Source organism: Chromobacterium sp. Rain0013 (assembly GCF_015291765.1).
Classification (GTDB): Bacteria; Pseudomonadota; Gammaproteobacteria; order Burkholderiales; family Chromobacteriaceae; genus Chromobacterium; species Chromobacterium haemolyticum.
The window spans coordinates 1,578,794-1,690,606 of the sequence record NZ_CP031514.1; the positions used below are offsets into that span (position 1 = coordinate 1,578,794).

Annotated in this window: 109 protein-coding genes, 1 tRNA gene and 1 riboswitch (1 of these 111 running past the window's edge); of the genes, 77 read left to right on the forward strand and 33 right to left on the reverse strand. The window is 60.7% G+C overall.

What is annotated here, in order from left to right:
• Positions 1-137: 137 nt before the first annotated feature.
• The 5 genes from DXT74_RS07420 to DXT74_RS07440 form a co-directional block, all read right to left on the reverse strand.
• Complete coding sequence (locus tag DXT74_RS07420) at positions 138-911, reverse strand: ABC transporter ATP-binding protein (protein ID WP_043642067.1); 774 nt, start codon at positions 909-911, stop codon at positions 138-140.
• Positions 908-1,972: an iron ABC transporter permease gene (locus DXT74_RS07425; RefSeq protein WP_043642069.1), complete on the reverse strand. Its 1,065-nt coding sequence runs from the start codon at positions 1,970-1,972 to the stop codon at positions 908-910. Before DXT74_RS07425 ends, DXT74_RS07420 begins: the two co-directional genes overlap by 4 nt.
• Positions 1,969-3,078: an ABC transporter substrate-binding protein gene (locus DXT74_RS07430; RefSeq protein ID WP_194427654.1), complete on the reverse strand. Its 1,110-nt coding sequence runs from the start codon at positions 3,076-3,078 to the stop codon at positions 1,969-1,971. Before DXT74_RS07430 ends, DXT74_RS07425 begins: the two co-directional genes overlap by 4 nt.
• Positions 3,079-3,233: 155 nt before the next feature.
• Complete coding sequence (locus tag DXT74_RS07435) at positions 3,234-3,524, reverse strand: DUF2218 domain-containing protein (RefSeq protein WP_227104831.1); 291 nt, start codon at positions 3,522-3,524, stop codon at positions 3,234-3,236.
• A 109-nt stretch (positions 3,525-3,633) separates the two neighbouring features.
• Positions 3,634-5,739: a TonB-dependent receptor domain-containing protein gene (locus DXT74_RS07440; RefSeq protein ID WP_194427655.1), complete on the reverse strand. Its 2,106-nt coding sequence runs from the start codon at positions 5,737-5,739 to the stop codon at positions 3,634-3,636.
• A gap of 325 nt (positions 5,740-6,064) precedes the next feature.
• Here DXT74_RS07440 and DXT74_RS07445 point away from each other — a divergent pair, with 325 nt between their 5' ends.
• Positions 6,065-6,379, forward strand: a complete 315-nt coding sequence (locus tag DXT74_RS07445; RefSeq protein WP_194427656.1) for a hypothetical protein — start codon at positions 6,065-6,067, stop codon at positions 6,377-6,379.
• Between the two features lie 74 nt (positions 6,380-6,453).
• The gene (locus tag DXT74_RS07450; protein WP_194427657.1) at positions 6,454-6,888 is read left to right on the forward strand and encodes a DUF411 domain-containing protein; all 435 of its coding nucleotides are present in this window, start codon (positions 6,454-6,456) and stop codon (positions 6,886-6,888) included.
• 83 nt (positions 6,889-6,971) lie between these two features.
• Here DXT74_RS07450 and DXT74_RS07455 read toward each other — a convergent pair whose 3' ends face one another.
• Complete coding sequence (locus DXT74_RS07455) at positions 6,972-8,252, reverse strand: ferric reductase-like transmembrane domain-containing protein (RefSeq protein WP_194427658.1); 1,281 nt, start codon at positions 8,250-8,252, stop codon at positions 6,972-6,974.
• Positions 8,253-8,339: 87 nt separating this feature from the next.
• A complete protein-coding gene (locus DXT74_RS07460) occupies positions 8,340-8,507 on the reverse strand; it encodes a hypothetical protein (protein WP_194427659.1) in 168 nt (55 codons plus the stop codon).
• Between the two features lie 295 nt (positions 8,508-8,802).
• Here DXT74_RS07460 and DXT74_RS07465 point away from each other — a divergent pair, with 295 nt between their 5' ends.
• From DXT74_RS07465 to DXT74_RS07580, 24 genes are all read left to right on the forward strand, one after another.
• Positions 8,803-9,537: an S-methyl-5'-thioinosine phosphorylase gene (locus DXT74_RS07465; protein WP_043642083.1), complete on the forward strand. Its 735-nt coding sequence runs from the start codon at positions 8,803-8,805 to the stop codon at positions 9,535-9,537.
• Positions 9,538-9,697: 160 nt separating this feature from the next.
• Positions 9,698-10,696, forward strand: coding sequence for a UDP-N-acetylglucosamine 4,6-dehydratase (inverting) (gene pseB, locus DXT74_RS07470; RefSeq protein ID WP_043642085.1), 999 nt, complete (start codon positions 9,698-9,700; stop codon positions 10,694-10,696).
• Positions 10,689-11,855, forward strand: a complete 1,167-nt coding sequence (pseC, locus tag DXT74_RS07475) for a UDP-4-amino-4,6-dideoxy-N-acetyl-beta-L-altrosamine transaminase (protein WP_043642087.1) — start codon at positions 10,689-10,691, stop codon at positions 11,853-11,855. Before pseB ends, pseC begins: the two co-directional genes overlap by 8 nt.
• Positions 11,852-12,922 carry an N-acetylneuraminate synthase family protein gene (locus tag DXT74_RS07480; RefSeq protein ID WP_043642089.1) on the forward strand — a complete coding sequence of 357 codons (1,071 nt, stop codon included), beginning with the start codon at positions 11,852-11,854 and terminating at the stop codon, positions 12,920-12,922. The genes pseC and DXT74_RS07480 overlap by 4 nt, the downstream gene beginning before the upstream one ends.
• Complete coding sequence (locus tag DXT74_RS07485) at positions 12,915-13,604, forward strand: cytidylyltransferase domain-containing protein (RefSeq protein ID WP_043642092.1); 690 nt, start codon at positions 12,915-12,917, stop codon at positions 13,602-13,604. Before DXT74_RS07480 ends, DXT74_RS07485 begins: the two co-directional genes overlap by 8 nt.
• Entirely contained in the window at positions 13,601-14,638 is a 1,038-nt protein-coding gene (pseG, locus tag DXT74_RS07490) for a UDP-2,4-diacetamido-2,4,6-trideoxy-beta-L-altropyranose hydrolase (protein WP_194427660.1), read from the forward strand. The genes DXT74_RS07485 and pseG overlap by 4 nt, the downstream gene beginning before the upstream one ends.
• Entirely contained in the window at positions 14,608-15,702 is a 1,095-nt protein-coding gene (locus DXT74_RS07495) for an N-acetylneuraminate synthase family protein (RefSeq protein ID WP_194427661.1), read from the forward strand. The genes pseG and DXT74_RS07495 overlap by 31 nt, the downstream gene beginning before the upstream one ends.
• Positions 15,699-16,190 carry a DapH/DapD/GlmU-related protein gene (locus DXT74_RS07500; protein ID WP_194427662.1) on the forward strand — a complete coding sequence of 164 codons (492 nt, stop codon included), beginning with the start codon at positions 15,699-15,701 and terminating at the stop codon, positions 16,188-16,190. Before DXT74_RS07495 ends, DXT74_RS07500 begins: the two co-directional genes overlap by 4 nt.
• On the forward strand, positions 16,187-16,897 hold the full coding sequence (locus DXT74_RS07505) for a WbqC family protein (RefSeq protein WP_194427663.1): 711 nt from the start codon (positions 16,187-16,189) through the stop codon (positions 16,895-16,897). Before DXT74_RS07500 ends, DXT74_RS07505 begins: the two co-directional genes overlap by 4 nt.
• Positions 16,881-17,543 (forward strand): class I SAM-dependent methyltransferase, encoded by a 663-nt coding sequence (locus tag DXT74_RS07510; RefSeq protein ID WP_162179247.1) that lies wholly within the window; start codon positions 16,881-16,883, stop codon positions 17,541-17,543. Before DXT74_RS07505 ends, DXT74_RS07510 begins: the two co-directional genes overlap by 17 nt.
• Entirely contained in the window at positions 17,540-18,208 is a 669-nt protein-coding gene (locus DXT74_RS07515; protein WP_043642096.1) for a PIG-L deacetylase family protein, read from the forward strand. Before DXT74_RS07510 ends, DXT74_RS07515 begins: the two co-directional genes overlap by 4 nt.
• Before the next feature lie 19 nt (positions 18,209-18,227).
• Entirely contained in the window at positions 18,228-19,484 is a 1,257-nt protein-coding gene (locus tag DXT74_RS07520; protein ID WP_081554794.1) for a class I SAM-dependent methyltransferase, read from the forward strand.
• A complete protein-coding gene (locus DXT74_RS07525; RefSeq protein ID WP_194427664.1) occupies positions 19,481-21,484 on the forward strand; it encodes a methyltransferase domain-containing protein in 2,004 nt (667 codons plus the stop codon). Before DXT74_RS07520 ends, DXT74_RS07525 begins: the two co-directional genes overlap by 4 nt.
• Before the next feature lie 84 nt (positions 21,485-21,568).
• The gene (locus DXT74_RS07530; protein ID WP_231138295.1) at positions 21,569-25,417 is read left to right on the forward strand and encodes a glycosyltransferase; all 3,849 of its coding nucleotides are present in this window, start codon (positions 21,569-21,571) and stop codon (positions 25,415-25,417) included.
• A 246-nt stretch (positions 25,418-25,663) separates the two neighbouring features.
• Positions 25,664-26,512, forward strand: a complete 849-nt coding sequence (locus DXT74_RS07535) for a flagellin (RefSeq protein WP_043642098.1) — start codon at positions 25,664-25,666, stop codon at positions 26,510-26,512.
• A gap of 185 nt (positions 26,513-26,697) precedes the next feature.
• A complete protein-coding gene (locus DXT74_RS07540) occupies positions 26,698-27,546 on the forward strand; it encodes a flagellin (protein WP_043591108.1) in 849 nt (282 codons plus the stop codon).
• Positions 27,547-27,623: 77 nt separating this feature from the next.
• A complete protein-coding gene (locus tag DXT74_RS07545) occupies positions 27,624-28,052 on the forward strand; it encodes a flagellar protein FlaG (protein WP_043642102.1) in 429 nt (142 codons plus the stop codon).
• 43 nt (positions 28,053-28,095) lie between these two features.
• Positions 28,096-29,469: a flagellar filament capping protein FliD gene (gene fliD, locus DXT74_RS07550; protein WP_043642294.1), complete on the forward strand. Its 1,374-nt coding sequence runs from the start codon at positions 28,096-28,098 to the stop codon at positions 29,467-29,469.
• A 96-nt stretch (positions 29,470-29,565) separates the two neighbouring features.
• On the forward strand, positions 29,566-29,976 hold the full coding sequence (gene fliS / locus DXT74_RS07555) for a flagellar export chaperone FliS (protein WP_019103817.1): 411 nt from the start codon (positions 29,566-29,568) through the stop codon (positions 29,974-29,976).
• Complete coding sequence (locus tag DXT74_RS07560; RefSeq protein WP_194427665.1) at positions 29,973-30,302, forward strand: hypothetical protein; 330 nt, start codon at positions 29,973-29,975, stop codon at positions 30,300-30,302. The genes fliS and DXT74_RS07560 overlap by 4 nt, the downstream gene beginning before the upstream one ends.
• Positions 30,303-30,427: 125 nt before the next feature.
• Positions 30,428-30,781 carry a DUF2802 domain-containing protein gene (locus DXT74_RS07565; protein ID WP_039756323.1) on the forward strand — a complete coding sequence of 118 codons (354 nt, stop codon included), beginning with the start codon at positions 30,428-30,430 and terminating at the stop codon, positions 30,779-30,781.
• Positions 30,778-31,791: a flagellar hook-length control protein FliK gene (locus tag DXT74_RS07570; protein WP_194427666.1), complete on the forward strand. Its 1,014-nt coding sequence runs from the start codon at positions 30,778-30,780 to the stop codon at positions 31,789-31,791. The genes DXT74_RS07565 and DXT74_RS07570 overlap by 4 nt, the downstream gene beginning before the upstream one ends.
• Positions 31,772-32,113, forward strand: coding sequence for an EscU/YscU/HrcU family type III secretion system export apparatus switch protein (locus DXT74_RS07575; RefSeq protein WP_019103813.1), 342 nt, complete (start codon positions 31,772-31,774; stop codon positions 32,111-32,113). The genes DXT74_RS07570 and DXT74_RS07575 overlap by 20 nt, the downstream gene beginning before the upstream one ends.
• Before the next feature lie 82 nt (positions 32,114-32,195).
• Positions 32,196-33,062: an NAD(P)-dependent oxidoreductase gene (locus tag DXT74_RS07580; RefSeq protein WP_043642111.1), complete on the forward strand. Its 867-nt coding sequence runs from the start codon at positions 32,196-32,198 to the stop codon at positions 33,060-33,062.
• A 210-nt stretch (positions 33,063-33,272) separates the two neighbouring features.
• Here DXT74_RS07580 and DXT74_RS07585 read toward each other — a convergent pair whose 3' ends face one another.
• Positions 33,273-33,542, reverse strand: coding sequence for an HU family DNA-binding protein (locus DXT74_RS07585; protein WP_019103810.1), 270 nt, complete (start codon positions 33,540-33,542; stop codon positions 33,273-33,275).
• A gap of 64 nt (positions 33,543-33,606) precedes the next feature.
• Entirely contained in the window at positions 33,607-34,473 is an 867-nt protein-coding gene (locus tag DXT74_RS07590) for a YicC/YloC family endoribonuclease (RefSeq protein ID WP_039756321.1), read from the reverse strand.
• Positions 34,474-34,580: 107 nt separating this feature from the next.
• Here DXT74_RS07590 and DXT74_RS07595 point away from each other — a divergent pair, with 107 nt between their 5' ends.
• From DXT74_RS07595 to rph, 3 genes are all read left to right on the forward strand, one after another.
• Positions 34,581-35,531: a serine/threonine-protein kinase gene (locus tag DXT74_RS07595; protein WP_194427667.1), complete on the forward strand. Its 951-nt coding sequence runs from the start codon at positions 34,581-34,583 to the stop codon at positions 35,529-35,531.
• Positions 35,532-35,544: 13 nt separating this feature from the next.
• Entirely contained in the window at positions 35,545-36,426 is an 882-nt protein-coding gene (locus DXT74_RS07600; RefSeq protein WP_043642115.1) for a PP2C family serine/threonine-protein phosphatase, read from the forward strand.
• A gap of 64 nt (positions 36,427-36,490) precedes the next feature.
• On the forward strand, positions 36,491-37,207 hold the full coding sequence (rph, locus tag DXT74_RS07605; RefSeq protein ID WP_043642296.1) for a ribonuclease PH: 717 nt from the start codon (positions 36,491-36,493) through the stop codon (positions 37,205-37,207).
• A 44-nt stretch (positions 37,208-37,251) separates the two neighbouring features.
• Here the strand turns inward: rph and DXT74_RS07610 are convergent, their stop codons facing one another.
• The 5 genes from DXT74_RS07610 to DXT74_RS07630 all read right to left on the reverse strand — a co-directional run bounded on the left by DXT74_RS07610 (position 37,252) and on the right by DXT74_RS07630 (position 41,395).
• A complete protein-coding gene (locus DXT74_RS07610; RefSeq protein ID WP_194427668.1) occupies positions 37,252-38,058 on the reverse strand; it encodes a serine protease in 807 nt (268 codons plus the stop codon).
• 89 nt (positions 38,059-38,147) lie between these two features.
• Entirely contained in the window at positions 38,148-39,041 is an 894-nt protein-coding gene (locus tag DXT74_RS07615) for a hypothetical protein (RefSeq protein WP_156183758.1), read from the reverse strand.
• A gap of 147 nt (positions 39,042-39,188) precedes the next feature.
• Complete coding sequence (gene rstB, locus DXT74_RS07620; RefSeq protein ID WP_048408842.1) at positions 39,189-40,460, reverse strand: two-component system sensor histidine kinase RstB; 1,272 nt, start codon at positions 40,458-40,460, stop codon at positions 39,189-39,191.
• A gap of 6 nt (positions 40,461-40,466) precedes the next feature.
• Positions 40,467-41,186 (reverse strand): two-component system response regulator RstA, encoded by a 720-nt coding sequence (gene rstA / locus DXT74_RS07625; RefSeq protein ID WP_039755039.1) that lies wholly within the window; start codon positions 41,184-41,186, stop codon positions 40,467-40,469.
• A 17-nt stretch (positions 41,187-41,203) separates the two neighbouring features.
• Positions 41,204-41,395 carry a hypothetical protein gene (locus DXT74_RS07630; RefSeq protein WP_156183757.1) on the reverse strand — a complete coding sequence of 64 codons (192 nt, stop codon included), beginning with the start codon at positions 41,393-41,395 and terminating at the stop codon, positions 41,204-41,206.
• Between DXT74_RS07630 and DXT74_RS07635 the strand changes: the two genes are divergently transcribed.
• From DXT74_RS07635 to cyoE, 14 genes are all read left to right on the forward strand, one after another.
• Positions 41,394-41,726, forward strand: coding sequence for a hypothetical protein (locus DXT74_RS07635; RefSeq protein WP_048408841.1), 333 nt, complete (start codon positions 41,394-41,396; stop codon positions 41,724-41,726). The two genes, DXT74_RS07630 and DXT74_RS07635, sit on opposite strands and share 2 nt — an antisense overlap.
• A gap of 39 nt (positions 41,727-41,765) precedes the next feature.
• Positions 41,766-42,128, forward strand: a complete 363-nt coding sequence (locus DXT74_RS07640; protein ID WP_043642128.1) for an SFCGS family glycine-rich protein — start codon at positions 41,766-41,768, stop codon at positions 42,126-42,128.
• Positions 42,129-42,131: 3 nt separating this feature from the next.
• Positions 42,132-42,434, forward strand: a complete 303-nt coding sequence (locus tag DXT74_RS07645; RefSeq protein WP_043642131.1) for a DUF4312 family protein — start codon at positions 42,132-42,134, stop codon at positions 42,432-42,434.
• A gap of 35 nt (positions 42,435-42,469) precedes the next feature.
• The gene (locus tag DXT74_RS07650) at positions 42,470-43,246 is read left to right on the forward strand and encodes a DUF4311 domain-containing protein (RefSeq protein WP_019101592.1); all 777 of its coding nucleotides are present in this window, start codon (positions 42,470-42,472) and stop codon (positions 43,244-43,246) included.
• A 161-nt stretch (positions 43,247-43,407) separates the two neighbouring features.
• Entirely contained in the window at positions 43,408-44,061 is a 654-nt protein-coding gene (locus DXT74_RS07655) for a DUF4310 family protein (protein ID WP_114152332.1), read from the forward strand.
• 10 nt (positions 44,062-44,071) lie between these two features.
• Complete coding sequence (locus tag DXT74_RS07660) at positions 44,072-45,205, forward strand: amidohydrolase/deacetylase family metallohydrolase (protein ID WP_081554801.1); 1,134 nt, start codon at positions 44,072-44,074, stop codon at positions 45,203-45,205.
• Positions 45,189-46,307: a DgaE family pyridoxal phosphate-dependent ammonia lyase gene (locus DXT74_RS07665; protein WP_194427669.1), complete on the forward strand. Its 1,119-nt coding sequence runs from the start codon at positions 45,189-45,191 to the stop codon at positions 46,305-46,307. Before DXT74_RS07660 ends, DXT74_RS07665 begins: the two co-directional genes overlap by 17 nt.
• Complete coding sequence (locus DXT74_RS07670; RefSeq protein ID WP_043642140.1) at positions 46,304-47,038, forward strand: KDGP aldolase family protein; 735 nt, start codon at positions 46,304-46,306, stop codon at positions 47,036-47,038. The genes DXT74_RS07665 and DXT74_RS07670 overlap by 4 nt, the downstream gene beginning before the upstream one ends.
• Positions 47,039-47,084: 46 nt before the next feature.
• Positions 47,085-49,001: a transcription antiterminator gene (locus tag DXT74_RS07675; RefSeq protein WP_019101587.1), complete on the forward strand. Its 1,917-nt coding sequence runs from the start codon at positions 47,085-47,087 to the stop codon at positions 48,999-49,001.
• A 726-nt stretch (positions 49,002-49,727) separates the two neighbouring features.
• Positions 49,728-50,660 carry a ubiquinol oxidase subunit II gene (cyoA, locus tag DXT74_RS07680; RefSeq protein WP_081554804.1) on the forward strand — a complete coding sequence of 311 codons (933 nt, stop codon included), beginning with the start codon at positions 49,728-49,730 and terminating at the stop codon, positions 50,658-50,660.
• A 7-nt stretch (positions 50,661-50,667) separates the two neighbouring features.
• Positions 50,668-52,710 (forward strand): cytochrome o ubiquinol oxidase subunit I, encoded by a 2,043-nt coding sequence (gene cyoB, locus DXT74_RS07685; protein ID WP_019100422.1) that lies wholly within the window; start codon positions 50,668-50,670, stop codon positions 52,708-52,710.
• 15 nt (positions 52,711-52,725) lie between these two features.
• Entirely contained in the window at positions 52,726-53,340 is a 615-nt protein-coding gene (cyoC, locus tag DXT74_RS07690) for a cytochrome o ubiquinol oxidase subunit III (protein WP_019100421.1), read from the forward strand.
• The gene (gene cyoD, locus DXT74_RS07695; protein WP_194427670.1) at positions 53,337-53,657 is read left to right on the forward strand and encodes a cytochrome o ubiquinol oxidase subunit IV; all 321 of its coding nucleotides are present in this window, start codon (positions 53,337-53,339) and stop codon (positions 53,655-53,657) included. The genes cyoC and cyoD overlap by 4 nt, the downstream gene beginning before the upstream one ends.
• Before the next feature lie 22 nt (positions 53,658-53,679).
• Positions 53,680-54,585, forward strand: a complete 906-nt coding sequence (cyoE, locus tag DXT74_RS07700; RefSeq protein ID WP_039754342.1) for a heme o synthase — start codon at positions 53,680-53,682, stop codon at positions 54,583-54,585.
• Positions 54,586-54,656: 71 nt separating this feature from the next.
• Here cyoE and DXT74_RS07705 read toward each other — a convergent pair whose 3' ends face one another.
• From DXT74_RS07705 to DXT74_RS07750, 10 genes are all read right to left on the reverse strand, one after another.
• Positions 54,657-56,621 carry a biotin carboxylase N-terminal domain-containing protein gene (locus DXT74_RS07705; RefSeq protein ID WP_194427671.1) on the reverse strand — a complete coding sequence of 655 codons (1,965 nt, stop codon included), beginning with the start codon at positions 56,619-56,621 and terminating at the stop codon, positions 54,657-54,659.
• Between the two features lie 5 nt (positions 56,622-56,626).
• Positions 56,627-58,231, reverse strand: coding sequence for a carboxyl transferase domain-containing protein (locus DXT74_RS07710; RefSeq protein ID WP_194427672.1), 1,605 nt, complete (start codon positions 58,229-58,231; stop codon positions 56,627-56,629).
• Positions 58,232-58,248: 17 nt separating this feature from the next.
• The gene (locus DXT74_RS07715) at positions 58,249-59,460 is read right to left on the reverse strand and encodes an MFS transporter (RefSeq protein ID WP_196783839.1); all 1,212 of its coding nucleotides are present in this window, start codon (positions 59,458-59,460) and stop codon (positions 58,249-58,251) included.
• Positions 59,453-60,664 carry an aminotransferase class I/II-fold pyridoxal phosphate-dependent enzyme gene (locus tag DXT74_RS07720; RefSeq protein ID WP_194427673.1) on the reverse strand — a complete coding sequence of 404 codons (1,212 nt, stop codon included), beginning with the start codon at positions 60,662-60,664 and terminating at the stop codon, positions 59,453-59,455. Before DXT74_RS07720 ends, DXT74_RS07715 begins: the two co-directional genes overlap by 8 nt.
• A 52-nt stretch (positions 60,665-60,716) precedes the next feature.
• Positions 60,717-61,919 carry a 3-oxoadipyl-CoA thiolase gene (pcaF, locus tag DXT74_RS07725; protein WP_194427674.1) on the reverse strand — a complete coding sequence of 401 codons (1,203 nt, stop codon included), beginning with the start codon at positions 61,917-61,919 and terminating at the stop codon, positions 60,717-60,719.
• Between the two features lie 12 nt (positions 61,920-61,931).
• Positions 61,932-62,600 carry an alpha/beta hydrolase gene (locus tag DXT74_RS07730; RefSeq protein WP_107731523.1) on the reverse strand — a complete coding sequence of 223 codons (669 nt, stop codon included), beginning with the start codon at positions 62,598-62,600 and terminating at the stop codon, positions 61,932-61,934.
• 159 nt (positions 62,601-62,759) lie between these two features.
• Positions 62,760-63,581, reverse strand: coding sequence for a 3-keto-5-aminohexanoate cleavage protein (locus DXT74_RS07735; RefSeq protein ID WP_043642161.1), 822 nt, complete (start codon positions 63,579-63,581; stop codon positions 62,760-62,762).
• 43 nt (positions 63,582-63,624) lie between these two features.
• Positions 63,625-64,554, reverse strand: a complete 930-nt coding sequence (locus DXT74_RS07740; protein ID WP_194427675.1) for a DMT family transporter — start codon at positions 64,552-64,554, stop codon at positions 63,625-63,627.
• 208 nt (positions 64,555-64,762) lie between these two features.
• Entirely contained in the window at positions 64,763-65,524 is a 762-nt protein-coding gene (locus DXT74_RS07745; RefSeq protein WP_196783840.1) for a helix-turn-helix domain-containing protein, read from the reverse strand.
• A 247-nt stretch (positions 65,525-65,771) separates the two neighbouring features.
• On the reverse strand, positions 65,772-67,805 hold the full coding sequence (locus DXT74_RS07750; protein WP_194427676.1) for a glycoside hydrolase family 3 protein: 2,034 nt from the start codon (positions 67,803-67,805) through the stop codon (positions 65,772-65,774).
• A gap of 431 nt (positions 67,806-68,236) precedes the next feature.
• Here DXT74_RS07750 and dusA point away from each other — a divergent pair, with 431 nt between their 5' ends.
• The 9 genes from dusA (at position 68,237) to recG (ending at position 77,394) form a co-directional block, all read left to right on the forward strand.
• The gene (gene dusA / locus DXT74_RS07755; protein ID WP_052371008.1) at positions 68,237-69,265 is read left to right on the forward strand and encodes a tRNA dihydrouridine(20/20a) synthase DusA; all 1,029 of its coding nucleotides are present in this window, start codon (positions 68,237-68,239) and stop codon (positions 69,263-69,265) included.
• A 334-nt stretch (positions 69,266-69,599) separates the two neighbouring features.
• Positions 69,600-70,670 (forward strand): PotD/PotF family extracellular solute-binding protein, encoded by a 1,071-nt coding sequence (locus DXT74_RS07760; protein ID WP_231138296.1) that lies wholly within the window; start codon positions 69,600-69,602, stop codon positions 70,668-70,670.
• Between the two features lie 204 nt (positions 70,671-70,874).
• The gene (gene rdgB / locus DXT74_RS07765; RefSeq protein ID WP_019104483.1) at positions 70,875-71,468 is read left to right on the forward strand and encodes an RdgB/HAM1 family non-canonical purine NTP pyrophosphatase; all 594 of its coding nucleotides are present in this window, start codon (positions 70,875-70,877) and stop codon (positions 71,466-71,468) included.
• 49 nt (positions 71,469-71,517) lie between these two features.
• On the forward strand, positions 71,518-72,729 hold the full coding sequence (hemW, locus tag DXT74_RS07770; protein WP_194427678.1) for a radical SAM family heme chaperone HemW: 1,212 nt from the start codon (positions 71,518-71,520) through the stop codon (positions 72,727-72,729).
• Complete coding sequence (locus DXT74_RS07775) at positions 72,729-73,109, forward strand: RidA family protein (RefSeq protein ID WP_043642167.1); 381 nt, start codon at positions 72,729-72,731, stop codon at positions 73,107-73,109. Before hemW ends, DXT74_RS07775 begins: the two co-directional genes overlap by 1 nt.
• A gap of 240 nt (positions 73,110-73,349) precedes the next feature.
• Complete coding sequence (locus DXT74_RS07780) at positions 73,350-73,808, forward strand: DUF4124 domain-containing protein (RefSeq protein WP_043642171.1); 459 nt, start codon at positions 73,350-73,352, stop codon at positions 73,806-73,808.
• On the forward strand, positions 73,805-74,641 hold the full coding sequence (locus DXT74_RS07785; RefSeq protein ID WP_194427679.1) for a PhzF family phenazine biosynthesis protein: 837 nt from the start codon (positions 73,805-73,807) through the stop codon (positions 74,639-74,641). The genes DXT74_RS07780 and DXT74_RS07785 overlap by 4 nt, the downstream gene beginning before the upstream one ends.
• 187 nt (positions 74,642-74,828) lie before the next feature.
• The gene (locus tag DXT74_RS07790) at positions 74,829-75,257 is read left to right on the forward strand and encodes a DUF2147 domain-containing protein (RefSeq protein WP_043590748.1); all 429 of its coding nucleotides are present in this window, start codon (positions 74,829-74,831) and stop codon (positions 75,255-75,257) included.
• Between the two features lie 88 nt (positions 75,258-75,345).
• Entirely contained in the window at positions 75,346-77,394 is a 2,049-nt protein-coding gene (gene recG, locus DXT74_RS07795) for an ATP-dependent DNA helicase RecG (protein WP_194427680.1), read from the forward strand.
• A gap of 407 nt (positions 77,395-77,801) precedes the next feature.
• On the opposite strand, the gene DXT74_RS07800 is transcribed toward recG, so the two are convergent.
• The 5 genes from DXT74_RS07800 to pstS form a co-directional block, all read right to left on the reverse strand.
• Positions 77,802-79,256: an inorganic phosphate transporter gene (locus DXT74_RS07800; RefSeq protein WP_043642176.1), complete on the reverse strand. Its 1,455-nt coding sequence runs from the start codon at positions 79,254-79,256 to the stop codon at positions 77,802-77,804.
• Between the two features lie 255 nt (positions 79,257-79,511).
• Complete coding sequence (gene pstB / locus DXT74_RS07805) at positions 79,512-80,276, reverse strand: phosphate ABC transporter ATP-binding protein PstB (protein ID WP_043590752.1); 765 nt, start codon at positions 80,274-80,276, stop codon at positions 79,512-79,514.
• Positions 80,277-80,288: 12 nt separating this feature from the next.
• Positions 80,289-81,182, reverse strand: a complete 894-nt coding sequence (gene pstA, locus DXT74_RS07810) for a phosphate ABC transporter permease PstA (RefSeq protein WP_143330180.1) — start codon at positions 81,180-81,182, stop codon at positions 80,289-80,291.
• Between the two features lie 35 nt (positions 81,183-81,217).
• Positions 81,218-82,180 (reverse strand): phosphate ABC transporter permease subunit PstC, encoded by a 963-nt coding sequence (pstC, locus tag DXT74_RS07815; protein ID WP_019103115.1) that lies wholly within the window; start codon positions 82,178-82,180, stop codon positions 81,218-81,220.
• Positions 82,181-82,247: 67 nt separating this feature from the next.
• A complete protein-coding gene (pstS, locus tag DXT74_RS07820; protein WP_043642181.1) occupies positions 82,248-83,291 on the reverse strand; it encodes a phosphate ABC transporter substrate-binding protein PstS in 1,044 nt (347 codons plus the stop codon).
• 188 nt (positions 83,292-83,479) lie between these two features.
• Between pstS and tpiA the strand changes: the two genes are divergently transcribed.
• The 19 genes from tpiA (at position 83,480) to DXT74_RS23185 (ending at position 99,795) form a co-directional block, all read left to right on the forward strand.
• Positions 83,480-84,226, forward strand: a complete 747-nt coding sequence (gene tpiA / locus DXT74_RS07825; protein ID WP_043590756.1) for a triose-phosphate isomerase — start codon at positions 83,480-83,482, stop codon at positions 84,224-84,226.
• 1 nt (position 84,227) lies between these two features.
• Entirely contained in the window at positions 84,228-84,578 is a 351-nt protein-coding gene (gene secG / locus DXT74_RS07830; protein ID WP_194427681.1) for a preprotein translocase subunit SecG, read from the forward strand.
• Between the two features lie 17 nt (positions 84,579-84,595).
• Positions 84,596-84,680, forward strand: a tRNA-Leu gene (locus DXT74_RS07835).
• Positions 84,681-84,774: 94 nt separating this feature from the next.
• Positions 84,775-85,131: an NADH-quinone oxidoreductase subunit A gene (locus tag DXT74_RS07840; RefSeq protein ID WP_019103472.1), complete on the forward strand. Its 357-nt coding sequence runs from the start codon at positions 84,775-84,777 to the stop codon at positions 85,129-85,131.
• The gene (locus DXT74_RS07845) at positions 85,122-85,598 is read left to right on the forward strand and encodes an NADH-quinone oxidoreductase subunit B family protein (RefSeq protein WP_019103471.1); all 477 of its coding nucleotides are present in this window, start codon (positions 85,122-85,124) and stop codon (positions 85,596-85,598) included. The genes DXT74_RS07840 and DXT74_RS07845 overlap by 10 nt, the downstream gene beginning before the upstream one ends.
• Positions 85,599-85,609: 11 nt before the next feature.
• Positions 85,610-86,206 (forward strand): NADH-quinone oxidoreductase subunit C, encoded by a 597-nt coding sequence (locus DXT74_RS07850; protein ID WP_019103470.1) that lies wholly within the window; start codon positions 85,610-85,612, stop codon positions 86,204-86,206.
• Entirely contained in the window at positions 86,199-87,452 is a 1,254-nt protein-coding gene (locus DXT74_RS07855; RefSeq protein WP_043590760.1) for an NADH-quinone oxidoreductase subunit D, read from the forward strand. Before DXT74_RS07850 ends, DXT74_RS07855 begins: the two co-directional genes overlap by 8 nt.
• Positions 87,452-87,952: an NADH-quinone oxidoreductase subunit NuoE gene (nuoE, locus tag DXT74_RS07860; protein ID WP_019103468.1), complete on the forward strand. Its 501-nt coding sequence runs from the start codon at positions 87,452-87,454 to the stop codon at positions 87,950-87,952. Before DXT74_RS07855 ends, nuoE begins: the two co-directional genes overlap by 1 nt.
• Positions 87,952-89,247: an NADH-quinone oxidoreductase subunit NuoF gene (gene nuoF, locus DXT74_RS07865; protein WP_019103467.1), complete on the forward strand. Its 1,296-nt coding sequence runs from the start codon at positions 87,952-87,954 to the stop codon at positions 89,245-89,247. Before nuoE ends, nuoF begins: the two co-directional genes overlap by 1 nt.
• Before the next feature lie 3 nt (positions 89,248-89,250).
• Positions 89,251-91,581: an NADH-quinone oxidoreductase subunit NuoG gene (nuoG, locus tag DXT74_RS07870; protein ID WP_081554817.1), complete on the forward strand. Its 2,331-nt coding sequence runs from the start codon at positions 89,251-89,253 to the stop codon at positions 91,579-91,581.
• 3 nt (positions 91,582-91,584) lie between these two features.
• The gene (gene nuoH, locus DXT74_RS07875; protein ID WP_194427682.1) at positions 91,585-92,631 is read left to right on the forward strand and encodes an NADH-quinone oxidoreductase subunit NuoH; all 1,047 of its coding nucleotides are present in this window, start codon (positions 91,585-91,587) and stop codon (positions 92,629-92,631) included.
• A gap of 19 nt (positions 92,632-92,650) precedes the next feature.
• A complete protein-coding gene (gene nuoI / locus DXT74_RS07880) occupies positions 92,651-93,139 on the forward strand; it encodes an NADH-quinone oxidoreductase subunit NuoI (RefSeq protein ID WP_019102197.1) in 489 nt (162 codons plus the stop codon).
• A gap of 9 nt (positions 93,140-93,148) precedes the next feature.
• A complete protein-coding gene (locus tag DXT74_RS07885) occupies positions 93,149-93,808 on the forward strand; it encodes an NADH-quinone oxidoreductase subunit J (protein ID WP_039755352.1) in 660 nt (219 codons plus the stop codon).
• A gap of 26 nt (positions 93,809-93,834) precedes the next feature.
• Positions 93,835-94,140, forward strand: a complete 306-nt coding sequence (gene nuoK / locus DXT74_RS07890) for an NADH-quinone oxidoreductase subunit NuoK (protein WP_019102195.1) — start codon at positions 93,835-93,837, stop codon at positions 94,138-94,140.
• 32 nt (positions 94,141-94,172) lie between these two features.
• Entirely contained in the window at positions 94,173-96,206 is a 2,034-nt protein-coding gene (nuoL, locus tag DXT74_RS07895; protein WP_118268273.1) for an NADH-quinone oxidoreductase subunit L, read from the forward strand.
• Positions 96,207-96,246: 40 nt separating this feature from the next.
• Complete coding sequence (locus DXT74_RS07900; protein WP_019103712.1) at positions 96,247-97,743, forward strand: NADH-quinone oxidoreductase subunit M; 1,497 nt, start codon at positions 96,247-96,249, stop codon at positions 97,741-97,743.
• A gap of 20 nt (positions 97,744-97,763) precedes the next feature.
• Positions 97,764-99,218: an NADH-quinone oxidoreductase subunit NuoN gene (nuoN, locus tag DXT74_RS07905; protein WP_043590766.1), complete on the forward strand. Its 1,455-nt coding sequence runs from the start codon at positions 97,764-97,766 to the stop codon at positions 99,216-99,218.
• 12 nt (positions 99,219-99,230) lie between these two features.
• A complete protein-coding gene (locus tag DXT74_RS07910; RefSeq protein ID WP_194427683.1) occupies positions 99,231-99,524 on the forward strand; it encodes a DUF2818 family protein in 294 nt (97 codons plus the stop codon).
• A gap of 184 nt (positions 99,525-99,708) precedes the next feature.
• The gene (locus DXT74_RS23185) at positions 99,709-99,795 is read left to right on the forward strand and encodes a putative quinol monooxygenase (RefSeq protein WP_370551758.1); all 87 of its coding nucleotides are present in this window, start codon (positions 99,709-99,711) and stop codon (positions 99,793-99,795) included.
• A 214-nt stretch (positions 99,796-100,009) separates the two neighbouring features.
• Here the strand turns inward: DXT74_RS23185 and DXT74_RS07915 are convergent, their stop codons facing one another.
• Together DXT74_RS07915 and DXT74_RS07920 are read right to left on the reverse strand one after the other, a co-directional pair.
• Positions 100,010-100,876, reverse strand: coding sequence for a lipid A biosynthesis lauroyl acyltransferase (locus DXT74_RS07915; protein WP_194427684.1), 867 nt, complete (start codon positions 100,874-100,876; stop codon positions 100,010-100,012).
• A gap of 69 nt (positions 100,877-100,945) precedes the next feature.
• Positions 100,946-101,827, reverse strand: coding sequence for a lysophospholipid acyltransferase family protein (locus tag DXT74_RS07920; protein WP_194427685.1), 882 nt, complete (start codon positions 101,825-101,827; stop codon positions 100,946-100,948).
• Positions 101,828-101,903: 76 nt separating this feature from the next.
• Here DXT74_RS07920 and metK point away from each other — a divergent pair, with 76 nt between their 5' ends.
• Positions 101,904-103,073: a methionine adenosyltransferase gene (gene metK, locus DXT74_RS07925; protein WP_019101982.1), complete on the forward strand. Its 1,170-nt coding sequence runs from the start codon at positions 101,904-101,906 to the stop codon at positions 103,071-103,073.
• Between the two features lie 206 nt (positions 103,074-103,279).
• Here the strand turns inward: metK and DXT74_RS07930 are convergent, their stop codons facing one another.
• Entirely contained in the window at positions 103,280-104,917 is a 1,638-nt protein-coding gene (locus DXT74_RS07930) for a histidine kinase N-terminal 7TM domain-containing protein (RefSeq protein WP_194427686.1), read from the reverse strand.
• 79 nt (positions 104,918-104,996) lie between these two features.
• Positions 104,997-105,070, forward strand: a riboswitch (S-adenosyl-L-homocysteine riboswitch).
• 62 nt (positions 105,071-105,132) lie between these two features.
• Here DXT74_RS07930 and ahcY point away from each other — a divergent pair.
• Together ahcY and metF are read left to right on the forward strand one after the other, a co-directional pair.
• Positions 105,133-106,542 (forward strand): adenosylhomocysteinase, encoded by a 1,410-nt coding sequence (gene ahcY / locus DXT74_RS07935; RefSeq protein WP_043642204.1) that lies wholly within the window; start codon positions 105,133-105,135, stop codon positions 106,540-106,542.
• 131 nt (positions 106,543-106,673) lie between these two features.
• Positions 106,674-107,510, forward strand: coding sequence for a methylenetetrahydrofolate reductase [NAD(P)H] (gene metF, locus DXT74_RS07940; protein ID WP_043642207.1), 837 nt, complete (start codon positions 106,674-106,676; stop codon positions 107,508-107,510).
• 238 nt (positions 107,511-107,748) lie between these two features.
• Here metF and DXT74_RS07945 read toward each other — a convergent pair whose 3' ends face one another.
• A complete protein-coding gene (locus tag DXT74_RS07945; RefSeq protein WP_039756263.1) occupies positions 107,749-108,234 on the reverse strand; it encodes an Lrp/AsnC family transcriptional regulator in 486 nt (161 codons plus the stop codon).
• Between the two features lie 482 nt (positions 108,235-108,716).
• Between DXT74_RS07945 and hppD the strand changes: the two genes are divergently transcribed.
• The 3 genes from hppD to DXT74_RS07960 all read left to right on the forward strand — a co-directional run.
• On the forward strand, positions 108,717-109,790 hold the full coding sequence (gene hppD / locus DXT74_RS07950; protein ID WP_019103728.1) for a 4-hydroxyphenylpyruvate dioxygenase: 1,074 nt from the start codon (positions 108,717-108,719) through the stop codon (positions 109,788-109,790).
• A 199-nt stretch (positions 109,791-109,989) separates the two neighbouring features.
• Positions 109,990-111,120, forward strand: a complete 1,131-nt coding sequence (locus DXT74_RS07955; RefSeq protein ID WP_194427687.1) for a homogentisate 1,2-dioxygenase — start codon at positions 109,990-109,992, stop codon at positions 111,118-111,120.
• A gap of 185 nt (positions 111,121-111,305) precedes the next feature.
• On the forward strand, positions 111,306-111,813 hold the 5' portion of the coding sequence (locus DXT74_RS07960; protein ID WP_043642212.1) for a fumarylacetoacetate hydrolase family protein. It continues 476 nt past the right edge of the window; 508 of the gene's 984 nt are visible here — the first part of the coding sequence; its start codon is at positions 111,306-111,308; its stop codon lies beyond the right edge, outside the window.

Genomic DNA, 111,813 nt, shown 5'->3' on the forward strand with positions numbered 1-111,813 from the left:
CCTGTTCAAAATCTCGCGAGCAAGAGCGAGACGAGGCGGAAACAGCTGAGAAAGCGGAATGTACAGGTGGTACATGAGCATTTCGAAGCTGTTTTCAACGCCGTATCGCCGCAGTGCAGCAGATTATGAACAGGTTCTCAGCGCAAACCGCTGTGCAGCCCGTCCACCAGCACATGCGCCACGCCCTGGGAGCAGCGCTCCACCCGGCCGCTGACGCCGTAGACGCGGCGCAGGCTTTGGCTGTCTATCACTTCGTCCGGCGCGCCGTTGGCTTGCAGCGCGCCGTCCTTCAGCATCAGCACCCGGTCGCAGTGGCGCAGCGCCACGTTGAGGTCGTGCAGCACGATGATGGTGACCATGCCGCGGCGGCGGGTTTCGCGGCGCAGCAGGTCCATCACGTGGAACTGGTAGTTGAGGTCCAGCGCCGACAGCGGTTCGTCCAGCAGCAGCACCGCCGGTTCGCGGATCAGCGCCTGGGCGATGCCCACCAGCTGGCGCTGTCCGCCGGACAACTGGTCCAGGTAGCGCAGCGCTAGTTGCTCGATGCCCAGCGATTGCAGCAGCGCGAACACTTGCTGGTCGTCATGACGGCGAGACAAGCCGGCGGCGGTGGCCTGGCCGGCCACCATCAGCGATTCGAACACCGATAGATGCACGCTGGGCGGCAGGGTTTGCGGCAGGTAGGCCACTTCGCCGCGCTGGCGGCTAAGCGCGCGCTGGTCCAGGCGGACGTCGCCGCGGCTGTGCTGCAGGCCGGCCAAAGCGCGCAGCAAGGTGGATTTGCCGCTGCCGTTGGGGCCCAGCAAGGCCGTGATGTCGCCCGCCCGCAGACAGGGCACGTCCAGCGCGCGTATCACCTGGCGCTTGCCGTAGCTGACCGAGAGTTGATGGATGGACAGGGCGGAGCTCATTGGCGGCCTCCGTTGCGCAGCACGATGGCGATGAAGAAGGGGATGCCCACCAGCGAGGTGACGATGCCCACCGGCACGATGACGCCGGGCACCAGGTTCTTGGTCACCACCGAGGCCATGGACAGGATGGCGGCGCCGGTCAGCGCGCTCACCGGCAGGTAGAAGCGGTGGTCCTCGCCCACCAGCCGGCGCGAGATATGCGGCGCGATCAGGCCGATGAAGCCTATGGTGCCGACGAAGGCCACCGCCAGCGCGGTGAGCAGGCTGGCGCGCAGCAGCGAGCTGAGGCGCAGCCGGCGCACATTGATGCCGAAGCTGGCGGCGCGGTCTTCGCCCAGCCGCAGCGCGGTCAGCCGCCAGGACTGGCTCAGCGACCAGGGCAGGATCAGCGCGAAAGCGCCGAACAGCAGGGCGATCTTGGGCCAGTCCGCGCGCGACAGGCTGCCCATCAGCCAGAACACCAGGTCTTGCAGCGAGTCCGCGGTGGAGACGAATTGCAGCAGGGACACCAGGGCGTTGAAGCTGAAGAACAGCGCGATGCCGAACAGCACCACGCCGCTGGTGGGCATATTGCTCCAGCGCGCCACCACGTCCAGCAAGAGCGCGGAACCGAGCGCGAACACGAAGGCGTTGACCGGAAGCATCCACGGGCCGGGGACGCCGGGGATGCTGACATCCAGCAGGATGGCCAGCGCCGCGCCAAAGGCGGCCGCGGGCTGCAGGCCCAGGGTGAACGGGTCCGCCAGCGGGTTGTGCAGCACGGTCTGCATCTCCGCGCCGGCGAGGCCCAGCGCCAGGCCGGCGGCGATGGCGATCAGCGCGTAGGGCAGGCGGATCTGCCAGACGATGACTTCCGTGGCGGGATCGGCGGCGGCGGGGTGCCACAGCGTCTGCCAGAATTCGGCCAGCGGCATGCCGCTGGCGCCGGTGGTGACGTCCAGCGTCAGCGAGACGGCGAGCAGGCTCAGCAGCACGGCCACCAGCAGTAGCCGGCGCAGCAGGGTGCGGCGGTAATCCGCCGCCACCGAGGCGGCGGAAAGCGTCATGGTTTCGCTGCTCATTTAACGCCCTTGACCCAGTAAGTGCCTTGCGGCTCGATGGCCAGGAAGTCGCGGTGCAGCTGCTTCCAACTGGCGTCCGGGTCCAGTTTGGCGAAGCGCGCCGGTTGCAATTCCTTGGCGAAGGCTTCCAGCAGCACGATGTGGTAAGGCGTGTTGTAGAAGTGGTGCCAGGCGCCGAAGGTGCGGCCTTCGCGCACCGCGCGCAAGGCGCCCACCGGGCTGCGCGCAGCGGTGCGCTTGAGCGAGGCCTGCGCCTGCGCCGCGCTGATGTTGGCGCCGAACTGGATGCCGGTTTTCTCGGCGGCGTCCGCGGTGCCGGTACCGATGTACAGGTCCGGATTGCTGGCCAGCACATGCTCCATATTCACTTCGCCCACCGCGCCGGGGATCAGCTTGTCGGCGATATTGACGCCGCCGGCGGCATCCACCAGCTCACCCAGGCTGCCGCGTCCGGCGCTGGTGACATTGCTGAAGGCGCCGGCGCGGAGGTCCAGGAAGGCCTTGGGCTTTTGCTGCGCCGGGATGGCGGCCACCACCTTGCGGATGACGTCCATCTTGCCCTGATAGAAGCGGATGAAGCGCTCGGCTTCGGCCTCGCGCTGCAGCGCCTTGCCCATGATGCGCAGGCTGGGCACGGTGTGTTCCAGCGGGGCGTTGCGGAAATCGACGAAGACCACCGGCACCTTCGCCGCTTGCAGCTGCTGCACGATGGGGTTGTTCAGGCCCGGGCCGTGGCCGGAGATGCTGAACACGGCGATGTCCGGGCGCAAGGTCAGCACTTTCTCTGCACTGACGGAGTTCTCGCTGGTTTTGCCGATCAGCGGAATCCGGTCGATGGCGGGGAAGCGCTGTTTGTACTGGGCGTAGGTTTGCGGGTCCAGCTGGCGGAAGTCGCCCTGCCAGCCGGCGATGCGGGCGATGGGCTGCTTGCCTTCCAGCAAGGCCAGCGCGTAGAACAGCCGGCCTTCGCCCAAGAGGATGCGGTTGACCTTGGCCGGCACTTCCACTTTACGGCCGGCGATATCGGTGACGGTGGCGGCTTGGGCCGCCAGCGTGGCCGCGGCCAGCGCGCCGGCCAGCAGCAGACGGGAGAACAGTGTTTTCATTGTGATTCCTTGAGCGATACGGCTCCGCTGTCAAAGCCCGCCGTAGGGGCGGGTGGACGGGCTTTGGCAGTGGAGCGGGTGGGCAAGCATCATACCGAAACGAGAGCGGCCGGGCAGGCCCGGCGTACTCGGAAAACGCCGATAGGCTGGGGTTCTTACTCGGTCTTGGCCCAGTCCAGCTTCAAGTCCGGCGTCTTGGCCATTAGGCCCAGATGCTCGTCCATGATGAATTCGATCTTGGCCAGCTTGTCGGCGGCATCGGCGGCACAGATCATGTCCAGGGTGTCGTCCTGGCGCTGGATCCGGCATTCGCCTATGGGGAAGTGCACGTGGGCCTGGTGGCTGTCGAACTCCACCGGCACTTTCAGCGCGTAGTGCTTGCACAGCTTGTACAGCACCTTGTCGGCATTGGGCGTGGTCAATTGGGCGCGGCTGCTCAACATCATCAATTCTCCAATCGTAAAAACGGGAACAGGCAGTTGGCGAATCCGGCGGATTCGGCAACTGCCGTGCGGTGTTTCCGGCCCGTCTGGAGACGGGCCGTCAGGGTGCGGCTTAGAACTTGCCGGTCAAGGTCAGCCAATAGCGGCGGCCCTCGTCGACCATCCAGTTGCCGTCCAGGCCATCGTAGCGGCCGCGATTGTCGATCGCGACGGTGCGGTCGGTCAGGTTGTACACGGCGAAGTTGACGTCAAAGCTCTTGCTCAGCTTGTAGCTGCCGCCGAAGTCCCAGGTGCTGGAACCGCCGCGGGTGCGGGCCACGTTGGCGCCATTGCGGAAGCCGGTGTAGTACTGCTTGCCTTCGAAGTTCAGGCGAGTGTACAGGTCCAGTTTTTCCATCGGCGCCCAGGCCAGCTTCACATTGCCGGCGTGTTCCGGGGTCTTGTCCAGCGGCATGCCGTTCAACGATTGGCCAAGGAAACTGGTTTCCTTGCCGCCTTCGCGCTTAGACTTGGTGTAGGTGTAGTTGCCGGACAGCGTCCACTTCGGCATGAAGGTCCAGCTGCTGGACAATTCCAGGCCGCGGATGTTGACCGAGTCCACATTGTCGTAAATGTAGATGCGGACTGGGTCTGTGCCTGGTGCGTACTGGTTGGAGAACTTGTCGGTGCCGTAGCTGACGACCTTGTTCTTGAAGTCGTTGTTGAACAGCGTGGCGTTAGCGCTCAGGCCTTGCTCATTGTCGAAGTGCAGGCCGATTTCGTAGGAGGTGCTTTCCTCCGGCTTCAGCTTGGAATTACCGCATAGAATACCGGCCTCGTTACCCGCACCGGTGCGCATGCAATAGCCGTCGGTGCTCTGGCGGATGGTCGGCGCCTTAAAGCCTTTGCCGATACCGCCCTTCAATGTCCACTGTGGGCTCAGGTGCTCGACCAGATAGACACGCGGAGTAAAGTGGGAGCCAAACACGCTGTGGTGGTCAAGACGGCCGCCGGCGGTGATGGTCAGGCTGTCTGTGGCTTCGAAGCTGTCCTCGGCGAATAGGGCCCAGGTGTTGACGGTGATTTTGTCCGGATTGGCTGGGCCGATGAAGCCTGCAATTGCTTCTTGAGCGCGCATGCCGGAGCCGACTTGTTGGCCGACTTGAGTGCCGACTTTCACTGTGTGGCGATCCAGCAGGAAGGTCAGCTGACCATCCAGCGTGGTATTGCTCAGTTTCAGGCCTGTGCCGTCGTCCACGTTATTAAGAGAGTGGCTGGGCTTGTCGATTTCCTGGTACAAGGAGACATTGGAGCGCACATTGCCGTACTTGCCATTGTGGCTCAGGCTCCAGTGGTCGCGGACGTCAAAATAGTCATTCTTCTTGTTTGGTTTGCCGCGCGAAATTATTGAGTCGCTCTTACCCGGTGTCGTGGTTTTGCGTAGCTCATTATGGCCCGCCTCGAAGGTGATCTCGTGGTCCTGATTCGGGGTGAAGCTCAGCTTGGCGTTGATGTCGGTCACATGGCTGGCGACTTTGCCACCGTCACCGCTCTTGCTGTAGAAGATATTGTCTTCGGCCTGGTTGTTCATTGCGCCATAGACTTGCAGCGACAGCAGGTCCTTCATCAACGGGCCGCCTAGCCAGAAGCTGCTCTGGCCGGTATTGCCTTCGTTTGAATGTTCGGTGATGGTGCCGCCCAGGGTCATCGAGCCATGCCATTCCTTGGGCGCTTTGCGGGTGATGATGTTGACCACGCCGCCCATGGCGTCGGAGCCGTACAGCGAGGACATCGGGCCGCGCACCACTTCGATGCGCTCAATCGCCTCCATCGGCGGGATCTGGTATTGCTGGAAGCCGCCGGTGCCGCGACTGCGGGTTTCGCGAGTATTTTGACGGCGGCCGTCCACCAGGATCAGCGAGTATTCGCCGGGCATGCCGCGGATGGCAATGTCCTTATCGCCAGGGCCGGGGCCATTGATGCTGACGCCTTCCAGATCGGTCAGCGCGTCGGCCAGGTTGGTGAACGGCTTTTTCGCCAGATCTTCGCGAGTAATCACCGAAATACTAGCCGGGGCTTGTTTGATTTTTTGCTCGTAGCCGGAGGCGGTGACCACTACCGAGGGCAGGGTGGCTTCGGCTTCCGCCGCGTGGGCGGCGGGCAGGTAGAGGGCGGAAACCGCCGCGGACAACAGGGCAAGGCGCACGCCGTGACGGGCGGCGGAGTCAAAGGTTTTCATTATCGTGGATACCTGGAATTCATCACATGAACGAAGCCCATTTGATCCGCGTCACGGCATGGCCGGCGCTGTTTGCATGCCGTTGGCGTTTAGTTTGCGCAAGGAATGTCAAATGGGACCGTAAGTATCCCACCGAATTAATGCGAACGCAAATGCGAATCGTTATTGATTGATGCTCGGCTTGGGCTTGATTGCAAGCAATCTGACGCTAACATGACATGGCTCAAACTTTGTTCGGGGCGACAAAAATTGAGAAACAGCTTGGGAACCAAGGCGCTAGCTGTCAGTCCCAAGCCTGTTCCAAGCTGAGCGCGTAACTGAATCGATGCTTATCCGCCTACCCCTGCTGCTGTTGCTAACCTGTCTGCTGCTCTTGCCGCAGGCGGGCTGGAGCATGGGCGGGCGCGTGGCCGCCAGCGCGCCCTGCGTGTGGATGGCGGATGACGGCGCGGCTTGTCACACCCAGCCGGCCGGCGCCTCCCAAGCCGCCACCTGCTGTCAGTTGCCGGCCGCTCCGTGGCCGGCGGCACCCTGCTTGCCGCTGCAGGCGATTCGCCCGGTATTGCAAGCCAAGGCGGAAACAGTGTGGTCTGGCTTTATTTCCGCGCCCCCGGAGCGTCCTCCCCAATCTTTTGAATGAGCCGTTTTTTTGCGCCAACCGTGTGTTTGCGGGCTGGCGCGCGTTTTCATTCAAAAAGCATTGGAGTTCTTGCCATGACAAAACCTTTGTACTGGGCCGCCGCCGCGCTGGCCGTTTCCCTGATTTCTCCGCTTGCCGCCGCCGCCGACGGCGTGATGCACAAGGACCCGTATTGCGGTTGCTGCACCGCTTGGGCCGAGCATATGCAGAAAAACGGCGTGGCGATTCAAAGCCGCAACGAGGCCGACATGTCCGCAGTCAAGAGCCGGTTGAAAGTGCCGGCCGATCTGCGGTCCTGCCATACCGCCGAGATCGGCGGTTATGTGTTCGAAGGCCATGTGCCGGCGGATTTGGTGAAGAAGGTGCTGAAGGACAAACCCAAGATCGTGGGCCTGGCGGTGCCGGGCATGCCCATGGGGAGCCCGGGTATGGAAGGGCCGAGCAAGCAGCCGTATCAGGTGTTGAGTTTTGACGAGCAGGGAAGGCGCAGCGTCTACGCCACGCGCTAAAGCCGGCGAGGCGCAAGCCGCGTTGCAGCGGCTTGCTTGAGGGTATGACGGGCGTTCCGGCATGTTGGAATGCCCGTTTTGCCTCAGCGCATTGAGAACGCCTCGTGGTGGAAAGCCGGCGCTTGCGCGCCACGCTGGCTCAGACCGCGCTGCAGCGCTTTGCCCAGGCCCTGCGGGCCGCAGAACCAGACCTCGTCCACTTCCGGCAGCATGTCGGCGTTCAACAGCGCGCCGGCTTCGCTTTCGATCAGATGCAGCCGCACGCCGCGTTGACGACAAGCTTGCCGCACTTCTTCCAGCCGCGCCGCTTCGTCGCGATGGCGCACGCAGTAGTAGAAATCCACATCCAGTGGCGTCTCCGCCAGCTCTCTGCTTTGCAACCAGGCCAGGAAAGGCGTGACACCGATGCCGCCCGCCACCCAGACCTGGCGGGTGCCGCCACGCGACTGGAAACCGCCATAGGGGCCTTCCACTGTGACGGCCTGGCCGATCTCGAGTTCGTCCGGCAGGCGGCGGGTGTAATCGCCCAAGGCCTTGATGATGAAGCGCAGCCGGCCATCGCCGTGGTCGGCGCTGGCGATGGTGAAGGGGTGGGCGCCTTCGGCGGCGGCGAAGTTGACCAGCGCGAATTGTCCGGCGCGGTGGCCGGGCCAGCCGTCCATCTGGCAGATCACTTCCAGTTGCCCGGCCGGCAGGGCTTCTATGCGGTCCACCCGGCCGGCGTATTGCCCTTGTTTGCCGATGCGGCCGGCCAGCGCGTAGAGCGCGCAGCCGGAACCGATCAGCATCAGCGCGGCCAGCAGCCAGCCCACCGGTTGTGTCCACATCTCGGCCGGCATCAGGATCAGTCCGTGGAAGGCGCCCATCAGGTAGAGCGGGGCGAACAGCTTGTGCAGCTTGCGCCAGAAGCGATAGGGCACGGCGCGCAGCAGCGCCAGGATCACCATGGCCAGCACCGCCCAGGCGGCCCATTCGCCTATGTCCTTGGCCAGCGAAACCAACGGGTCTTTGCCGCCGCCGCTCTTGATCCGCGGAGCGACCCAGGCCAATGCCAGCATCAGCTTGGGCGAAAGCTTGATCAGCCAGTGAGCGGCCAACAGCAGGCCGGCGGCGATGCCGAGGCGCTTGTGCAGCGCGTATAGGCGGTCCAGGCCGCCCAGCAACGGTTCCAGCCAACGCGGGCGTGTGGCCAGCAGCATGGCTGCGCTCATCACCGTCATTAATTGCACGCCGCTGAGCATGACCAGTTCGTGCCGCCATTGCCAGTAGTTGGCGGGCAAACCGTTTTGCCACAGGCTGGCGGCGGCGTATAAGGCGCCGCTGACGAGCAGCAGCAGGCTAAGCAGGGGAAGTCTACGGTTCATCGCCATGTCCTTTCTTGCGATAGGGGATTGAGGCGATTGGAACACCGTAAACTTAAGCGCAGCTTAAACGCGGCGCGGGGGACCCGTTTAGCGTGGCGGCATGCCGGGCTGTGTGTCGCCGCCAAGCGCCTTATACAAGGCGATCAGGTCGGCGGACAGGGTTTGCCGCGCGGTTAGCCGCCGCCGGCCGGCTTCTTTGGCCGTTATTAGTCCACAGTCCAGCAGCTGCTGTCGAGTGGCGTTGGTCGATTTCATGTTTGTATGTTTATACGAATGTATAAGCGCATTCGAGCCGAATTTGTACGATTGTATAAATTTTGCGAAATCCGGAGGGAAACCCCAAGTGCTTGTTTTACAAAGCGGTGGTTGCCGGCGCTGTCGCCGCGGGCAAATTCACCGCGCGGCGGCATGTGCCGGCGGAAAATAATCGGCCATAATTGGAGCGTCGGCGCTCCGCCGCAAGCAAGAATCCCGCAGCTGCGCCGGGCGTATCCAGCTCAGGCCGCGGCAAAAACAGCGATCCGTCGCACTATTACAAAGGGGACACATCATGTTGGCCATCATCGGCGGCAGCGGCCTGGCCCAGCTGCCCGTATTGGAAGTCACCCATCGTCAAGTCGTTCGCACGCCGTATGGCGACCCTTCCTGCGCACTGACCTTCGGCCTGCTGAATGGACAGAACGTGGTATTCATCGCCCGCCATGGCTACGGCCATTCGCTGGCGCCGCATGAAATCAATTACCGCGCCAATATCTGGGCGCTGCACGATCAGGGCGTGAAGGGCGTGATCGCCATCGGCACGGTGGGCGGCATCCGTCCCGACATGCCGCCGGGCCGCCTGGTGGTGCCGGACAACATCATCGACTATAGCTGGGGCCGCAAGCATACCTTCTTTGAAGGCCTGGACCGTCCGGTGGTGCATGCCGAATTCTCCTCGCCTTATGACGAGGCGTTGCGAGAGCGCCTGATCCGCGCGATGGCGGACAGCGGCCATAGCGGAGTAGTGGGTGGCGTTTACGCCTGCACTCAGGGGCCGCGTTTGGAAAGCGCCGCGGAAATATTGAAGTTGGAGCGGGATGGTGCCGATATAGTCGGCATGACCGGCATGCCGGAAGCGGCATTGGCGCGGGAGATGAACCTGCCTTACGCGCACCTGTGCCTGGTCAGCAACTGGGCGGCCGGCAAGGGCGGCGCGGCGACGGTGGAGTTTGACGCCACCACCGGCGCGATGGGGGTGGAGGTGGTGATGTCGGTGCTAGCTAAGCTATTGTCAAGCAAGCAGTAGGATTATTTGATCAATCGGCCTGCATTGTTTAAGGCATGCTATTGGAAGATGGGCTTGCAGATTATCGGCAAGCGTTGTTTTGGCGGCCTGGGATTGGAAGTTTAGCGCTCATGGCGGACGGCACATCCGTCTTTTTCAAAGAAATCAAGGCATATTGGCGATGTTTGACAACAAGTCCATCTTAATTACCGGCGGTACGGGATCCTTTGGCCGTAAATTTATTACTACGCTATTGGAGCGTTTCAAACCAGCGAGAGTAGTGGTGTTTTCTCGCGATGAGTTGAAACAGTTTGAGATGCAGCAAGAGTTTTCCGACCCCAGCATGCGCTTTTTTCTGGGTGACGTACGAGATGGCGAGCGCTTGCGGCAAGCCATGCGCGGCATTGATCTGGTGGTGCATGCCGCCGCTCTCAAACAAGTGCCTGCCGCTGAGTACAACCCTACCGAGTGTATTCGCACCAATGTAAATGGCGCGGAAAACGTAATCAATGCCGCTATAGAGTGCGGGGTCGAGAAGGTCATTGCGCTGTCTACCGATAAAGCGGCTAGCCCGATCAATTTGTACGGGGCAACCAAGCTGTTGTCGGATAAATTGTTTGTCGCGGCAAATAATATCGTTGGCGGCCACAAGACCCGTTTCGCGGTTGTGCGCTATGGCAACGTCGTCGGCTCGCGGGGTTCTGTGGTGCCGTTCTTTCGAAAGTTGATTGCCAGCGGGGCTGACAGCCTGCCCATTACCGATGTGCGCATGACCCGCTTCTGGATCACCCTGCAGCAAGGAGTGGACTTTGTGCTCAGCAACTTTGAGCGGATGCAGGGCGGGGAGCTTTTTGTGCCCAAAATTCCTTCCATCAGAATTGGTGATCTAGCCACGGCAATGGCACCTGCGTTGCAACAAAGCATTATTGGCATTCGTCCGGGGGAAAAGTTGCACGAGATGATGATCGCCCGGGATGATAGCTTGCATACCTTCGAATTTGATGACCACTATGTCATTACCCCTTCGATACGTTTTATTGTCCAGAATGAATACTCCGTCAATGGCTTGGCCGAGCATGGCCACCCCGTAGCAGAAGGCTTCAAATATACCTCGGACAACAATAGCTGGTTTTTGACGGTTGACGAGTTGCGAGACTTGGATCGACAGTTACATGATTAATATTCCTTACGGTCGCCAGGAGATAAGCCAAGCGGATATTGAAGCGGTTCAATCTGTGCTGATATCTGATTGGCTGACTCAAGGACCGGTAATCGCTAATTTTGAGCAAAGCGTAGCGAAGTATTGCGGCGCGAAATACGCAGTTGCGGTTAGCAATGCCACGGCTGCGCTCCACCTGGCTTGTCTAGCCTTTAAATTGGGTCCTGGGGATTATCTGTGGACGTCGCCCAATACTTTTGTAGCCTCGGCTAACTGTGCCTTGTACTGTGGTGCTGAAGTAGATTTTGTGGATATCGATGTCCAGACATTCAATATTTCAGTAGCGGCGCTGTCGGCTAAACTCGAACAAGCTGAGCGAACAGGGACCTTGCCAAAAGTGCTGGTTCCTGTCCATTTTGCCGGGCAGTCTTGTGAAATGTCTGAGCTCAGAAAGCTGTCGCAGCAGTATGGGTTTTATCTATTGGAAGACGCTTCTCATGCTATCGGTGGTAGTTATCAGGGGAGCAAAGTTGGAGCATGCGAGTATTCCGATGTAACGGTTTTCAGTTTTCACCCGGTAAAAATCATCACTAGTGGTGAAGGTGGGATGGTGCTGACCAATGATGAACAGCTCTATCAGGCCTTGTTGCGTTTGCGCTCGCATGGCATTACCCGAGATCCTCGATTTTTACAGGGAGAGTCCGACGGTCCCTGGTGCTACCAGCAACTGGACCTTGGGTATAACTATCGAATGACTGATATGCAAGCGGCTTTGGGGCTAAGCCAAATGCAGCGTCTGGACGAGTTCGTGGCTATCCGCCGCCGACGCGTCGATGCATATCGACTCGCCTTGGCTGATTTGCCGTTGAGACTACCAGAGTCTTTGATGGGCGTTGAGCCGGCCTGGCATTTGCAAGTGGTGAGCCTGGATGACCCCGCTTGGCGAAAGCCGGTGTTCGATGCCTTAAGGGCTATTGGCATCCAGGTCAATGTGCATTATCAACCCGTCTATTTGCAGCCGTATTACCGGCAGCTTGGCTTCTCTCCTGGCCTTTGTCCTGAGGCCGAACGCTATTATCACGGAGCTTTGACTTTGCCGCTTTATCCGGGAATGTCAGATCAGGATTTTGATTTTATTGTATCTTCATTTCGAAATATTCTAAGCGAGATAGCATTATGACTGTGCACTTTGGTCAGCGTATTGTGGGTGATGGTCAGCCATGTTTTATTACTTATGAGGCAGGACCAACTCATACCAGCCTGGCATCCGCCAAAGAGTTGGTGAAGTTGGCGGCGGAAGCCGGGGCGGATGCGATCAAGTTTCAGATCTTCGACCCGGACCGGCTGTGCGCGGATAAGAAGCAGCTGTTCAGCTATGATGTGCTGGTTGATAAAGATTCCGGCAAAATGGAGACGGTTGAAGAACCACTATATGAAATTTTGAAGCGACGTTGCTTGCTGGAAAGCGAGTGGCGCGAGTTGAAGGCTTACTGCGATAGCTTGAATCTGGCCTTCTTCTCAACTGTCTCTTTTGAGGAAGATATTCAGCTATTGGAGTCTTTGCATTGCGACTCGATCAAGATTGCTTCCGCAGACGTTAATCATTTTCCCCTGCTGCGACAGGCCGCGCGTACTGGGCTGTGTTTGCAGTTGGACACGGGTAATGCTTCCTTAGGAGAAATTGAGGCCGCGGTTGATGTCATTCGCAGCGAGGGCAATGAAAATATCATTATTCACCAGTGCCCATCTGGTTACCCTGCGCGTTTGGCAAGTATCAATCTGAATATCATCCCGACGTTGAAACGCATGTTCCCGTATCCGGTCGCATTTTCCGATCATACGCCGGGCTGGGATATGGATGTGGCAGCGCTGGCGCTTGGCGCCAATCTGCTGGAAAAAACCATCACCATGGATAGGACCACTCGTAGCGTTGAGCACGTCTTCTCGCTGGAGCCGCAGGAGATGTCCCGTTTTGTTCAGGCGATTCGCGACGTGGAAGTGGCTTTGGGGTGCAACCGCAGAATCATGCATCCGGAAGAACTCTTGAAGCGGCAGCGTATTCGGCGCAGCGCCTATCTGAAGCAGGCTGGCAAAGCGGGACAGAAATTGTCCGAGCTTCAAGTCGAGTTCAGAAGGCCGGGGTTTGGGATGGCGCCGAATGAATATGAAGCATTGTTGGATTGCGTGTTGGTGCGGGATCTGGACAGCGGCCACATGCTGCTGATGGGTGATCTATCCAATGGCTAAGCTGGCCGTCATTCCAGCGCGCGGCGGCTCCAAACGCTTGCCGCGCAAGAACATCCTGCCGTTTCTTGGGAAACCCATTCTGGCATACACGATAGAGGCTGCTGTAGAGGCCGGTATCTTCGATGCAGTTGTGGTGTCGACCGAAGATGCGGAGATTGCCGAGCTTGCGCGCCATTTTGGCGCCGAAGTGGATCTGCGCCCGCCGTCTTTGGCGGAGGACCAGGCAACGGTGGCTGATGTGTGCGTTGAGCTCCTGACGCGCAAGCCGCTTCCATGGACGGATGTCGAGCAGATGTGCGTGTTATATGCGACGGCCCCATTGCGTAACGCAAATGATATCCGCGAGGTGATGGCCTTGCTTGAGCCCGGAGTGTGCGACTTTGGAATTGCCGCCACCCAATATACTCATTACCCGTACCAGGCATTGAGGTGCGGGGAAGGTGGCGAGCTTAGCCCGATGTGGCCGGAACTGTGTGATAAATCCAGCGCCGAGATTGGCAGTCTGGTTGCCGGCAATGGCAGCACTTATGCGGTCAATGTGCCGGCTTTTCTTGAGCACAAGGCGTTTTATGGTCCGGGGATGCGCGCGCATATGATGCCGTTTTCGCGTTCCATCGATATCGACACGGCGGATGATTTCGACTTGGCGCTATGTCTGGCCCGCGGCGCAATCGGACCATGATGCGTAAGAAAGTCCTGTTCAGGGTGGATGCCGGCGGTTCAGTGGGTGCCGGACACTTGATGCGTTGTTTGGCCTTGGCGCGCTATCTGACGGAGGCTAGTTACGAAGTCGTCGTGGCTTGCGCGGCTTTGGAAGCCGAGTATGAACGGCTGATGCGCGAAGCAGGCTGTGGGCGATTATTGCTGGATGATGGCCTGACATTGGCGCGGGACGCGCAGCTATGCGCCGATTATGCCGATTTGCATCAGTTTGATGGCGTGGTGGTGGATCACTATGGCTTGGATCAGGCGTGGGAGAGCCGGTTGCACGGCAGTGGCCGGATCCTGCTGGTGATTGATGATTTGGCCAATCGTCCGCATGTATGCGATGCGCTGCTGGACCAGAACGATTGTGCGTCGACAACGTCGCGTTATGACGAGCTGTTGCCTGCGGATAGCGAATTTTTCCTGGGGCCGAAATTTGCCTTATTGCGTTGCGAATTTGCCGTATTGAGGGAGCGGTGCGCCCCTAGGGGTGAATTGAAGCGGCTTCTGGTTTTTTTCAGCGCCAGCGATGAAAAGAATGAAACGGCGAAGGCGCTTGCTGGGATCGCGCAGTGCCAGCGGGCATGGCAGGTTGATGTCGTCACCGGAGCCAGCCACCCTGATGTGGCCGGGATTGCCAGAACCTGTCGGGAACAAGGATGGGCGCATCACCACCAGGTGGAATACATGGCGGCCTTGATGGCCGAGGCGGACCTCTGCCTGGGCAGCGCGGGATCCGCCAGCTGGGAACGATGCGCAATGGGTTTGCCGGCGATTTTGGTGCAGCTGGCTGATAATCAAGCAGAAGTCATGCGCTGCTTGCTGCGGCATGGGGCGGCGTTGAGCCTGGGCGCCGCGGAGCGCGTGCAAGCCAGCCATTACGCCCAGGCTTTGGATGCCTTTGGACCGCAGAAGCTAGCCGCGATGTCGCAAGCGGCGTTTGAATTGGTTGATGGGAAGGGCGTGACGAGAGTGGCCGAATGGATAATGAAAAGGCTGTGGCGGCGATGAGGCAGATTGGGATAGGCGGCCGTTTGATCGGGGATGGGCAGGCACCCTTCACGATTGCAGAGGTTGGCATCAATCATAATGGTGATGTAGATCTGGCTTTGCAGATGATTGAGACCGCGGCGAAAGCGGGAGCCGATGCGGTCAAGTTTCAGACATTCAAGGCCGTGGAGTTCTGCGGAGACCCTGCGCAGCAATACACCTATCGCTCGCAGGGGCGTGAGGTGACCGAGTCGATGTTGGCGATGTTCCAACGCCATGAGTTGCCGCGAGCGGCTTGGTTTCGACTGAAGGCCAAGTGTGATGAGTTGGGCATTCTATTTTTATCGACCCCGCAGAATCGAGGCGATCTCGATCTGCTAATGGAGGTTGGGGTGCCGGCGATCAAGATCGGCTCCGATGATTTCAGCAACTTGCCGCTGATCCGTCATTATCGCCAGGCGGGAGTGCCCTTGATCATGTCGTGCGGCATGAGTGATCTGTCGGAGGTGCATCAGGCGCTGGAGGCCGCGGGCTGGTTCAATGGGCATCCGGTGGTAGTGCTGTTGTGCACTTCGCAATATCCCACCCCGCCGGAAGACGTTCATCTTCGGAAACTGATGACCTTGCGGCAGGCGTTTGATGGGCTGTTACTGGGATTCTCCGATCATACTCAGGGTCCGCTGGCCAGCAGTCTGGCGCGTGGTCTCGGCGCTTGCGTGTTTGAAAAGCACTTCACCTTGTCCCATGATTTCCCAGGACCGGATCATTGGTTCTCGGAAGAGCCGGCAGACCTGGGGGAGTGGGTTGCCCATATTCACGCCGCGGACAAAATGTTGGGCTCGCCTTGGGTGCGTCCCACTGAGGCCGAGAGGGAGATGAGGGAGTTGGCTAGGCGTAGCGTGGTGGCTTTGAGGCGCATTGCTCCGGGGGAAACGCTGACGCTGGAAAATATTGGCTTGAGGCGCCCCGGCGGCGGGCTGCCTCCAGAGTGCTTGGATAGGGTTCTTGGTTTGAATGCGAGTGTTGCCTTGCAGCAAGGACAGCGTTTGGAATGGGGTGATATGGTGAAAGCGCGGCAAGCATGAGCAAGAATTCTCTGATTTCGGAAGTGGAACTGGATCTTCAGCAGGCGTTTACAAGGCTGACGTCTTTCCGGGAGAACCGCTTTCATCCGCTGGTCTGGGTTAACGGCGAGCCCGTGATCGGGGAGGGAACGTTTATTGGAGCCTTCTCCGAAGTCAATGCGAAAGGTTGCGATGTATTTATCGGCCCGCATTGCGATATTGCCTCATTTGTTTCCATCAATTGCGCAGACTCCCATCAGCGTTGTCTTGGCCTGAGTGAGGAAATTGAGCGCAAGTCAATTCGTATCGGACACCATGTTTTTATCGGCTCGCACTGTTTGGTCAAGGGGGGGGCAACGATTGGCGACTATTGTGTGATTGCGGCTGGAACCATGGTTGATGGTGTGGAAATTCCTCCCTACTCCCTGGTGTCAGGTAATCCCATGGTTGTGCGTGCAGGCTATTATCGGGAAAAGCTGCTGCAAGCGGGCGTGCTTGGGTCATTATGAGCTTTTGCCTGTCCGCACATCAACCCGCTTATCTGCCATGGTTAGGTTATCTTGAAAAAATCGCCAGGGCGGATGTGTTTATTTACTTGGATTCGGTCCAGTTTGAAAAAAACAGCTTTACCAACCGCAATCGCATTAAAAGCGCCAATGGCGTACATTGGCTGACTGTGCCGGTACGCTCCAAAGATCATCTATTGTCAACTATGGCGGGGCTGGAGGTGGATGAGAGCCAATCGTGGCGTGAAAAACATTTGAAGTCGATTGCGGCCAGCTATGCCAAAGCCCCGGACTTTCAGACGAAGTTTTCCCGCTTGGAGTCGCTCTATTATCCCAAGATTTCAAGCTTCTCAGAGATTTGTTGGCATCAGCTGCAGTTTTGGTTGCAAGAGTTCGGGATTGATACGCCTGTTATACGCTCCAGTCAATTGCCGGAGATGGGAAAGAAATCGGACTTGGTCTTGAATTTGTGCCGGCATTTTTCAGCGGATGAGTATTTGTCTGGCAAGTTGGGGCGCGCTTATCTTAAAGAGGCCGATTTTACAAAGCATGCTATTAAAGTGTCGTATCAGGATTTTAAGCCGCAACCCTATCCGCAATTGCATGGGGAATTCGTGCCAGGCTTGGCTGTGGTCGATATTTGGATGAACAGTTCTGAACCATTGTTTCAATTTTTCAAACAGAGAGGGCCCTGTGAGCTTTTCAAATGAGTGGGAACTGGCGTTTCAAAGTGGAGGGCATCACAGCATTTGGCCATGGTCAGATCTAATCAGTCTATACAAAAGGTATGCTCGTTATTGGCCATCAAGGCCTAGAGTGTTGGAGTTGGGTTGTGGAGTGGGTGCTAATATCCCCTTTTTTTTGGCTGAGGAGGCAGAGTACTTTGCCATTGAGGGGAGCGCTGCTGCTGTGAGGCGGCTATGTGAGCGCTTTCCTCATCTAGCGCCGCAGCTGGTACATGGTGACTTTATCCATCACCTTCCATTTAAAGGTGAGTTTGATCTGATCGTAGATCGTGCCGCCATGACCCACAATAGTACGGATTCTATTTTACGGGCGGTTCAAAAGTTGGCCAGCATCCTGAAGCCTGGGGGCATTTATCTTGGCGTTGACTGGTTTTCAACTTCCCATGCAGGCTATGGTTCAGGGCTTCCGGCCGAGGATGTCTGGACAAGACAGGGCTATGAGGACGGTCCTTTTGCCGGAGTGGGCAAAGTGCATTTCAGCGATCGTGAGCACTTGAAGACTCTGTTTGCCGGCTGGGATTGGCTCGCATTGGAAGAAAAAAAAATCATACGTGAAATCCCGGTTGCGGATACCTTGGCAACTTGGAATTTCGTGGCGAGGAAACCATGAGCAAGGCGGTGTTGGTTGTGGCGGCACACCCAGATGACGAGGTGCTTGGCTGCGGAGGGACGATTGCTGCGCATCGTTTAAAAGGCGATCAGGTTCATGTGGCTATTCTTGCTCAAGGGCTGGCCAGTCGAGGAGAGGTCGATGAAGCCGAGCGTGCGCGTTTGCATCAGGCGGCACGCGATGCGCAGACCATTTTGGGCGCAGCCTCGCTGTCCTTATTTGATTTCCCAGACAACCGCTTGGACAGCATTGATTTGCTGGACTTGGTCAAGGTAGTGGAAGTACTGCTCGCCAGGTATCGACCAAGCATTGTGTATACCCACTTTGCTGATGATCTCAATATCGACCATCGTCGCACCTACCAGGCAGTGATGACGGCCTGCCGACCTATTGGAGGAAGTAGTGTCGAATCCTTGCTGTGTTTTGAAGTGCCTTCATCGACCGAGTGGTCGAACTGCCCCTTTACACCAAACTGGTTTGTGGATATCTCTGGTACGCTAGAACAGAAGGTGCGGGCCTTGGAGGCGTATGCGGGTGAAATGAGAGCCTTTCCGCACCCCCGCTCTATTGAGGGAGCGAAACACCTTGCCGCTTGGCGTGGGGCAACTGCGGGCTTTACGGCGGCGGAAGCCTTTGTTCTGGCTAGAAAACGATGCGTGATTTGAGCCTTACGAGGGCTATTAAATGAAAAACTCTGAACAAGACTTGATTCATTGGAAGACAGAGGCCTGGAAAGACCGGGATATGGTCAGGTGGTATTCGGGGCGCATGGATGAAAACACCGATACCAATCGACTGAAAAACATCATAGAGACCGAGCTATGTGAGCGTTTTCTTGCGGGCAGCGATGTGTTGGATGTAGGCATCGGCACGGGCCGTGCTTCGCTGCCTCTGATTGCCAAAGGTTTCAATTTGTCTGGCACTGATAGCTCGCAAGCCATGTTGGATGAGTGTAGAAGGCTAGCCGGCGGCGCTCCCATCGAACTGGTGCAAGGAGATGTGCAGGCCTTGCCTTTTCCTGATCAATGTTTTGACAGTTTGATCTCCTTGAATGTCATGACTCACTTTCCTCATGTTGAGAAAGTCTTGCATGAATGGAAGCGTGTGGTGCGCCCCGGGGGACGGTTGATCTTCGATATCTACTCACTAGATCATCTGAGCTTTGCGCGTCAAGCCGACGTGACTGTCGATGAACTGATGGCGCAGGGGGCTAGTGCGTTCAACATGCACCTTTCTGCCGAACGTTTATGTCTGGCGGCGAATGAAATTGGCTTGAAAGTTTTGGGAACAGTGCCGTATGGCAGCTTATTCAGCGGAGAGTATCATCATCCCGCCTTTCCCATGCCATTACAGCAAACGAATTGGTGGCGCCGTCAGTTGTCTTGGTTGGCGGCAGATTCGCACTTGCTTGAAATGTCCGTGTTTTTGGAGCGGGAGTGGTTTGGCTGCTTAAGCGGGATTACAACCGGTCGTTTCATGGTGGTGTTGGAAAACAGCGTGGATGTGGCAGCCAATCAACAGTGGCTTGAACAAGATGGGCAATTGAACAATTACTTGGTGGGAGAACAAGTACGGTTGGATGATTTGGCTCCTTGGCTTGGTATGGCTCCTGATGAGTGGAGAACCGCCTTCGATTTGCATTTGGATAGGGCTCGGAATCGAACCGTAGCTTATTTCCTGCTTTCCAGCTTCCTTGGAAGGACGAATGCGGTGGACTGGACAGATCTGGCTCCGCGTAATGGCGCGATCTTGCAGCGATGGAGCGATGCGGAAACCATTGATCGCGATTTGCAGGGTTTTGTCCGTTCCTGGCATCAAGACGTCAAGACGCAGCACTTGTGCCAAGTGAATGAGGTAGATCTTGCGAGTGCTCTTGAATATCGCTTACAGCGCCGCTTGGTGACTGAGTTGGTTTCGGCAGGGAATGGAGCCCAAGAATGAAAACGGTTGCTCTTATATATGCGTTGTGGGAAAAGAACCTGGCTGTTTTGCAGCATTATCTGCAAGGTAAAAAGCGAACGGTGCTTGTTCCTGAGTACTTTGCTACCGAGGCGGTCAGGAAGGTGGTGGAAGCCTCCGGTTGTGAACTGAGGCCGTTTGTTATCGGTGGTGCAAGCAGCCGCGATGCTTTGGTGTCCCCGCTACTCAAGGCCTTGCAAGCAGAGTCTGTTGATAGCGCCGATGAATCGACTGGACATTCGGTTGCGGTGATGAATTTGCTTGCTAGCGAGATTCGTGAAGAGCTGCCAATTGCACATGGCCTTTTTAGTACTTTGGAGGCCTTGGCAGAAGAGCATGATATCGAAATAACACTGATTAACGAGGATGCCTTGCGTGATGGCAAGGTGCTGGCCTTATGGTCTCGGCACCGTGAAATTCCCGTGCTGCAATTGGCGCATGGAACGGGTATCGGTCGTAATTATATTGGTGAAGTCAACTCCTCCGACTTTATCGCGGTATCTAGTCAGCGAAGTGCGGAGTACTTCATTGATCAGGGCATTGCTCCGCAGCAGATCCATGTGGTGGGTAATCCTTGCTGGGATATTCTTCCCGCAATGAAAATGAGCCGGCATGCGATTCGACAGCGACTGGCTGATGCTTATGACCTGCCGTTGGATGGATTTTGGCTTGTCTGGGGATCGACATGGAATGCACAGCTTAGCGCGCTGGATAACCGTGATTATATCGAGCAAATGCTGCAGGCTTGCCAGTCGATCCAGGCTTTGAGTCAGCAGGGGCTTAGTCAGGTTCGTTTGATTTATAAAGATCGGCCGACGCCAGATATCCCTATTGAGCAGATGAGGGATGGCTTTCAGGCGATTGCCAAAGCGCTGGGGGTTGAGGATCTTGTCAGGTATGCGGTGGATGATGCTCGGCATTGGGCGGCATGTGGCGACACCGTCGTATCCTATGACTCTAATATGGCGATTGAAGCGCTGTTAGTTGATGTGCCTGCGATTAATCTGACGAGTGATTTTGGCTGCATTGCCGGTGGTGGCTACGGAGCGAGCGATGGGGTTATTGTGCTGGAACCTTCGGAGCTGGCACAGGTTTTAGGAGCATTGTGCCGCGATGAGGGCTTCCGGAGCGAGGTGGCCGCTGTGGCGGCAACTCGAAAAGGATTTTTTAACTTCGGCAATGATGATAAGGCGGCCAATCGAGTCGCTGAATTAATTGAGCAGCTGTCTAAAAAATTTACAGACCGTCCTGATGTCTATGTATGGCAACAGTATCTGGATGTGGAGTCCATGGATGTCACGGCTGGTTACCATACCACTGGGCGACGGGACCTGGTCAATATGTTTAGGAATCGTCCCAAATTGCTGCTGGATATCGGTTGTGCAGGTGGAGGCAATGGCGCTCTGGTCAAAGAGCGTTTTCCCCTGTGTCAGGTGTGGGGCATCGAAACCAATAAAGCGGCAGCGAACTTGGCAAGTCAGAGATTGGATAAAGTCTTGGTGGGCATGTTTGAGGATTTTGACCTCGAGGCTGAGGGGATGGCTAAAGGCAGCCTGGATGGGGTGATTTTGGCCGATGTGCTTGAACATATGTACAACCCTTGGAAAGTGATGACTTCCTTGAGGGACTATTTGTCGGCGCACGCCCAGGTTTTGATCAGCATTCCCAATGTGCGTAATCTGGTATTAATAGATGACCAGGTGAAGGGGAACTGGACTTATGCCCGAGAAGGTTTATTGGATATTACTCATATCCGGTTTTTTACAGAAAAAGAAATTTTGAGGTTTTGCCGAGAAACCGGATATAAGGTTGTACAAAAATTGCGAGCAATGGATGGCCGTTTGTTGCCACTTTTTGAAAAGGCTCGTGACTCGCTGCCATGCAATATTGAGACTGATCGTATGATTATCAAAAATGTCTCATTGGATGAGATGGAAGAGATGTGCGCTTTGCAATTTTATTTATTGCTTGAAAAGGCATGATCTTGGGCATGGTCCGGCTCCCCATCGGTAATGACTCGGATCAATGATTGAATTAGTCATTCTAACAAAGTTAAGCTCGCCATTATGCAAAAACGTAATCCTAGAGTAGGCGTTTTGTCTCGAGATCACTTCGATCATGCTTGCTTTAAGCTAAGATTGGGGGATCCCTTATCCTTATTGGCAGGGGTTGTCGATACTTTTTTTTACAAAAATATCGAGTCCCATCGCTTGCTTGGGGATTATGCGTTTGAAAATGATGATGACTTTGTGCGAGCCATGGATATTTTTCTGGTTCAGCGCGGATTTGTCGATGAGAGCTACAAGGCACTGATACTTGCCATTGTGGATGCTGGGAAGCCAATTATATTCGACATCGATGATTGGTTATGGGGTATGCCTCGCAGTAATCCAATGTTTGACGACTTTGCCAAGCTGAATGAATTTATTCTATGGTTGTTGCCTTATTGCCAGCTGGTGACTACAAGTACAGAGAGCCTGGCGGAAAAAGTAAGGCCGCTTAATCCAAACGTGGTGGTGGTTCCAAATGCGATTAGCCAGCACCGCATATTGGAGGTTGTGCCGAGAGAGCCTCAGGTCGTTATTGGCTTTGCCGGTACCAGTACGCATAGCCGCGATGTTGATATGATCGCGCCGGCATTGCTGCGGGTTTATCATGAGTACGCCGATTCAGTGAAGTTTGTGTTTTGGGGTAATGTGCCTCGTGGCATGGTCGGTTTAAAAGGTGTACGTCAAGGCCCGGGTGGTGTGATGTACCATGATTATTTCAAGACCTTGGCTAGCCTGAAGTTAGATATTTGTCTTGCGCCACTGGAAGATGAGGATTTTAATAATTGCAAATCGGATATTAAGTGGCTGGATTATTCGGTTACGGGAGGGGCTTGCATTGTTTCTGACTCTCCTCCTTACCAAGAATTAAAAGACAGCAAGCTTGCCTTGGTAGTGAAAAACAGCACGGAGGCCTGGTACGACGCGATTGTGACGCTGATTGAAGATGAAGCGTTGCGTAAAAGCTTGGCTTCTAATGCAAGGCAACATGTATTGTCCGAACGGACACTTGAGGTTTTGTTGCCGAAGTTTATCGAGGTCTGGAATCGATTTTTGCCAAGTGAGCTACAAATTAAGCTACCCAAGGTCTTGGGCAAGCCGATCTTGGAGGCATCTTGTGTAGAAGATACGAGTGAAAGCCTGTATTACAAGCGATGGAAAGATAGGCACCAGCTTCGTGAGGTACATGCTGAGCTTCTGGCCGAGCGTATGATGATGGTCTGGGATCGGCGACCGGTATTTAATTTGATCGTATTGTCTCCCGAGCGTGATAAGAAGAGACTGGTGGAATCCTTAGCGGCAATGGAAAAGCAGTTGTATCCCCATTGGCGTTTATTGGTTGTCGCCGACTGGGATATGCCTGATCCCGTATTTGAGTCTAGCCCTCAGCTAGGTTGGATTCGTTTAAAAGATCTGGATGATGCCGAAACCCTTGCAAAGACGTTAAATGATATAGTAGCGGAGGTGTTCGCTGACTGGATGATGGTGCTTCCAGCTGGTTTCCGGCTGGCGCCTAATGCTTTGGTCCGCATGGGTGATGCTGCTTTTTCTCACCCGGAATGGTCGGCAATTTATACTGATAGTGATGTGGTTTCACCAATTGGCGAGTACTTTTTGCCCAATTTCCGGCCTGATTTTTCGCCCGAGTATTTGCGGTCAATGGATTATGTTGGATCCGCAGTAGCGTTTTCTCATTCGGCTTTGGTTGCCATTAATGGGTTTGATGCCTATCCCTCCGCCTATCAATATGATGCCTTATTGAGAGTGTTTGAGCAAAAAGGAGCTCGCAGCATAGGCCATATTGACGATATGTTGGTCTCGTTCCCTTACACCAAAGCTAATAATAGCCCGGTAGCGATTGCCTCTCGTAAAGTCGCCTTGGAAAATCACGCTCGCAGGCTAGATCTACTCGTTGATGTGGATGATGGGTATGTCCACGGCACGCATCACTTTAATATTCGCTTGCAAGAGTCTCCCTTGGTGTCGGTGGTGATTCCCACTCGTGACAAACTGGAGTTTTTGGAGCCATGCGTTGAAAGTTTGTTTGAAAAAACGGTATATCAAAACTTTGAACTACTGATTGTTGATAATCGGTCAGAACAGCCTGAAACGGCTGAGTATTATCAGTTGTTGGCTGAAAAATATCCTGGGCGGGTCAAAATTGTTGAATATAATGCGCCCTTTAATTTTTCCGCCCAATGTAATTTGGGTGTGGCGCATGCCGCTGGTGATTACATATTGTTACTCAATAATGACACCGAAGTTATTTTGGGCTCTTGGCTGGAACGGCTGCTTGCCTCTGCTCTGCAAGAGGGAGTGGGTGCTGTTGGCGCTCGCTTGCTGTATCCAGAGGTTGGGCAAATTCAGCATGCCGGCATTGTTTTAGGTTTGCCTGGCGGGATGAGATCAGTTGCGGACCATGTGTTTGAGCCAAACGATATTTCTGACCCTGGCTATATGAACCGAATTTTGACTATGCAGAATTATTCTGCGGTCACTGGGGCATGTTTGCTGGTGAATAAACAGATTTATCAGGCCGTGGGTGGTTTGGATGAAGAACGTTTCAAAGTCTGCTTCAACGATGTCGATTTTTGTCTGAAGATCCAAGCGGCAGGTTTCAGAAATATCTACAACCCTTTCGTTGTGCTCTATCATCACCATGCAAAAAGCATTGGGCGCAATACTTCTGATCCGCGTATTGCGTTGGAGGCCGCCGTCAGAGAGTACAATGAAATGGAGTCGGTGCTGCGGACATGGATGCCGGTGTTGCGTAGGGATCCAGCTTTCAACCGCCATTTGTCGCTGCGTGGACGCCGGATGGAGGTGGAGTGGCAGCGCAGCGTGTCGTGGGATCCGGATCTCCCAGGAAGAAAGCGTGTGTTGGGAATGCCGGTTCCTGGGGGGAGCGGTGAGTACCGATTGAGCATGCCGCTGTCGGTGCTCCAAGAGAAAGGCCGCTTGGATGGAGAGATCCATCAACCTACGCAGGGCGTTTTATCGATCATCGAAATGGCGCGGCATGCGCCTGATACCTTGTTGCTGCATACCGGCATTAATGACGGCATCTATGACGCGCTGGCGGCCTACCGGGAGTTCATTCCGGACATGAGGGTGGTTTTCGGTATTGACGACTTGATTGGCGGCACGCCGGTGAAAAGTAATTTGTACGATCATTGGAAGCGTTTGTATCCAGATGCCAAGCAGCGTTTGCGCAAGGCGCTGAAGTTGAGCGATGCGCTGGTTGTGTCCACGGAGCCGTTGGCTGAATTCGCCAAAGGCATGATTGATGAGATCGTGGTGATTCCCAATCGTTTGCGCAAAAGCACATGGGGCAAGCTGCGGTCGCAGCGGGGCACAAGCCCCAAGCCACGGGTTGGCTGGGTGGGCGCCTCGCAGCACCGCGGTGATCTTGAACTGCTGTTGGAGGTGATCAAGAAAACCGCAGCCGAAGTTGACTGGGTGTTTATGGGCATGTGCCTGCCTCAGTTTCGTCCTTTTGTCGCCGAAGTGCATCATTCGGTGCCATTCGATCAGTATCCGGAGGCCATTGCCAGGCTGAATCTGGATCTGGCCGTGGCCCCATTGGAGTTGAATGCTTTCAATGAGGCAAAGAGCAATCTGCGTTTACTTGAGTACGGGGCTCTTGGCTGGCCTGTGGTGTGCACGGATATTTATCCTTACCAGACCAATGGGGCGCCGGTTTGCCGGGTTCCCAATGAGGTTGCCGCTTGGGTGGAGGCCATCCGTGGCCGGGTACACGATTTGGCGGCGATGGAGCGTGAGGGGGCGCAGTTGCGGGCCTGGGTGGATCAGCATTACTGGCTGGAGGACTATCATGAAGATTGGTTCCAAGTGCTCCATGGTTGAGCGCTGATTTAGGAGGTCATAGAACAGCCCCGCAGCTTAAGCTGCGGGGCTTTTGATTTTGGTCGCCGGATTGAGGGGGAGGGGTCATGCCCGAAATGGCGTTGCAATGGATGGCGCGTTTGTTGAACGGCTTTGTTTGGTAAAAATACCATTTTGGTCAAGTTTATTAACCTTTAGACGATCTACTTAGTACGCTGCGCAACTCACGGAATCCCGCTGCCGCAGATCGATTTCAAGGGGAATAACATGGCTATTACAGTAAACACCAACATCGCGTCGCTGAATGCGCAGCGCAACCTCAACCATTCCAGCAACTCTTTGCAGGTATCCTTGCAAAGGCTTTCTTCCGGCTTGCGCGTCAACAGCGCTAAAGACGATGCCGCTGGTCTGGCCATCTCCCAGACCCTGACTTCCGCCATTCGCGGTAACAACCAGGCGATCAAGAACGCCAACGACGGCATCTCGGTTGGTCAGACGGCTGAAGGTGCCTTGGGCCAACTGGCCAACAATATGCAGCGTATCCGTGAAATTGCGGTACAGGCATCCAACGGCTCAGTCAGCAACACCAACCGTTCGCAGCTGCAAAGCGAAGTGGACCAACTGACTCAGGAAATCTCGCGTATCGTGCAAACCACTCAGTTCAACGGCACTAGCCTGTTGTCCGGTGGTTCGGTGCTGACTTTCCAGGTTGGTTCTTCCGGCGCGGCAACAAACCAGGTGTCGATCTCCTCCACTGACTTGACCTCTGCCGGCACGCTGAACACCTATAGTTCCAGCTTGAGCAATACAGGTACTATTAATGTAACAACTCAGGGCGCTGCTTCCGCTGCTTTGTCGGCACTAGATACGGATATTGCGCAGATATCGAATATCCGCTCGACTTTTGGCGCGGTACAGAACCGTTTTGACGCGGTAGTCAACAATCTGCAGAACTACACTGAAAATCTGACTGCGGCTAACAGCCGTATCATCGATGTGGATTTTGCGGCGGAAACCGCCAACCTGACCAAGAACCAGATTCTGCAACAGGCTGGCACTTCAATTCTGAAAAACGCCAACTCGCTGCCGCAATCGGCTCTGACCCTGCTGCAGTAAGCTTTGGATAAACGGGCTCTGGCTGATTTGGGCTAGGGCTCGTTCACCGAGGAACTGGGTCCTAGGCGGGGGGCGATGCAGAGGTGTCGGTAAAATTCACGTTCTGGCTGTAAAGTTTATTGCAGCGTTGACGATATGGTGAGTAAGCAAGTCGCTTTGCCCAACTGTATCTCAGGAGAACTAACATGGCTATTACCGTCAACACCAACATTGCTTCGCTGAATGCGCAGCGCAACCTTGGCAACTCGAACAACGCGTTGCAGGTCTCTTTGCAGCGCTTGTCTTCCGGTCTGCGCGTTAACAGCGCCAAGGATGACGCCGCAGGCCTGGCTATTTCCCAGACCCTGACTGCCGCCATCCGTGGTAACAACCAGTCGATCAAGAACGCCAACGACGGCATCTCTGTCGGGCAGACGGCTGAAGGCGCGTTGGGCCAGATTGCAAACAACCTGCAGCGTATCCGCGAAATCGCGGTGCAGGCCGCCAACGGCTCTGTGAGCAACACCAACCGTTCGCAGCTGCAAAGCGAAGTGGACCAGCTGACCCAGGAAATCTCGCGTATCGTGCAAACCACTCAGTTCAACGGCACTAGCCTGTTGTCTGGTGGCTCGGTGCTGACCTTCCAGGTAGGCTCGTCCGGCGCGACCAACAACCAAGTTTCCATTTCGTCGACTGACCTGACTTCCGCCGGCGTTTTGAATAGCTACAACTCGAGCTTGACCAACACGGGCACAGTGAGTGTGACCACTCAGGGTGCTGCATCCGGTGCGCTGTCGTCGCTGGATGCCGACATTGCTTCGATCTCGAATATCCGGTCGACCTTTGGTGCGGTACAGAACCGTTTCGACGCGGTAGTGGCCAACTTGCAGAACTACGTGGAAAACCTGACAGCGGCCAACAGCCGCATCGTGGATGTGGACTTCGCGGCGGAAACTGCTAACCTGACCAAGAACCAGATTTTGCAACAGGCAGGCACTTCGATTCTGAAGAACGCCAACTCGCTGCCGCAGTCGGCACTGACCCTGCTGCAATAAGTCTAGAATGATGGTATGAGCCAGCGGCGGCTCCGGTTGGTTGGGCAACCGGAGTTGCGCGCGTCAGGAGAGTTGCCATGCAAATACCTTCTTTACAATCACTGCCGATTGCCAACGCGGGCGCTTCTGCGCCGCGGCAGCAAACGGTGGAACTGGCGCAGAGTGGGCAAGGGGCCGATAAGGCTGCTTCCGCCTTGCCGGATAATGCTCAGGCTGTCGCCGCCGCTGGGCAGGCGCAGCAGCAGCAAGCGCAGAACACCGCGGCCAAGGAAAAACCATCGGTTACCGAGCAGCTGCAGTCGTCGTTGAAGCAGTTGAATAGTGTGGCCTCGCTGTACAATAACCAACTGGAGTTTTCGGTGGACAAGGACACGGATCTTCAGGTGGTGAAAGTCGTGGACAAGGAAACTCAGAAGGTAATCCGGCAGATACCTTCCGAGGATGCAATCCGGATTGCCAAGGCGATCGGCGACTTCAAGGGCATGTTGCTGAAGGACAAGGCTTGAGTTCCGGGAGCGGCTCAACGAATACACATAAAGGGTGATGAACATGGCAGGGATAACAACATCGGTCGGCTCGCTCGACGTCCAAACCATCGTAAGCCAACTGATGGCGATCGATTCCCGGCCATTGGTCGCCAGTCAGAAGAAACTGGAGGGCTATAACACCCAGCTGAGCGATCTTGGCAAGATCGGTTCCGCACTCTCTGCGCTGCAAAGCGCAATCACCAGCTTGTCGTCGGGATCGTTCTTGCAAGCGTTCAAGGTGTCCTCCAGCGACACCTCGGTAGCGGGAGTCAGCACCACCTCCGGTGGCGTGAATGGCACTTATGTCGTCAACGTAGCCAAACTGGCGACCTCTCGGCAATTGGTGTTTGACCAGTTCAACGGCGCCGATATCAAAGATGCGAAAACGGAAATCACCGGCGCGCCCAGTGAACTGAAGTTCACCATCAATGGCAAAGAACAGACGGTCAAGCTCAAGGATAATCCGGGCGATAAAGTCACCTTGCAGTCCATTTCAGACAAGATCAACGCCGAGGGCATGGGGGTTAACGCCTCTGTGGTTAAAAACGGCGATAACTATAAGCTGGTGGTGGCGTCGACCGCGTCCGGCACCGACAATAAATTCACCATTAGCGCTGGGGGCACCGATTCGGGTTCAACCAGCGGTTCGACGCTGGCGGGTTTGACGCAAAGTTCGACTGCCGCTAATGAGTCCAAGGACGCTGGCAATGCTGACTTGACCGTGAACGGCGTTCAGGTGTCTTCCGGTAGTAATAAAGTTAGCAATGCGATTCCAGGGGTTGACCTGGATCTGTACAAAGGCGGGGCAGGCGTTTCCACTACGGTGACGCTGAATCAGGACACCGCGGGGATCGGTAAGAATCTACAAAGTTTTGTCGACGCGTATAATCAAGTGCTGAGCTCGATCAAAGACGCGCGTGGCGGCAGCATGAAGGGCAATGCTTCGGTTTTGTCGATTCAGCAAAAACTACAGGATGTGTTGACCAAGTCTATCCCCGGAGTCGATCCGGTGAACTCCTATGCATACCTGTCCCAGGTTGGGATTGCCATTCAAAAGGACGGTACTCTCAAGCTGGATCAGACCAAGTTCAATGATGCTCTGAAAAAAGATCCGACCGCAGTCAAAAATCTATTCGGAAATACCAGCACTACCGGGATTGCGCAGTTGTTGAATAGAGAAATCAATAGCCTGCTAGGTCCCACCGGAGTCGTGGAAAGCAGCAAGACTTCTATCAATACGCGCATTAGTACCGAGAAAGCTTCACAAGACGCGTTGACTGCCCGGCTGGCTGCGCGGCAGAAACAATATATCCAGCAATACACCGCACTGAACTCGACATTATCTAAAATGACCGCCGCCACCAATAATCTTAGCGGTTTGATGTCTCAAGTATGAATTTGGTCTCTCGTCATGACTTTACGCTGAGGTCGGATAGGGCTGAACCGCCCCCGACTTGGCATTGCCGGTGGTAACACTATGCTGAACTCCAGAATGTTGAAGCAATTCAACAAGGCTTATGAAAACGACGCCTTGAAGGCCGCGGTATACGGCGCCAGCCCGATCGGGATCGTGGTCATGCTGTACGAAGGCGCGATCAAGGCGATCATGACCGCTAGTATTGCGATCGAAGCTCAGCGCTTTGACGAAAAGGCACGCATGATTTCGAAGGCAATGGACATCATCGAAGGCCTGCGCATCGCTTTGGATGTCGAGGCAGGCAGCGAGGCAGCCGTCAATCTGAACGAGCTCTACCTCTATATGAAGACGCGTTTGGGGCGGGCTAGCCTTAAGAACGATCTGGAAATCCTGGCTGAGGTACGTGGGTTGTTGGAAACCATTCTTCCCGCCTGGCAGCAGGTGGATCGTAGCCAGCCCGCGGCCAGCGCGGCGGCGGGCGCATGAAGGTGACGACGCGCGCGACTGCCTTGGTTCAACTGGTGGAGGAACTTGAGGCCTTGACGCCCCAGGTGTCCGCTGCGGTGTCCGCCAAGGACTACGAGCGTTTCAGTGCCTTGCAGGCGCAGCAGGAAAAGCTGATGTCCCGGCTGCTGACTTCGCTCACCCAGGAGGCGCTGTCAGGCCTGGAGGGCGCTCAGCACGACAGGCTGCGCGAACTGGTGCGGCGGCGCGAGGCCATCCAGGCCGATCTGGCGCAATGGTCGGAGGCGCTTCGCTCGGAACTGGTGCTGATCAATCAGAATTCCCGGGTGCTCAAACACTATCGTTGACCGCAAGCCGCCGGGATCGCCCAGCCGGGACGGCGGGGGTGATTTGATGGCGGGTTGGCCTTGGGTTGTTGGAGGTTTCGCCATAAAATTAAGTCACGGCGGAAACTCTTCCATGGGGAACCAAGATGTCCGGCACCTTTTTCCCATACCTGATGGTTGTGCTCTGGCTGATGCTGGCCATGGCAGTGGCCTATGTTTACTGGCGCGTGCTGCGCCTGGAAACCAAACGCGACAGCTTGACCACTATGTATCTCGACCAGCAGCAACAGCAGATCAGCGCTATGCAGCGGGATATGTCGCGCCTATTGTCCCGCATGGAGCAGCAGGCGCACGGGGATGTCGGGCTCAGCCCTTACAACCAGGCTATCGAGATGATTCGCCAGGGCCTGACGGCTTCCGAAGTGGCCTCCCGCTGCGGCATCTCCCGCAGCGAGGCCGAGTTGATCGTTTCCCTGTACCGAAATAGTCCCACCTCATGATTCCGTCGATCAATACCGGCGTCTTGCCGGCGCAGCAGATCAACTCCTCGCAGTTGTTGGGCGAGGGAGCCAAGCTGTTGCTGGAAACCGCGACGCTGCCCAGCCGCTTGCCGACGCTGTTGCTGGGCGAGCAGGTGACCGCGCGCATAGCGGATCGGCTGGACAATAACCAGCTGGCGGTATTGATCAAGAATGCGCTGTTTACTCTGAATCTGCCTCAGGGGGCGACGGTCAGCGGGGATACCTTGCAGCTGAAGGTTGCGTCGTTGCAGCCGGCGCTGACCTTCTTATTGCAGGATGGCAGCAAGGAAAGCGCTGAGCAAAGCAAGAGCAGCTCGGTGCAAGTGGCCTTGAGCCCGGCTTCCCGCTATCTGACGCATCTGTTGTCCACCCAGACCAGCGACGCCGGCAAGCCGGTGCTGGTCAATGCGGCACAGCAGCCGCCGCCCAAGGTGGCTGAGGATTTGCAGCAGGGTGTGGCCAAGAGCGGCTTGTTTTATGAGTCTCATCTGAAGGACTTCGCCGACGGCCGCACCAGTCTGGCCGAAATCAAGCAGGAACCGCAAGCCAAAATGAGCCAGACGCTGGCAAGCGCCGAGCACGCCGCGGCTAGCGTGCGGCCGCAGGCTCAGGAACTGGGCAATCTGGTGCAAAGACAGCTCAATGGCTTGGAAAACCAGCAGCTGCAGTTTCAAGGGATGGCTTGGCCCGGCCAGCCGATGCAAATGGTGATTGAGCAGGAAAAGGCCGAGGCCGACCGGGAGGGCAATGGCCAGCAGGAGATGCAGGCCTGGTCCACCAATCTATCCTTGAACCTGCCGGCCTTGGGCGGCATGGCGGCGCGCATCCGTCTGGTGGGCCAGACGGTGCAGGTGTCTTTTGCCGCCGAAGACGAGCAGGCGGGACAGCTGATCACTCAAAACGCCAGCCGGCTGGAGGCGGGCTTGGCCTCGGCCGGCCTGGCCCTGGCTAGCTTGGTGGTGAAGGACGATGGCGCGGCCGCCGAGTGAGGACAAGCGCCGCTCGGCGGTGGCTTTGTCTTACCAGGAGGGCCACCGCTCTCCCAAGGTCGTCGCCAAGGGCTACGGCGAGCTGGCCGAGCGCATCATTGACCGCGCCCGGGAAGCCGGCGTGTTCGTCCATGATTCCCCGGAGCTGGTGTCCTTGCTGATGCAGGTGGACCTGGATAAGAACATCCCGCCGGAACTCTACCGCGCGGTAGCCGAGGTGCTGGCCTTCGTCTATTTTCTGGAGCATCACGCCTCCGGCAAGGATTATGAGTTCGAGGCCTGGTTGGGCGGGCGGAAGCCGGCACCCTTGCCCGAGCCCTGATTTCCCTCCGCCGCGCGCTGGCGTTGCGGCGCGCTTCCCCTTATCCTCGATGAATGTCGTCGTTTTCATCGTGGAGTCGCAAATGAAAGTCGGTTATATCGGTCTGGGCATCATGGGCCGTCCCTGTGTATTGAATCTGCTGAAGGCGGGCCATCAGGTGGCGGTGTGGGCGCGCAGCCGCGAACGGGCGGAGGATGTGTTGCAGGCCGGTGCCAGTTGGGCGGCCAGCCCGGCCGCGCTGGCAGGCCAGGTTGAGCTGTTGATCACCAATGTGTCGGATACCGCGGATGTTGAGCAGGTGTTGCTGGGCGAGGAAGGCGCGGTTCACGGAGCCGGCGCGGGCCTGGTATGCGCCGATATGAGCACCATCGCACCCAATGGCGCGCGCCGCATTGCGGAAAAGTTGGCGTCTTTCGGCGTGGACTTCCTGGACTGCCCGGTTTCCGGAGGCGAGGTGGGCGCTGTCAACGGCACGCTGACCATCATGGTTGGCGGCAAGGCGGAAGCCTTGGAGCGGGCGCGGCCGGCCTTGCAGGCCATGGGGCAAACCATCACCCATATCGGCGCCAGCGGCGCCGGTCAGGTGGCCAAGGCCTGCAATCAGATCGCGGTCGGCGTCGGGGTTGCCGCGGTGGCGGAAATCATGAAGCTGGCCCAGGCCTGCAATGTTGATCCCGCGCCGGTACGAGCGGCCTTGCTGGGCGGTTTTGCGCAGAGCAAAGTGCTAGATATCCACGGCCAGCGGATGATAGATGACAATTACGCGCCAGGCTTCAAGGCTAAGTTGCACGCCAAGGACATGCGCATCGTGCTGGAGACGGCGCGCGAGCAGGGCATCCGTTTGCCGGAAGCCGAACGGGTATCGGGCCTGATCGATCAGCTCGTGGCCGAGGGCGAGGGCGAGTTGGATTCGTCGGCGATCGCCAGGCTGATCTGGCGGCAGAACTGAGCCGGCGGAAAAGAGTCTGTTCCCGATCTCGCGAGCACGAGCGAGACAAGGCGAAAACAAGCAAAAAAGCGGAATGGTCGAGGGGGACATGAGCGTTTTGAGCTTGTTTTCGCCGTATCGACGCAGCGCGGCAGATCGGGAACAGGTGCTTAATAAAACGGCGAGGCTCAGCCTCGCCGTTTTCGAACAGCGGTGAGAGCTGAGAACGCTTCAGGCGACTTTGTCCTTCAACTGCTTGCTGGGCAGAAACACCACTTTACGCTTGGCGGCGATCTCGATGGTTTCGCCGGTCTTGGGGTTGCGGCCGGTTCGCGCGGCGCTTTCCTTGACTTTGTATTTACCCACCACGGTGGTGATTTCATCGCCCTTGGCCAACGCGTTTTGCAGCACTTCGTCAAAAGCGCCCAATACGCGGAGCACGTCGGCCTTGCTCAGGCCGGATGTTTCCGCCAATGCCGCGATCAGTTCTGCTTTGGTCATGTCTTGGTCTTTCCCTAAGGTCTAGGAACGCTTGCCGCGGCGGCTTTGGCCGCCGGTGCCGTGCTTACTCGATATTCTGGATCTGCTCGCGCATCTGTTCGATCAGGACTTTCAGCTCCACCGAGGCTTGGGTGGTTTCGGTGGATACCGATTTGGACCCAAGGGTGTTGGCTTCGCGGTTCAGTTCCTGCATCAGGAAGTCCAGGCGCTTGCCGGATTGGCCGCCGGCCTTCAGGATGCGGCGCACTTCGCTCAGATGGGTGCTGAGGCGGGCCAGTTCTTCGTCTACGTCTATCTTCTGCGCGAACAGCGCGAATTCCTGCTTCAGCCGGTCTTCGTCGATATTGCCCAGCGCTTCTTGCAGGCGGCTGGACAGTTTGGACATATGAGCGTCCAGAATGGCCGGCAGCTTGGGTTTGATGGCGACGACGATGGCTTCCATGCCGGCGATGCGCTCCTCCAGCACCACCTTGAGCTTTTCGCCTTCGCGGCTACGCGAGGCGTTGAAGTCCTTCAAGGCCACGGTCAGGCTTTCCGTGCACAGTTGTTGCAGCACTTCCGGCGCCAGTTCGTTGGTTTTCATCACGCCGGGCCAGCGCATCAGTTCGCCCACGGACAGGCCGCGGTTTTCCCCCGCCTGCTCACGCACCTGCTGGGAGACTTCGATCAGGCGCTGCAGAACGCTCTGGTTCAGTTCCAGCGTCGGCACGGCGCTGTCCACCTGATTGATGCCGACGCGGCATTCCAGCTTGCCGCGGCTGACTTTGGCGGAAATCAGTTCGCGCAGTTGCGGTTCGATCACGCGCAGCTCTTCCGGCAAACGCATTTGCAGATCAAGGTAGCGGTGGTTGACCGAGCGAATTTCTAGGCTAAGCAAGCCGCCGGGAAATTCCCTGCTGGTTGCGGCAAAGCCTGTCATACTTAAAATCATCAGACACCCCCTTAGATGAGCGGATTGTTTACATTCTCAAGGCTGGGCCCGAATTGCTTTGCTAAGCTCAATCCAAGGCCTGTGGACACTATAACAACTGACATCCCATGACTCAATCGAACCAGCAGACAGCCCTGCCGGCCGGCTCCCGGCTGGGGGAGTACACGATTGTCCGCCAACTCTCAGTGGGCGGCTTCAGCGTGGTCTATCTGGCCTTGGACGATCAGGACAATAAGTTCGCGATCAAAGAGTACCTGCCGCGCAATTTGGCGCTGCGGGACGAGGATGGCCACGTGACGGTGCCGCACGAACTGGATCGGGAGGCTTTCAACCTGGGCTTGAAGTGTTTCTTTGAGGAAGGGCGGATTCTCTCCGGCATTTCCCACCCCACCGTGGTGCGCGTGATTAATTTCTTCCGCGCTAATCAGACGGTTTATATGGTGATGGAATACGCGGACGGCCGTTCGCTGGTGCGCGAGCTGGAACTCGCTGGTGGCCGGCTGGAGGAACGACGCTTGCGCAAATGGTTCGCCGCGCTGTTGTCCGGGCTGCGCGAAGTTCATCTGCAGCGTTTGCTGCACCTGGACATCAAGCCGGCCAATATCTATGTGCGCCGCAACGGCGCGCCGCTATTGCTGGATTTCGGCGCGGCCAGGCAGACGCTGTCTCGCCGCGACAAACATTTCGCCTCGATGTACACCCCCGGTTTCGCCGCGCCCGAGCAGTATGAGAAAGACGCGCCGCTTGGGCCCTGGACCGACATCTACGCCTTGGGGGCCTGTCTTTACGCCTGCATAGGCGGCGGTACGCCGCAGATTTCCAAGGAACGCAAGGAAAGCGACAGGCTGACGCCGGCGAGCAAGGCGTTTCGTCATTTGTATTCCCGCGAGTTGCTGGAGTTGACCGACCAGTGCCTGGCGCTGTCTCCGGAAGAGAGGCCGGCCACGGTGCCGGAGCTGCAAAAGCGTCTGATGGCTGAGGAGTACAGTCAGCCGGAAGAGTTGGCGGGCAGCAAGTGGGTGGGATGGATAAAAAATCTGACTGGCGGACGCTCATGATGAGGGGATCGGCATGAAACTATCCATTTATCAGGAAAGCCGAATCGGCGGGCGGGCGTATAACCAGGACCGGTTGGTGATTGCGCATTCTCGCGACGCCGTGATGCTGGTGGTGGCGGACGGCATGGGCGGGCATTTGCGTGGAGAGGTGGCGGCGCAGATCACGGTGGACCTGCTCAGCGAGTTGTTCTATCAGCAAGCCACGCCGCTTTTGACGCATCCCAACCGTTTTCTGGTCAACGCGGTGAGCACCGCGCATCAGGTCATCCTCGACTACGCCGCAGATCATAGGCTGCCTGAGGTGCCAAGTACCACGGTGGTGGCCGCCATCATCCAGCAGGGTCAGTTGTATTGGTGTCATGTAGGCGATTCCCGGCTCTATCTGCTGGATGACAAGGGGCTGCGGCTGCGTTCACGCGACCATTCTCAGGTGCAACGCCTGATCGATCAGGGCCAGTTGAGCGAGGATGCCGCCAAGGTGCATCCGGAACGCCACAAGATTTACAACTGTCTGGGGGCGGCCAGCGATCCGGACATCGATGTCGGCGAGAAACAGAGCGTGGGCGCGGGGTGCTCCATCCTGCTGTGTTCAGATGGCCTGTGGTCGCAAGTCATGGACCCCGAACTGGAAAAGGTGTTTGTCCGCCGCAATGTCAGCCAAGTGTTGCCGGCGTTGATGAACGTGGCGGAACGCCGCGCCGGCGCGGGAGGAGACAATTTGTCCGCGGCGGCGGTGACCTTGCTGGACGAGGCGCAGGACTACGGCGAGCGCGAGGACGTGCTGGACACCGAGAAGGCGACGCCGCGTCAGCTGGGACGGATGATTCTGGATTCCAACCTGGAAACCATGCATCAGGAGATTCTGGCCAGCCGGGTAGCGGGCAAGCACGACTGAGCGCCTGCGCCGGCTGCGACGACTGTTATAATCGTCGGCATTTCCCGTTCTGGACGATGACATGATGCGACCTTCCCAACGCTCCGCCGATGCTTTGCGCACGGTGCGGATCAGCCGCCATTACCTCAAGCATGCCGAAGGCTCGGTGTTGATTGAGTTTGGCGATACCAAGGTGATTTGCACCGCCAGCGTGGACGACGGCGTGCCGGGCTTCCTGAAGGGCAAGGGCCGCGGCTGGGTAACGGCCGAGTACGGCATGCTGCCGCGTTCCACGGGCTCCCGCATGCGGCGAGAGTCTTCCGCCGGCAAGCAGTCCGGCCGCACTCAGGAGATCCAGCGCCTGATCGGTCGTTCGCTGCGCGCGGTGGTGGACCTGGAGAAGCTGGGCGAGCGCCAGATCCAGATTGATTGCGATGTGATCCAGGCCGACGGCGGCACCCGCACCGCCAGCATTACCGGCGCTTATGTGGCTTTGGCCGATGCGATCGGCCTGCTGCTGCGCGAGGGCAAGCTGAGCGAGAATCCGCTGCGCGACCAGGTGGCCGCGATTTCGGTCGGCTTGTACCAGGGCGTGCCGGTCTTGGATCTGGATTACGCGGAAGACTCCAACTGCGACACCGATATGAATGTGGTGATGACCGGCGACGGCCGTTTTGTTGAAGTGCAGGGCACGGCTGAAGGCGAGCCGTTTGGCGATCAAGAGCTGCAGGCGATGTTGGGCTTGGCCCGTTCCGGTATCCGCGAGCTGGTGGCGCTGCAGCGCCAGGCGCTGGCGGAGTGAGTCGAGCCCAGTTCAATAAAAAAGCCCCGGAAACGGGGCTTTTTTCATGGCTTGGCGCTCTTGCGAATGAACTGCTGCAGCGCATCGTAGAACATCGGCGCGCTGACGCTCATATTGTCTTCTTGTTTGCGTCGCGCGGCGACGGGGGCGGAGCTTTGCACCGCGACGATCACGGGCTGTCCCGGCCCCATCACGAACACAGGCGAGCCGCTATTGCCCTCCAGGGTGTCGCAGCGGTGCGTCAGCCGACCGTCGGGGCGCAGTTTGGTGGCTTTGCAGGCGTTATGCACCAGCAGGTGCTTTTGATCGTCGATGGGGTAGCCGCCTTGGGTCAGCGTCCAACTTTGCTGATTCAGCAGTTCGCGCAACTGTTTGGCGTTGCCGCTGAAGACCGGCAATACGCCCTGGGTATCGCCCAGCGGGGCGGCCAGGCGCACGAAGGCGAAGTCGCGCGGCGCGATGCGCGGGGGGATGTAGAGCCCGTCCGCCCGGCGGTCCAGGCCTTTGAGGAAGCTCTTGTCCACCTGAACTTCCAGGATTTTGCTGCGGGCGGTGTATTCGTCGCCCCACAGGCCGACGGTGAAGCTGACGGCTGGGTCGAACCGGCCTTTCTCGTCAACAAAGCAATGCCCTGCGGTCAGCACCACGTCGCGGGCCACCAGCGCGCCGGTGCAAATGGTGCGCGAACGAGTTTGCAATTGCCCTACTGCAAGCCAGGGTTGATGGTCGGGGCGGGTGCGAACGCGGTCGTCCTGGCCGAAGAACAGGATTTTGTGTTCCGCGGAGATCTTGGGGGCGGCGGAAGCCAGCGGAGCCAGCAGCAGGCTGAGGACAAGCAGGGGGAGTTTCATCGAGTGTGGCCTTGCAAATGAAAACGGGGCGCCGAAGCGCCCCGAATTATGTGCGATTGCCGGAGGTGCCGGCAATGCTTGCCGCCTGATTACTTGGCAGCGGAAGCAGCTTTTTTGGAAGCTTTCTTCTCGGCTTTCTTGGCCGGAGCGGAAGCTTCTTTCTTAGCGGCTTGGGCTTTCTGAGCGGCTTTTTTGGAATCTTTCTTCTCGGCTTTCTTGGCCGGGGCGGAAGCTTCTTTCTTAGCAGCTTGGGCTTTCTGAGCAGCGGAAGCTTCTTTTTTAGCTACGTGCTTTTTGTGCTTTTTAGCGGCTTTTTTGGCCGGAGCGGAAGCGTCGGCTTTAGCGGCCTGGGCTTTTTGAGCAGCGGAAGCTTCTTTCTTAGCAGCGTGCTTTTTGTGCTTTTTAGCGGCTTTTTTGGCCGGAGCGGAAGCGTCGGCTTTAGCGGCCTGGGCTTTCTGAGCAGCGGAAGCTTCTTTCTTGGCAGCGTGCTTTTTGTGCTTTTTAGCGGCTTTTTTGGCCGGAGCGGAAGCGTCGGCTTTAGCGGCTTGGGCTTTCTGAGCGGCGGAAGCTTCTTTCTTAGCTACGTGCTTCTTGGCTTTTTTAGCTTTCGGAGCGGAAGCGTCGGCTTTAGCGGCTTGAGCTTTCTGAGCAGCGGAAGCTTCTTTCTTAGCTACGTGCTTCTTGGCTTTTTTAGCTTTCGGAGCGGAAGCTTCAGCTTTGGCGGCTTGAGCTTTCTGAGCGGCGGAAGCTTCTTTCTTAGCTACGTGCTTCTTGGCTTTTTTAGCCTTCGGAGCAGAAGCTTCGGCTTTGGCGGCCTGAGCTTTTTGAGCAGCGGAAGCTTCTTTCTTCGCTACTTTTTTCTCGGCTTTTTTAGCCTTGTGGATCGCAACCGGAGCGGAAGCAGCAGCTTTTTCAGCGGCGAAGCCGTTAACGGACACCAGGCTGAAAGCAGCGGTCAGAGCAAGCAGAGCCAGCTTTTTCATTTGTGAAACTCCTAAGTTTCTTGGATTGGTATGAAAGTGGACACATAATCCTTTTCAGGCCGAAATGCTAACCATGACAAGGGGCTGAGTCTATGCTCTCTGTGTATCCCAATGTTACGGAATGTACATATTCGGCGGCGGCGGGGTTCAGATCGGCCAGCGGAACAGAAAGCGCGCGCCGCCCAGCGGCGAGCTTTCCACTTTGACTTCGCCTCGGTGGGCGCGGGCGATGCCGGCGACGATGGCCAGGCCCAGACCATGGCCGCCGGTTTTGCGGCCGCGGCTTTCGTCCAGCCGCACGAAGGCGTCGAATACTCGGCTGCGGTCTTGTTCGGGAATGCCGGGGCCGTCGTCGTCCACCATGATGATGCAGTGGCGCTGCTCGACGATGATGCTGGTTTGCACCAGGTGGTTGGCGTGGCGGCGGGCGTTGGACAGGAAGTTGTCCAGCACCCGGGTCAGCAGGTGTTCGTCGGCGGTGATGGCCAGGCTGGCGCCGGCAGGCTCCAGCCACTGAATGTCCTGCGTCAATGCGGCTTGGCCGGCGATGCGGTCCTTGGCCCAGGGAATGGCGTCGAAGGTGCTGAGCTTAAGAGGCGCTTCAGGCCGGTCCAGCCGCGCGTGCAGCAGCAATTCTTCCACGAGTTTGTCGATGGCGGACAAGTCGCGTTCGATCGCCTGCCGCTCCGGGCTGCTTTCGTCTCCTTCCAGCAGCGCCATCCGGTAGCGCAGCCGCGCCAGCGGCGTGCGCAGCTCATGGGCCACGGCGTTGGTTAGCGTTTTCTTGCTGTTGATCAGCGCGGCGATATTGTCGGCCATGTGGTTGAAGGCGACGCCCAACTGGCTGACGCCAGAGCGCGGCGGCAGGTCGACGCGGGCGGAAAGGTTGCCGCTGGCCAGCTTGCCGGCGGTTTGTTCCAGAGCCACCAGATCGCGCCAGTGCGGACGCATCCACAGGAAAACCGGGATCGCCAGCGACAGGCCGATGAAGCCCAGCAGGGCGTAGTCGAACCATTTGAGCTGATGCAGGAAAAAGAGATAGCGCAGCGGGCCGGCCACCAACAGGTAGTTGCTGTCCTCCAGTTTTTGCAGGAATACGTATTTGTCTTCCAGCATCACGATTTCGCCGCGGTCCAGCGCCTGCTTGGATTCGTCATCCAGCAGATAGCTGCTCATCTTTTCCACTTTGACGCGGAAGGTGAAGCCGTGATCGGAGTTGGCCAGCGTTTCGCTCCAGCGGTCTTCCGGCACGCCGCGCAAATCGGCCTCGATCAGCGACAGCGTGGTACGCAGCAGGTCGGACAGATAGCGCTCGCCCACATCGTCCACCGCCTGTTTGTAGACCGCGCCCACCAAGACCACTGCCACTAGGAAACAGGTCATCAGCAGCAGGTAGAACTGGATGAACAATCGGCGCATGCGCGCTTACTCCCAACCGGACAAGGAGAACAGATAGCCGCGGTTGCGCACGGTCTTGATGCGGAACGGCTCGCTGGGGTTGTCGCCCAGTTTTTTACGCAGCCGCGAGATGGCCACATCTATGCTGCGGTCCAGTCCGTCGTAGCTGACGCCGCGCATTTCCTTGAGCAGGATATCTCGGTTCAGGGTTTCGCCGGCGTGGCTGGCCAGCAACCACAGCAGATCGAAGTCCGAGGTGGACAACGGAATCTTTTCGTTGGCCAGCGTCACGTCGCGGCTGATCGGGTCTATGGCCAACTGACCGAACACCACTTTCCGGGTGCCCGGCTTGGGCGCGGCGGCGTCGGCGTTGGCCGGAGCGGGGCGCAGGTTGCGCAATTGGGCGCGCAGCCGCGCTACCAGCACCGAGGGCGGCGTGGTTTTCAGAATGTAGTCGTTGGCGCCCAGTTCCAAGCCCAGAATCTGGTTCATATCGCTGTCCAGCGAGGTCAGCATGATGATGGGGCCGTCAAACTTGGGGCGCAGCTCGCGGCAGATGGAGAGACCGTCCTTGCCGGGCAACATGATGTCCAGCAGCACCAGATCCGGCGCTTCGCGGGCTATGGTGTCCAGCGCGGCGTCGCCGCGCGGCTCCACAACCACGTCCATTTCATGACGGGACAGGAAGTCGCTGATCAGCTCGGCCAGGTCGGCGTCGTCTTCTACAAACACGATGCGGTGAGTCATGCCTTGCATCCATCTATTCAGTGGTCAATCCGCGAAGTATCGCCCGAGCCGCCGCGCGCTTCAACTGCAAGCACGGTCAGGACGGTGTTGTTCCGGTCCGGCGAGCAGGCGATTTCCGTTTCGAAGCGGAAAATCCACCGGTCCACAGTTGGCGGCGGCTTGATTACAGTTTCTCGACATCGCCAACCGTTTTGCAAAGGAAACCCCATGAACGATCAAGTCCGTCCCATCGCTGTCGACCAGGCCGCTATCCGTCGTCTGGCGGACCAGGTTTTGGGGCAGGTTCCCGCCTTGCTGGACGCGGCCGGCAAATATTTGACCGAGGTTCAGCAGCAGAAGCTGGATTCGCATGTGCTGGCGATGGCGCGCCGTTCCTTGACCGGCGAGGGCCTGCCGGATTTCGACAAGAGCCTGTTCGACGAGATCTCGGACACTACGCGGCGTTTGTCCGCCGCGGTGGTGGCCTTATTCGGCAACCTGCCGGAAGAAGAAGCGCTGCTGCTGTCCATTCATTTCGAGATGGCCAAGAACAAGGCCTGAAGTCCGCCGTGCAAAGCTAGAGAGATAGAGGAGAAGACCATGACGCAGATAACCGTAGTGATTGGCGACCGCCTGGGCAAGGGACAGAAAGTGGGCGCGGGGGCGGAAGCCGCCGGCGCGCGCGCGGTGGTGGTTCCGGGCATGGCCGCGGACATGAAATTAGGCGACGTGATGCAGGCGGAGGGCGCGCAGCTGGGGATTTCCTTCTGCGGCAGCGGCGGCGCCGGCGCCATCACCGCGCAGACCAAGTACGGCTACAAGGCCAAATACGGCATGCGTTCGGTGGAGGAGGGCGTGACCGCGATCGAGGAGGGCTACACCGTGCTCGGGTTCGGTTTCATGGACAAGGAAGAGCTGGGGCAGCGGCTGGTGGCCGCCTATTTGAAGAAATACGGCGGCTGAGCGATGCAAAGGCGTTTCGAATCCAGCGTGACGGTCAGCGGCCGCGGCGACAGCAAGGCTCAGGCTTGCGCCGATGCCTTGTCCGGCGTGCAGCGCGCGGTGACGGCGGCCGGCCATCAGGTGCTGCTGCGCATTGAGCCCCTGCGGGTGGCGGTGGTCGCGGCGGAGGAAGTCCGCCGTCGCGAGCGCTTTTTGTTCTTCTTTCTGCCGCGGGACCGGCTCAGCTATGCCGTCACGTTGGAGGTGGAGGTCAGCGTGACCGTACTGGATATCGAGGCCGTGCCGTTCACTGTGCGCCAAGCTTAGGCGCTGGCTGTCGTTTCATACCAGAGGAGGAAGCCATGCTTCTGATCATTCTTCTCAAGTCGCTGTTGATCGGCGGTTTGGTCGGGGTTGCGGTGGGCGCCGGCGCGGCCCGCATGTTCCATGCGCCAACGTCCCAAGGCATGGGCGCCTTTCGCACCCTGGGCGAACTCAATTCCTGCGAGGGCGATCCGGCCTCGCATTTTTCCTTCGGCCTGGGCTTTTTCTTCAACGCCTGGGCCTCGTCGGTGGCGGCCGGCGCTTTCACTCAGGACATCGATCACCGGGTGATCCCGCACTGGGGGGCGGCGGCGCTGCTGGCGCGCAACCGCAACCTGGCGGAGACCCTGCACAACCCGCGCAAGATGGCCTTGGTGTGCGGGGTGATAGGCATGCTGCTGGTGGCCTTCCTGAACACCACCGCTTCGGCGGTGCCGGCTTCGCTGCAAATCACAGCGGTCAAGGTCTTGGTGCCCGCGGCCAATCTGCTGGTCAATACCGTGATGCCGGTGATTTTCTGGCTGGCGGCGATTGAGGCGGGCCGTCGCTCCGGTTTGTGGGGCACGGTGTTTGGCGGTCTGGCCCAGTTGATCATGGGCAATGCCGTGCCGGGCCTGGTGCTGGGCATTCTGATCGGCAAGGGAGTGGACGAGGGCGGCTGGAACAAGATCACCAAGTTGATGATGGCGGCTATCGTGGCCTTGTTCGCGCTCAGCGCCTTCTTCCGCGGCTTTGATCTGAAGTTGCTCAGCAGCTTCCACTTGAACGCCCCGTCCTGGTTGGAACTGCTGCACGCCGCCGTGCGCGGCGCTTGAGCGCTAAGAACGTATTTACGATCTAGCGAGCAAGGGCGAGACAAGGCGAAAACCGCTGAGAAAGCGGAATGTACACATGGTGCATGAGCATTTCGAAGCGGTTTTCAACGCCGTATCGCCGCAGCGCAGCAGATCGTAAACAGGTTCGTAAGGAGAACGTAATGACTGAGCAACAACACAACGCTGGTTTCTGGTTGGCGGATTGGTCTTTCCCGCTCTTGGTGGGGCTGTTGTCCGCCGGCGTCTTTGCCGGCACACATATGTATTACGTCTACGGCATCGGCGCTTTCAACGAGGTGGCTTTCGTCTCGATGCTGAGAGCGGGCATGGATACCGGCGTTTACGGCGCGGTGGCGGCCTTCGGCGCCAGCTTCCTCTTTGCCCGGGTGATAGAAGGCTCGCTGGTGGGCATTCTGGACATAGGCGGGGCCATCATGACCGGCGTCGGCCTCGGCATTCCGGCCATGTTCCTCGGCGCGGGGATTCTGTTTCCGGTGGAAAACTTCGGCGCGGCGCTGGCCACCGGCCTGGTCATCGGCCTGCTGATAGGCGCGGTGATTGTCTTTGCGCGCAAATTCACCATCAATCAGGGCAATTCCACTTACGGCGCCGACGTGATGATGGGCGCCGGCAACTCCTCTGGCCGCTTTCTCGGTCCCTTGATCATCTTGTCGGCGATGGCGGCGTCCATTCCCATTGGCGTGGGCTCGCTGCTGGGCGCGCTGGTCTTCTATCTGTGGGGCAAACCCATCACCGGCGGCGCCATCCTCGGCGCGATGCTGCTGGGCACGCTGTTCCCGGTGGCGATTGCCTGAGGAGGCGCTGATGGATGACTTGCTGATCAAGGATGCCTTGCTGGCCGATGGCTCGGTGCTGGACGTCGCCGTCCGCCACGGCAAGATCGCCGGGCTGGGGCGCCAGGAAGGACCGGCCCGGCGCACGGTGCGGCTGGATGGCCGTTGGCGGCTCAGCGCCGGCTGGATAGACGGCCATGTGCATTGCAACCCGGCTTCGCCGATTTACCACGATGAGCCGGACCAGGTGGGCGTGGCCGGCGGCGTCACCACGGTAGTGGACGCGGGGAGCGTCGGAGCCGACGATGTCGCCGCTTTCCGCGAGTTGGCCGGCGGCTGCCGCACCGATGTGCGCGCGCTGTTGAATATTTCGCGCATCGGCCTCGCCACTCAGCATGAGTTGGCCAATCTAGACGATGTCGACGTGGCGTTGGCGGGCGCGGCGATCCGCGCTCATCGCGATTTCATCGTCGGCATCAAGGCTCGGCTGAGCGGCAGCGTGGTCGGCGCCAACGGGATCGCGCCGCTGGCGCGGGCCAAGGAGATCCAGCGCCGCTTTGGGCCGCTGCCGCTGATGGTGCACATCGGCAATACTCCGCCGTCGCTGGACGAGATCGCAGAATGGCTGGAGCCGGGCGATATCGTCACCCATTGTTTCAACGGCAAGCCCAACCGCATCCTGGACGCCGCCGGCGCGCTGCGCGCCTCGGTGCGGGCCGCGATCGAGCGCGGCGTGTTGTTGGATGTCGGCCACGGCAGCGCCAGCTTCAGTTTCCGCGTGGCGCGCGAAGCCATGGCGCTGGGCGTGTACCCGGACACCATCAGCTCGGACATCTATTGCCGCAACCGCGTCAGCGGGCCGGTATTCGGCTTGGCGGCGGTGATGTCCAAATTCCTGAGCCTGGGCATGCCGCTGGATCGGGTGCTGGACTGCGTGACCCGGCGGCCGGCAGAGGCGCTGCGGCTCAGCGGCAAAGGGCGGCTGGAAGTCGGCGCGGACGCCGATCTCACCATTTTCGACATCGAAACCGCGCCGCGGCCGCTGAGCGACAGCGACGGCGACACGCTGACTTGCGTGCGTAACCTGGTGCCGCTGGCGGCGGTGGCGGGCGGCGTTTTGCTGCCCACCGAACAAGGAAAGGCTTGCCATGTCTTCAATCTATGAACGGTACCAGCTGCGACCGGTGATCAACGCCTCCGGCCGCATGACCATGCTTGGCGTATCCACGCCTGCGCCGGAGGTGACTGCCGCGGTGGCGCAGGGCCTGGGCCAGTATTTCGAGATGAAGGATTTGGTCGACAAAACCGGCGACTACATCGCCCGCTTGCTGGAGGTGGAGGCCGCCACCGTGGTGTCCTGCGCTTCCGCCGGCATTGCTCAGTCGGTGGCCGCGGTCATTGTCCGCGATGATCCGCGCCTGCTGGTGAACCTGCACGCGCAGGCAGTCAACGGGCCGCGTGAAATCGTGCTGCCCAAAGGGCACAACGTCAATTTCGGCGCGCCGGTCGGCACCATGGTGGCACTGGGCGGCGGTCGGGTGGTGGAAGCCGGCTGGGGCAATGAGTGTTCGGCCGCGCAGCTTGAGGCCGCGGTGGGGCCCGACACGGCCGCCATTCTGTACATCAAGTCGCATCACGCCTTGCAGAAAAGCGTGCTCAGCGTGGCCGAGGCCGCCGAGGTGGCGCGCCGCCGCCATGTGCCGCTGATCGTCGATGCGGCGGCGGAGGAGGATTTGCGCGCCCACTACCTGCAAGGGGCCGACCTGGTGATCTACAGCGGCGCAAAGGCGATTGAGGGGCCGACCAGCGGCCTGGTGCTGGGCCGCCGCCAGTATGTGGAATGGGTCAAGCTGCAAAGCCAGGGCATAGGCCGGGCGATGAAGGTGGGCAAGGAGGGCATCCTGGGCCTGACCTGCGCGATCGAACGCTATCTCAAACAGGACAAGGAAAGCGGAGCGGCCATGGCGGAACGGCTGCAGCCCTTCATCGCCGGCCTGAACCAACTGGCCGGCGTGAGCGCGCGGCTGGTCTGGGACGCCGCCGGCCGCGACATCGCTCGCGCCGAGATCGCTTTTGACGCCGCCGCGTCCGGCCTCAGCGCTGCCGCCGCGGCCGCCGCGCTGAAACAGGGCGACATCGCCATTTATTTCCGGGAATACCGGGCTAACGAGGGCAAGCTGGAAGTGGACGCGCGCAGCGTGGACGCCGCCCAGCTGGAACAGATCAGCGCGCGCATCCGCCGCTTGCTGACGGGAGAACAAGCATGAAACTGGAACCCAATTTTTATCAAGGCCGCGTTTGCTTGAATGTGTTGGCGGGAAGCAAGCACAATGCCAGAGATATCCACCAGGCGGCGGAAGGACACGTATTGGTGGGAGTCTTGTCGAAGAACTACGCCGATGTGGACAGCGCGGTTGCCGACATGCGCGAATACGCGGCCTTGATCGACAACGCCTTGTCGGTGGGGCTGGGCGCCGGCGATCCGCGCCAGTCGGACATGGTCAGCGCCATTGCCGGCCAAGTGCAGCCGCAGCACGTCAATCAGGTGTTCACCGGCGTCGGCGCCAGCCGCGCGCTGCTGGGCCAGGCGCGTACCGTGGTCAACGGCCTGGTTTCGCCCAGCGGCATTCCTGGCCTGGTGAAGGTGTCCACCGGTCCGCTCAGCGCAGAATCGCCCGTTTGCGCGGCGCCGGTGGACACCGCCATCGCCATGCTCAAGGATATGGGCGGCAGTTCGATCAAGTACTTTCCCATGGGAGGACTAGACTGCCGCGACGAGTACCTGGCGGTGGCGGAAGCCTGCGCGCGCCATGATTTCTGGCTGGAGCCCACCGGCGGCATCTCGCTGGAGAACTTCAGCGAGATCGTCCGCCTGGCGCTGGAGGCCGGCGTGCCCAAGGTGATTCCGCATGTGTACAGCTCCATCATCGACGCGAATGGCGAAACCCGGCCGGGCGATGTTGAACGGCTGCTGTCGATGGTGAAAGCCTTGTTGTAGACGCGCCCGGGGAAGCCGGGCGCGGATGGGTTCAAGAAAGAGGCTCATGGTCAAATTCCCCTATCAACGGCTGGCCCAGGCCTTTGCCGCCCTGCAGGCGGAAGCGCTGCCGCAGGAAGAACTGGCGCGTCGGCTGGCGGTGTCCACCCGCACCGTGCGCAACGACATCGACGCGCTCAACGCCATTCTGGCCGAGCACGGCGCGCGCTTCGTGCTCAAGCGCGGCGAGGGCTACCGGCTGCAGGCCGACGACCCGGAACGCTTCCAGCGGGTGCGGCCGCAGGCCGGTTCCGGCCGCGCCATCCCGCGACAGGCCGGCGAGCGGGTGCACTACCTGCTGGCTCAATTTCTAGGCTCCGCCTACGCCTTGAAGCTGCAAGATCTGGCCGACGCCTGGTGTGTGAGCCGCGCCACCTTGCAGGCGGACATGGCCGAGGTGCGCGAGCGTCTGGCCGCTTACGGTCTGAGCATAGAGGCCAAGCCGCACTACGGCATGAAGCTGCTGGGCGCGGAATCCTCCATCCGCGTCTGCCTTAGCGATCTATTGGCGCAACTGGCGGCGGAGCGGCCGGACCACCCGCTGTTGAGCGCGGACCCGGTGCTGGCCGACGCGCTGGCGACGGTGCGGGCTGGCCTGCCGGGCTGTTTGAGCCGCGCCGGCGTCCGTCTCAGCGACGATGGCGCTCAGTTTCTGACCTTTTATTGCGCGGTGGCGGCCAAGCGCATCGTCGACGGTTTTCCGCTGCAGGACTTCTGCGGCGAGGAGACGCTGCCGGCGGTGGATCAGGCCGCCACGCATATCGTCGGCCTGCTGAGGCGCATGAGCGGAGTGGAAATCGCCGCCGCCGAGCGGGCCTTTCTCTGCGTCAACATTGCCGCGCGCAGCCTGACCGGCATGTTGCCCAGCGCGATCAACGCCGACGACGCCGACGCCTTGGTCTGCTACATCCTCGACTATATCAACCGCCATTACCGTTACGATCTGCGCGCTGACCGGCAATTGCGAGAGGACCTGATCACCCACGTTAAAACCATGATCACCCGGGTGCGTTACCAGATTAATCTGCCCAATCCGGTGTTGGCCGACATCAAGCAGCATTACGCGCTGGCCTACGACTTCACGCTGGCGGCGGTGTCTAGCTGGGCCAAGCACTCGCCGTACCGGATCTCGGAAAATGAGATCGGCTATCTGGTGCTGCACATCGGCGTGGGGCTGGAGCGCCATTACCAGATCGGCTATCTGCGCCGGCCGCAGGCCCTGCTGGTGTGCGACGGCGGCAACGCCACGCTGCGCACGTTGGAGGCGGTGTTGCGGCGCCGTTTCCCGCAGTTGGAGGTGTGCGCCTCCTTGTCCTGTCAGGAATACGAGGCGCTGGAGCATGTGAGCGCGGATTTCGTGGTGTCCACGGTGCGCTTGGAAGACAAGCGCAAGCCCGTGGCGCTGCTGTCGCCGTTTCCATCGGATTACCAGTTGGAGCAATTGGCGCGGCTGGTGGCGGTGGACCGTACCCGGCCTTATATGTTGGAACGCTATTTTTCCGCCAAGCATTTCTGGGTGGCGGAAGCGGGACTGAGCCAGCAGGCCTTGTTCGAGCGTGTTTGCGGGCAGTTGCGCGAGGAGGGCTATGTCGACGCCGATTTCCTGCCTTCGGTGCGCGAGCGCGAGGAGATTCTCAGCACCATGCTGGGCGACGGCATCGCCTTGCCGCACTCGCTGGGTCTGCTGGCGCGCAAAACCACGGTGTGCACCATCATCGCGCCGCACGGCGTAGCCTGGGGCGAGGGCAGCGTGGCGCGGGTGATTTTTCTGCTGGCGATCAGCAAGACCGAGTACGAGGAGGCGATGGCGATCTACGAACTGTTCGTTTCCTTCATGCGCCAGCGCGCCGGCGTCCGGCTGGTGGAAAGCCGCAGCTTCGAAGAGTTTCTGCGCAATGCCTTACTATGCCTGCCTGAGTCCTGAAGCACGCGGGAAAGGCTTTTCCCGCGGCTGTCAATCCATACGGTTTGGTTTATGTTTTTGTTGCGATTTGTATTGAATCGCGTTGTTTTTGTGCACAGCAAAAGGTGGAGTTCCTGCTTTTTTGTAACAGTTTGAAACTGTGTATATGTTCGAGTATTTACTTCATGCTTTCGTTCTAGATCACGCCATGTCTGAGCTTGGGCGTTATTTTCGTCATTGATCTGTAACAAGTGATCTGGTTTTGCCCTGCGGGCGGCCATTAACCTGGATCAAATTTGCCCTTGAAAGTTGGGGGCGAACTGTTTTTAATAGCGCCGCCTGGCTTCACAACCGGGATGCTCCCGCCGCTTTCTGCGCCGTCCAGGGCTGCTTGCCCGCTGGAAGACGCGTCTCCGCCCGAGGGTTCGCCGGCTGTCAGCGTTGTGATGTCCCAGCAGGAGAAAGCCGGCTGTCGCCGCTCTCCTGTCGCGTCATCCACTTGGAGCGATTCACGTCGCCCCTGTCGATTGATCATACCGACCTTTCGATTTTGATCAGCTCGCGCTGCGAGTTCCGCATTGTTTTTTATTATGACGATAGCATTTGCATGGCCGTCGGCCGCGCAAGGGCTCGCTGTTGCCGTCCGGTCATGAGCCGGGCCTGGATTACCGCCGCCGGGGCCGATGGCGCGCAGCCGTAGCGCCCGGGCGAGATAACAAGAATGTTCAACCCGTAAAGTCGTAAATGATGAGAAACCAAAGACCCTCACGCCTGTGGCGGGGACTTGCTATTGCTTCGGCGTTGCTGCTTGCCGGGTGTCAAGGCGGAATCCTTGACCCCAAGGGCCCGGTGGCGGCGGAGCAGAAGTCCCTGATCATCACGGCAACCGCGCTGATGCTGCTGGTGGTCATCCCGGTGATCGTGATGACCCTGTTCTTCGCCTGGAAGTACCGAGCCAGCAACAAGGACGCCGTCTACGAGCCCAAATGGTCGCACTCGACCAAGATCGAGCTGGTGGTCTGGCTGATTCCCTGCATCATCATCGCCTTCCTTGCCGTGCTCACCTGGGAAACCACCCACAAGCTGGACCCGTACCGCCCGCTGGATTCGGATCAGAAGCCGATCGAGGTGCAGGTGGTGGCGTTGAACTGGAAATGGTTGTTCATCTACCCGGAACAGCAGATCGCCACGATCAACGAGCTGGCCTTCCCCAGCAATGTGCCGGTGAATTTCAAGATCACTTCCGACGCGGCGATGAACTCCTTCTTCATCCCGCAATTGGGCGGCCAGATTTACGCGATGGCCGGCATGCAGACCCAGTTGCATCTGCTGGCGCATGAGCCGGGCGTGTACAAGGGCTTCTCCGCCAACTACAGCGGCGCCGGCTTCTCCGGCATGAAGTTCAACGCCGTCGCCACCAAGACGCCGGCTGAGTTCGATGCCTGGGTGGCCAAGGTCAAGGCTTCCGGCAAGACGCTGGACGTGAACGGCTATCGCGGCCTGGTGCTGCCTAGCGAAAAGAACCCGGTGACCTATTACGGCGCCGTCACCCCCTATCTGTTCCAGGGCGTGTTGCACAAATACATGACCGGCCGCACCTCGCTGGCCGCCACCGAGGCCGACGTCAAGCTGGCCGCGCTAGCCAAGAGCCTGTGTGAACCGCTGACGGTGAAGGAGTAATCAAGACATGCTGTTAGGCAAACTGACGCTGGACGCCATCCCTTTCCACGAACCCATCGTGATGGGCGCGCTGGGCGGCGCCGGCCTGATCGGGCTGATGCTGGTGGCCCTGATCTCCAAAATGGGCAAATGGGGCTATCTGTGGCATGAGTGGCTGACTTCGGTCGACCACAAGAAGATCGGCGTGATGTACATCATCGTCGCCATGATCATGTTGCTGCGCGGCTTCGCCGACGCGCTGATGATGCGCGCGCAACTGGCCATCGCCACCGGCGGCAGCCACGGCGTGCTGCCGCCCGATCACTACGATCAGATCTTCACCGCCCACGGCGTGATCATGATCATTTTCATGGCGATGCCGTTCATGACGGGCCTGATGAACATCGTGGTGCCGCTGCAGATCGGCGCGCGCGACGTGGCCTTCCCCTTCCTGAACTCGCTGAGCTTCTGGTTGCTGGTGGCGGCGGTGATTCTGGTCAACCTGTCGTTGGGCGTGGGCAACTTCGCCCGCACCGGCTGGGTGGCCTATCCGCCCTTGGCCGGCATCGCATTCAGTCCAGACGTGGGGGTGGATTACTACACCTGGGCCTTGCAGATATCAGGGATAGGGACGACGCTGACGGCGATCAACTTCCTGGTCACCGTGATCAAGATGCGCGCTCCGGGCATGAAGCTGATGGACATGCCCATCTTCACCTGGACCTGCACCTGGGCCAATGTGCTGATCGCCAGCTCCTTCCCGATCCTGACCGGCGCGCTGGCCATGCTGAGCCTGGACCGCTACCTGGACTTCCATTTCTTCACCGCGGAAGCCGGCGGCAACGCGATGATGTATCTGAACCTGTTCTGGGCCTGGGGTCACCCCGAGGTGTACATTCTGGTGCTGCCCGCCTTCGGCATTTTCTCCGAGGTGGTGTCCACCTTCACCGGCAAGCGCCTGTTCGGCCATAAGTCCATGATCTACGCCAGCGGCGCGATTTCCATCCTGGGCTTCATGGTATGGCTGCATCACTTCTTCACCATGGGTTCCGGCGCCAGCGTCAACGCTTTCTTCGGCATCGCCACCATGATCATTTCGATCCCGACCGGGGTGAAGCTGTTCAACTGGTTATTCACCATCTACCGCGGCCGCCTGCGCTTTGAAACTCCCATCCTGTGGACGCTGGGTTTCATGGTTACCTTCTCCATCGGCGGCATGACCGGCGTGTTGATGGCGGTGCCGGGCGCGGACTTCGTGTTGCACAACAGCCTGTTCCTGATCGCCCACTTCCACAACACCATTATCGGCGGCGCGGTGTTCGGCTACTTGGCCGGCGTGACCTTCTGGTTCCCGAAAGTGTTTGGTTTCAAGTTGAACCCGAAACTGGGCAAGGCCTCGTTCTGGTTCTGGCAGATCGGCTTCATGTTCGCCTTCATGCCGCTGTATGTGTTGGGCTTCCTCGGCATGACCCGCCGCCTGAACTACACCACCAATCCTGAATGGGAGCCATGGCTGTACCTGGCGCTGTTCGGCGCGCTGTTGATCGCCTGCGGCATCGCCTGCCAACTGCTGCAGATCGCGGTTAGCATCCGCGACCGCAAGAAGCTGGCCGACGTCAGCGGCGACCCGTGGAACGGCCATACCCTGGAGTGGTCCACCTCGTCGCCGGCGCCGTTCTACAACTTTGCCAAGCTGCCGGTGGTGCATGACATCGACGCCTTCACCGACATGAAGGAAAAAGGCGTGGCCTATGCGGTGCCGAAGTCCTACGAGCCTATCCACATGCCCAAGAACACCGCGGTGGGAGTCTACATCGGCGGCTTTACCACGGTGCTGGGCTTCGCCTTGATCTGGCATATCTGGTGGTTGGCCATCGTTGGCCTGGTGGGCATCGTTGGCTGCATGCTGGCGCGCGCCTACGACAACGACCTGGACTACTACGTCCAGCCGGAGGAAGTGGAAGCCATCGAGCGCGAGCGCTTCGAGAAGCTGGGCATCGACGTGGACAACTACACCGAGCGTGATCCGGCCCAGCCGCAAAAGGCTGTGCGTCCGACCACCACCGCGTAAGGGGCTGAATCCGACATGACGACTTATGTAAAAGACGCGCACGAAGCGCATGAGGACCACGAGCACCACGACAGCGGTTCGCAAACCGTGCTGGGCTTCTGGTTCTACCTGATGACCGACTGCATCCTGTTCGCCAGCGCGTTCGCGGCTTACGCCGTGCTGTTCCGCAATGTGGCGGAAGGCGTGTCCGGCAAGGATATCTTCGATCTGCAATACGTGCTGGTGGAAACCGCGGCGCTGCTGCTGTCCTCCATCACCTACGGCTTTGCGATGATCGCCGGTCAGAAGGGCAATAAATCCGCGGTGCTGGGCTGGCTGGGCATGACCTTCCTGTTTGGCGCCGCCTTCATCGGCCTGGAAATCAACGAGTTTCATCACCTGATCTCCGAGGGTCACGGCCCGCAGGTCAGCGCCTTCCTGTCGGCCTTCTTCGGCCTGGTGGGTCTGCACGGCCTGCACGTGACCGCCGGCCTGATCTGGATGGCGGTGATGATGATGGAGGTGGCCAAGACCGGCCTGACCGGCCGCGCGATGACGCGCCTGAACTGCCTGTCGCTGTTCTGGCACTTCCTCGACATCGTGTGGATTTGCGTGTTCACCGTCGTCTACCTGAAAGGAGCCATGGGATGAGCCAGGCACATGAACACGCCGCGCACGGCAGCGTGAAAAGCTATCTGATCGGCTTCCTGCTGTCGGTGGTGCTCACCGCCATTCCGTTCTGGATGGTGATGGGCGGCGCCTTCACGCCGCAGGCGACGGCCATCGGCATCTTCGCGCTGGCGGTGGTGCAGATCGTGGTGCATCTGATGTATTTCCTGCACCTGGACTTCAGCAAGGAGGGCAAGCTCAACACCATGTCCTTCCTGTTCACCGGCATGGTGATCGTGCTGCTGGTCGGGCTGTCGATCTGGATCATCTACACTGCCGACGCGCTGATGATGCGTTGAGACGGCGTTGAGAGAGACCGCCTTGAAATTCAAGCGCTATTTGCAGGTGACCAAGCCGGGCATCATCTTCGGCAACCTGATCTCGGCCGTCGGCGGCTTTCTGCTGGCGGCCCAGGGCCGGGTTGACTGGAGCTTGCTGCTGGCCACGCTGGCCGGCCTCTCGCTGGTGGTGGCGTCCGGCTGTGCGATCAACAACTGCATAGACCAGGACATCGACGCCAAGATGGCCCGTACCCGCAAGCGGGTGCTGGTCACCGGCGCGATGAGCACCCGGGCGGCGCTGGCTCACGGCCTGCTGCTCGGCCTGGCCGGCTTCTACGCGCTGTGGCGCTGGACCAATCCGCTGGCCTTCGGCTGCGTGCTGTTCGGCTTCGTCATCTATGTGGGGGTGTACAGCCTCTATATGAAGCGCCATTCGGTGTACGGCACCCTGGTGGGCAGCTTGTCCGGCGCGGTGCCGCCGGTCGCCGGCTACTGCGCGGTGACCGGCCGTTTCGACGCCGGCGCGGCTATCCTGCTGCTGATGTTCTGTCTGTGGCAGATGCCGCATTCCTACGCCATCGCCATCTTCCGCCTGCAGGATTACCAGGCGGCGGGGATTCCGGTGTTGCCGGTGGTCAAGGGCATTTCCAGCGCCAAGCGGCAGATCGTGCTTTACATCCTGGCCTTCGGCGCCGCCACCGCGATGCTGGCTTTCGGCGGATACGCCGGCTACGGCTATCTGGCGGTGGCCGGAGCCACCAGCCTGTGGTGGCTGAAGATGGCCTTGTCCGGCTACAAGAGCAGCACCGACGACCGCGTCTGGGCGCGTCAGGTGTTCTTCTTTTCCATCATCACCATCACCGCGCTATCCGTGATGATGGCGGTGGATTTCCGGCAGCCGGAACGCCAACAGCTGGCCGGCCTGAGCGCTACCGCGCAGTCCTGAACGTCAGCAAGCCAAGACAAAGCGCGGGCCGTGGCCCGCGCTTTTTTCATGGCTGAGCGGCTAGAGCGCGATCACACGTCGTCGGCCGCGACGCTGACCAGCACTTGGTCGGCGGCGACAATGTCGCCCACCCGGCAGTGCAGCGCGCTGACGACGCCGGCGCGCGGCGCATAGATCCGGTTTTCCATCTTCATCGCTTCGACCACGGCCAGTACCTGGTTGGCTTCCACGCGCTGTTCGACGGCCACCGGCAGCGCCACCACCGTGCCCGGCATCGGCGAGGTTACCCGTTGGCCGGCGTCGGCGTCCGCCTCGGTGGCCTCCGGCTGCTCCGCCTGCAAGCGCAGCCGATGGCCGCCCACCGTCAGCTCCATGTCGTCGCCGCAGGGCAGGGCGCTCCAGCGCAGCCCGTCCACCTCGCCGCGCCACAGCTCGCCGTCGCGGCTCAGTTCCACGCACAGGTTCCGTTCTCCCACCGCCACGCGGGCATGGGCGCCGGCGCGTTCCAGCAGCCGGGCCTGCCAGCGCGAAGCGCCGGCGCGATAGCTCAGGCGGCCCAAGGGCGCGTCCGGGTCCAGCGCGGCGCGGTCGTGGGGGCCGATGCCGCCCTGCCAGGGCGAGGATGATTCGGCGCAGTTCAGCGCCAGTTCGACGGCTGCGGCGCAGGCGACGGCTTCGGCCACCGGCGCGCTTTCCGGCGCGGCGGCGAGCTGGTCGACCAGATGGGTGTCCAGCAGGCCGGCCCGCACCCGCGGTTCGCGCAGCAGCCGGTCGATGAAGCCCAGATTGCTGGTCAGGCCCGGCAGCGCGGTGTCGCGCGCGGCGGCCTGTAGCGTGTCCAGCGCCGCGCCGCGGTTGCCGCCGTGGGCGATCAGCTTGGCCAGCATTGGATCGTAGAAGGCCGGTACTTCGCCGCCGCCGCCGTCGAAGGCCGCGTCCACTCGGCAGCCTTGCGGCCAGCACGCCAGCAGCGCCTTGCCCGGCATGGGCGCGAATTCGCGCAGCGGGTCTTCGGCGTAGACTCGGCACTCGATGGCGTGGCCATCTGCGCGGACCTCCTCCTGGCGCAGCGGCAAGGCTTCGCCGGCGGCCACGCGCAGCTGCCATTCCACCAAGTCCAGGCCGGTGACGGCCTCGGTAACCGGATGTTCCACCTGCAAGCGGGTGTTCACTTCCAGGAAATAAAACTGTCCGTCCGGCGCCAGGATGAATTCAAAAGTGCCGGCGTTCCGGTAGCCGATGGCTGCCGCGCCGCGCACCGCGGTGTCCAGCAGCGCGGCGCGGGTGGCGGCCGGCATCGCGCAGGCCGGCGCCTCTTCGATGATTTTTTGGTGGCGACGCTGCAAGGAGCACTCGCGTTCGAACAGATGCACCACATTGCCGCGACTATCGCCGAACACCTGTACTTCCAGGTGGCGCGGTTGGGCGATGTAGCGCTCCACCAGCAAGCGGCCGTCGCCGAAGCTGGAGCGGCCGACGCGCACGGCGGCGTCCACCGCCTCGCGCAGCGCGGCTTCTTCCCACACCACCTGCATGCCCTTGCCGCCGCCGCCGGCCACCGGCTTGAGGATGACCGGATAGCCTATCTCGGCGCTGCTCTCCAGGATCAGACCGTAGGATTCGGTGGCCTCCGCCGAGCCCGGCGTTACCGGCACGCCCGCCGCCGCCATCAACTGACGCGCGCGCGCTTTGTCTCCCATCTGGGCGATGGTGTCGGCGTCCGGGCCGATGAAGACCAGGCCGGCGGCGGTCACCGCTCGGGCGAAGTCGGCGTTTTCCGAGAGGAAGCCGTAGCCGGGATGAATGGCCTCGCAGCCGCTGGCCAGCGCCGCGGCGATGATGGCCTCTCCATTCAGATAGCTGGCGCTGGCCGGGGCCTCGCCTATCCAGCGCCGCTCCGCGGCCCCTTCCAGGTGCGCCGCGCCAGCGTCGGCCGTGGAGTAGACGGCGACATGCTCGATACCGAGCCGCCGGCAGCTGCGGGCGATGCGGCGCGCGATCTCGCCGCGGTTGGCGATCAAAATTCGTTTGAACATGGTGTTTACATCCTGAAAACGCCGAAGCGGGTGTCTTGGACGGGAGCGGCGGCGGCCAGCGCCAGGCTGAGCGCCAGCCATTCGCGGGTCTGGGCCGGGTCGACGATGGCGTCCACCCACATGCGGGCCGCCACGTACAGCGCCTGGCCCTGGCGCTCGTAGGCGTCGCGGATCGGCCGCTTGAAGCTTTCCTCTTCTTCCGGCGTCCAGGCCTTGCCCTGTTTTTCCAATTGTTCCGCGCGGATCAGCGCCAGCACTGTCGCCGCCTGTTCCCCGCCCACCACCGTGGTCTTGGCGTTGGGCCACATCGCCATCAACTGCGGGCCGATGGCGCGGCCGCACATGGCCAGATTGCCGGCGCCGTAGCTGCCGCCGATCAGGATGCTGAATTTGGGCACGCGGGCGCAGGAGGCGGCGTTGACCATCTTGGCTCCGTGCTTGGCGATGCCGCCGGCCTCGTATTCCGCGCCCACCATGAAGCCGTTGATATTGTGCAGGAATAGCAGCGGAATGCCGCGTTGCGCGCATAGTTCGATGAAGTTGGCCGCTTTTTGCGCGCTCTCCGAGAACAACACCCCGTCGTTGATCAGCACGCCTACCGGATAGCCGCCGATGTGGCCAGTGCCGCACAGAATGGTGGCGCCGAAGCGGGCGCGGTATTCGGCAAAGGCGGAGTCGTCCAGCAGCCGGGCCAGGATTTCCCGCGCCGGAATATGTTCGCGCGGGTTGGCGCTGACGATGCCGGCCAGCTCAGCCGGATCATAACGCGGCGGCCGCGGCGTTTGCGGCGGCGCGTACTGCCTGCCGCGGCCGCGGCGGGCCACAATGTCGCGCATCAGCCGCAGCGCGTGCTCGTCGCTCAGCGCATAGTGGTCGGCCACGCCGCTGTCGCGGGCGTGCACGTCGGCTCCGCCCAGGGTTTCCGCGTCCACGATTACCCCGGTGGCGGCTCGCACCAGTTGCGGGCCGCCCAGAAAGATGGAGCCGTTGCCGCGCACGATGATGGTTTCGTCGCTCATCGCCGGGATGTAGGCGCCGCCGGCGGTGCAGGAGCCGAGCACCGCGGAGATCTGCGGCAGGCCCAGCGCCGACATCTCGGCGATATTGCGGAAGATGCGGCCGAAGTGCTGCTCATCCGGGAAAATGTCTTCCTGCAAGGGGAGGTAGACTCCGCCGGAATCCACCAGATAGAGGCAGGGCAGGCCTTGTTCGCGGGCGATCTGCTGGGTGCGCAGATGCTTGCGCAGCGTCAGCGGGTAATAAGTGCCGCCCTTGACCGAGGCATCGTTGGCGAACACCGCCACTGCGTGGTCGGCGACGATGCCGATGCCGGTGACGATGCCGGCGCAGGGCACCGCATGGTCGTAAACGTCGTGGGCGGCCAGTTGGCCGATCTCCAGAAAGGGCGTGCCGGGGTCCAGCAGCAGCGACAAGCGCTCGCGCGGGGACAGCTTGCCCTTGGCCGCCTGTTTGGCGCGCGCTTCGGGGCCGCCGCCTTGCAGAGCGGCGTCGCGGGCGGCGGCGATGCGCTCGCGCAGTTGGCGGTAGGCTTCGGCATTGCGTTCAAATGCCTCGCCGGAGGCGGGAACGCGGGATTCAATACGGGACATGAATAAGCTTCCTCGATTCAGGACGCGCGTGGGCGCACCTTGAACAGCACTTGGGACAGGGTCAACAGGCCGAGGGCGGCTACCGCCAGCGTCCAGGCGCCATCGTGATGCAGCAGCACCGAGACGGTGGCGGCGATGCCGGCCAGCCCTTGCTGCAGGAAGCCGCACAAGGCCATCGCATGCGCTCCGTGTTCCTTGGCGTCGCTGACGGCGGTGGCCATGCTGTTGGGAAACAGCACCGCCTGGCCGAAGATGGTCAGGCAGTAGAGGCCGATGAACAGCCACAAGCCGGGCTGATGCTCCAACAAGCCCAGATGCCAGCCCAGCAGCATGGCCAGCGTGGCCGCGGCCAGCAGCGCCGAGCCGGCGCGCATCAGCCGCAACCCGCCCACGCGGGCCACCAGACGGTTCACCACCATGGCGCCGCTGAAGTAAGACAGGCCGATCAACAGGCCGACGTTGCCGAAACCGGCCACCGCGAGGCCGAAGTGCTCCTGAAACACAAAGGGGCTGACCTCTTGCAAGGTCACCGTGGTGGCGAAGCCCAGGCCGCCGGCGCAGGCAGGCCATAGAAAGCCGGGGCGGCGCAGAATGCGCCAGTACGGGCTGGGGCCGGAGGCCGAGGCGGCCGGGCGGCCGGCTTGCAGCGGCAGGCCCATGGTCAGCAGCGCCGCCACGGCGCCGGTGACCGCCATCAAGGCGAAACCGGCTTCCCAATGACTGTATTTGCCGATCAGACCGCCGATGAACTGGCCGCCGCCCAGCGCGGTGATGAAGGCGATGGACAGCACGGATAATTTGCGAGCCAGATCGTCGCCGCGCCAGTGATCGCGCACGATGATGCGGGCGATGATGGCCGCGCCGCCGCCGGCGATGCCTTGCGCCACGCGCAGCGTCAGCAGCTCCGCGGCGTTGGACACGAAGGCGAGCAGCAGGCTGCAGACGATGAATAGCGCCAGCGAAATCAGCAGCGGTCCGCGCCGGCCCCAACGGTCGGCCGCCGAGCCCCAGAACAGCACCGGCAAGGCCGCGCCCACCACGTAGCCGGAAATGGACATCTCCACCAGGCTCTGGCTCATCGCCAACTCCCGCATCACCGCCGGCAGCGAAGGCAGATACACGGTGGTGGCCATCTGCGCCATGAACACGATCAGGCAGGCCAGCGCCATCAGCCGGCCGGCCGGCTGCGCCAGCGCCGCTTGCGGCGCGGTCAGGGTTTTCTCATTCATGGGCGGCTCGCAACTGATTGAGGCAGGCGGCGAAGCGTTCGATCTCCTGCGTGCTCATATTGGCGCGGATCATGATGCGCAGGCCGGCGCGGCCCTTGGCGATCACCGGGAAGAAGATGGGCGAGGTGTAGAAACCGTCTTCCAGCAAGCTCTTGGCGTAGAAGATGGTGTTTTCTTCCGAGCCGATGGAGACGAAGCGGATGGGCAGCGGCTCGCCGCTATTGTCGGAAGCCACGTGTTGGTCGAACAGGCGGATATTGTCCTGCAACCGCTGTTGCAGGCGCGGCAGCTCCTCGGAGCGATGAATGGCCGCGGACTGGATGATGGCGCCCAGGCCGGCGGTGTTGATGCGTTGCGACCAAGTCACCGGTCCGCCGAAGCGGGTGGCCAGCTTACGGCGCTCCGCGTGGTGGCGCGGGCCCAGGAAGATGGCGCCGCCGGACGCGCCGAAGCCCTTGTTCAGCGAGGTGACGATCAAGGTGCGCTCATTGATGCCGCCCATGGTTTCCAGCACCAGGCCGCGGCCATGGCGGCCCAGCGTGGACAGACCGTGAGCTTCGTCGAAAAACAGGAACAAACCGTATTTGTCCTGCAACGCCAGCAGCTCCGGCACCGGGGCCATGCCGCCGGTGCTGTAGACCCCGTCGGCGACGTAGGCCACGCGCGCATGGGTTTTGCACAGGTCTTCCAGCGCGTTCAGATCGTTGTGGCGGATGGTGTGGATCTCGGCTTCGTCGGCGCAGATCGGCTTCATCATGTTCAGGCAGAAGTGGGCGTTCTTGTCGAACACCATCAAGGGCGGCACATCCTCGGTCAGCGCGCCGGAGGCGAGCAGGGGCAGGGCGGCCGCGGCGGCGGCGGCGCAAGACGGCACGGTCAGCGTTTCCGCGTCCACCAGTTCCGCCAGCGCGTCCTCCGCCTGCTGCAGGATGTCGAACTGCACGCGGATGCGCGAAATCGAGGTATTCAACGAGCCGGTGTTCAACACCGCGTCCGCCGCCGCTTGCAGGATGTCCGGGTGCGAGTCCAGGCCCAGATAGGAATAGGACGACATATTGACGAAGCGCTTACCGTTGGCCACCGCCTCGTGACGGCCGTCGCCCAGGTTGCGGGTGACGATATTGGCCATGCCGGCCTGGGTGGTGATGTCCCAGAAGCTGTTACTCAACTGAATGGCTTTTTTGATATTGGCGTGTTGATGCATGTTTCCCCCCTCGTATGGTTTGGCGGCGGCCGTCATGGCCGCCTCGTCCGGCTTATACCCGCTCCAGAATCAGAGCCGCGCCCTGTCCCACGCCCACGCACATCGTGCACAGCGCGTAGCGCTTGCCGCTGGCCTGCAACTGCGCGGCGGCGGTCAAAACCAGCCGGCTGCCGCTCATCCCCAGCGGGTGGCCCAGCGCGATGGCGCCGCCTTTGGGATTCACGCGTTCGCTGTTGTCCGGCAGGCCCAGCGCGCGGGTGACCGCCAGCGCCTGAGCGGCGAAGGCTTCGTTCAGTTCAATGATGTCGATGTCCTCGATGCCCAGGCCGGCCTGGCGCAGCGCCTTGCGGCTGGCCTCGATCGGGCCCGCGCCCATGATGCGCGGCGCGATGCCGGAGTTGGCCGAGGCCAGCACCCGCGCGCGCGGACGCAGGCCGTGACGTTGCGCCGCCGAAGCCGAGGCGATGATCATCGCCGCCGCGCCGTCGTTGACGCCGGAGGCGTTGCCGGCGGTGATGCTGGATTCCGGGCCAAACAGCGCCTTGAGCTTGGCCAGTTCCTCCAGAGAAGTCTGGCGCGGGTGTTCGTCGCGGCTGACGATGAGCGGGTCCTGCTTGCGGCGTGGAATCGTCACCGGCACGATTTCCTCGGCGAAGGCGCCGGTTTCCAGCGCGGCGAAGTAACGCTGCTGACTGCGCAGCGCGAAGGCGTCCTGATCCTGGCGGCTAACGCCGAATTCACGCGCCACGTTCTCCGCGGTAGCCGGCATGGTGTCCACGCCGTATTGCTTCTCCATCACCGGATTGACGAAGCGCCAGCCTATGGTGGTGTCGTAGATCTGCATGTCGCGGCCGAAGGCTTTTTCCGACTTCGGCATCACGAAGGGCGCGCGCGACATGGATTCCACGCCGCCGGCGATCAGCAGCTCGGCCTCGCCGGACTTGATTGCGCGCGCCGCCAGCGCCACCGCGTCCAGACCGGAGGCGCACAGGCGGTTCACAGTCAGGCCCGGGACGCTCTCCGGATAGCCGGCCAGCAGCAGGCTCATGCGGGCCACGTTGCGGTTGTCCTCGCCGGCCTGGTTGGCGCAGCCCAGGATGACTTCGTCTATCTCCGCCGGGTCCAGGCCCGGATTGCGCTCAAGAAGGGCGCGCAGCGGCGCCGCGGCCAGATCGTCGGCGCGCACGCTGGACAAGGCGCCGCCGAAGCGGCCGATGGGTGTGCGCACGGCGTCGCAGATGAAGGCGTCGGTCATTGCGGTTTCCTCTCAGCTCAAGCTGGTTTGCGGTTGCAACAGCGCGGACAGCAAATCGCGCGCCGCGTCGATTTCGTCGGCGCAAACGTGGTGGGGCATGTCCGGATAAACGCGGAAATCCACCTTGGCGCCGGCGCGGCGGAAGGCCTCGGCGCTGCGTTGGATCCGCTCCAGCGGCATCCAGCTGTCGCTGTCGCTGGTGCCGAAGAAGGCCGGGAAGTCCAGCGCCGCGGTTGGCTCGCCCCAGGCAGACTCGTCGGGGCCGAACAGGCCGCCGGAGAAGGCGATCAGCCCGCCTATCGGGCTGGGGCGGCGATAGATGAATTCGGCGGCCAGGCAAGCGCCCTGGGAGAAGCCCATCAATACGATCTGGCGGTTAGCGAAGCCGTAGCCGCGCAATTCTTCGATGGTGGCCTCGACGCAATCCAGCGCCTGATCCAGCGCGGGCTGATTGCTCTCCAGCGGCGCCATGAAGCTGTGCGGATACCAGGTGCGGTCCTTGGCGATGGGCAGGATGTAGGCGACGTCGGCCAGGCCGATGGCCTCGCCGTTTTTGTAGGCGTCCTGGGCGCTCTGGCGGCGGCCGTGCAGCAGCACCACGGCCAGTTTGGCCTGGTTCAGCGGCGCGCCGTAGATTTCCAGGCCTTGTTCTTTGTGCGGATTCGGATCGATCGTGCTCATGTAGTGTGTCCTTTGAATGGCTTGGCGTTACGATCTGCTGCGCGTCGGCGATACGGCGTTGAAACCGTTTTCGGAATGCTCATGTACCGTATGTACACTCCGCTTCTTCAGCCGTTTTCGCCTTGTCTCGCTCTTGCTCGCGAGAACGTAAACATGTTCTTAGTGGATGCCCAGAATCTGCTTGGCTTCGGCGGGGGAGGCGATCTCGCGGCCGACTTCGCCGGCCAGGCGCGCCAGGCGCTCCACCAGTTGGGCGTTGTCGCGGGCCAGTTCGCCGTAGCGGTAATAGACGTTGTCTTCCAGGCCGGTGCGAACATGGCCGCCCAGCAGCAGGGTGTGCAGATTGATCGCCAGCTGGTGTTTGCCTATGCCCAGGGCAGACCACACGCTGTCCTGCGGAATGCTTTCGACGAAATGCAGCAGGTTCTTGCAAGTGGCGGCCGCGCCGCCCTGTATGCCCATGGCGAAGCTGAAGCACAGCGGGCCGCTCAGGTAGCCGTCTTCTTGCAGTTTCAACGCCTCGCCGATGATGCCCTGGTGGTAGACCTCGATCTCCGGCTTGGCGCGGTATTCGCGGATGTCCAAGGCCAGCGCGCGCGCCAGCTCCGGCGGATTGATGAAGGGCTTGCTGCCGTGGTTGACCGAGCCGCAGTTGAAGGAGGCGATGTCGGGGCGGAAGGGCAGGTGATTCCAGGCTTCCTTCTTCTCCAGTTGCGGCGGCAGGTTGAGGCCGGAGGTGCTCAGATTGATCAGGATGTCGCAGCGATCGCGGATGCGGCGGACGATCTCGCCGTAGACGTCCGCGTCGTAGCTGGGCGTGCCGTCCGGGTTGCGGGCGTGGATGTGGACCACCGCCGCGCCGGCGTTCCAGCATTCGTAGGCGGCCTGGGCGATTTCCTCAGGCGAGAACGGAACGCCCGGATGTTTTTGCCGGCTGGTGATGCCGCCGTTGACGGCGGCGGTGATGATGAGTTTTTGCATGGTGGGAAAGCTCATGTGAATAAAGGGTAAAAAGCGACGGCGCTTAGATCTGGTCGCCTGCGGGCGCGGTTTGAGGCTGCGCGGCGGCGGTTGGGCGCTTGGACACCAGATAAATGCCGACGCCGATCAGCACGCCGCCGATCAGTTCATGCAACGACAGCGAATAGCCGAAGGCGACAAAGGAAATCAGGGTGGCGAACAGCGGAGATAGAAACAGGAAGCCGCTGGTGCGCACCGCTCCGCCCAGGTCCAGCGCCATGAACCACAGCGCCATGGCCCCGGTGGTGGCCGGCAGCGCCAGCCACAAAAAGGCGGCCAACACCCGCTCGCTGTGCGGCGGGACGGGGACTTCTCCGCCGGCCCAGGCCAGCAGCGCCAGGCAGGCCGAACCGACCAGCATCTGCCAGAAAGTCAGCGCCCAGACGTTGATCACGATGCGGCTGCCCTTGATCACCAGCGTGGACGCGGCCCAACAGGCCGCGCCGCACAGCACCAGCGCGTCGCCGGCGCCGAAGCCGTCCAGCTTGTTCAAGCCGATGCAGACGGCGACGCCGAAGAAAGCGAGGACCAGGCCGACGGCGGCCAGAGGGTGGATTTTTTCCTTTAGCGCCAGCCGCGACATCAAGGCCACGATCAAGGGGGTGCAGGCCATCAGGATGGCGGCCTTGGCCGGTGTGGTGCTGCGCAGCCCGATATTGAGAAAGCCCATCGATCCGGCGGTTTGCAGCAGCCCGATCAGCGCCAGCACGCCCCAGGGACGCGGGCGGACGAAAGCGCGCGGATAGCGGAAGCGCTGCCACAGCAGTATGGGGACGATGCCGGCGGCGGCGGCGGTGAAGCGCGCCACCGCCGCCCACAAGGGCGGCATTTCCGAAAGCACGATCTTGGAGGTGGGGAAGGTGGAGCCAAACAAAAAGGTGGCGGCCAGAATCAGCAGCCAATAGCGTTTGGCGTCGTAGTTGGGATGGGACATGGTCACCTGGCCAGGCAGCGGTTTCAATAGCTATTTATCATATTGAAACGGTTTGGCTCAGGCTTCTTGCAAGCGGACAATTGCTGCGTCAAAACGGACAATCATGCTGCGCTGCGGCAAAGCCGTGTCGGCGCGCGGGGCCGCGGGGTGGAGGAGTGGCTGCTCAAAGCCTCGCTTTTGTCGGCGCGGCTTTGAACAGCTTATGAGCTCAGGAGAAGTACTGGCTGGGGGCCGCGTTCATAATGCGGCGGAACATGGAGGAAAACGCGCCGGGGGTTTCGTAGCCCAGGTCGGAGGCAATCAGGGTGACCGGCTCGCCGGCGCCCAGCCGCGGCAGGGCCGCCATTGCGCATACTTGTTGGCGCCAGTACAGATAGGACACGCCCAACTCCTGTTGGAACAAGCGCGCCAGCGTGCGGCTGGACGCGCCCACCAGTTCCGCCCATTCGCTCAGGCCGCGGCGGTCGCCTGGATTGGCCAGAATCGCCGAGCATATCCGTTGCAAGCGCGGGTCGCCCAGCGGGGGCAGCGGCAAGGCCGTTTCGCTGGACCATTCGATTTCGTCGATCAGTAAATCCAGCAAGCGGCCTTCTTTTTGGTTGTCGTGGGGAATGGCGTGCGTGCGCATCAGGCGGATGATGATTTCCCGCATCAGCGGCGAAATGGCGATGGCTTTGGAGTGACGCGGCAACTGCGCCAAGTAGCGGGGGGACTGTATGTACAGCGTGCGCAAGGACACCGTGCCGCGGGCACGCATGCTGTGCTCCACCGCCGGGGGCATCCAGACGCCGCGCTGCGGCGGCACCAGCCACAGGCCGTCGGAGGTAGACAGCTCCATCACGCCGGAGACGGCGAAAATCAGTTGGCCTTCGCGGTGTTGGTGGCGGCCGACTTGATGACCGCTGGGAAAGTCCTTGGACATGCTCCACGCGGCGAAGTCCGGCAGGACAGCGTTGGATTCTATGGCCATGCGCTTGCTTTCTTATTTGAGGGTAGCCCGGTTCCGCGCGGCTTGCGGCCCTGTTGTGCGGGCGTCTTCAGCCGCGAGTTCAATCTCATGATACTGCAGCGCACAAAATATTCATACAGTATAAATTGTGTCTATTTCGATGCGAATGCCTTGGGGTTGCGGCTCCGCCCCCGCAAGGACAAAAGAAAACACCGCGGCCGGAGGGCCGCGGTGCGTTAGGAGGAGGGTTAAGAAGAGCGATGCTTCGTCAGAACCTCAGCCCAAAACCGCGCGCGTAGCGCAACGCGCCCGGCTGGCCGTTTTCATCCAGCGCATGGATGGCCACCGGCAGCTTGCCGCCCGGCGGGTTCGCGCCCAGCATGACGTCCACCAGCGCCGGCATGGAGGGCCCGCGCAGGCCGTTCTCATAACCGTAGTAGGAGTAGGTGGCCAGCGTGGCGTCTGCCAGATCGTCGTAATTGATCACGTCGTAAGGCGCGCGCAAGGTCACGTGGATCAGCTTCTTGCCTTGCCGTTTGGCGTATTCCATCGCATTGCGCATTTGTTGCGCCTCGCTGAGCGGCGGCGCGGACAGGCTGCGGGCGAAACGGGTTTGCAAGGACGGCAGGTCTTCCGCCACGTTGAAGACCAGGGAGCCGTTGCCGGACATCGGCGCCGACGCCGCTTCAGTCGGCAGACTGCGTTTCAGTCGAGGCGCAAGGGCCGGCGCGTTGGGGTCGCCGTTGCGCTCCACCGGGCTGACGCCGGTGGCCAGGGTGCCGATGACGACCACGTCGGCCTGATCGATCGCCTGTTTCTGGGCCTCCCACGGTGTGGCGCTCAGCTTGGCGCCGCTGACTTGGCGATAGCCTTTCTCATCAAAGCGGCGACGCATCGCCTCGGCCTGCTCGCCCCAGGGCGTCAGAATGAAGATGCGCTGGCTGGGCGAGCGCAACGGCAGCGCCGCGCCCTGATTGCGCAGCAGGGTGATGGATTGCCGGGTGATCTTATCTTCCACCGCGCGGTGTTCCGCGCCGCCTATGGTGCTCAACTCCGGCAACGGCTTGGCTTCGCCGGCAGGGGTGACCTCGTTGCGCAACTTCATCGCCACGATGCGCCGCACCGAGCGGTCCAGTTCGGCGCGATCTATCCGTCCGTCCGCCACCGCGGCGGCTACTTGGTCGATTAATTGACGCAGCCGGCCGGCTTGCGCGGCGGTGCGGAACTCGGTGGGCATCAGCGCGATGTCGACATCGGCCTGGAACACCTTGATTACCGCGTCGGCCTGCTCGAAGAAATCACTGATGCCCTTCATGTCCAGCGCGTCAGTGACGGTGACGCCCTGGTAGCCCATCTCGCCGCGCAGCAGATCGTGCTGGATTTTGCGCGACATGGTCGCCGGCGCGATCATGCGTTCGCCGTTGCGGGCGGTGATTTGGCTGTTGTCCAGCGCCGGGTACTGGATGTGGGCGGTCATGATCATCTCCGGGGGCTGGCCGGAGGCGATGGCTTGGCGGTAGGGCGCCAGGTCGATGGCGTAGGCGTCGGCGCGCGATTTGTTGACCACGGGCAGACCGTAATGGGAGTCGGTGGCGGTGTCGCCGTGGCCGGGGAAGTGTTTAAAAGAGCCGATCACGCCTTGCTCGCGCATGCCTTGCGTCGTGGCCTGGCCCAGCAGGCTGATGGTGGCCGGGTCGTCGCCGTAGGCACGGACATTGATTACCGGATTGAGCGGGTTGCTGTTGACGTCCACGTCCGGGGCAAAGTTGACGTTGAAGCCGACAGCGCGGATCTCGGCGGCCAGCACGCGGCCGGAGTCGCGGGCCAGGCCGCTATCCCGAGTTGCTTCATAGGCGGCGCCCAGCGCCATATTGCCAGGAAAGCTGGTGGCCAGCGGACGCGGCAAGCGGAAGACATTGCCGCCCTCCTGGTCAGAACCAATCAACAGGCCGACCGGGCTGTTTTGCGGCCGCGCCTTGCGGATCTGCTCGGACAGGCGGCGGGTTTGCTGCAGATCGGTCAGATTGTTGGCGAACAGAATCACGCCGCCGATGGCGTTGTCGCGCAAGGCGCGACTGGCGGCTTCCGGCAGTTCGGTCATGCCGGCGGTGCAGGCGGGCTGATCGTCCGGGCACCAGTAGCGGAAGGCCATCATGATTTTCTGGCCGATTTTCTCGCGGGGGCTCATTTGCTCGACGATGCGCGCGGCTTGCTGTTCGACGCTGGGCTGTTCCAGGCAGCCGCTCAGCAGCGCCGGCAATAGCATCAGCGCCGGTAAGCGCAGGGAGTATGGTTTAAACATGGGTCAACCTTGTGCTGAAGTGGAAACATCCGGAATGAAGGGCAGGCCCGCCCGACAGCCTGCAACGCTGGTCCGGCGGACAGGCGCGAGGGCTGGATTCTCTTTTCATGAATATATTCATTTGTGAATGATTCTTGTTAGTAATTGATTGGCATGCCAGACACCCCTGCCAGGGCGCGTCCGGCGCGAAGATGCGGTCGCCGTAGTTAAAGCTTATGAAATTCAATTCTTGAAAAAGTTGCCTGCGGGGGAGAATCGTTGGGCCATAATCGCCATATCCCTTTGATTGCTCGGTGTTTTTGTCTAAATGCTTGACCCTTGTTCGGGTGCGGGAGGATAATTCATGCCTTTTTTCAAACGCTTAGCGCGATGGCGGGCCGGTCTGCCGCCGGCGCTGAGCGGTGATCTGGTTTCGGGTGGATATGGATACGATGCAGGACAGCGGAGTGCAGCATTCTAGGGTTGGGAACAGCGACGGCTTGCCGCCGCGCCGTCTATCGGTGGCGCCGATGCTGGATTGGACCGACCGTCACTACCGCTATTTCGCGCGTCAGATCACTCGGCATGCCTGGCTGTACACCGAGATGGTGACCACCGGAGCGTTGTTGCATGGCGACGTTGAACGCCACCTGCGTTTCGACGAGGCGGAACATCCGCTGGCCTTGCAACTGGGCGGCAGCGAGCCGGCGGAGCTGGCGCGTTGCGCCAAGCTGGCGGCGGAGTGGGGCTACGACGAGGTCAATCTGAACGTGGGCTGCCCGTCGGAACGGGTGCAGAAAGGCGCTTTCGGCGCCTGCCTGATGGCCGAGCCGCAGCTGGTGGCCGACTGCGTCAAAGCGATGCGCGACGCGGTGTCCATTGATGTGACGGTCAAGCACCGCATCGGCATCGACCGCATCGAGCATTATGATTACCTGAGCGATTTCGTCGGCCAGGTGGCGGACGCCGGCTGCCGCACTTTCATCGTGCATGCGCGAAACGCCATTCTCAAAGGCCTGAGCCCCAAGGAAAACCGCGAAATCCCGCCCTTGAAATACGATTACGTCTATCGGCTGAAGCAGGAGCGTCCGGATCTGGAAATCCTGATCAACGGCGGCGTCAAAAGCCAGGCCGACATTGACGAGCATCTGCGCCACGTCGACGGCGTGATGGTGGGGCGAGAGGCCTACCACAACCCCTGGCTGATGGCGGATTGGGACCAGCGCTACTACGGCGTCGCCGCCGCGCCGGAGCGAGAACAGGTGGTGGCCGCGATGATGCCCTATGTGGCGGCGCGTCTGGCCGAGGGCCACAAGACACGCAATATCGCCCGCCACATCCTGGGCCTGTTTCAGGGCATTCCCGGCGCGCGCAACTGGCGGCGCATGCTGTCCGACGCCAAATTGCTGGACGGCGCCGACGAGCGCCTGCTGCAACAGGCGCTGGAGGCGACGCTGGGCGCAGCCCGCCGCGCCGAATAAACCGTCTGGCCGTTGCGGCCAGGAACGGATTCGCGGCGCCGGGGTCTGCTGTAGCAAGGCGAGAGCGTTGCTCTTGCTGAGGCAGGGCCCGACGCCGCCGTATTTAAGAGCTTGTTCAAAGTCTCGCTGGCTAGCGCGAGACAAGACTGAAACCGTTGAAGAAGCGCTAATGCGCCTACCGCGCATGGGCATCAGAACGCGACGCTTGTCTATGCTAAGCGGACTTTGAACAGGTTCTACGTCGCGGGGCTTCCCAAGAGGGAAACCCGCCATGGCGGCTTGCCGCCTTTTCTGTTCGCCATGCTGGTCATGGCCGTCTGGAGGTGAATCTGAATTGAAACCGCTGAAGCTTGTCCTATTGTCCTCCATCCTGTCGTCCGCCGTCTGGGCCGGACCCAAGGACGTCTTGCACATCTATAACTGGAGCGGCTCGCTGTCGGACGCCATCCTCCGTCAGTTCGAGAAAAGCTGTGATTGCCGCGTGGTGCAGAATTACTACGGCGACAATGAGGAAATGCTGGCCAAGCTGGCGGCCGGGGCCAAGGGTTACGACATGGTGTTTCCATCCAGCTTCGTGATCCAGGCGATGAGCAAACAGAAGCTGCTGCGGCCGCTGGATCACGCCAAGCTGCCGAATCTGAAGAACGTCGACCCCGCCTACTTGTCCCAAAGCTATGATCCCGGCAACCGTTACACCGTGCCCACGGTGCTGTCGCTGACCTCGGTCGGCTACAACGCGGAGCGCTTGCAGAAACTGGGCATCGATCCGCACAGCTGGTCTGTGATCTTCGATCCCAAGGTTCTGCAGAATATCAAGGGCAAGGTCACCGTGCTGGACAGTTCGCGCGAGGTGTTCGCCGCCGCGCTGTTCTACCTGGGCAAGAACCCCAACACCGCCAGCCAGGCGGATTATCGCGCGGCGCAGGCGGTGATCAAGCAGGCCAAGCCCTACTGGGCCACCTTCTCCAACGCCAGTTATCTGAAAGAGCTGGCAGTGGGCAATATCTGGGTGTCGCTGGGCTATTCCACCGAGTTCTTCCAGGCCGCCGAGGACGCGCGGCAGGCCAAGCGCCGCTTCCACATCGCCAATGTGGCGCAGAAGGAAGGCAATGAGCTGGGCGTGGACACCATGGCGGTCCTGGCCAGCGCCAAACGCCCGGACCTGGCGCATCAGTTCATCAACTTCATGCTGGACGGCAAGAACGCCGCCCAACTGACCAACCTTAACGGCGCCACTAATCCGGTTAAAACCGCCGCTCCCTTTTTCCGCGCGGATTTGAAAGCCCATCCGGTGATCGATCCGACGCCGGACACCGTGAAGAAATGGACGGTGCTGCGTGAGCTGACGCCGGTGGAACGGCGCTCGCTGGCGCGGATGTGGACGGAAGTGAAGGTCAGCCGTTAAGCTTGTTTTGAACAAAGTCTGCTGCGCGTCGGCGATACGGCGTTGAAAACGGCTTCGAAATGCTCATGTACCACTTGTACATTCCGCTTTCTCCGCTGTTTTCGCCTTGTCTCGCGCTAGCTCGCGAGACTTTGAATAAGTTCTTATACTTATGTCCGCAGCCCCGGCGTCGTCGGGGCTGCGTCGCATTCGATGGAGTTCTCAATGTTCGACAAATTAGTGATGGCCAGCAACAACGCCGGCAAGCTGAAGGAATTCTCCTCGCTGCTGGCGCCGCTGGGCATACAAGTGATTCCGCAGGTGGAACTGCAGGTGCCGGAATGTCCGGAGCCCCACCACACTTTCCTGGAAAACGCGCTGGAAAAAGCGCGCCACGCCAGCCGCATGACCGGCTTGCCGGCGTTGGCCGACGACTCCGGCATCTGCGTCGAGGCGTTGTCCGGCGCGCCGGGCGTGTATTCGGCCCGCTACGCCGGCGAGCCCAAGTCCGACGCCGCCAACAACGCCAAGCTGGTGGCGGCGCTGCAAGGCGAAGCCAACCGCCGCGCCTGGTATTACTGCGTGCTGGTCTTGGTGCGCCACGCCGACGATCCGCAGCCGCTGGTGGCGGACGGCATGTGGTTTGGCGAGGTGAAAGACGAGGCGGCCGGCACGGGCGGCTTCGGCTACGATCCACATTTCTGGCTGCCGCAACACGGCTGTAGCGTGGCCGAACTGGATGCGGCGGAGAAGAACCGCGTCAGCCACCGCGGCCAGGCGATGCAGGCGCTGCTGGCCAAGCTGCGCGCGCTGGCATGAAGCCCTTCCTTCCTTTCTGCGCCCGGCTGAAGCGACAAGGAGCCGCAACGTGCAGGTGACCAAGATCTCGCTGTCCGCGCTTGGGGGCTTGGGCGGGCAGCCCGCTTTGACGGAGCTGCCGCCGCTGTCGCTGTACATCCATTTCCCGTGGTGCGTGCGCAAGTGCCCGTATTGCGACTTCAATTCGCACGAGCCCAAGAGCGGTTTCGACGAGATGGCCTATGTCGACGCCTTGCTGCGCGATCTAGAATTCAGCCTGCCGGAAGTCTGGGGCCGTCCCTTGACCAGCATCTTCATGGGCGGCGGCACGCCCAGCCTGTTCTCGCCGCAGGCGATGGACGCGCTGCTGGCCGGCGTGCGCGCGCGCATGCGTCTGCAGCCGGATGCGGAAATCACCATGGAAGCCAATCCCGGCACGTTCGAGGCCGAGCGTTTCTGCGGCTACCGCGAGGCCGGCATCAATCGCTTGTCCATCGGCATCCAGAGCTTCAAGCCTGCGCATTTGCAGGCGCTGGGCCGCATCCATGACGGCGAGGAGGCGCGTCGCGCCATCGACATCGCGCTCAGCCACTTCGACAACGTCAATCTGGACCTGATGTACGCGTTGCCGGGGCAGACCCTGGACGAAGCGCTGGCCGATCTGGACACCGCGCTGTCCTATGGGATTACTCATCTGTCCGCCTATCACCTGACGATAGAGCCCAACACCCTGTTTGCCGCAGAGACGCCGCGCAATCTGCCGGACGACGAAGTGTCAGCCGATATGCAGGAGGCGATCGAAGCGCGGCTCGCCGCCGCCGGTTTCGAGCACTACGAAACCTCGGCCTTCGCGCGGCCGGGCCGCCGCGCGCGGCACAATCTCAACTACTGGCAGTTCGGCGACTATGTCGGCATCGGCGCCGGCGCCCACGGCAAGATCAGCAGCCACGCCGGCATTGTCCGTCAGATGCGTCACAAGCAGCCGGCCGCCTATCTGAAAGCGGTGGCCGAGGGCAAGCCCTTGCAAAGCAGCCGCAAGGTGACGCGCGACGAACTGCCGTTCGAATTCATGATGAACTTGCTGAGGCTGACCGAAGGCTTCGAATTGCGTCTGTTCCAAGAGCGCACCGGTCTGCCGCTGTCCGACATACAATCCGCGTTGACGCAAGCCGAGGCGCAAGGCCTGATTGAGCGCGACGCCGTGATGTTACGGCCCACGCTCAAGGGCCAACGCTTCCTCAATGACTTATTAACCCTGTTCCTGAAAGAAGGAGATGAATAATGGCTAAGGAAATCATTCACACCGACAAGGCCCCGGCCGCCATCGGCGCTTACTCGCAAGCCGTGAAAGCCGGCAACACCGTTTACTTGTCCGGCCAGATCCCGCTGGACCCGGCCACCATGAACGTGGTGGAAGGCGGTTTCGCCGCTGAAACCCACCAGGTGTTCAAGAACATGAAGGCGGTATGCGAAGCCGCTGGCGGCAGCCTGGACCAGATCGTCAAACTCAACGCCTATCTGACCGACCTGTCCAATTTCGCCACCTTCAACGAAATCATGGGCCAGTATTTCAGCCAACCCTTCCCGGCGCGTGCCGCCGTGGGCGTGGCCAGCCTGCCCAAGGGCGTGTTGGTGGAGGCGGAAGCGGTTCTGGTGCTCTAAGAACCTGTTCACGATCTGCTGCGCGTTGGCGATACGGCGTTGAGAACAGCTTCAGAAGGCTCGTGTACCACGTGTACACTCCGCTTTCTCAGCCGTTTTCGCCTTGTCTCGCTCTTGCTCGCGAGATCGTAAACAGGCTCTGAGCAGCCCAACTGCTCGAAATGTCAGACCACAAGGCGGCCCAGGCCGCCTTTTTTCATGTTAACTATCCGGATCGTTCATTCCTGCCGCGGAGGTCGCATGAGCATCTGGATCGCACTGTTGTTATTGCTGCCGGGCCTGGTCTGGGCCCAGGTTTACAAATGTCGGGACGCGGAAGGCGGATTGACCTACCGCGACCGGGCCTGCGCCGATGGCGGCGCGGCGGAAGCGTTCCGGCCGCCCCCGTTGAGCGTGGTGGAACAGGATGAGCGCCAGCGCCGGGGCGTGGCCGAGTCCCAGGCCCAAAGCCGGCGCTGGGCCGCCGAGGAGGCGCGCGAGGCCCGGCGGCGACAGGCGCAACGCAGCCGCGCGGAGAGTGCGCAAGCGCGGGAACTGGACAAAGCGCGTCGCCGCTGTCATGGTCTGGAGCTTCAACAGCGGCGCTTGCGGCAGTCCTTGGCGGCGGCGCCGGCCAGGAAGTCCCTGGCCGAGCGTCTGGCCGGCGTCGAGGAAAAACTGGCCGCGGCGGCGTGTCATCCATTCCGGGAGGGGGCATGAGCGGGTATTCGTTCGAATTGGTCAATGTGTTCGCCGAGGAGCGCTTCGGCGGCAATCCACTGGCGGTGTTCTCCGACGCCAGCGGGCTGGACGAGCGCGAGATGCAGCTCTTGGCCAGACAGATGAATCTGTCGGAAACCGTATTTTTGTTCCCGGACGGGGAGGCGGCTGCGCGGCTGCGCATCTTCACCCCCAGCCAGGAACTGCCGTTCGCCGGCCATCCCACGCTGGGCGCGGCGGCGGTGCTGCATTGGCGCGGGGAGCTGGACTCCCGCTTTCAGTTGCGCACCAACGCCGGCCTGATTCCCATCCTCCACAGCGACGGCGTTTACACCTTGCGGGCGAACCCGCCCAGCGCGCGCGCCGCCGGCCTCAGCCGCGCTCAGGCCGCGGCGATGCTGGGGCTGGACGAGGAGGACATCGCGCTGGAGCCAGTATGGGTGGACACCGGCAGCGAACAGCTGCTGATTCGCGCCGCCAGCGCCGGCGCGGTGTTGCGCGCCCGTCCGGTGCATGCCTTGCTGCTGCGCGACGCCACCTTGAGGCCGGGGCGCAGCGTCGCCTATCTGTGGCACGAGGACGGCGGCGTCGCCACCGTGCGGCTGTTTTTCGAACAGCGGGGCGCAGTGCTGGAAGATCCAGGCACCGGATCGGCCTGCGCCAATCTGGGCGGCTGGTGCGCGCTCAACGGCCTGGGACCCTTGCAGTGGCGGGTGGAGCAGGGGGCGGCGCTGGCGCGGCCCAATGTGCTGCATCTGCAAGTGGACGCCGAGGGCGGCATCCTGGTGGGCGGGCGAGTGCAGATGGTAGGGCGTGGAGAGATATCTTTGTGAGTTTCATCGCTCTTCGTCTCCATTCTTGACGGCGGCATTGGCTGTTGGCATCCTAGAGCCGCTGCTCCAAACCAACGTTTCTTTTCGGCGTGCCGGCTGTTCCGGGGCGGCGTTCTGATAATTAAAAGGCCGCTGCGGCCGCCCGTTCGCGGAGCGGCCTCTCGGCCCGACTCGCGAGGAAATCAAGATGAGCAAATTCGCCAAAGCCGCCTGCCTGGCGTCCGTGCTGGGCCTGTTCAGCCACATGGCGCTGGCCGACAGCGCCGCCGGCGTCTGGAAGACGATAGACGACGAAACCAAGCAGGCCAAGGCCCTGGTGCAGATCACGGAAAGCGCCAGCGGGGAACTGAACGGCAAGATCATCAAGCTGTTCGCCAACCCGGAAGCGGTGTGCGACAAATGCGAAGGCGATCGCAAAGGCAAGCCGGTAAACGGCATGCAAATCCTCTGGGGGCTGAAGAAAGACGGCGCCGAGTGGGGCAGCGGCAAAATTCTGGACCCCAAGTCCGGCAAGATCTACACCTCCGGCGCCAAGCTGATCGAAGACGGCAAGAAGCTGCGCGTGCGCGGCTACATCGGCCCCTTCTTCCGTTCTCAGGTGTGGGAGCGTCAGTAAGCGCAAGCGCCGCGGCGCGGCGAGAATGAGCAAGGCGGGAGCGCGAACAGCTCCCGCCTTTTTCTTTGATTGGGTACAATCGCTGCTGATGAGCTCCCTAATCGACCCCGCCAATCAGCCGCCGGCCGTGGCGCCGGCACTGGCCAAGAAGCTGGAAAAGCTGGGCATACGCCGCCGTTTCGACCTGGTCCTGCATCTGCCGCTGCGCTATGAGGACGAGACCCATCTGTACGCCATCGCCGACGCGCCGTACGGCCAGGCGGTGCTGGTGGAGGGCGAGGTGATCGCCCATGAAGTCCAGTTCCGGCCGCGCCGTCAGCTGGTGGCACGCATTGAGGACGCCAGCGGCAGCCTGGTGCTGCGCTTCATTCATTTCTATCCCAATCAGGTCAAGCAATTCACCACCGGCAACCGGGTGCGCGCCTTGGGCGAGATCCGCCGCGGCTTCGCCGGCGACGAGATGGTGCACCCCAAAATCCGCGAAGTGGGCAATGGCGCGCCGCTGGCGGACAGCCTGACTCCGATCTATCCCACGGTCAACGGCCTCACCCAGCCGGCGTTGCGCAAGCTGATCCATGCCGAGCTGGACAGTCAGCCTTTGGGCGAGACGCTGCCGGAGGAACTGGCCGCGCCGTTGCGGCTGACGCCGTTCGCCGAGGCGATCCGCCTGCTGCACTTGCCAACGCCGGATTACAGCGCCAGCCAATTGGCCGATCCGAGACTGCCGGCTTGGCAGCGGCTCAAGTTCGACGAATTACTGGCGCAGCAGCTGTCGATGCGTTTGGCCTATCGCGCTCGACGACTGGGCCGCGCGCCGCCGCTGCGCGGCGACGGCACGTTGAGCCGAGCATTGGTCGAGCGCCTGCCGTTCTCGCTGACTGGCGCGCAGCAACGGGCCTTGGCTGAAGTCCGCGCCGACCTGACTCAGCCGCATCCGATGCACCGTCTGTTGCAAGGCGACGTGGGCAGCGGCAAGACCATCGTCGCGGCCCTGGCGGCCTTGACCGCGATTGAATCCGGCTACCAAGTGGCGTTGATGGCGCCGACCGAGATTCTGGCCGAGCAGCACTTCCTCAAACTGTCCGCCTGGCTGGAGCCCTTGGGCGTTCCCGTGCGCTGGCTGGCCGGCAGCTTGCGCAAGAAGCAAAAGCAAGAAGCGATGGCGGCGATCGCCAGCGGCGAAACGCGGCTGGCGGTGGGCACCCATGCCTTGTTCCAGGACGAGGTGGCCTTCCAGCGCCTGGGCCTGGTCATTGTCGACGAGCAACACCGTTTCGGCGTCGGCCAGCGGCTGGCGTTGAAGGAGAAGGGCGGCGAGCCGCACCAGCTGATGATGTCGGCGACGCCGATTCCGCGCACGCTGGCGATGAGTTTCTACGCCGACCTCGACGTGTCGGTGATAGACGAACTGCCGCCGGGGCGCACGCCCATCGTGACCAAGCTGATCAACAGCGCTCGCCGCGAGGAGATCGTCGCCCACGTTGCCAAGACTTGCGCTGACGGGCAGCAGGCTTACTGGGTGTGCCCGCTGATCGAAGAATCGGAAACCCTGCAATTGCAGACCGCGGTGGACACCCATCAGCAACTCACCGCCGACCTGCCGCAGCTTGGCGTCGGGCTGGTGCATGGCCGGATGAAGGCGGACGAAAAAGCGGCGGTGATGGCGGCTTTTGCCCGAAACGAACTGCAAGTGTTGGTGGCCACCACGGTGATCGAGGTGGGCGTGGATGTGCCCAACGCCAGCTTGATGGTGATAGAGCACGCAGAGCGCATGGGCCTGGCTCAGTTGCACCAGTTGCGCGGCCGGGTGGGGCGCGGCAGCGCGCGCAGCGTCTGCGTGCTGATGTTCGACAATCCGTTATCCGACTTGGCCAAGGCGCGCTTGAAAGTGATTTACGAGAATGTTGATGGTTTCGAGATCGCGCGGCAGGACTTGCTGATTCGTGGGCCCGGTGAACTACTGGGCGCGCGCCAGAGCGGCCTGCCCATGCTGCGCTTCGCCAATCTGGAAGAGGACCTGGAACTGTTGGAGGCGGCACGGGAACTGGCGCCCTTGCTGCTGGAGCGCCACCCGCAGGCGGTGGATGCTCATCTGGACCGTTGGCTGGCCGGACGCGAGCAGTTTCTCAAAGCTTGAAGCCGGCTAAATGCTTGCTCCGCTTCGGCGGGATGGATGGATAAAGGGCGTGGAGAGCCGCTTCGAAATGCTCATGAGCCACGTCCACATTCCGTTCTCTCAGCGGTTCTCGCCTTGCCTCGCTCTGGCTCTCCAGCCTTGGAGCAGGCTTTCGAATAGGGCAAAAAAAAGCGCCTCGGCTGGGGGGCTGAGGCGCAAAGGGATTGCTGCAAACAACAAAGGAGAAACCATGATGAAGCGAGCAAATATTAGCAATTTATAAAATATTGGCACAAGCAGTGCCGGCTTAAAGCTTGACCCAGGTCAATCGAAAATTTTCCGGCAAGGAAAATGCCAAAAGAAAAAGCCACCGCAATGCGGTGGCTTTGGCTTTCTCGACAGCCTTGAAGAGGCTGGCAAGACTTTTATTACAACCAGAGCGAGGCCACGTAGTACAGCCCGCCCGCCAGCAACATCGATACCGGCAGCGTGAACAGCCAGGCCAATGCGATCGAGCGGATAGTGGACATCTGCAAGCCTGCCTTGTCCGCCACCATGGTGCCGGCCACGGCGCTGGACAGCACCTGAGTGGTGGATACCGGGAAGCCGAACTGGCTGGCGAGGCCGATGGAGATGGCGGCGGTCATTTGCGCGGATACGCCCTGGGCGTAAGTCATGTCTTTCTTGCCAATGCCTTCGCCCACGGTTTTCACCACGCGGCGCCAGCCGACCATGGTGCCGATGCCAAGGGACAGCGCCACGGCGACGATCACCCAGGTGGGCGCGTATTCAGTGGTGGTGGTCAAATCCTTGCGCAGGTTCTGCAGCATCTGCTTGTCGTCGGCGGACAGCTTGGGCAGGGCGGAGGCCTTCTTGGCGGCGTCGTCCAGACACAGCAGTTCGGTGCGCACATTCCAGCGCTGTTCGGAGCTCAGCGCATGGTAGTCGCCGCCGTCGCCCATGGTGCTCAGCAGGCGCTTGACGGTGTCGCCGGTTTCCAGCGGGTGGCATTCGTACTGGCTGGAGCCCTTGGACGGCAGAATGATCTTGTTCAGTTCGACTTGATGACGTTCGTAGAACTTCTGCAAGTGAATGGCGGCGTCGCGAGTGCGGTCCAGCTGGTAGGGCGTGCTGTCCAGATCCAGCACGAACTTGGCCGGCACGATGCCGATCAGCACCAGCATGATCAGGCCCACGCCTTTCTGGCCGTCATTGGAGCCGTGGGCGAAGCTGACGCCCATCGACGACACGATCAGCATGAAGCGGGTCCAGAACGGCGGATGTTTGCGGCCTTCCACCTGCTGGCGTTGGTAAGGGGTCTTGTGCACATTGCTGTGAGGCCGGTAGCGCCGCAGCAGGATGACGATCAGCGCGGCGAGCAAGGCGCCCACCAGCGGCGAGGCCAGCAGCGAGGCGCCGACGTCGATGGCCTTGCTCCAGTTGATGCCATGGGACAGCGATGTGCCGTGGATGAGGCTGTTGGCCACGCCCACGCCCAGAATGGCGCCGATCAGCGTGTGGCTGCTGGAGGCGGGCAGGCCGAAGTACCACGTGCCCAGGTTCCAGGCGATGGCGGCGGTCAGCAGCGCAAACACCATGGCCATGCCGCGGGTGGTGTTGATCGAGATCAGCAGGTCCACGGGCAGCAAGTGCACGATGGCGTAGGCGACGGCGAGGCCGCCGGTGATGACGCCGAGGAAATTGAAAATACCGGAGTAGAACACCGCGAGACGCGGTTTCATCGACTGGGTATAGATAACGGTAGCCACCGCGTTGGCAGTGTCATGGAAGCCGTTGATGAACTCAAAGGCGAGCACGAAGCCCAGGGAAAGCACCAGGGTGATGGCGACGTGGGTCTCAAGCCCGGAAAACAGGTCCAACATGGTGAAATGTGCACACAGTATCGTAAAGGCGGGATTGTTGTGTCCAAGGCCAATGCCGTCAAGTACTTATAAAAAAAAAATAAATGGTGTCGTATTTGCCGGCAAACCATGTGGAATCGCCTTGACAGACCGGTCCGGGAGACCGGCTGATTTAGGCGGTTTTTTGCCGCCGTCATGGTAAATTGCGCTCGCGATAATGTTAAAAGCCGCCATGCCTGGAGAGGTCATGACGGCGGTCTGAGGGCCTGGACGGGGTCAGCCGAACTTGCCGGTGATGTAGTCTTCGGTGGCCTTCTTCTGCGGGGTGGTGAAGATGGAGTCGGTGTCGCCGAACTCGATCAATTCGCCCAAATACATGTAGGCGGTGTAGTCCGACACCCGAGCCGCCTGCTGCATATTGTGGGTGACGATGGCGATGGTGTAGTCCTCTTTGAGCTCATGAATCAGCTCTTCGATGTGAGCGGTGGAAATCGGGTCCAGCGCCGAGGTGGGCTCGTCCAGCAGCAGCACCTCCGGCTTGGACGCCACCGCGCGCGCGATGCACAGCCGCTGCTGCTGGCCGCCGGACAGCGAGTTGCCGGACTGCTTGAGCTTGTCCTTGACCTCGTCCCACAGCGCGGCCTTGCGCAGCGCCCATTCCACCCGGTCCTCCATCTCGCCTTTGGACAGTTTTTCGTAGAGCTTCACGCCGAAGGTGATGTTGTCGTAGATGGACATCGGGAACGGGGTGGGCTTCTGGAACACCATGCCCACTTTGGCGCGCAGCAGGTTGACGTCCACGTCGCGGCCCAGGACATTGTGGCCGTCCAGCAGGATGTCGCCCTCGGCGCGCAGGCCGGGGTAGAGCTCGTACATGCGGTTGAAGGTGCGCAGCAGCGTGGATTTGCCACAGCCGGACGGGCCGATGAAGGCGGTGACCTTGCGCGAAGCGATCTCCAGCTGGATGTTCTTCAGCGCGTGGAAATTACCGTAAAAGAAGTTCAGATTCTTGACCTGAAGCTTGGAGTGGATTTCAGCCATGGTCTGCAAGCCTTAATGCGATTGGTTTTTCTGGCTGCCCATCCAGCGGGCAACGATGTTCAGCGTCAGCACGCTGAAGGTGATCAACAGAGAGCCGGCCCAGGCCAGTCTGTGCCAGTCCTCGTACGGGCTCATCGCGAACTGGAAGATCACGATGGGCAGGTTGGCCATCGGCTGGTTCATATTGCTGTTGAAGAACTGGTTGTTAAGCGCGGTGAACAGCAGCGGCGCGGTTTCGCCGGAAATGCGCGCCACCGCCAGCAGAATGCCGGTCAGCACGCCGGCCTTGGCCGAGCGCAAGGTGACGTGCAAGGTGACCTTCCACTGCGGCGCGCCCAGCGCCGACGCGGCTTCGCGCAGGCTGCCCGGCACCAGGCGCAGCATGTTCTCGGTGGTGCGCACGACAACCGGGATCACCAGGATGGCCAGCGCGAAGGAGCCGGCCCAGCCGGAAAAGTGTCCGACCGATACCACGTAGACTTCGTAGATGAACAGGCCGATGACGATGGACGGCGCGGACAGCAGGATGTCGTTGATGAAGCGGGTGGCCGGCGCCAGCCAGCCGCGCTGGCCGAACTCGGCCAGGTAGATGCCGGCCAGGATGCCGATCGGCGTGCCGAACAGGGTGCCGAAGGCCGTCATCATCAGGCTGCCGTAAATGGCGTTGGCCAAGCCGCCGGTGCTGCCCGGCGGTGGCGTGCTGGCGGTGAACACCTCCCAGTTGAGTCCGGACAAGCCGTGCTGCAGCAAGGTGCTCAGAATCCAGAACAACCAGAACAGGCCGAAGGCCATGGTGAACATCGACGCGCCCATATTGATGCGGTTCACCAGCCGGCGGCGGCGGTAAACGCTGCTGTCGGCCTTGGAGGAAATGGCGGATTGGGGCGGGCGCAGGGCGGAATTCATAACGGTTTGGCTCATGCGGTTAGCGTCTCTCGTGTTCAGGACGGGCGACCTTCCTGTTTCTTCAGGCGCAGCAACAACAGTTTGGAGCACGCCAGCACCACAAAGGTGATGAAGAACAGGATCAGGCCCAGTTGAATCAGGGAGGAGAGATAAAGCTCGCCATTGGCTTCGGCGAATTCATTCGCCAGAGAGGAGGCGATGGAATTGCCCGGCTCGAAAAGGCCGGCGGCGAAGCGAGTCGAGTTGCCGATGACGAAGGTCACCGCCATGGTCTCGCCCAGCGCGCGGCCCAAGCCGAGCATGATGCCGCCGACCACACCGGTCTTGGTGTAGGGCAGCACCACATAGCGCACCACTTCCCAGGTGGTGGAGCCCAGACCGTAGGCGGACTCCTTCAGCATCACCGGCACCACTTCGAACACATCGCGCATCACCGAGGCGATGAAGGGGATGATCATGATGGCCAGGATCAGCCCGGCGGTGAAAATGCCAATGCCCATCGGCGCGCCCTGGAACAGCACGCCCAGCAGCGGGATATTGCCCAGGGTGTCGGTCAGCAGCGGTTGCACGTGGTCGGCGAAAATGGGGGCGAACACGAACAGGCCCCACATGCCGTAGATGATGGACGGAATACCCGCCAGCAGTTCCACCGCGATGCCCAGCGGCCGCTTCAGCCAGGTGGGGCACAATTCGGTCAGGAACAGGGCAATGCCGAAGCTGACCGGCACGCCGATCAGCAGGGCGATGAAAGAGGTGGCCAGGGTGCCGAAAATGGGCACCAGCGCGCCAAATTGCTCATTGACCGGATCCCAGTCGCTGGTGACCAGAAACTTGAAGCCGAAGGCTTGAATGCTGGGCAGCGCGCCGATCAACAGCGAAATCAGGATGCCCACCAGCAAGGCCAGCACCAGGAAGGCGAAGAAACGGGTAACCCAGCGGAACAGATTGTCCAGCAGCAGCTGGGTTTTGATTTGCTGCGAGTGACTCAACTTTTGCATATGCATGCTCATTTATCAGACAAAAAGCCGGGGAAGCCTTCCCCGGCCTGCGTGCATGGTATGCGGCTCAGTTCCACACCGATTTGCCGCTGTTGTCGGCAATTTGCTTCCAGCTGGCGCGAATCACGCCCTTGATCGCGTCCGGCATCGGGATGTAGTCCAGATCCAGCGCGGTCTTGTCGCCGTTCTTGTAAGCCCAGTCGAAGAATTTCAACACTTCGCCGCCTTGCGCCGGCTTGTCCTGCTTCTTGTGCATCAAGATGAAGGTGGCGCCGGCGATGGGCCAGCTGTCCTTGCCTGGCTGGTTGGTCAGCAGCAGGTAGAAGCCCGGCGCTTTTTTCCAGTCGGCGTTGGCGGCGGCGGCCTTGAAGCTGGACTCATCCGGCTTCACGAAGCTGCCTGCCTGGTTTTGCATCAGGCCGAAGGCCAACTTGTTCTGCTTGGCGTAGGCGTATTCCACGTAGCCGATCGCGCCCTTGATGCGGGTCACGTAGTTGGCCACGCCCTCATTGCCCTTGCCGCCCACCGGGTTGCCTTTCCAGCTGACCGCGGTGTTGGAGCCGACTTCCTTGGCCCAGTCCGGAGAGACCTTGGACAGGTAGTTGGTGAAGATGAAGGTGGTGCCGGAACCGTCGGAGCGACGCACCACGGAGATGCGCAGGTCCGGCAGTTTGACGCCGGGATTCAGCTTGGCGATGGCCGGGTCGTTCCACTTGGCGACTTTGCCCAAGTAGATGTCCGCCAGCAGCGGGCCGGTGAACTTCACCTGTCCCGGAGTGATGCCGGGCACGTTCAGCACCGGCACCACGCCGCCGATCACGGTGGGGAATTGGGTCAGGCCGGATTTTTCCAGCTCTTCCGGCTTCAGCGGCATGTCGGAAGCGCCGAAATCCACGGTCTTGGACTGGATCTGCTTGATGCCGCCGCCGGAGCCGATGGACTGGTAGTTCAGGTTGTTGTTGGTGCCGGCTTTGTAGGCGGCGGCCCATTTGGCGTACAGCGGGTACGGGAAGGTAGCGCCCGCGCCGGTGATGTCGGCGGCCGCGGCCGCGCCGGACAGGCAGACGGAACCGAGAACAAACGATGCGGCCAGACGAACAGACTGTTTCATGCCTACTCCTGAGAATGGATGAGGTGCGTGGTAATGGGCGCATGCTAAGACGGAAATTTTTCAGGAATATTACAAGTCGTGGAAACGGCTTCGTTTGCGGACAATCAATGTCTGCTGGATGTCGGTTTGAGCCAACAAGGCGGCTGCGGATATAATCGGCGGATATTCAAGAATCGCGGGAGGCGGAAATGGCCGGCAAGCTGGTAATTGGCAACTGGAAGATGAATACCCGCGCCGACAGCGCTCAGACGCTGTTGCAGGCGCTGCTGGCGGATGAGACGAGCAACCGCGATTGGGTCGGCGTGGCCGCGCCGGCCGTCTACCTGGCCGGTCTGGCGGAACGGCTGCGCGGTCAGCCACTCCGGCTGTGCGCGCAGGATGTCAGCGCCTTCGATCAAGACGGCGCCTTCACCGGCGAAACCAGCGCCGCGATGCTGGCCGATATCGGCTGCGGCTACACTTTGGTGGGCCACTCGGAGCGCCGCCAGTATTTCGGCGAGAGCAACGCCGCTTTGTTGCGGAAGATGCGGAACGCCATCGCGGCCGGCCTGGTGCCGGTGCTGTGCGTGGGCGAGACGCTGGAAGAGCGGGAAGCCGGCCGTCAGCTCGAGGTGATTAGAGATCAGCTTGCGCTTCTGTCCGAGATAGACCATGGTGAATACGTTGTGGCTTATGAACCGGTTTGGGCGATCGGCACCGGCAAGGTGGCGACGCTGGCGCAAATCGCCGAAATCCACGGCGCGATCAAAAAATGGTGCTTGCAAAACGTCAAGGCCTCCGATAATATTCGCGTCCTCTACGGCGGCAGTGTCAAGGCAGAGAATGCCGAAGCGATTCTGGCGACTGAAAATGTCGACGGAGCCCTTGTTGGAGGGGCATCTCTGGACGCCGGTTCATTCAGGGCAATTTGCCAAGCCGCAGGAAAATTGATATAGTATGGAACTTATTAAGACGCTTATTTGGATCGTAAATCTCCTGTCTGCAGGGACTATTATCGTGCTGGTTTTGATGCAGCACGGCAAAGGCGCGGACATGGGGGCGGCTTTCGGTAGCGGCTCTTCCGGTAGCTTGTTCGGCGCGTCTGGTTCTGCGAATTTCTTGAGTAGGACAACCGCTGTCGCAGCGGCCGTGTTCTTCTCGACTTCCCTTGCTCTGGTTTTTCTGTCTGGGGGCGGAAAAAGCGATTTGGGCGTAATGGGAGCCAAGGTTGAACAGGTTGCACCGCAAATCCCGGCCGGTGTGCCTAGCGATAAAGCTTCGGGTACGGCATCGAAAATACCGGAGTAACAATTAAAGCTTGCTGTGCCGACATGGTGAAATTGGTAGACACGCTATCTTGAGGGGGTAGTGGCGAAAGCTGTGTGAGTTCGAGTCTCACTGTCGGCACCACCATTCAAAAACAGGCCACCGGGACTCCGGTGGCCTGTTTCATTTGGAGCCAAAGGGGGGGTAACCCCCTTTATTTCGTGGGGGTGTACGGGAAATGCTGCAAAATTACTTTCCCATTCTGCTGTTTGTCATGGTCGGACTGTTGGTCGGCGTAGGCCCTATTTTATTGGGCAAACTGCTGGCTCCCAATCGTCCCGATCCTGAGAAACTGTCTCCGTATGAGTGCGGCTTCGAGGCTTTCGAAGACGCTCGCATGAAGTTTGACGTCCGCTATTATCTGATAGCCATCCTCTTCATCCTGTTCGACCTAGAGGTCGCCTTCCTGCTGCCGTGGGCCGTGGTGTTGAAGGAGTTGGGGACTTATGGTCTGGGCGTCATGGTGGAGTTCCTGGGCGTGTTGACCCTGGGCTTCGTCTACATGTGGAAAAAAGGAGCTCTGGAATGGGAGTAGAAGGTATTCTGGAGAAAGGGTTTGTCACCACAACGGCTGACAAGCTCATCAATTACACCCGAACCGGTTCGCTGTGGCCGATGACCTTTGGTCTGGCCTGTTGCGCGGTGGAGATGATGCACGCCGGCGCGGCGCGTTACGATCTGGACCGTTTCGGCATTGTGTTCCGTCCCAGCCCGCGCCAGTCCGATCTGATGATCGTGGCCGGCACGCTGTGCAACAAGATGGCTCCGGCCCTGCGCAAGGTTTACGACCAGATGGCCGAGCCTCGCTGGGTGATCTCGATGGGGTCCTGTGCCAACGGCGGCGGCTATTACCATTATTCCTATTCAGTCGTGCGAGGCTGCGACCGCATTGTGCCGGTCGACGTCTACGTGCCCGGCTGTCCGCCAACTGCAGAGGCCTTGCTGTACGGCATCATTCAGTTGCAGAACAAGATCAAACGCACCAACACCATCGCCCGCTAAGGTAGAAACTTATGGCCTCCAAGAAAATGGAAGCGTTAGGGTCGGCTGTGCAGCAGGCGCTGGGCGACAAGCTCGTGCAAAGCACGCTGGCTCTGGAAGAGCTGACCATTGTATGCAAGGCGGCGGATCTGATCGCCGTGGCGACCACGCTGCGCGACCACGCCGACCTGTCTTTTGAGCAATGCATCGATTTGTGCGGTGTGGACTACAGCGCGTACCGCGACGAGGTATGGGACGGTCCGCGCTTCGCCGTGGTCTACCATCTGCTGTCGGTCAAGCACAATCAGCGCATCCGCCTGCGCGTTTTCGCCGAAGACGACGCCTTCCCGGTGGTCGCTTCGGTCGTGGGCGTCTGGAGCGGCGCCAACTGGTTCGAGCGCGAGGCGTTCGACCTGTTCGGCATCGTTTTCGACGGCCATCCTGACCTGCGCCGCATCCTGACCGACTACGGCTTCGTCGGCCATCCGTTCCGCAAGGACTTCCCGCTGTCCGGTCACGTGGAAATGCGTTACGACCCGACACAACAGCGCGTGATTTATCAGCCGGTGACCATTGAGCCGCGTGAAATTACGCCGCGCATCATTCGCGAGGAGAACTACGGTGGCTGAAATCCGTAACTACACCCTCAACTTCGGCCCGCAACACCCTGCCGCTCACGGTGTGTTGCGTCTGGTGCTGGAACTGGACGGCGAAGTCGTCCAGCGCGCGGACCCGCATATCGGCCTGCTGCATCGCGGCACCGAGAAGCTGGCCGAGAGCAAGACCTTCATTCAGTCGCTGCCTTACATGGACCGTCTGGACTACGTGTCCATGATGTGCAACGAGCACGCGTACTGCCTGTCCATCGAGAAGCTGCTGGGCATCGAAGTGCCTGAGCGCGCGCAATACATCCGCGTGATGTTCGCCGAGATCACCCGCCTGCTGAACCACTTGCTGTGGATTGGCGCGCATGGTCTCGACATCGGCGCGATGACTGTATTCCTGTACGCCTTCCGCGAACGCGAAGACTTGATGGACTGCTACGAAGCGGTGTCCGGCGCGCGTCTGCACGCGGCCTACTTCCGTCCCGGCGGCGTGTATCGCGATCTGCCGGACAGCATGCCGCAGTACACCGTTTCCAAGATCAAGAACGCCCGCGAGCTGGCCCGCCTGAACGAAGGCCGCCAGGGTTCGCTGCTGGACTTCATCGACGATTTCACCAAGCGTTTCCCGACTTATGTCGACGAATACGAGACCTTGCTGACCGACAACCGCATCTGGAAGCAGCGCACCGTCGGCATCGGCGTGGTGTCGCCCGAGCGCGCGCTGAACCTGGGCCTGACCGGTCCGATGCTGCGCGGCTCCGGCATCGCCTGGGATTTGCGCAAGAAGCAGCCGTACGATGTGTATTCCAAGCTGGACTTCGATATTCCCGTGGGCGTCAACGGCGATTGCTACGACCGCTACCTGGTGCGCATCGAAGAGATGCGCCAGTCCAACCGCATCATCCGCCAGTGCGTGGAATGGCTGCGTAAGAACCCGGGCCCGGTGATCACCGACAACCATAAAGTGGCGCCGCCTTCGCGCGAAGGCATGAAGGCCAATATGGAAGACCTGATCCACCACTTCAAACTGTTTACCGAAGGCATGCACGTGCCGGAGGGCGAGGCCTACGTGGGCACCGAGCACCCGAAAGGCGAGTTCGGCGTCTATCTGGTGTCCGACGGCGCAAACAAGCCGTACCGTATGAAGATTCGCGCGCCCGGCTACGCCCACCTTGCGGCGCTGGACGAGATGGCCAAGGGCCATATGATCGCCGACGTGGTGGCCATCATCGGTACGCAGGATATCGTGTTTGGGGAGATTGACCGCTGATGCTGTCCGCTGAATCGCTAGCCAAAATCGATCGCGAAGTCGCCAAATATCCCGCAGACCAGAAACGGTCCGCGGTGATGGGCGCCTTGCGCATCGCGCTGACTGAACGTCGCGAAGCGGGCTCCGCTCCGGAGGAGCGTTGCCTGAATACCGAGGTGATCGAATTCGTCGCCAACTACCTGCAGATTCCGCCGGTAGCCGCTTACGAAGTCGCCACTTTCTACAATATGTACGACATGAAGCCGGTTGGGCAGTACAAGATCACTGTCTGCACCAACTTGCCCTGTGCCTTGTCCGGCGGCGTCAACGCGGCTGAGTACATCTCCAAGAAGCTGGGCATCGCCATCGGCGAAACCAGCGCGGACGGCAAGTACACCTTGCTGGAAGGGGAGTGCATGGGGGCCTGTGGCGACGCGCCGGTCTTGCTGGTCAACAACCACAAGATGTGCAGCTTCATGACGCCCGAAGCAATCGATAAGAAACTGGCGGAGCTGAAATAATGGCAATCTTCGTCAATGGCGTGATTTTCGATGGCGTCGACACTTCCGATCCCAATTGCTGGCAACTGAGCGCCTACGAGGCGCGCGGCGGCTACCAGGCGCTGCGCCGCATTCTGGACAGCAAGATGGCCCAGGAAGACGTGATCGCCGAAGTGAAAAACTCCGGCCTGCGCGGCCGCGGCGGCGCGGGTTTCCCCACCGGCCTGAAGTGGAGCTTCATGCCGCGTTCGTTCCCGGGCGACAAATACGTCGTTTGCAATACAGACGAGGGCGAGCCGGGCACCTTCAAGGACCGCGACATCCTGCGCTTCAATCCGCATTCGCTGATCGAAGGCATGATCATCGCCGGTTACGCGATGGGCACCAAGGCCGGCTACAACTACATCCACGGTGAAATCTTCGCCGAATACGAGCGTTTCGAAGAAGCGCTGGATGAGGCGCGCAAAGCGGGTCTGCTGGGACAGAACATTCTGGGCTCCGGCTTCAACTTCGACCTGTTCGCCCATCATGGCTACGGCGCCTACATCTGCGGCGAGGAAACCGCGCTGCTGGAGTCGCTGGAAGGCAAGAAGGGACAACCGCGTTTCAAGCCGCCGTTCCCGGCCAGCTTCGGCCTGTACGGCAAGCCGACCACCATCAACAACACCGAATCGTTCGCCTCGGTGCCCTTCATCATCCGCGACGGCGCGCAGCCGTTCCTGGAAAAGGGCAAGCCGAACAACGGCGGCACCAAGCTGTTCTCGGTCTCCGGCCATGTGAACCGTCCGGGCAACTACGAGATCCCGCTGGGCACTCCGTTCTCCGAGCTGCTGGAAATGGCCGGCGGCATGCGCGACGGCAAGAAGCTCAAGGCGGTGATTCCGGGCGGTTCGTCCGCGCCCATTCTGCCCGCCGACGTCATGATGCAATGCACGATGGACTACGACAGTATCGCCAAAGCCGGCTCGATGCTGGGTTCCGGCGCTGTCATCGTGATGAATGAAGACGTGTGCATGATCAAGGCGCTGGAGCGTCTGGCCTACTTCTACCACGAAGAATCCTGCGGCCAGTGCACGCCGTGCCGAGAAGGCACCGGTTGGCTGTACCGTGTGATCCACCGCATCGCCAACGGCCAGGGCCGTCCGGGCGATCTGGAGCTTCTGGATTCCGTGGGCAACAACATGGCGGGCCGCACTATCTGTGCGCTGGCCGACGCCGCCGTGTTCCCGGTTCGCAGTTTCACCAAGCATTTCCGTCACGAGTTCGAGTACGCGATCGAACACGGAAAGACCTTGGTGGACCACAAATGGTGTTGAGCGATGCTTGAAATCGAAATCGACGGAAAAAAACTGACGGTCCCGCAAGGCAGCACCGTCATGGAAGCGGCCCACTCGGTGGGCACGTACATTCCGCACTTCTGCTACCACAAGAAGCTGTCCATCGCGGCCAACTGCCGCATGTGCCTGGTGGAAGTGGAGAAGGCGCCCAAGCCGCTGCCGGCTTGCGCCACCCCGGTGACCGACGGCATGAAGGTCCATACCCACTCCGACATGGCCAAGAAGGCCCAGGCGGGCGTGATGGAGTTCCTGCTGATCAACCACCCGCTGGATTGCCCGATCTGCGACCAAGGCGGCGAATGTCAGCTGCAGGATCTGGCCGTGGGCTACGGCAACTCCTCCTCGCGCTATCAGGAAGAAAAGCGCGTGGTGGTGGGCAAGGACATGGGCCCGCTGGTCTCGGCGGAAGAAATGTCGCGCTGCATTCACTGCACACGCTGCGTGCGCTTTACCGAGGAAGTCGGCGGCTTCCAGGAAATCGGCATGGCTCATCGCGGCGAGTTCTCCGAGATTCTGCCCTTCCTCGGCAAGACCGTGGATTCGGAAATCTCCGGCAACGTCATCGATCTGTGCCCGGTGGGCGCGCTGACCTCCAAGCCGTTCCGCTACAGCACCCGCGCCTGGGAGCTGTCGCGCCGCAAATCGGTCAGCCCGCACGACGGCCTGGGTTCCAACCTGATCGTTCAGGTCAAGAGCAATGAAGTGATGCGCGTGCTGCCGCTGGAAAACGAAGCCATCAACGAGTGCTGGATCGCCGACCGCGACCGCTTCTCCTACGAGGGCTTGAACTCGGCCGAGCGTCTGAAGCAGCCGATGATCAAGTTTGACGGCAAGTGGCACGAAACCGATTGGGAGACCGCGCTCAATTACGTGGTCAAGGGCCTGAACGGCGTGTCCGCCGATCACGGCAAGGACGCCATCGGTTTCCTGACCAGCCCGCACTCCACCACCGAAGAGCTGTATCTGGCGCAGAAGCTGGCGCGCGCCTTCGGCGTGGAAAGCATTGATTACCGCCTGCGCCGCAGCGACTTCGCCGCCGATGCGGCCAAGCAAGGCGCGGAATGGCTGGGCTCCAGCATTTCCGATCTGGCCGCGGCCAAGTCGGTACTGGTGGTGGGCTCCACGCTGCGCAAGGAACAGCCTCTGCTGACTTCGCGCCTCCGCACCGCGGCCAAAAAAGGCAGCGAGCTTAATATTATCCACGTCGCCGACGACGACCTGCTGATCAAGATCAACGCCAAGCTGATCGTGTCGCCGCTGGCGCTGGTCAACGGCTTCGCTCAGGTGCTGAAGGCTGTGGCGGAAATCAAGGGCGGTGAAACCTCCGTTGATCTGTCCGCGGTGGAAGTCTCCGCCGAGGCGCGCCGCATCGCCGAAAGCCTGAGCGGCGCGGAAACCGCCGCCGTGGTGCTGGGCAATGTGGCTCAGCATCATCCGGCGTTCAGCCAGCTGCTGTCCGTGGCGCAGGAGATCTCGCGCCTGAGCGGCGCCAGCTTCGGCGTGCTGTCCGAGGCCGCCAACAGCGTGGGCGCGGAACTGGCGGGCGCGCTGCCGCAAGGCGCGGGCGCCAACGCCGCCGCGATGATCGCGCAGCCGAAGAAGGCTTACGTGCTGCTGAACACCGAAGTCGAGTTCGACAGCTACAACCCGCAGGCCGCCGTCGCGGCGATGAAGCAGGCCGCCACCGTGATCGCGTTGACCGCGTTCAAGGGCCAGGGTTTGCTGGATTACGCCGACGTGCTGCTGCCGATCGCGCCGTTCTCCGAAACCGCCGGTTCCTTCGTCAATATGGAAGGCAAGCTGCAGCCGTTCAACGGCGTGGTGCGTCCGTTGGGCGAAGCGCGCCCGGCCTGGAAAGTGCTGCGGGTACTGGGCAATATGCTGAATCTGTCCGGCTTTGAGTTCAACAGCGCGGAGGAAGTACGCGCCGAGCTGTTGGCCAAGGGCGACATCGCCGCGCGTCTGAACAACGCGCTGAGCCAGCTGAACGTCGCCGCTACCGCTGCTGCCGGTCTGAGCCGTATCGGCGAAGTGCCGCTGTATCAGGCCGACGCCATCTGCCGCCGCGCCAAGTCGCTGCAACAGACCCGCGATGCGGCCGAGCCGGTGGCTTCCGCTCACAGCGGCCTGCTGCAGAAGCTGGGCATTGCCGTCGACAGCACCGCATTGCTGAGCCAGGGTTCCGGCCAGGCGCGCGTGCGCATCGTCGCCGACGACAGCCTGCCGCAGGATACGGTCCGCATCGCCACCGCTCACGCCGCCACGCTGGCGCTGGGCGGCATGTTCGACGCTATCGAGATCACCCAGGGGTAAAGCATGGAGTTCTTGCAAGGTATTCTTGGCACTGACGCGGGGCTCGTGGTTTGGACCCTGTTGAAGATCATCGCCATCGTATTGCCGATGCTGCTGTGCGTCGCCTACCTGACCTATGCCGAGCGCAAGGTCATCGGCTTCATGCAGATCCGCATCGGCCCCAACCGGGTAGGTCCGCTGGGCCTGCTGCAGCCCATCGCCGACGCGGTCAAGCTGCTGATGAAGGAAATCATCCTGCCCACCAACTCCAGCAAGGGCCTGTTCCTGCTGGCGCCGGTGCTGTCCATCGCTCCGGCGTTGGCGGCCTGGGCGGTGATTCCCTTCACCGACAAGCTGGTGCTGGCCAACGTCAACGCCTCGCTGCTCTACATCCTGGCGCTGACCTCGATGGGGGTTTACGGCGTGATCATCGCCGGCTGGGCGGGCAACTCCAAGTACTCCTTCCTCGGCGCCATGCGTTCCGCCGCTCAGATCGTGTCTTACGAACTGGCGATGGGCTTCGCGCTGATCGGCGTGCTGATGGTGTCCAGCAGCCTGAACCTGGTGGTGATCGTCCAGCAGCAAGGGCAGGGCATGGCGGGCGGTTCCGTGCTGTCGTGGAACTGGCTGCCGCTGTTCCCGCTGTTCGTGGTCTACCTGATTTCCGGCGTGGCCGAAACCAACCGCGCGCCGTTTGACGTGGCCGAGGGCGAATCCGAGATCGTGGCCGGTTTCCACGTTGAGTACTCGGGCATGGCCTTCGCCATCTTCTTCCTGGCCGAATACGCCAACATGATTCTGGTTGCCGCGCTGACCTCGCTGCTGTTCCTCGGCGGCTGGCTGTCGCCGTTCCCGGCGTCCTGGGGCATTTTGGGCGCGGGCGGTTTCTTCTGGCTGGCGCTCAAGGTAGCCATGGTGCTGTTCTGCTTCCTGTGGTTCCGCGCCACCTTCCCGCGTTATCGCTATGACCAAATCATGCGTCTGGGCTGGAAGGTGTTCATCCCGGTGACCCTGGTGTGGATCCTGGTGGTGGGCGTCTGGATGATGACCCCGCTGTCCTTGTGGCACTGAGACGGGGATAGGTGAAAAGATGAATTCGATCCGAAACTTTTTCAAGACCTTCCTGCTGGTGGAGCTGGTCAAGGGCCTGATGGTCACTGGCCGCTACTTCTTCGCCCGCAAGATCACGGTTCAGTTCCCCGAAGAGAAGACGCCGATTTCGCCGCGCTTCCGCGGCCTGCACGCTCAGCGCCGCTACGCCAACGGCGAAGAACGCTGCATCGCCTGCAAGCTGTGCGAGGCGGTGTGCCCGGCGATGGCGATCAGCATCGAGTCCGAACAGCGCGATGACGGCACCCGCCGCACCACGCGCTACGACATCGATCTGACCAAGTGCATCTTCTGCGGCTTCTGCGAGGAAGCCTGTCCGGTGGACGCCATCGTGGAAACCCACATCTTCGAATACCACGGCGAAAAACGTGGCGATCTGTACTACACCAAGCCGATGCTGCTGGCGATCGGCGACAAGTACGAAGCCGAGATCGCCGCCAACAAGGCGGCCGACGCCAAGTATCGCTAAGGGGGGGTCATGAACTTCACAATGTTTGTCTTCTATGTTCTGTCCGCCATCCTGGTGTTCGCGGGTATCCGCGTGGTGACGGCCAAGAACCCGATTCACGCCGCACTGTTCCTGGTGCTGGCCTTCTTCAACAGCGCCGGTCTGTGGCTGTTGATGGAGGCCGAGTTCCTGGCCATCACCCTCGTGGTGGTGTATGTGGGCGCGGTGATGGTGTTGTTCCTGTTTGTGGTGATGATGCTGGACATCAACATCGAGAAACTACGCGAGGGCTTCTGGAAGAATCTTCCGGTCGCCGCCGCCGTCGGCATCATCATGGTGTTTGAAATGGCGATGATTCTGGCCAGCCCCAGCGCCAGGCTTGACGCCTACCAGGCCGCCGCGCCGCTGGCGGCCGACTTCAGCAACGTCAAAGTGCTGGGTCGTCAGCTGTACACCACTTATCTGCTGCCTTTCGAAGTGGCGGCGGTGGTGCTGCTGCTGGCCATGGTGGCCGCCATCGGCCTGACCATGCGCAGCCGCAAGGACACCAAGGCGATCGATCCGGCGCTGCAGGTCAAGGTCAAGCGCAACGACCGCGTGCGACTGGTGAAAATGCAGGCCGAACAGCCTGCTGAAGAATCCACGGTGGAGGAGGCCTCCGAGGCCGAATCCGGTAAGCAACAGGCCTGACGGCCAATCAACATAAGGGAGGAAATGTGCTGACACTGACTCACTTCCTGGTGCTGGCCGCAATCCTGTTTGCCATCGGCGTGCTAGGCGTTTTCCTGAACCGGAAAAATCTGATCGTGCTGCTGATGGCCATCGAGCTGATGCTGCTCGCGGTGAACTTCAATTTCATCGCGTTCTCGCATTACCTGTCGGATACGGCGGGCCAGATCTTCGTATTCTTCATCCTGACGGTGGCTGCGGCCGAAGCCGCGATCGGTCTCGCCATTCTGGTGGTGCTGTTCCGCAATCTGCGCACCATCAACGTTGAAGACTTGGGCAGCCTCAAAGGCTAAGGCAAACCGGAACCTACACAAAGCACACAAGCATGGATATGAAGAGCTTATACCTGCTGATTGCACTCGCCCCGCTGGCGGGTTCCATCATTGCAGGCCTATTTGGATGGGCCATCGGCCGGCGCGCTTCGCACGTCGTGACGATAGCCGGCGTGGCGCTGTCCGCCGCGCTGTCGCTCAAGGTGCTTCACGCCTTCCTGACCGGGCAGGCTGAAGTGTTCAACGGTCCGGTTTACACCTGGCTGACAGTGGGAGGCTACGAGTTCTCGGTGGGCTTCCTGGTGGATTCGCTGACCGCGATGATGCTGGTGGTGGTCACCAGCGTGTCGCTGATGGTGCACATTTACACCATCGGCTACATGCAGGAAGACCCGGGCTATCAGCGCTTCTTCAGTTATATCTCGCTGTTTACCTTCTCGATGCTGATGCTGGTGATGAGCAACAACTTCATCCAGCTGTTCTTCGGTTGGGAAGCGGTGGGCCTGGTGTCCTACCTGCTGATCGGCTTCTGGTTCAAGCGTCCGACCGCGATCTTCGCCAACCTGAAGGCTTTCCTGGTCAACCGCGTCGGCGACTTCGGCTTCCTGCTGGGCATCGGCCTGGTGCTGGCTTATTTCGGCGGCTCGCTGAACTACAGCGATGTGTTCGCCGCCGCTCCGGCGCTGGCTAACAAGACCATCAGCCTGATTCCGGGCACCGAATGGTCGCTGCTGAGCGTGACCTGCATCCTCTTGTTCATCGGCGCGATGGGCAAATCGGCGCAGTTCCCGTTGCATGTGTGGCTGCCGGACTCGATGGAAGGCCCAACCCCGATCTCGGCGCTGATTCACGCGGCCACCATGGTGACCGCCGGCATCTTCATGGTGTCGCGGATGAGCCCCCTGTTCGAACTATCCGACACCGCGTTGAACGTGATCATGGTCGCTGGTTCCATCACCGCGCTGTTCATGGGCTTCCTCGGCATCGTCCAGAACGACATCAAGCGCGTGGTGGCTTACTCCACGCTGTCGCAACTGGGTTACATGACCGTGGCGCTGGGCGCCTCGGCCTACTCGGTGGCGATGTTCCATGTGATGACCCACGCCTTCTTCAAGGCGCTGCTGTTCCTGGCGGCGGGTTCGGTGATCATCGGCATGCATCACGATCAGGACATGCGCAATATGGGCGGCCTGCGCAAGTACATGCCCATCACCTGGCTGACTTCGCTCTTGGGTTCGCTGGCCTTGATCGGCACGCCGTTCTTCTCCGGCTTCTACTCCAAGGACTCCATCATCGAGGCGGTGCACGCGTCCAATCTGTCCGCGGCCGGTTTCGCCTACTTCGCGGTGATCGCCGGTGTGTTCGTGACCGCCTTCTACTCCTTCCGCATGTACTTCCTGGTCTTCCATGGCAAGGAGCGCTGGATGGAGAAGAAGGACGATCATCACGACCATGGTCATGACGATCACGATCATCACCATGGCCTGGGCCCGAACGATAAGCCGCACGAGTCCCCGTGGGTGGTGACCCTGCCGCTGGTGCTGCTGGCGATTCCGTCGGTGCTGGTGGGTTACTTCGCGATCGAGCCGCTGCTGTACGGCGACTTCTTCAAGGGCGTGATCACCGTCAACCATGAACTGCACCCGGCGATGGAAGAGATCGCCCGCGAGTTCCATGGCGCCGCCGCCATGGGCGTGCATTCGCTGAGCACGCTGCCGCTGTGGCTGGCGCTGGCCGGCGTGGCCACCGCCTGGTTCTTCTACATGAAGGCGCCGCAGATTCCGGCCGCCATCAAGCAGAAGTTCAGCCTGGTGAACAAGGTCCTGGAAAACAAGTACTACCTGGACGAGATCTACTTCGCCGTGTTCGCCAAGGGCTCTCGGGCTCTGGGTACCTTCTTCTGGAAGGTGGGCGACATGTTGCTGATCGATGGTCTGGTAGTGAACGGCACCGCCAAGCTGGTGGCGACGTTCTCCGGCTTCATCCGCCGCGCGCAAACCGGCTTCATCTACAGCTACGCCACCGCGATGATCATCGGGGTGCTGGCGCTGATGACGATGTGGTTCTGGCCGCTGATCTGGCGTTGAGCCCGGACTCCGGGATTGGAATAACAACTTGGGTTTGACTATGTTCACAAATCTATTGACTCTGGTGATCTGGGCCCCGATAGCGGCCGGGTTGCTGGTGCTGGCAACCGGGGGCGATCAGCGGGCCACGCTGGCGCGCTGGCTGGCCGCGGCGGGGGCCCTGGCGGGCTTCCTGCTGTCGCTGCCGCTGTTCACTGAATTCAACAATCTCAGCGGCGGCATGCAGTTCGTCGAGATGAAGCCGTGGATTGAGTCCCTCGGCATCAACTACCACTTGGGCGTGGACGGCATCTCGATGCTGTTCGTGGTGCTCAACAGCTTCACCACTCTGCTGGTGGTGGTGGCCGGCTGGCAGGTGATCCAGAAGCGCGTGTCGCAGTACATGGCCGCCTTCCTGATCATGTCCGGCTTGATCAACGGCGCTTTCGCCGCGTTGGACGCCATCCTGTTCTATGTCTTCTTTGAAGGCATGCTGATTCCGATGTATCTGATCATCGGCGTCTGGGGCGGCCCGCGTCGCGTGTACGCGTCGATCAAGTTCTTCCTTTACACCCTGCTGGGCTCGCTGCTGATGCTGGTGGCCTTGATCTACCTGTACTTCCAGGCCGGCAAGTCCTTCGACATCCAGGCTTTCCACGACATCGCCAAGATCCCGCTGACGGTGCAGATCCTGCTCTTCGTCGCCTTCTTCCTGTCCTTCGCGGTGAAGGTGCCGATGTGGCCGGTGCACACCTGGTTGCCGGACGCTCACGTGGAAGCGCCAACCGGCGGCTCCATGGTGCTGGCCGCGATCACGCTGAAGATCGGCGCCTACGGCTTCCTGCGGTTCGTGCTGCCCATCCTGCCCGACGCCGCGCGCGAGCTGTCCGGCGTGATGGTGGCGCTGTCGCTGGTGGCGGTGGTTTACATCGGTCTGGTGGCGCTGGTGCAGTCCGACATGAAGAAGCTGGTGGCTTATTCGTCTATTTCGCACATGGGCTTCGTCACTCTGGGTCTGTTCCTGTTCACCGGTTCCGAACTGAACCAGTGGGCGGTTGAAGGCGCGCTGGTGCAGATGGTGTCCCACGGCTTCGTGTCCGCCGCGATGTTCTTCTGCATCGGCGTGATGTACGACCGCGTGCACAGCCGCAATATCGCCGACTACGGCGGCGTGGCCAACAAGATGCCGATCTTCGCGGCCTTCATGATGCTGTTCGCCATGGCCAACTCCGGTCTGCCGGCCACCTCCGGCTTCGTCGGCGAGTTCATGGTGATCATGGGCGCGGTGCAGGTGAACTTCTGGTACGCGGCCTTGGCCGCCACCACGCTGATCTTCGGCGCGGCCTATACCTTGTGGATGTACAAGCGCGTGATCTTCGGCGATGTGGGCAACAGCCATGTGGCGGAGCTGTCCGACGTCAACAAGCGCGAATTCCTGGTACTGGCCATCCTGGCCATCGCGGTGCTGGGCATGGGCCTGTATCCGCAAGCCTTCGTCGAGAAAATGCACCTGTCGGTCAATGACCTGATCCTGCATGTCTCGCAGAGCAAGCTGTAAGCGCGGAAGGAATGGAAACAATGAATTGGGCTGATCTCAACCTGATACCGGCAATCCCCGAGATGTTCCTCGCCGGCGCGATCCTGTTCGTGCTGATGGCGGACCTGTTCGTTTCGGACGAAAAGCGCGGCATCACCCTGGGCCTGACCCTGCTGACCCTCTTGGGCGCGGCGGTGGCGCAGGTGATGACTTTCTCTTCGCAGCCGGTCGTGACTTTCTCCGGCATGTTCGTCGCGGATCCGATGGGCGGCGTGGTCAAGCTGGCCATGTACGCTGTGACCGCCATCGTGCTGATCTACAGCCGGCAGTACACTGCTGATCGCCAGCTGTTCAAGGGCGAGTATTTCTCGCTGGCGCTGTTCGCTTTGCTGGGCATGAACCTGATGGTGTCGGCTTCGCACTTCCTGACCCTGTACATGGGCCTGGAACTGCTCTCGCTGGCGCTGTACTCGCTGATCGCTCTGCAGCGCGAGTCCGTGAAGGCCACCGAAGCGGCGATGAAGTACTTCGTGCTGGGCGCGCTGGCCTCCGGCCTGCTGCTCTACGGCATTTCCATGGTCTACGGCGCCACTGGTTCGCTGGAACTGGCGACGGTGGCCAAGTCCATCGCCGCGCATAAGGCCAACGACGTGCTGCTGGTCTTCGGTCTGGTGTTCATCGTGGCCGGCCTGTCCTTCAAGCTGGGCGCTGTGCCGTTCCACATGTGGGTGCCGGACGTTTACCACGGCGCGCCGACTTCGGTGACGCTGATGGTGGGCGCGGCCCCCAAACTGGCGGCCTTCGTCTTCACGCTGCGCATCCTGGCTCAGGGCCTGGACGCGCTGGTGGCGGACTGGCAACTGATGCTGGTGATCGTGTCCGCGCTGTCGATGGCGATTGGCAACGTGACCGCCATCGTACAGACCAACATCAAACGGATGCTGGCTTACTCGACGATCTCGCACATGGGCTTTCTGCTCTTGGGCGTCCTGGCGGGCACCAAGGTGGGCTACTCGGCGGCGCTGTTCTACGCGCTGAGCTATGTGCTGATGTCGCTGGTCAGCTTCGGCATGCTGCTGGCGCTCTCGCGCGCCGGTTTCGAGTGCGAGAAGGTTGAGGATCTGAAGGGCCTGAACAGCCGTAACAGCTGGTATGCGCTGCTGATGCTGCTGACCATGTTCTCCATGGCCGGCATTCCGCCGCTGGTGGGCTTCTACGCCAAATTCGCGGTGATCAAGGCTATCGTGGATATCGGCATGATCAAGCTGGCCATCTTCGCGGTGCTGATGTCGGTGATCGGCGCGTTCTACTACCTGCGTGTGGTCAAGACCATGTACTTCGACGATGCGGAAGACCGCAGCGATATCGTGGTGCGCGGCGATATGAAGCTGGTGCTGTCGCTGAACGCGCTGGCCTTGCTCGTCATCGGCCTGCTGCCGGAGCGCGCGCTGGAGTTGTGCCTGCAAGTCGTGCGTCAATCGCTTACCGTGATTTAAGGCCGCCATACCATGCAATCCAGCGTCATCGCTTTGCTGATCATCGCCTTAGCGGCGGCCAACCTGCCGTTCTTGACCCAGAAAGTGGGCGGCGTGTGGAAAGTAGCCAATAAGCATTTTGGCTGGCGCTTTCTGGAACTGATGGCGCTGTATCTGCTGGTGGGCGGCTTCGCCTACCTGCTGGAAAGCCGGTTGATGCTGGTGCAGCCGCAGAATTGGCAGTTCTATGTGACGACCTTGTCCTTGTTCCTGGTGTTCGCGTTTCCGGGTTACGTCTATCGCTATTTCTGGCGGCGACGCGGTTAACAGCGGGTAGGGCGAGCAGTATCGGCGCGGATGGGGGAAACCCTGTCCGCGCTGTTTTTTTGGGGGGAAGCGGGCGCGGAGCCCCTCTGGCCGCGCAATAAGAAGAGGGGAGCGAAGGTGATTGCTCGGGACTTCACCCCGCTGGACCGCGTGGCTGAGGTGGAGCCGCGGTATCGCGAATTTGGTGGAGAAGACGCGGCAAGAGCCGGACTGCATCCGCTATGAGCTGTTCATCGATCAGAAAGACTCAGGCCATTTCGTCTTCATCTAAACCTGGCCGGACAGGGCGGCCTTGGACCGGCACTACGGAGCGCTTCCGGAGCCTGGGGCCGCAGATCGATAGCCGGCAGCGGCAGGCGGCCATCTTCTCGTTGGCGGACGTCTTTGCAGACACTAGCATTTGATTGAAAAAGGCGCCGCTTTGGGCGCCTTGCTTAGAACATGTTTACGGTATCGCCGACGCGCAGCAGATCGTAAACAGCTTCTTAGTAAAAGCGGGCCTCACCCTGCGGCCGGCTTTTGAAGCGCTTATGCAGCCAGAAGTACTGGTCCGGGATTTCGCGAACGCGTTGTTCCAGGAAGGCGTTCATGCGGCGGGTGTCCGCTTCGACGTCCTCGCTGGGGTAGTCGTCCCAAGGCGGGTAGAACTCCAGCTCAAAGCGGTTGCCCACCCGGCGGGCGATGGCCGGGACGACTTTGGCGCGCGCCAGCTTGCTGATGCGGGACAGGCCGGTGATGGTGGCGGCCTTGACGCCGAAGAAGTCGACGAATACCGAGTCGCGCACCCCAAAGTCTTGATCAGGCAAGTAGAGGAAGGGGGCGTGGGCCTTGCGCATTGCCTTGATGATGGGGCGCAGGCCTTCCTGACGAGACACGATGTAGGCGTTGTCGTAGCGCTGGCGGCCTTTATAGATTTGGCGGTCCAGAGCTTCGTTCTTCTGGTGGGAGTAGACGCTAACCAACGGGATGTGCTGGTTCAGCGAATACACGCACATTTCGAAACCGACGAAGTGGGGGTAAAACAGGATCACGTCTTCGCCGCGCTCGCGCAGCTCGGTGACGTAGTGCAGGTTTTTGATCTCGACCAGCTTGTCGATGCGAGCGGCCGAACTCCACCAGACCACGCCGTACTCAAGCACCATGCGTATCATGTGCTGGAAATTGCGGCGGATCAGCCGGCGGCGTTCCGCCAACGGCATGTCGGGGAAGCATAGCCTCAGATTGATCATGCCGACGCGGCGGCGGCCATGTGCCAGGCAGTAGGCGATATTGCCCAGGCCGCGGGCCAGCAGGCCGATCGCCCACATCGGCAGCAGGCGGATCAACCACAGCAGGGAAAAAGCGAATTTCATAGGTTTCCTTGTCGAGAAGCTCGAACAACCCGCCGCGCGTCCTGGGCGAGAGTGTTCCGAGCCTCTCTGTTATTGCGTGTCCGGCCGGCTGACGCCAGGCGGGCATTTATAGCGGTTATAGCTCCACAGGTATTGGCTGGGGAAGCGGCGAATCAGCGCCTCTACCTGGGCGTTGAGCTGAGCGGCGTCCTGCTCCTTATCGCCGCTGAACGCTTGCGCGGGCGGTTCGATGTGAATGCGGAAGCCTTGGCCGCAAGACAGTCTCTCGCCGACGAAGAACAGCGTCTCCACGCCGCTGATCTGAGCCAGCCGCGGCACCAGAGTCATGGTGTAGGCCGGACGCTCGAAGAACGGCGCCCACACGCCTTCGCCGTTGCCGGGCACTTGATCCGGAAGGATGATGGTGGCTTCGCCGGATTTCAGCGCTTTCATAAGCACGCGCACTCCGGCGCCGGTGGCCGGCGCGGTCTTGCCCTTGCCGCGGGCGCGGCCGGCCTGCATCACCGGTTCCAGCCAGGCGAGCTTGGGAGGGCGGTACATCGCGGTCAGCGGAAACGGCAGCCGCGAGCTGATATAGCGGCCGGCGATGTCGTAGCTGCCCAGGTGCGGGGTGACGAAGACGATGCCGTGGCCTTTGGCCAATGCCGCCTCGACGTGCTCCCAGCCGGTGCACGACTTGACCATGGCGGCGATGTCGTCCGGCTCGCGGCACCAGGCGATGGCCAGTTCCAGCGCGCCCTTGCCGGTTTCCGCGGCGCTTTGTTTGACTAAACGCGGTAAAAGCTGATAATTTCCACAGATTTTACTAGAACTTAGGTTCTCCCGGAGCCGTGCTCTGTAGCGGGGGGACGCATGATAAGTCAGTCGTCCAAGAACGGCACCTAGGCCTTGTAGCCAGGATAAAGGCAGGTGCGCCAGGAAAGACAGCAATAAATGGACTAGCTTAGACATATGAAGCTCAGTCTTGGTCTTAAAGCGACCTATTTTATCATCACAAGGTTTTGCATTTTTCGGGAACGAATAATAAATGAGCGAATATCTGTTTACATCTGAGTCGGTGTCGGAAGGGCACCCGGACAAAGTCGCCGATCAGATCTCCGACGCCATCCTTGACGCCATTCTGCGCGAGGACAAGCACGCGCGCGTCGCCGCCGAGACCCTGGTGAACACCGGTCTGGTCGTGCTGGCCGGCGAAATCACCACCAGCGCCAATATCGACTACATCAAGATCGCCCGCGAGACCATCAAGCGCATCGGTTACGACGATTCCGCGCTGGGCTTCGACTTCCGCGGTTGCGCGGTGATGGCTTGCTACGACAAGCAGTCGCAGGACATCGCCCAAGGCGTCAATGAAGGCGAAGGCCTGGATTTGAACCAGGGCGCTGGCGACCAGGGCCTGATGTTCGGCTACGCTTGCGACGAAACGCCGACGCTGATGCCGTTCCCGATCTACTACGCGCACCGCTTGGTGCAGCGTCAGGCCGAGTTGCGCAAGGACGGCCGCCTGCCGTGGCTGCGTCCGGACGCCAAGAGCCAGATCACTTGCGTATACGACGGCGCCACCGGCCTGCCCAAGCGCATCGACACCGTTGTGCTGTCCACCCAGCACACCCCGGAAATCGATCACAAGACGCTGACCGAGGCGGTGATCGAGGACATCATCAAGCCGGTGCTGCCGCCGGAGATGATTACCCCGGAAACCAAATTCCTGATCAACCCGACCGGCCGTTTCGTGATTGGCGGCCCGATGGGCGATTGCGGCCTGACCGGCCGCAAGATCATCGTCGACACCTATGGCGGCGCGGCGCCGCACGGCGGCGGCGCTTTCTCCGGCAAGGATCCGTCCAAAGTGGACCGTTCCGCCGCTTATGCCGGCCGCTACGTGGCGAAGAACATCGTTGCCGCGGGCCTGGCGCGCCAGTGCCAGATCCAGGTTTCCTACGCCATCGGCGTGGCCGAGCCGACCTCCATCGCGGTGGACACCTTCGGCACCAACTCGATTCCGAACGAGAAGATCGTGGAGCTGGTGAAAAAGCACTTCGACCTGCGTCCCAAAGGCATTATCCAGATGCTGGATCTGCTGCGCCCGATCTACAGCAAGACCGCCGCTTACGGCCACTTTGGCCGCGAAGAGCCGGAATTCAGCTGGGAGCGCACCGACAAGGTGGAGGCGCTGCGCGCCGACGCCGGCCTGTAAGCCCCGCTGGGCTTTATGCCAAGAAACGCCTGTCCACGGACAGGCGTTTTTTTGTTTCTTTTTAGAAGCTGTTCATGATCTGCTACGCGTCGTGAAACGTGGCTCGGTGAGTGCACCTTGAAAATGCTCATGTACCGTGTGTACATTCCGCTTTTACAGCTGTTTCCGCCTCGTCTCGTTCTAGCACGCGAGATCGTCAATGCGTTTTAGAGGGCCGCGCTCAGGCGGCAGGCATTCTTGCCGCCGGCCTTGACCGCGTACAGGGCCCGGTCCGCGGCTTGGTACAGCGAGGCGGGGTTATCCGCGTGCAATGGGAAGGCGGCCAGGCCGCAGGAGAAGGTGGCGCAGAAACTGTCGTCTCCGGCGCCGTGCGGCAGCCGTTGAAAGGCGGCGCGCCAGGTCTCGGCGCGACGCAGGGCCTGCTCGCCGTCGGCGCCGGGCATCAGCACCAGGAACTCCTCGCCGCCCAGACGGCAGAGGATGTCGCCGTGGTGGCCGTCTTCGGCCAGCAGCGCTGACAAACGGCGCAATACTTCGTCGCCGAAGTAATGGCCGAAGCTGTCGTTGATGCGTTTGAAATCGTCCAGATCTATCAGCGCAATGCTGAGTGGCGCGCCCTCGCTGCGGGCGCGGCTCAGCTCGCGGGCGAAGGTGTCGTCCAGATAACGGCGGTTGTATAAACCGGTCAGCGGGTCGCGCAAGGCCTGTTCGCGCAACGCCGCCTGCAGTGCTTCGATTTCGGCGATGCGCAAGGCCAGGGTCTGATTGGCGCCGCGCAGCGCTTCCTCGGCCCGGCGCCGCTCAGTGATGTCGCGCGCCACCAGCATGCGGCTGGAGTGAGGCTGAGGGTGATGAGCGATCGGATACACGCGCAGGTCCAGAATGCGCGCGCCGTCTTGCAAGGATAGCTCCAGCGATGCGTCTCGCCCTTTCAGAATCTGTTCCCTGGGCCAGTCCGCCGGCAAGGCCTGGCCCAGCAGCAAGCGGCTGGGTCGGCCCAGCAGCCGGGCGGCGGCCGGGTTGAGGTCCAGGATGCGGAACTTGTCGTCTATCACCAGCACTCCGTCTCCCATGGCTTCGAAAGAACGCGCGCGGGCCACCGGCACCAGGTAGAGCAGGCGCAGGTAGAGCAGGTCCAGCGCGAACACCAGGCCGGTGATGGTGAAGGCCAGAGGTGTAGGATCCAGGCCTTGCAAGGGCATGGTGCTGCTCAGGTAGAGGATGTTGCCCAGCCAGGGCGCGCAGGCGCTGGCCATCAGAACGATGGACTGGCCGCGGAAGTGGGCCGGGTAGTAATGCAGCGCGCGGATCAGCATCAACGAGCCGATCAGCATCATCAGGTAGGAGTAGCCGGCGACGCCGACCCAGAATACCGGTCCGTGCCCATAGACCAGGAGGTTGTAGCCGGAGGGGCTGGGCCGGTAACTGGTCCACACCAGGTGGTGGCTTTCGTTGCTGAGCGCTAGGACGAAGCAGAGCAAGGGCAGGGCGAACAGCGCCGCCAACCAGCGCCGGCTCAGCTGAATGCGGTTGTAGTCCAGCGCCAGCAGCAGGAACAGCACCGGCGTGCTCAGCGTGCCGAGGTATTCCAGCTTGGACCAAGCGATTTTGGCGGACAGGCTGGCGGCGGCCAGCTCGCACATGGCGCCGGCGGCCCAGAACGCCACCGAACTCATCAGCAGCGCCAGCCAGCGCACGCCAGGAAACTGGCGGCGATACCAGGCAATGGCGGCGATAGCGGTTGAAATCAGCGCGGCGATCCCGGACAGGGCGGCCAGCGGGGTGAAGTCGAAAGTCATGGGGCGACGATGAATCGGCAAGCCGGTAGTGTATCTTCTTGGCATGCAGACTCCTACCTTTTCCGAGCGGCATAGGTATAATCGAAACGTCGCCGTCCGCGTGTCCACGCCGCCGGCGGCCGGTCGGCCCGAGGGGCGCTGCGAGGATGATCCATCCCCAGGCTCGGGCCGCTCCCGTTTCAACGGCGCTCACCTGATCAAAACCGTGCCGGGCACGGGAGCGGGTGAGCCGCATCCTGGCCGGCTGCGTGAACTAAGGAATGCTCGCGATGGCTGATTTCACCGATTTTCATGTTGCCGATATTAATTTGTCCGCCTGGGGCCGCAAGGAACTGGCGATTGCCGAAACCGAGATGCCGGGCCTGATGGCCTTGCGCGATGAGCACCGGCATAGCCAGCCGCTGCGCGGTGCGCGTATTGCCGGCAGTCTGCACATGACGATCCAGACCGGGGTTTTGATTGAAACCCTGGTGGCGCTGGGCGCGGAAGTGCGCTGGGCCTCTTGCAATATCTTCTCCACCCAGGACCACGCCGCCGCCGCCATCGCCGCGGCCGGCATCCCGGTGTTTGCCTTCAAGGGCGAGAGCCTGGACGAGTATTGGGAGTTCAGCCACAAGATCTTCGAATGGCCGGAGCATGAGCCGGCCAATATGATTCTGGACGACGGCGGCGACGCCACCTTGCTGCTGATGCTGGGCAGCAAGGCGGAAACCGACCGCGGGGTGATCAGCCATCCGTCCAACGAGGAAGAGACAGCGCTGTTCGCCGCCATTGCCCGCTATTTGCAGAAAGATCCGCAGTGGTACTCCAAGCGGCTCAAGCACATCAAGGGCGTGACCGAGGAAACCACCACCGGCGTGCATCGCCTGTACCAGCTGGAGAAGGAAGGCCGCTTGCCGTTCCCGGCCTTCAACGTCAACGACTCGGTGACCAAGTCCAAGTTCGACAATCTCTACGGCTGCCGCGAATCGCTGGTGGACGGCATCAAGCGCGCCACCGACGTGATGGTGGCCGGCAAGGTGGCGGTGGTGCTGGGTTACGGCGACGTGGGCAAGGGGTGCGCGCAGAGCCTGCGCGGCCTGGGCGCCACGGTGTGGGTGACCGAGGTGGACCCGATTTGCGCGCTGCAAGCGGCGATGGAAGGCTACCGCGTGGTGCGCATGGACGAGGTGGCCGATCAGGCCGACATCTTTGTCACCGCCACCGGCAATGTAGGCGTGATCACTCACGAACACATGAAGAAGATGCGCAATAACGCCATCGTCTGCAATATCGGCCATTTCGACAGTGAGATCGAGGTTGCCAGCCTGCGCCAGTACCAGTGGGACAATATCAAGCCGCAGGTGGACCACATTATCTTCCCGGACGGAAAACGGGTGATCCTGTTGGCCGAAGGCCGCCTGGTCAACTTGGGCTGCGCCACCGGCCACCCCAGCTTCGTGATGTCCAATTCCTTCACCAACCAAGTGCTGGCCCAGGTGGAAATTTTCGCCAACGGCCAGCAATACGGCAAGCAGGTGTATGTGCTGCCCAAACATCTGGACGAGAAGGTGGCGCGCCTGCATCTGGCCCGCATCGGCGCCCGGCTGACCGAGCTGTCCGACGAGCAGGCCGCCTACATCAGCGTGCCCAAGCAAGGCCCTTATAAGCCGGATCACTATCGTTATTGATTTTTATAACGATAGAAAAACGGACAGGGCTATTAGAATGGTGCTGTCCGTTTTTTCTTGTCCGCCGCCGCGGACCGCGGTCATCCTATATAAAAACAAAGGAGTCTCCCGTTGGGAGATACAGAGAGATCATGACAGCACAGAGCCGAACCTTCAGTTTCGAATTCTTTCCACCCAAGACCCCGGAAGGGATTGCCAAGCTGCGCACCACGCGCCAGCAATTGGCTCAATTCAAGCCGCAGTTTTTCTCCGTCACCTTTGGCGCCGGCGGCACCACCCGCGACGGGACGCTGGCGACAGTGCTGGAAATCCGCAGTGAAGGCCACGCCGCCGCGCCGCACCTGTCCTGCATCGGTTCCACCCGCGAGAATATCGGGGCCATCCTCAACGAATACCGCAACAACGGCATCCGACATATCGTCGCCTTGCGTGGCGACATCCCGTCCGGCATGGTGGCGGCCGGCGAGTTTCGTTACGCCAACGAGCTGGTGGAGTTCATCCGCGCCGAGCACGGCGATCATTTCCACATCGAAGTCGCGGCCTATCCGGAATTCCATCCACAGGCGCGCTCGGCCGAGGACGACCTCAACAACTTCGTGCGCAAGGTCCATGCCGGCGCCAACTCGGCGATGACTCAGTATTTCTTCAACGCCGACGCCTATTTCCGTTTCGTCGACGAAGTTCAGGCCAGGGGCGTGAATATTCCCATCGTTCCGGGCATCATGCCGATCTCCAACTTCGGGCAACTGTGTCGTTTTTCCGACATGTGCGGCGCGGAAGTGCCGCGCTGGCTGCGCCAGCGCATGCAGGCTTATTACGACGACAGCGCGTCCATTCGCGCGCTGGGCCTGGACGTGGTCACCGAGTTGTGCGACCGCTTGCTGCAGCACGGCGCGCCGGGCCTGCATTTCTACACGCTGAATCAGGCGGGGCTGGTGTCCACGGTTTGGCAGCGATTAGGCTTGTAAGAACCTGTTTACGATCTGCCGTGCGTTGTGTGACGTGACATGGCGAGTACCGCTTCGAAATGCTCCTGTACCGTGTGTACACTCCGCTTTCTCAGGTGTTTTCGCCTTGTCTCGCCTTAGTTCGCGAGATTGTAAACCGGGTCTAAAAGCTTTTAACTAGGTTTTCCACCCATGCAAAACGGCCCGGTATACCGGGCTGTTTTGTTTCGAATCCGCATGCGGCGCAAGGCCGCCCCGCTTAAAGACCACGCAACTGGCCGAGCGGCAGTGAAGTCGTCCGCTTGATCTCCTTGAGCACGAAGCTGGACTTCACATCGGCGACACCGGGGTGTTGCAACAGCTCGTCCATCACGAAGCGCGAAAAGTGCTCCATGTCCTCGAAATACACTTGCAGCAGATAGTCCATCTCGCCGGTCATCGCAAAGCAGTTGATGACCTCCTGCCAGCTTTGCACCGCTTCGATGAAGCTTTGCAAATGCGCGTTGCCGCGTTTTTCCAGTGTAACCCGCACCCAGGCTTGCAGGCCCAGACCGATGCGGGCGGGGTCCAGCAGCGCCACGTATTGGCGAATCACGCCGGATTCCTCCAGCTGTTTCAGGCGACGCAGGCAAGGGGATGGAGACAGGGCCACCCGTTCTGCTAATTCCACATTGGTTAAGCGGCCGTCATGCTGAAGTTCGGCCAGAATACGCAAGTCTGTCTTATCTAATGTAAGACTTGGCATGTTTTCTCCTAAAAGAGGCAAAATATTAGTGTTTTATACTTAGTTATTAATGGTTTCTTGGTATTTAGCAAGAAAATTGCCCCGTAGTTTCCATAGAATAAAAAGCCTAAAAACGCATTCTACACACGGCGCTAAAAAAGCACCGGGGTTTGTCGAGTGAATAAGACGGCGGAGATAAGATTCACATTTTGAGGAGAAGCTTGCCGCGCGTCACGGCAAGCTAAATCAACGCGCGGCTAGCGCGTCCCTCCTGATAAGTCTTTTTCCTTCCGACTTTTCCACGCGAAGCCAAATGCGTTGCGCAGGGCTTTTTACAACATGTCATGACAAGACTATCACAAGACATGTCATCAAAAGCTACTGTTATTTGTTTATAAACAAGCTTGTTGCGCGGAACGCAAGATCAAGTCGCCAGTTCAGAGCGGCGTCATGCTCCGCTCGCCGCCTACCGGCCACACACTCATCTACAACAGGAGAAACAGATGAAAATGGAAACTATGCTGCAGAATCCTCTGGCTACCGACGGTTTTGAATTTGTCGAATACACGTCGCCCACAACCGAAGGCATCGCCAAGCTGAAGGCCCTGTTCCTGTCGCTGGGGTTCAGCGAAGTCGCGCGCCACCGCAGCAAGAACGTCAGCCTGTTCCGCCAGGGCGATATCAATTTCATCTTGAACGGCGAACCGTCGCAGCCGGCCAACGCCTTTGGCCATGAACACGGCCCGTCGGCTTGTGCGATGGCGTGGCGCGTCAAGGACGCGGCCAAGGCCTATGAATACGCATTGGCCCACGGCGCCAAAAAGTACGAGCGCCCAATCGGCTTCATGGAGCTGAATATTCCTGCAGTGGAGGGGATTGGCGGCTCGGCGCTGTATTTCGTCGATCGCTATGGCCCGGAACACAGCATCTACGACGTGGACTTCGTGCCGTTGGAGGGCGTGGACCAGCATCCGGAAGGCGTGGGCCTGTATGAGATCGATCACCTGACCCACAACGTGTTCCGCGGCAATATGGCCAAGTGGGCGGGCTTCTACACCGATATCGCCAACTTCCGCGAAATCCGCTACTTCGACATCGAGGGCAAGCTCACCGGTCTGGTGTCCCAGGCGATGACCAGCCCCTGCGGCAAGATTCGCATCCCGATCAACGAGTCCTCCGACGACAAGAGCCAGATCGAGGAATTTCTGCGCGAATACCACGGCGAAGGCATCCAGCACATCGCGTTGACCACCCGCGACATTTACAAAACCGTGGAAACGCTGAAAGCCGCCGGCACTCGTTTTCTCGACACTCCCGACACCTATTATGAAAAAGTGGACGAGCGCGTGCCGGGACACGGCGAGGACCTGGAGCGTCTGCGCAAGAACCACATCCTGGTGGACGGCGCGCCGGTGGACGGCGCCGGCATCCTGCTGCAGATCTTTACCGAGACCGTGATCGGCCCGATCTTCTTCGAGATCATTCAACGCAAGGGCAACGAGGGATTTGGCGAGGGCAACTTCCGCGCGCTGTTCGAGTCGATTGAAGAAGATCAGATCCGCCGCGGCGTCATTTAAATAGCGGTTTACGATCCCGCGGGCCAAGCAGAAGCCAGCCGTTGAGGCTGAAGAAGCGGAGCGCGCCACGGCGCATGAGCATTCCGCAGCCGGTTCCAACACGGCGTCGCTGAGGCGCGACAGACTACGAACCGGCTTTAAGCCCGCAGTTCTATCGATGCCATCCCGCCGCCTGGGCGGCGGGATTGAAGGACACACCATGCGTAAATGGATTCAATATCCCCACCGCGAAGGCACCGTCTCGCGCCAGGCGCACGCCGACTTTCCGGACACAGCCATCTATGAGCGCGAAGTGGGCCGCAGTGGTTTTTTCGGCCCCGCCACTCATCTGCATCACAAGCACCCGCCCACCGGCTGGAGCGCCTGGGAGGGCCCGCTGCGCCCGCGCGCTTTTGACCTGAACGAGCTGCCCAAGAACGTGGCCGCGCCTTGGGTCGCGCCGTTGGTGCTACACAATGCGCAGTGCAAACTGCGCATCTGGAGCGTGGATCAGGCGATGACTCAGCTGTTCCGCAATGGCGACGGCGACGACATGCTGTTCATCCACGCCGGCAGCGGCGAGCTATTTTGCGATTACGGCCATTTGAGCTATCGCGACGGCGACTACATCCTGATGCCGCGCTCCACCAGTTGGCGTATCGAACCGGCCGCGCCCACCACCATGCTGTTGATTGAGGCGAGCAACGGTGCCTACCAGTTGCCGGACAAGGGGCTGGTGGGGCCGCACGCCATTTTCGACGAGGCGATGCTGGACGTGCCGGCGATCGACGATGCCTTCCGCGCTCAGCAGACCGAGGACGAGTGGCAAGTGGTGATCAAGCGCCGCGGCGCCCTGTCCACCGTGACCTATCCGTTCAATCCACTGGACGCGATAGGCTGGCACGGCAACCACTCCGTCGCTCGCATCAACTGGCGCGACATCCGGCCGCTGATGAGCCACCGCTACCATTTGCCGCCGTCTGCGCACACGACTTTCGTCGCCGACGGTTTCGTGATCTGCACCTTTGTGCCGCGGCCGATAGAGTCCGATCCCGGTGCTTTGAAGGTCCCGTTCTATCACAACAACGACGATTACGACGAAGTGATCTTCTACCACGCCGGCGATTTCTTCAGCCGCGACAACATCAAGCCGGGCATGCTGACTTTCCACCCGGCCGGCTTCACCCACGGGCCCCATCCCAAAGCCTTCGCCAAGGCGATGACAGACCCCAAGACCTTTACTGACGAAGTGGCGGTGATGATAGACACGCGCGACGCGTTGGAGCAGGGGCCGCAGATGCCGGAGGTGGAGTGGACCCAATATGTGGATAGCTGGAAACCCAAGCCCTAGTCGCCTAGCGTTATCGCTGCGGCGCAAGCCGATCTCGACGCTGCGATGCTCGCGCTACCATTTGTACCGCTGCGCTTCTCCCGCCGGCCTCCGCTTGCTCGCGACGCGATAGCGCTCAGGCGGTGTTGTGGATGTCACACCGTATTACTGGAATTTCAGCTGCCCAGCTGCAGAAAGAATAGAAGATGAAACTCGCCACTTATCAGAATCAAACTCGCGACGGCCAGTTGTTGGTTGTCAGCCGCGACCTGTCCCGCGCGGTGGCGGTGCCGCAGATTGCCGCCAGCCTGCAGCAGGCTCTGGACGGTTGGGACGCGCTGGCGCCGCGTTTGCAGGAGGTTTACGCCGCGCTTAACGAAGGCGAGGTGCCGGGCGCTTTCCCGTTTGAGGCGCAGCGTTGTCATAGCCCGCTGCCGCGCGCCTATCAATGGGCGGACGGTAGCGCCTATCTGAACCATGTCGAACTGGTGCGCAAGGCGCGCGGCGCGGAAGTGCCGGCCAGCTTCTACCACGACCCGCTGATGTACCAGGGCGGCTCCGACGCCTTCCTGCCGCCGCTGGCGCCCATTCCGCTGCGCGACGAAGCCTGGGGCTTGGACTTTGAGGGCGAGGTGGCGGTGATCACCGGCGATGTGCCGCTTGGCGCCGACGCCGCCGCCTGCGCCGGTCATATCCGCTTGCTGATGCTGGTCA

Excerpts from the sequence above, each read along its gene's own strand:
- DXT74_RS07535 (WP_043642098.1), top strand. The coding sequence starts at position 25,664 with ATGGCTATTACAGTAAACACCAACATCGCGTCGCTGAATGCGCAGCGC.
- rph (WP_043642296.1), top strand. The coding sequence starts at position 36,491 with ATGCGACCTTCCCAACGCTCCGCCGATGCTTTGCGCACGGTGCGGATC.
- DXT74_RS07465 (WP_043642083.1), top strand. The coding sequence starts at position 8,803 with ATGTTGGCCATCATCGGCGGCAGCGGCCTGGCCCAGCTGCCCGTATTG.
- DXT74_RS07480 (WP_043642089.1), top strand. The coding sequence starts at position 11,852 with ATGACTGTGCACTTTGGTCAGCGTATTGTGGGTGATGGTCAGCCATGT.
- pstS (WP_043642181.1), bottom strand. The coding sequence starts at position 83,291 with ATGAAACAGTCTGTTCGTCTGGCCGCATCGTTTGTTCTCGGTTCCGTC.
- DXT74_RS07840 (WP_019103472.1), top strand. The coding sequence starts at position 84,775 with ATGCTGCAAAATTACTTTCCCATTCTGCTGTTTGTCATGGTCGGACTG.
- DXT74_RS07790 (WP_043590748.1), top strand. The coding sequence starts at position 74,829 with ATGAGCAAATTCGCCAAAGCCGCCTGCCTGGCGTCCGTGCTGGGCCTG.
- pcaF (WP_194427674.1), bottom strand. The coding sequence starts at position 61,919 with ATGACCGACGCCTTCATCTGCGACGCCGTGCGCACACCCATCGGCCGC.
- DXT74_RS07575 (WP_019103813.1), top strand. The coding sequence starts at position 31,772 with ATGGCGCGGCCGCCGAGTGAGGACAAGCGCCGCTCGGCGGTGGCTTTG.
- DXT74_RS07655 (WP_114152332.1), top strand. The coding sequence starts at position 43,408 with ATGACTGAGCAACAACACAACGCTGGTTTCTGGTTGGCGGATTGGTCT.
- dusA (WP_052371008.1), top strand. The coding sequence starts at position 68,237 with ATGCAGGACAGCGGAGTGCAGCATTCTAGGGTTGGGAACAGCGACGGC.
- nuoE (WP_019103468.1), top strand. The coding sequence starts at position 87,452 with ATGCTGTCCGCTGAATCGCTAGCCAAAATCGATCGCGAAGTCGCCAAA.
- DXT74_RS07420 (WP_043642067.1), bottom strand. The coding sequence starts at position 911 with ATGAGCTCCGCCCTGTCCATCCATCAACTCTCGGTCAGCTACGGCAAG.
- DXT74_RS07545 (WP_043642102.1), top strand. The coding sequence starts at position 27,624 with ATGCAAATACCTTCTTTACAATCACTGCCGATTGCCAACGCGGGCGCT.
- DXT74_RS07900 (WP_019103712.1), top strand. The coding sequence starts at position 96,247 with ATGTTCACAAATCTATTGACTCTGGTGATCTGGGCCCCGATAGCGGCC.
- cyoD (WP_194427670.1), top strand. The coding sequence starts at position 53,337 with ATGAGCCAGGCACATGAACACGCCGCGCACGGCAGCGTGAAAAGCTAT.
- DXT74_RS07565 (WP_039756323.1), top strand. The coding sequence starts at position 30,428 with ATGTCCGGCACCTTTTTCCCATACCTGATGGTTGTGCTCTGGCTGATG.
- DXT74_RS07525 (WP_194427664.1), top strand. The coding sequence starts at position 19,481 with ATGAAAACGGTTGCTCTTATATATGCGTTGTGGGAAAAGAACCTGGCT.
- DXT74_RS07435 (WP_227104831.1), bottom strand. The coding sequence starts at position 3,524 with ATGATGTTGAGCAGCCGCGCCCAATTGACCACGCCCAATGCCGACAAG.
- DXT74_RS07590 (WP_039756321.1), bottom strand. The coding sequence starts at position 34,473 with ATGATTTTAAGTATGACAGGCTTTGCCGCAACCAGCAGGGAATTTCCC.
- DXT74_RS07645 (WP_043642131.1), top strand. The coding sequence starts at position 42,132 with ATGCAAAGGCGTTTCGAATCCAGCGTGACGGTCAGCGGCCGCGGCGAC.
- pstB (WP_043590752.1), bottom strand. The coding sequence starts at position 80,276 with ATGGCTGAAATCCACTCCAAGCTTCAGGTCAAGAATCTGAACTTCTTT.
- cyoA (WP_081554804.1), top strand. The coding sequence starts at position 49,728 with ATGAGAAACCAAAGACCCTCACGCCTGTGGCGGGGACTTGCTATTGCT.
- nuoG (WP_081554817.1), top strand. The coding sequence starts at position 89,251 with ATGCTTGAAATCGAAATCGACGGAAAAAAACTGACGGTCCCGCAAGGC.
- DXT74_RS07730 (WP_107731523.1), bottom strand. The coding sequence starts at position 62,600 with ATGAGCACGATCGATCCGAATCCGCACAAAGAACAAGGCCTGGAAATC.
- rstB (WP_048408842.1), bottom strand. The coding sequence starts at position 40,460 with ATGCGCCGATTGTTCATCCAGTTCTACCTGCTGCTGATGACCTGTTTC.
- nuoN (WP_043590766.1), top strand. The coding sequence starts at position 97,764 with ATGAATTGGGCTGATCTCAACCTGATACCGGCAATCCCCGAGATGTTC.
- DXT74_RS07425 (WP_043642069.1), bottom strand. The coding sequence starts at position 1,972 with ATGAGCAGCGAAACCATGACGCTTTCCGCCGCCTCGGTGGCGGCGGAT.
- secG (WP_194427681.1), top strand. The coding sequence starts at position 84,228 with ATGGAACTTATTAAGACGCTTATTTGGATCGTAAATCTCCTGTCTGCA.
- DXT74_RS07595 (WP_194427667.1), top strand. The coding sequence starts at position 34,581 with ATGACTCAATCGAACCAGCAGACAGCCCTGCCGGCCGGCTCCCGGCTG.
- DXT74_RS07800 (WP_043642176.1), bottom strand. The coding sequence starts at position 79,256 with ATGTTGGACCTGTTTTCCGGGCTTGAGACCCACGTCGCCATCACCCTG.
- DXT74_RS07670 (WP_043642140.1), top strand. The coding sequence starts at position 46,304 with ATGAAACTGGAACCCAATTTTTATCAAGGCCGCGTTTGCTTGAATGTG.
- hppD (WP_019103728.1), top strand. The coding sequence starts at position 108,717 with ATGAAAATGGAAACTATGCTGCAGAATCCTCTGGCTACCGACGGTTTT.
- DXT74_RS07945 (WP_039756263.1), bottom strand. The coding sequence starts at position 108,234 with ATGCCAAGTCTTACATTAGATAAGACAGACTTGCGTATTCTGGCCGAA.
- nuoI (WP_019102197.1), top strand. The coding sequence starts at position 92,651 with ATGAATTCGATCCGAAACTTTTTCAAGACCTTCCTGCTGGTGGAGCTG.
- DXT74_RS07560 (WP_194427665.1), top strand. The coding sequence starts at position 29,973 with ATGAAGGTGACGACGCGCGCGACTGCCTTGGTTCAACTGGTGGAGGAA.
- DXT74_RS07920 (WP_194427685.1), bottom strand. The coding sequence starts at position 101,827 with ATGTCTAAGCTAGTCCATTTATTGCTGTCTTTCCTGGCGCACCTGCCT.
- DXT74_RS07495 (WP_194427661.1), top strand. The coding sequence starts at position 14,608 with ATGGATAATGAAAAGGCTGTGGCGGCGATGAGGCAGATTGGGATAGGC.
- DXT74_RS07735 (WP_043642161.1), bottom strand. The coding sequence starts at position 63,581 with ATGCAAAAACTCATCATCACCGCCGCCGTCAACGGCGGCATCACCAGC.
- pstC (WP_019103115.1), bottom strand. The coding sequence starts at position 82,180 with ATGCAAAAGTTGAGTCACTCGCAGCAAATCAAAACCCAGCTGCTGCTG.
- DXT74_RS07455 (WP_194427658.1), bottom strand. The coding sequence starts at position 8,252 with ATGAACCGTAGACTTCCCCTGCTTAGCCTGCTGCTGCTCGTCAGCGGC.
- pseC (WP_043642087.1), top strand. The coding sequence starts at position 10,689 with ATGATTAATATTCCTTACGGTCGCCAGGAGATAAGCCAAGCGGATATT.
- DXT74_RS07720 (WP_194427673.1), bottom strand. The coding sequence starts at position 60,664 with ATGCATCAACACGCCAATATCAAAAAAGCCATTCAGTTGAGTAACAGC.
- DXT74_RS07505 (WP_194427663.1), top strand. The coding sequence starts at position 16,187 with ATGAGCTTTTGCCTGTCCGCACATCAACCCGCTTATCTGCCATGGTTA.
- cyoC (WP_019100421.1), top strand. The coding sequence starts at position 52,726 with ATGACGACTTATGTAAAAGACGCGCACGAAGCGCATGAGGACCACGAG.
- DXT74_RS07440 (WP_194427655.1), bottom strand. The coding sequence starts at position 5,739 with ATGAAAACCTTTGACTCCGCCGCCCGTCACGGCGTGCGCCTTGCCCTG.
- DXT74_RS07930 (WP_194427686.1), bottom strand. The coding sequence starts at position 104,917 with ATGCCAAGAAGATACACTACCGGCTTGCCGATTCATCGTCGCCCCATG.
- DXT74_RS07585 (WP_019103810.1), bottom strand. The coding sequence starts at position 33,542 with ATGACCAAAGCAGAACTGATCGCGGCATTGGCGGAAACATCCGGCCTG.
- cyoB (WP_019100422.1), top strand. The coding sequence starts at position 50,668 with ATGCTGTTAGGCAAACTGACGCTGGACGCCATCCCTTTCCACGAACCC.
- pseB (WP_043642085.1), top strand. The coding sequence starts at position 9,698 with ATGTTTGACAACAAGTCCATCTTAATTACCGGCGGTACGGGATCCTTT.
- DXT74_RS07665 (WP_194427669.1), top strand. The coding sequence starts at position 45,189 with ATGTCTTCAATCTATGAACGGTACCAGCTGCGACCGGTGATCAACGCC.
- DXT74_RS07850 (WP_019103470.1), top strand. The coding sequence starts at position 85,610 with ATGGCCTCCAAGAAAATGGAAGCGTTAGGGTCGGCTGTGCAGCAGGCG.
- fliD (WP_043642294.1), top strand. The coding sequence starts at position 28,096 with ATGGCAGGGATAACAACATCGGTCGGCTCGCTCGACGTCCAAACCATC.
- DXT74_RS07460 (WP_194427659.1), bottom strand. The coding sequence starts at position 8,507 with ATGAAATCGACCAACGCCACTCGACAGCAGCTGCTGGACTGTGGACTA.
- DXT74_RS07515 (WP_043642096.1), top strand. The coding sequence starts at position 17,540 with ATGAGCAAGGCGGTGTTGGTTGTGGCGGCACACCCAGATGACGAGGTG.
- metK (WP_019101982.1), top strand. The coding sequence starts at position 101,904 with ATGAGCGAATATCTGTTTACATCTGAGTCGGTGTCGGAAGGGCACCCG.
- rdgB (WP_019104483.1), top strand. The coding sequence starts at position 70,875 with ATGTTCGACAAATTAGTGATGGCCAGCAACAACGCCGGCAAGCTGAAG.
- metF (WP_043642207.1), top strand. The coding sequence starts at position 106,674 with ATGACAGCACAGAGCCGAACCTTCAGTTTCGAATTCTTTCCACCCAAG.
- DXT74_RS07500 (WP_194427662.1), top strand. The coding sequence starts at position 15,699 with ATGAGCAAGAATTCTCTGATTTCGGAAGTGGAACTGGATCTTCAGCAG.
- DXT74_RS07740 (WP_194427675.1), bottom strand. The coding sequence starts at position 64,554 with ATGTCCCATCCCAACTACGACGCCAAACGCTATTGGCTGCTGATTCTG.
- tpiA (WP_043590756.1), top strand. The coding sequence starts at position 83,480 with ATGGCCGGCAAGCTGGTAATTGGCAACTGGAAGATGAATACCCGCGCC.
- DXT74_RS07635 (WP_048408841.1), top strand. The coding sequence starts at position 41,394 with ATGAACGATCAAGTCCGTCCCATCGCTGTCGACCAGGCCGCTATCCGT.
- DXT74_RS07710 (WP_194427672.1), bottom strand. The coding sequence starts at position 58,231 with ATGTCCCGTATTGAATCCCGCGTTCCCGCCTCCGGCGAGGCATTTGAA.
- DXT74_RS07775 (WP_043642167.1), top strand. The coding sequence starts at position 72,729 with ATGGCTAAGGAAATCATTCACACCGACAAGGCCCCGGCCGCCATCGGC.
- DXT74_RS07780 (WP_043642171.1), top strand. The coding sequence starts at position 73,350 with ATGAGCATCTGGATCGCACTGTTGTTATTGCTGCCGGGCCTGGTCTGG.
- DXT74_RS07910 (WP_194427683.1), top strand. The coding sequence starts at position 99,231 with ATGCAATCCAGCGTCATCGCTTTGCTGATCATCGCCTTAGCGGCGGCC.
- DXT74_RS07615 (WP_156183758.1), bottom strand. The coding sequence starts at position 39,041 with ATGAAAAAGCTGGCTCTGCTTGCTCTGACCGCTGCTTTCAGCCTGGTG.
- DXT74_RS07630 (WP_156183757.1), bottom strand. The coding sequence starts at position 41,395 with ATGGGGTTTCCTTTGCAAAACGGTTGGCGATGTCGAGAAACTGTAATC.
- DXT74_RS07675 (WP_019101587.1), top strand. The coding sequence starts at position 47,085 with ATGGTCAAATTCCCCTATCAACGGCTGGCCCAGGCCTTTGCCGCCCTG.
- DXT74_RS07520 (WP_081554794.1), top strand. The coding sequence starts at position 18,228 with ATGAAAAACTCTGAACAAGACTTGATTCATTGGAAGACAGAGGCCTGG.
- DXT74_RS07580 (WP_043642111.1), top strand. The coding sequence starts at position 32,196 with ATGAAAGTCGGTTATATCGGTCTGGGCATCATGGGCCGTCCCTGTGTA.
- ahcY (WP_043642204.1), top strand. The coding sequence starts at position 105,133 with ATGCTCGCGATGGCTGATTTCACCGATTTTCATGTTGCCGATATTAAT.
- pseG (WP_194427660.1), top strand. The coding sequence starts at position 13,601 with ATGATGCGTAAGAAAGTCCTGTTCAGGGTGGATGCCGGCGGTTCAGTG.
- DXT74_RS07660 (WP_081554801.1), top strand. The coding sequence starts at position 44,072 with ATGGATGACTTGCTGATCAAGGATGCCTTGCTGGCCGATGGCTCGGTG.
- DXT74_RS07640 (WP_043642128.1), top strand. The coding sequence starts at position 41,766 with ATGACGCAGATAACCGTAGTGATTGGCGACCGCCTGGGCAAGGGACAG.
- DXT74_RS07715 (WP_196783839.1), bottom strand. The coding sequence starts at position 59,460 with ATGAATGAGAAAACCCTGACCGCGCCGCAAGCGGCGCTGGCGCAGCCG.
- DXT74_RS07915 (WP_194427684.1), bottom strand. The coding sequence starts at position 100,876 with ATGAAATTCGCTTTTTCCCTGCTGTGGTTGATCCGCCTGCTGCCGATG.
- DXT74_RS07600 (WP_043642115.1), top strand. The coding sequence starts at position 35,545 with ATGAAACTATCCATTTATCAGGAAAGCCGAATCGGCGGGCGGGCGTAT.
- nuoH (WP_194427682.1), top strand. The coding sequence starts at position 91,585 with ATGGAGTTCTTGCAAGGTATTCTTGGCACTGACGCGGGGCTCGTGGTT.
- DXT74_RS07430 (WP_194427654.1), bottom strand. The coding sequence starts at position 3,078 with ATGAAAACACTGTTCTCCCGTCTGCTGCTGGCCGGCGCGCTGGCCGCG.
- DXT74_RS07445 (WP_194427656.1), top strand. The coding sequence starts at position 6,065 with ATGCTTATCCGCCTACCCCTGCTGCTGTTGCTAACCTGTCTGCTGCTC.
- DXT74_RS07570 (WP_194427666.1), top strand. The coding sequence starts at position 30,778 with ATGATTCCGTCGATCAATACCGGCGTCTTGCCGGCGCAGCAGATCAAC.
- DXT74_RS07845 (WP_019103471.1), top strand. The coding sequence starts at position 85,122 with ATGGGAGTAGAAGGTATTCTGGAGAAAGGGTTTGTCACCACAACGGCT.
- DXT74_RS07610 (WP_194427668.1), bottom strand. The coding sequence starts at position 38,058 with ATGAAACTCCCCCTGCTTGTCCTCAGCCTGCTGCTGGCTCCGCTGGCT.
- DXT74_RS07450 (WP_194427657.1), top strand. The coding sequence starts at position 6,454 with ATGACAAAACCTTTGTACTGGGCCGCCGCCGCGCTGGCCGTTTCCCTG.
- DXT74_RS07485 (WP_043642092.1), top strand. The coding sequence starts at position 12,915 with ATGGCTAAGCTGGCCGTCATTCCAGCGCGCGGCGGCTCCAAACGCTTG.
- DXT74_RS07885 (WP_039755352.1), top strand. The coding sequence starts at position 93,149 with ATGAACTTCACAATGTTTGTCTTCTATGTTCTGTCCGCCATCCTGGTG.
- nuoL (WP_118268273.1), top strand. The coding sequence starts at position 94,173 with ATGGATATGAAGAGCTTATACCTGCTGATTGCACTCGCCCCGCTGGCG.
- DXT74_RS07530 (WP_231138295.1), top strand. The coding sequence starts at position 21,569 with ATGCAAAAACGTAATCCTAGAGTAGGCGTTTTGTCTCGAGATCACTTC.
- pstA (WP_143330180.1), bottom strand. The coding sequence starts at position 81,182 with ATGAATTCCGCCCTGCGCCCGCCCCAATCCGCCATTTCCTCCAAGGCC.
- DXT74_RS07650 (WP_019101592.1), top strand. The coding sequence starts at position 42,470 with ATGCTTCTGATCATTCTTCTCAAGTCGCTGTTGATCGGCGGTTTGGTC.
- DXT74_RS07785 (WP_194427679.1), top strand. The coding sequence starts at position 73,805 with ATGAGCGGGTATTCGTTCGAATTGGTCAATGTGTTCGCCGAGGAGCGC.
- DXT74_RS07750 (WP_194427676.1), bottom strand. The coding sequence starts at position 67,805 with ATGTTTAAACCATACTCCCTGCGCTTACCGGCGCTGATGCTATTGCCG.
- DXT74_RS07745 (WP_196783840.1), bottom strand. The coding sequence starts at position 65,524 with ATGGCCATAGAATCCAACGCTGTCCTGCCGGACTTCGCCGCGTGGAGC.
- nuoF (WP_019103467.1), top strand. The coding sequence starts at position 87,952 with ATGGCAATCTTCGTCAATGGCGTGATTTTCGATGGCGTCGACACTTCC.
- DXT74_RS07955 (WP_194427687.1), top strand. The coding sequence starts at position 109,990 with ATGCGTAAATGGATTCAATATCCCCACCGCGAAGGCACCGTCTCGCGC.
- fliS (WP_019103817.1), top strand. The coding sequence starts at position 29,566 with ATGTTGAAGCAATTCAACAAGGCTTATGAAAACGACGCCTTGAAGGCC.
- recG (WP_194427680.1), top strand. The coding sequence starts at position 75,346 with ATGAGCTCCCTAATCGACCCCGCCAATCAGCCGCCGGCCGTGGCGCCG.
- DXT74_RS07705 (WP_194427671.1), bottom strand. The coding sequence starts at position 56,621 with ATGTTCAAACGAATTTTGATCGCCAACCGCGGCGAGATCGCGCGCCGC.
- rstA (WP_039755039.1), bottom strand. The coding sequence starts at position 41,186 with ATGACTCACCGCATCGTGTTTGTAGAAGACGACGCCGACCTGGCCGAG.
- DXT74_RS07540 (WP_043591108.1), top strand. The coding sequence starts at position 26,698 with ATGGCTATTACCGTCAACACCAACATTGCTTCGCTGAATGCGCAGCGC.